General features: G+C 69.0%; 115 protein-coding genes and 3 pseudogenes (2 of these 118 running past the window's edge). 66 read left to right on the forward strand and 52 right to left on the reverse strand.

Features of this window, described 5'->3' with window-relative positions; translation table 11 throughout:
* A protein-coding gene (locus ASH02_RS01440) for a DUF6049 family protein (protein WP_057294147.1) crosses the window boundary here: on the reverse strand, nt 1–984 show its start. The gene continues 1,173 nt to the left of window position 1, outside the view; 984 of the gene's 2,157 nt are visible here — the first part of the coding sequence; its start codon is at nt 982–984; the stop codon falls past the left edge of the window.
* Nucleotides 985–1,027: 43 nt separating this feature from the next.
* Between ASH02_RS01440 and ASH02_RS01445 the strand changes: the two genes are divergently transcribed.
* The 8 genes from ASH02_RS01445 to rocD all read left to right on the forward strand — a co-directional run bounded on the left by ASH02_RS01445 (nt 1,028) and on the right by rocD (nt 8,565).
* Nucleotides 1,028–2,476, forward strand: coding sequence for a CCA tRNA nucleotidyltransferase (locus ASH02_RS01445; protein ID WP_057294148.1), 1,449 nt, complete (start codon nt 1,028–1,030; stop codon nt 2,474–2,476).
* A 30-nt stretch (nt 2,477–2,506) separates the two neighbouring features.
* Complete coding sequence (locus ASH02_RS01450; RefSeq protein ID WP_156409678.1) at nt 2,507–3,127, forward strand: hypothetical protein; 621 nt, start codon at nt 2,507–2,509, stop codon at nt 3,125–3,127.
* Between the two features lie 50 nt (nt 3,128–3,177).
* Nucleotides 3,178–4,401, forward strand: coding sequence for a zinc metallochaperone AztD (gene aztD / locus ASH02_RS01455; protein WP_056684157.1), 1,224 nt, complete (start codon nt 3,178–3,180; stop codon nt 4,399–4,401).
* 57 nt (nt 4,402–4,458) lie between these two features.
* Complete coding sequence (locus tag ASH02_RS01460; protein ID WP_056684154.1) at nt 4,459–4,926, forward strand: SRPBCC family protein; 468 nt, start codon at nt 4,459–4,461, stop codon at nt 4,924–4,926.
* Between the two features lie 101 nt (nt 4,927–5,027).
* Entirely contained in the window at nt 5,028–5,702 is a 675-nt protein-coding gene (locus tag ASH02_RS01465) for an AIM24 family protein (RefSeq protein WP_057294150.1), read from the forward strand.
* A gap of 10 nt (nt 5,703–5,712) precedes the next feature.
* On the forward strand, nt 5,713–6,426 hold the full coding sequence (locus ASH02_RS01470; protein WP_056891706.1) for an AIM24 family protein: 714 nt from the start codon (nt 5,713–5,715) through the stop codon (nt 6,424–6,426).
* Nucleotides 6,423–7,292, forward strand: coding sequence for a GNAT family N-acetyltransferase (locus ASH02_RS01475; protein WP_057294151.1), 870 nt, complete (start codon nt 6,423–6,425; stop codon nt 7,290–7,292). Before ASH02_RS01470 ends, ASH02_RS01475 begins: the two co-directional genes overlap by 4 nt.
* Before the next feature lie 31 nt (nt 7,293–7,323).
* Entirely contained in the window at nt 7,324–8,565 is a 1,242-nt protein-coding gene (rocD, locus tag ASH02_RS01480) for an ornithine--oxo-acid transaminase (protein WP_056684142.1), read from the forward strand.
* 233 nt (nt 8,566–8,798) lie between these two features.
* Here rocD and ASH02_RS01485 read toward each other — a convergent pair whose 3' ends face one another.
* Complete coding sequence (locus tag ASH02_RS01485) at nt 8,799–9,881, reverse strand: inositol-3-phosphate synthase (protein WP_056684139.1); 1,083 nt, start codon at nt 9,879–9,881, stop codon at nt 8,799–8,801.
* A 78-nt stretch (nt 9,882–9,959) separates the two neighbouring features.
* A complete protein-coding gene (locus ASH02_RS01490; RefSeq protein ID WP_056684136.1) occupies nt 9,960–10,532 on the reverse strand; it encodes a PadR family transcriptional regulator in 573 nt (190 codons plus the stop codon).
* A gap of 166 nt (nt 10,533–10,698) precedes the next feature.
* Here ASH02_RS01490 and ASH02_RS01495 point away from each other — a divergent pair, with 166 nt between their 5' ends.
* Complete coding sequence (locus ASH02_RS01495) at nt 10,699–12,963, forward strand: transglycosylase domain-containing protein (protein WP_082620766.1); 2,265 nt, start codon at nt 10,699–10,701, stop codon at nt 12,961–12,963.
* Between the two features lie 7 nt (nt 12,964–12,970).
* Complete coding sequence (locus ASH02_RS01500; protein WP_056684130.1) at nt 12,971–14,392, forward strand: glycosyltransferase family 87 protein; 1,422 nt, start codon at nt 12,971–12,973, stop codon at nt 14,390–14,392.
* Between the two features lie 151 nt (nt 14,393–14,543).
* Here ASH02_RS01500 and ASH02_RS01505 read toward each other — a convergent pair whose 3' ends face one another.
* Together ASH02_RS01505 and ASH02_RS01510 are read right to left on the reverse strand one after the other, a co-directional pair.
* Nucleotides 14,544–15,590: an alanine racemase gene (locus tag ASH02_RS01505; RefSeq protein ID WP_056684126.1), complete on the reverse strand. Its 1,047-nt coding sequence runs from the start codon at nt 15,588–15,590 to the stop codon at nt 14,544–14,546.
* Nucleotides 15,590–16,765 (reverse strand): lipid II:glycine glycyltransferase FemX, encoded by a 1,176-nt coding sequence (locus ASH02_RS01510; protein WP_056685211.1) that lies wholly within the window; start codon nt 16,763–16,765, stop codon nt 15,590–15,592. The genes ASH02_RS01505 and ASH02_RS01510 overlap by 1 nt, the downstream gene beginning before the upstream one ends.
* Before the next feature lie 192 nt (nt 16,766–16,957).
* Between ASH02_RS01510 and ASH02_RS01515 the strand changes: the two genes are divergently transcribed.
* Genes ASH02_RS01515 through ASH02_RS01530 form a run of 4 tightly spaced genes read left to right on the forward strand, consistent with a single transcriptional unit; the run spans nt 16,958 to nt 22,264 of the window.
* Nucleotides 16,958–17,584, forward strand: a complete 627-nt coding sequence (locus ASH02_RS01515) for a sigma-70 family RNA polymerase sigma factor (protein ID WP_056685207.1) — start codon at nt 16,958–16,960, stop codon at nt 17,582–17,584.
* Nucleotides 17,581–18,063 (forward strand): hypothetical protein, encoded by a 483-nt coding sequence (locus ASH02_RS01520; protein WP_056684123.1) that lies wholly within the window; start codon nt 17,581–17,583, stop codon nt 18,061–18,063. The genes ASH02_RS01515 and ASH02_RS01520 overlap by 4 nt, the downstream gene beginning before the upstream one ends.
* Nucleotides 18,064–18,075: 12 nt before the next feature.
* Nucleotides 18,076–19,794, forward strand: a complete 1,719-nt coding sequence (locus tag ASH02_RS26550) for a S8/S53 family peptidase (protein ID WP_156409679.1) — start codon at nt 18,076–18,078, stop codon at nt 19,792–19,794.
* Between the two features lie 7 nt (nt 19,795–19,801).
* Complete coding sequence (locus tag ASH02_RS01530; RefSeq protein ID WP_056684117.1) at nt 19,802–22,264, forward strand: CHAT domain-containing protein; 2,463 nt, start codon at nt 19,802–19,804, stop codon at nt 22,262–22,264.
* A 66-nt stretch (nt 22,265–22,330) separates the two neighbouring features.
* Here the strand turns inward: ASH02_RS01530 and ASH02_RS01535 are convergent, their stop codons facing one another.
* Both ASH02_RS01535 and ASH02_RS01540 read right to left on the reverse strand, forming a co-directional pair.
* On the reverse strand, nt 22,331–23,140 hold the full coding sequence (locus ASH02_RS01535) for a deoxyribonuclease IV (protein WP_082563905.1): 810 nt from the start codon (nt 23,138–23,140) through the stop codon (nt 22,331–22,333).
* Nucleotides 23,141–23,509: 369 nt separating this feature from the next.
* The gene (locus ASH02_RS01540) at nt 23,510–24,886 is read right to left on the reverse strand and encodes a threonine dehydratase (RefSeq protein ID WP_200951169.1); all 1,377 of its coding nucleotides are present in this window, start codon (nt 24,884–24,886) and stop codon (nt 23,510–23,512) included.
* A gap of 88 nt (nt 24,887–24,974) precedes the next feature.
* Between ASH02_RS01540 and ASH02_RS01545 the strand changes: the two genes are divergently transcribed.
* Complete coding sequence (locus tag ASH02_RS01545; protein WP_056684112.1) at nt 24,975–26,210, forward strand: hypothetical protein; 1,236 nt, start codon at nt 24,975–24,977, stop codon at nt 26,208–26,210.
* A 118-nt stretch (nt 26,211–26,328) separates the two neighbouring features.
* Here the strand turns inward: ASH02_RS01545 and ASH02_RS26555 are convergent, their stop codons facing one another.
* On the reverse strand, nt 26,329–27,729 hold the full coding sequence (locus ASH02_RS26555; RefSeq protein ID WP_200951168.1) for a serine/threonine-protein kinase: 1,401 nt from the start codon (nt 27,727–27,729) through the stop codon (nt 26,329–26,331).
* A 212-nt stretch (nt 27,730–27,941) separates the two neighbouring features.
* Here ASH02_RS26555 and rpsF point away from each other — a divergent pair, with 212 nt between their 5' ends.
* The 4 genes from rpsF (at nt 27,942) to rplI (ending at nt 29,774) form a co-directional block, all read left to right on the forward strand.
* Complete coding sequence (gene rpsF, locus ASH02_RS01555; protein ID WP_056684108.1) at nt 27,942–28,229, forward strand: 30S ribosomal protein S6; 288 nt, start codon at nt 27,942–27,944, stop codon at nt 28,227–28,229.
* 147 nt (nt 28,230–28,376) lie between these two features.
* Nucleotides 28,377–28,946: a single-stranded DNA-binding protein gene (locus ASH02_RS01560; protein WP_056684105.1), complete on the forward strand. Its 570-nt coding sequence runs from the start codon at nt 28,377–28,379 to the stop codon at nt 28,944–28,946.
* A gap of 130 nt (nt 28,947–29,076) precedes the next feature.
* A complete protein-coding gene (gene rpsR / locus ASH02_RS01565; protein ID WP_017933521.1) occupies nt 29,077–29,313 on the forward strand; it encodes a 30S ribosomal protein S18 in 237 nt (78 codons plus the stop codon).
* Between the two features lie 14 nt (nt 29,314–29,327).
* The gene (gene rplI / locus ASH02_RS01570) at nt 29,328–29,774 is read left to right on the forward strand and encodes a 50S ribosomal protein L9 (RefSeq protein ID WP_056684102.1); all 447 of its coding nucleotides are present in this window, start codon (nt 29,328–29,330) and stop codon (nt 29,772–29,774) included.
* A 375-nt stretch (nt 29,775–30,149) separates the two neighbouring features.
* Here the strand turns inward: rplI and ASH02_RS01575 are convergent, their stop codons facing one another.
* Nucleotides 30,150–30,728 (reverse strand): hypothetical protein, encoded by a 579-nt coding sequence (locus ASH02_RS01575; RefSeq protein ID WP_156393683.1) that lies wholly within the window; start codon nt 30,726–30,728, stop codon nt 30,150–30,152.
* Nucleotides 30,729–30,844: 116 nt separating this feature from the next.
* Complete coding sequence (locus ASH02_RS01580) at nt 30,845–32,170, reverse strand: MATE family efflux transporter (RefSeq protein ID WP_056684097.1); 1,326 nt, start codon at nt 32,168–32,170, stop codon at nt 30,845–30,847.
* Nucleotides 32,171–32,678: 508 nt separating this feature from the next.
* On the opposite strand from ASH02_RS01580, the gene ASH02_RS01585 reads away from it, so the two are divergent.
* From ASH02_RS01585 to ASH02_RS01605, 5 genes are all read left to right on the forward strand, one after another.
* Nucleotides 32,679–35,366, forward strand: coding sequence for a replicative DNA helicase (locus ASH02_RS01585; RefSeq protein ID WP_235532613.1), 2,688 nt, complete (start codon nt 32,679–32,681; stop codon nt 35,364–35,366).
* Nucleotides 35,367–35,578: 212 nt separating this feature from the next.
* Nucleotides 35,579–36,007, forward strand: coding sequence for a DUF6153 family protein (locus ASH02_RS27435; protein ID WP_442938350.1), 429 nt, complete (start codon nt 35,579–35,581; stop codon nt 36,005–36,007).
* An 87-nt stretch (nt 36,008–36,094) separates the two neighbouring features.
* A complete protein-coding gene (locus tag ASH02_RS01595; RefSeq protein ID WP_056684091.1) occupies nt 36,095–36,703 on the forward strand; it encodes a DUF305 domain-containing protein in 609 nt (202 codons plus the stop codon).
* Nucleotides 36,704–36,799: 96 nt separating this feature from the next.
* Complete coding sequence (locus ASH02_RS01600) at nt 36,800–37,657, forward strand: F510_1955 family glycosylhydrolase (RefSeq protein WP_057294154.1); 858 nt, start codon at nt 36,800–36,802, stop codon at nt 37,655–37,657.
* 43 nt (nt 37,658–37,700) lie between these two features.
* Complete coding sequence (locus ASH02_RS01605) at nt 37,701–38,489, forward strand: DUF3152 domain-containing protein (RefSeq protein WP_056684085.1); 789 nt, start codon at nt 37,701–37,703, stop codon at nt 38,487–38,489.
* 40 nt (nt 38,490–38,529) lie between these two features.
* On the opposite strand, the gene ASH02_RS26850 is transcribed toward ASH02_RS01605, so the two are convergent.
* Both ASH02_RS26850 and ASH02_RS01615 read right to left on the reverse strand, forming a co-directional pair.
* Entirely contained in the window at nt 38,530–38,715 is a 186-nt protein-coding gene (locus ASH02_RS26850; RefSeq protein ID WP_056684082.1) for a heavy-metal-associated domain-containing protein, read from the reverse strand.
* A 182-nt stretch (nt 38,716–38,897) separates the two neighbouring features.
* On the reverse strand, nt 38,898–40,898 hold the full coding sequence (locus ASH02_RS01615; RefSeq protein ID WP_056684079.1) for a heavy metal translocating P-type ATPase: 2,001 nt from the start codon (nt 40,896–40,898) through the stop codon (nt 38,898–38,900).
* A 287-nt stretch (nt 40,899–41,185) separates the two neighbouring features.
* Here ASH02_RS01615 and ASH02_RS01620 point away from each other — a divergent pair, with 287 nt between their 5' ends.
* The 7 genes from ASH02_RS01620 to ASH02_RS01650 all read left to right on the forward strand — a co-directional run bounded on the left by ASH02_RS01620 (nt 41,186) and on the right by ASH02_RS01650 (nt 47,494).
* A complete protein-coding gene (locus ASH02_RS01620) occupies nt 41,186–41,566 on the forward strand; it encodes a metalloregulator ArsR/SmtB family transcription factor (protein ID WP_082563900.1) in 381 nt (126 codons plus the stop codon).
* The gene (locus ASH02_RS01625) at nt 41,563–42,291 is read left to right on the forward strand and encodes a cation diffusion facilitator family transporter (RefSeq protein WP_082563899.1); all 729 of its coding nucleotides are present in this window, start codon (nt 41,563–41,565) and stop codon (nt 42,289–42,291) included. Before ASH02_RS01620 ends, ASH02_RS01625 begins: the two co-directional genes overlap by 4 nt.
* A gap of 189 nt (nt 42,292–42,480) precedes the next feature.
* Nucleotides 42,481–43,011 carry an NUDIX domain-containing protein gene (locus tag ASH02_RS01630; RefSeq protein ID WP_056685201.1) on the forward strand — a complete coding sequence of 177 codons (531 nt, stop codon included), beginning with the start codon at nt 42,481–42,483 and terminating at the stop codon, nt 43,009–43,011.
* Between the two features lie 157 nt (nt 43,012–43,168).
* Nucleotides 43,169–45,100: a DUF262 domain-containing protein gene (locus ASH02_RS01635; RefSeq protein ID WP_056684073.1), complete on the forward strand. Its 1,932-nt coding sequence runs from the start codon at nt 43,169–43,171 to the stop codon at nt 45,098–45,100.
* Nucleotides 45,101–45,157: 57 nt separating this feature from the next.
* The gene (locus tag ASH02_RS01640; protein ID WP_056684070.1) at nt 45,158–45,961 is read left to right on the forward strand and encodes a protein kinase domain-containing protein; all 804 of its coding nucleotides are present in this window, start codon (nt 45,158–45,160) and stop codon (nt 45,959–45,961) included.
* Nucleotides 45,962–46,497: 536 nt separating this feature from the next.
* Nucleotides 46,498–46,998 carry a dihydrofolate reductase family protein gene (locus ASH02_RS01645; RefSeq protein ID WP_200950097.1) on the forward strand — a complete coding sequence of 167 codons (501 nt, stop codon included), beginning with the start codon at nt 46,498–46,500 and terminating at the stop codon, nt 46,996–46,998.
* Between the two features lie 211 nt (nt 46,999–47,209).
* Nucleotides 47,210–47,494 carry a hypothetical protein gene (locus ASH02_RS01650; RefSeq protein ID WP_056684065.1) on the forward strand — a complete coding sequence of 95 codons (285 nt, stop codon included), beginning with the start codon at nt 47,210–47,212 and terminating at the stop codon, nt 47,492–47,494.
* Between the two features lie 242 nt (nt 47,495–47,736).
* On the opposite strand, the gene ASH02_RS26330 is transcribed toward ASH02_RS01650, so the two are convergent.
* The gene (locus ASH02_RS26330; RefSeq protein ID WP_056684062.1) at nt 47,737–48,216 is read right to left on the reverse strand and encodes a GNAT family N-acetyltransferase; all 480 of its coding nucleotides are present in this window, start codon (nt 48,214–48,216) and stop codon (nt 47,737–47,739) included.
* 144 nt (nt 48,217–48,360) lie between these two features.
* Between ASH02_RS26330 and ASH02_RS26335 the strand changes: the two genes are divergently transcribed.
* The 4 genes and pseudogenes from ASH02_RS26335 (at nt 48,361) to ASH02_RS01675 (ending at nt 49,778) form a co-directional block, all read left to right on the forward strand.
* On the forward strand, nt 48,361–48,711 hold the full coding sequence (locus ASH02_RS26335; protein ID WP_056684060.1) for a hypothetical protein: 351 nt from the start codon (nt 48,361–48,363) through the stop codon (nt 48,709–48,711).
* Nucleotides 48,708–49,145: a MerR family transcriptional regulator gene (locus ASH02_RS01665; RefSeq protein WP_056684057.1), complete on the forward strand. Its 438-nt coding sequence runs from the start codon at nt 48,708–48,710 to the stop codon at nt 49,143–49,145. Before ASH02_RS26335 ends, ASH02_RS01665 begins: the two co-directional genes overlap by 4 nt.
* Nucleotides 49,142–49,429, forward strand: coding sequence for a hypothetical protein (locus ASH02_RS01670; RefSeq protein ID WP_056684054.1), 288 nt, complete (start codon nt 49,142–49,144; stop codon nt 49,427–49,429). The genes ASH02_RS01665 and ASH02_RS01670 overlap by 4 nt, the downstream gene beginning before the upstream one ends.
* A 13-nt stretch (nt 49,430–49,442) precedes the next feature.
* Nucleotides 49,443–49,778: pseudogene (locus tag ASH02_RS01675) on the forward strand (YnfA family protein).
* Nucleotides 49,779–50,109: 331 nt separating this feature from the next.
* Here the strand turns inward: ASH02_RS01675 and ASH02_RS01680 are convergent.
* Entirely contained in the window at nt 50,110–50,745 is a 636-nt protein-coding gene (locus tag ASH02_RS01680; RefSeq protein WP_082563898.1) for a TetR/AcrR family transcriptional regulator, read from the reverse strand.
* 67 nt (nt 50,746–50,812) lie between these two features.
* Between ASH02_RS01680 and ASH02_RS01685 the strand changes: the two genes are divergently transcribed.
* On the forward strand, nt 50,813–51,247 hold the full coding sequence (locus tag ASH02_RS01685; RefSeq protein ID WP_056684051.1) for an ester cyclase: 435 nt from the start codon (nt 50,813–50,815) through the stop codon (nt 51,245–51,247).
* Between the two features lie 35 nt (nt 51,248–51,282).
* Here the strand turns inward: ASH02_RS01685 and ASH02_RS01690 are convergent, their stop codons facing one another.
* The 3 genes from ASH02_RS01690 to ASH02_RS01700 all read right to left on the reverse strand — a co-directional run bounded on the left by ASH02_RS01690 (nt 51,283) and on the right by ASH02_RS01700 (nt 52,562).
* Nucleotides 51,283–51,708 (reverse strand): DUF309 domain-containing protein, encoded by a 426-nt coding sequence (locus ASH02_RS01690; RefSeq protein WP_056684048.1) that lies wholly within the window; start codon nt 51,706–51,708, stop codon nt 51,283–51,285.
* Between the two features lie 226 nt (nt 51,709–51,934).
* Nucleotides 51,935–52,228 (reverse strand): DUF1330 domain-containing protein, encoded by a 294-nt coding sequence (locus tag ASH02_RS01695; protein ID WP_056684045.1) that lies wholly within the window; start codon nt 52,226–52,228, stop codon nt 51,935–51,937.
* Nucleotides 52,229–52,286: 58 nt separating this feature from the next.
* Nucleotides 52,287–52,562: a nicotinate-nucleotide diphosphorylase gene (locus ASH02_RS01700; protein ID WP_056684042.1), complete on the reverse strand. Its 276-nt coding sequence runs from the start codon at nt 52,560–52,562 to the stop codon at nt 52,287–52,289.
* Between the two features lie 110 nt (nt 52,563–52,672).
* Between ASH02_RS01700 and ASH02_RS01705 the strand changes: the two genes are divergently transcribed.
* Nucleotides 52,673–53,035, forward strand: a complete 363-nt coding sequence (locus tag ASH02_RS01705) for a MarR family winged helix-turn-helix transcriptional regulator (RefSeq protein ID WP_056684039.1) — start codon at nt 52,673–52,675, stop codon at nt 53,033–53,035.
* A 71-nt stretch (nt 53,036–53,106) separates the two neighbouring features.
* On the opposite strand, the gene ASH02_RS01710 is transcribed toward ASH02_RS01705, so the two are convergent.
* The 3 genes from ASH02_RS01710 to ASH02_RS01720 form a co-directional block, all read right to left on the reverse strand.
* Complete coding sequence (locus ASH02_RS01710; protein ID WP_156388758.1) at nt 53,107–54,117, reverse strand: hypothetical protein; 1,011 nt, start codon at nt 54,115–54,117, stop codon at nt 53,107–53,109.
* 9 nt (nt 54,118–54,126) lie between these two features.
* Nucleotides 54,127–54,726: a GNAT family N-acetyltransferase gene (locus tag ASH02_RS01715; RefSeq protein ID WP_056684033.1), complete on the reverse strand. Its 600-nt coding sequence runs from the start codon at nt 54,724–54,726 to the stop codon at nt 54,127–54,129.
* Between the two features lie 75 nt (nt 54,727–54,801).
* Nucleotides 54,802–55,476, reverse strand: a complete 675-nt coding sequence (locus ASH02_RS01720) for an SDR family oxidoreductase (RefSeq protein ID WP_056684030.1) — start codon at nt 55,474–55,476, stop codon at nt 54,802–54,804.
* Between the two features lie 71 nt (nt 55,477–55,547).
* On the opposite strand from ASH02_RS01720, the gene ASH02_RS01725 reads away from it, so the two are divergent.
* The 5 genes from ASH02_RS01725 (at nt 55,548) to ASH02_RS01745 (ending at nt 59,398) form a co-directional block, all read left to right on the forward strand.
* Nucleotides 55,548–55,898, forward strand: coding sequence for a winged helix-turn-helix transcriptional regulator (locus tag ASH02_RS01725; protein ID WP_056685194.1), 351 nt, complete (start codon nt 55,548–55,550; stop codon nt 55,896–55,898).
* A 152-nt stretch (nt 55,899–56,050) separates the two neighbouring features.
* A complete protein-coding gene (locus tag ASH02_RS01730; RefSeq protein WP_056684026.1) occupies nt 56,051–56,785 on the forward strand; it encodes an SDR family oxidoreductase in 735 nt (244 codons plus the stop codon).
* A gap of 32 nt (nt 56,786–56,817) precedes the next feature.
* Nucleotides 56,818–58,299, forward strand: coding sequence for a DUF6357 family protein (locus ASH02_RS01735; protein WP_056684023.1), 1,482 nt, complete (start codon nt 56,818–56,820; stop codon nt 58,297–58,299).
* Between the two features lie 54 nt (nt 58,300–58,353).
* Entirely contained in the window at nt 58,354–58,920 is a 567-nt protein-coding gene (locus ASH02_RS01740; protein WP_156388757.1) for a hypothetical protein, read from the forward strand.
* Between the two features lie 151 nt (nt 58,921–59,071).
* Nucleotides 59,072–59,398 (forward strand): hypothetical protein, encoded by a 327-nt coding sequence (locus tag ASH02_RS01745; protein ID WP_156388756.1) that lies wholly within the window; start codon nt 59,072–59,074, stop codon nt 59,396–59,398.
* A 142-nt stretch (nt 59,399–59,540) separates the two neighbouring features.
* Here the strand turns inward: ASH02_RS01745 and ASH02_RS01750 are convergent, their stop codons facing one another.
* Both ASH02_RS01750 and ASH02_RS01755 read right to left on the reverse strand, forming a co-directional pair.
* Nucleotides 59,541–59,930 carry a hypothetical protein gene (locus ASH02_RS01750; protein ID WP_056684013.1) on the reverse strand — a complete coding sequence of 130 codons (390 nt, stop codon included), beginning with the start codon at nt 59,928–59,930 and terminating at the stop codon, nt 59,541–59,543.
* Nucleotides 59,931–60,008: 78 nt separating this feature from the next.
* The gene (locus tag ASH02_RS01755) at nt 60,009–60,599 is read right to left on the reverse strand and encodes a hypothetical protein (RefSeq protein ID WP_056684010.1); all 591 of its coding nucleotides are present in this window, start codon (nt 60,597–60,599) and stop codon (nt 60,009–60,011) included.
* Between the two features lie 109 nt (nt 60,600–60,708).
* Here ASH02_RS01755 and ASH02_RS01760 point away from each other — a divergent pair, with 109 nt between their 5' ends.
* On the forward strand, nt 60,709–61,137 hold the full coding sequence (locus tag ASH02_RS01760; RefSeq protein ID WP_056684007.1) for a DUF3592 domain-containing protein: 429 nt from the start codon (nt 60,709–60,711) through the stop codon (nt 61,135–61,137).
* A gap of 29 nt (nt 61,138–61,166) precedes the next feature.
* On the opposite strand, the gene ASH02_RS01765 is transcribed toward ASH02_RS01760, so the two are convergent.
* The 3 genes from ASH02_RS01765 to ASH02_RS01775 form a co-directional block, all read right to left on the reverse strand.
* Entirely contained in the window at nt 61,167–62,027 is an 861-nt protein-coding gene (locus tag ASH02_RS01765) for a GNAT family N-acetyltransferase (protein ID WP_056891695.1), read from the reverse strand.
* Between the two features lie 98 nt (nt 62,028–62,125).
* Nucleotides 62,126–63,877 carry a tetratricopeptide repeat protein gene (locus ASH02_RS26560; RefSeq protein ID WP_200950096.1) on the reverse strand — a complete coding sequence of 584 codons (1,752 nt, stop codon included), beginning with the start codon at nt 63,875–63,877 and terminating at the stop codon, nt 62,126–62,128.
* Nucleotides 63,874–65,064, reverse strand: a complete 1,191-nt coding sequence (locus ASH02_RS01775) for an ATP-binding protein (RefSeq protein WP_056684001.1) — start codon at nt 65,062–65,064, stop codon at nt 63,874–63,876. Before ASH02_RS01775 ends, ASH02_RS26560 begins: the two co-directional genes overlap by 4 nt.
* Nucleotides 65,065–65,265: 201 nt before the next feature.
* On the opposite strand from ASH02_RS01775, the gene ASH02_RS01780 reads away from it, so the two are divergent.
* Nucleotides 65,266–65,676: a helix-turn-helix domain-containing protein gene (locus ASH02_RS01780; protein ID WP_082563897.1), complete on the forward strand. Its 411-nt coding sequence runs from the start codon at nt 65,266–65,268 to the stop codon at nt 65,674–65,676.
* Nucleotides 65,677–65,701: 25 nt separating this feature from the next.
* Here the strand turns inward: ASH02_RS01780 and ASH02_RS01785 are convergent, their stop codons facing one another.
* Together ASH02_RS01785 and ASH02_RS01790 are read right to left on the reverse strand one after the other, a co-directional pair.
* Nucleotides 65,702–66,289, reverse strand: coding sequence for a ClpP family protease (locus ASH02_RS01785; protein WP_056683998.1), 588 nt, complete (start codon nt 66,287–66,289; stop codon nt 65,702–65,704).
* Nucleotides 66,286–66,921: a ClpP family protease gene (locus ASH02_RS01790; protein WP_056683996.1), complete on the reverse strand. Its 636-nt coding sequence runs from the start codon at nt 66,919–66,921 to the stop codon at nt 66,286–66,288. The genes ASH02_RS01785 and ASH02_RS01790 overlap by 4 nt, the downstream gene beginning before the upstream one ends.
* A 132-nt stretch (nt 66,922–67,053) precedes the next feature.
* On the opposite strand from ASH02_RS01790, the gene ASH02_RS01795 reads away from it, so the two are divergent.
* Nucleotides 67,054–67,473: an NUDIX domain-containing protein gene (locus ASH02_RS01795; protein WP_056683991.1), complete on the forward strand. Its 420-nt coding sequence runs from the start codon at nt 67,054–67,056 to the stop codon at nt 67,471–67,473.
* 26 nt (nt 67,474–67,499) lie between these two features.
* Here ASH02_RS01795 and ASH02_RS01800 read toward each other — a convergent pair whose 3' ends face one another.
* From ASH02_RS01800 to ASH02_RS01825, 7 genes and pseudogenes are all read right to left on the reverse strand, one after another.
* Nucleotides 67,500–67,955 carry a DUF6069 family protein gene (locus ASH02_RS01800; protein ID WP_056683988.1) on the reverse strand — a complete coding sequence of 152 codons (456 nt, stop codon included), beginning with the start codon at nt 67,953–67,955 and terminating at the stop codon, nt 67,500–67,502.
* On the reverse strand, nt 67,952–68,983 hold the full coding sequence (locus tag ASH02_RS01805; protein ID WP_056683985.1) for an RNA polymerase subunit sigma-70: 1,032 nt from the start codon (nt 68,981–68,983) through the stop codon (nt 67,952–67,954). The genes ASH02_RS01800 and ASH02_RS01805 overlap by 4 nt, the downstream gene beginning before the upstream one ends.
* A 257-nt stretch (nt 68,984–69,240) precedes the next feature.
* Nucleotides 69,241–69,708, reverse strand: coding sequence for a hypothetical protein (locus tag ASH02_RS01810; protein WP_056683972.1), 468 nt, complete (start codon nt 69,706–69,708; stop codon nt 69,241–69,243).
* Nucleotides 69,709–69,792: 84 nt separating this feature from the next.
* Nucleotides 69,793–70,461 carry a methyltransferase gene (locus ASH02_RS26855; RefSeq protein WP_056683969.1) on the reverse strand — a complete coding sequence of 223 codons (669 nt, stop codon included), beginning with the start codon at nt 70,459–70,461 and terminating at the stop codon, nt 69,793–69,795.
* Between the two features lie 241 nt (nt 70,462–70,702).
* Nucleotides 70,703–72,126 (reverse strand): annotated as a pseudogene (locus tag ASH02_RS27440) (FAD-dependent monooxygenase); the annotation flags it as partial.
* A gap of 126 nt (nt 72,127–72,252) precedes the next feature.
* Nucleotides 72,253–74,400, reverse strand: coding sequence for a M4 family metallopeptidase (locus ASH02_RS25450; protein ID WP_082563896.1), 2,148 nt, complete (start codon nt 74,398–74,400; stop codon nt 72,253–72,255).
* Between the two features lie 129 nt (nt 74,401–74,529).
* Nucleotides 74,530–75,168, reverse strand: a complete 639-nt coding sequence (locus ASH02_RS01825) for a dihydrofolate reductase family protein (RefSeq protein WP_057294155.1) — start codon at nt 75,166–75,168, stop codon at nt 74,530–74,532.
* Between the two features lie 141 nt (nt 75,169–75,309).
* Here ASH02_RS01825 and ASH02_RS01830 point away from each other — a divergent pair, with 141 nt between their 5' ends.
* The 3 genes from ASH02_RS01830 (at nt 75,310) to ASH02_RS01840 (ending at nt 77,730) form a co-directional block, all read left to right on the forward strand.
* Nucleotides 75,310–76,095: an ABC transporter substrate-binding protein gene (locus tag ASH02_RS01830; RefSeq protein WP_056685184.1), complete on the forward strand. Its 786-nt coding sequence runs from the start codon at nt 75,310–75,312 to the stop codon at nt 76,093–76,095.
* 64 nt (nt 76,096–76,159) lie between these two features.
* The gene (locus ASH02_RS01835) at nt 76,160–76,954 is read left to right on the forward strand and encodes an amino acid ABC transporter permease (protein ID WP_056683960.1); all 795 of its coding nucleotides are present in this window, start codon (nt 76,160–76,162) and stop codon (nt 76,952–76,954) included.
* On the forward strand, nt 76,954–77,730 hold the full coding sequence (locus tag ASH02_RS01840) for an amino acid ABC transporter ATP-binding protein (RefSeq protein WP_056683957.1): 777 nt from the start codon (nt 76,954–76,956) through the stop codon (nt 77,728–77,730). The genes ASH02_RS01835 and ASH02_RS01840 overlap by 1 nt, the downstream gene beginning before the upstream one ends.
* 12 nt (nt 77,731–77,742) lie before the next feature.
* Here ASH02_RS01840 and ASH02_RS01845 read toward each other — a convergent pair whose 3' ends face one another.
* Both ASH02_RS01845 and ASH02_RS01850 read right to left on the reverse strand, forming a co-directional pair.
* Nucleotides 77,743–78,219 (reverse strand): (2Fe-2S)-binding protein, encoded by a 477-nt coding sequence (locus tag ASH02_RS01845; RefSeq protein WP_056683954.1) that lies wholly within the window; start codon nt 78,217–78,219, stop codon nt 77,743–77,745.
* Nucleotides 78,220–78,229: 10 nt separating this feature from the next.
* Nucleotides 78,230–80,554 (reverse strand): molybdopterin cofactor-binding domain-containing protein, encoded by a 2,325-nt coding sequence (locus ASH02_RS01850; RefSeq protein ID WP_235530143.1) that lies wholly within the window; start codon nt 80,552–80,554, stop codon nt 78,230–78,232.
* Between the two features lie 965 nt (nt 80,555–81,519).
* Here ASH02_RS01850 and ASH02_RS27240 point away from each other — a divergent pair.
* On the forward strand, nt 81,520–81,654 hold the full coding sequence (locus ASH02_RS27240; RefSeq protein ID WP_268793364.1) for a hypothetical protein: 135 nt from the start codon (nt 81,520–81,522) through the stop codon (nt 81,652–81,654).
* 28 nt (nt 81,655–81,682) lie between these two features.
* Here ASH02_RS27240 and ASH02_RS01855 read toward each other — a convergent pair whose 3' ends face one another.
* From ASH02_RS01855 to ASH02_RS01865, 3 genes are all read right to left on the reverse strand, one after another.
* Nucleotides 81,683–82,021, reverse strand: coding sequence for a YciI family protein (locus ASH02_RS01855; RefSeq protein WP_056683948.1), 339 nt, complete (start codon nt 82,019–82,021; stop codon nt 81,683–81,685).
* A 110-nt stretch (nt 82,022–82,131) separates the two neighbouring features.
* Nucleotides 82,132–83,346, reverse strand: coding sequence for an RNA polymerase sigma factor (locus tag ASH02_RS01860; RefSeq protein ID WP_057294156.1), 1,215 nt, complete (start codon nt 83,344–83,346; stop codon nt 82,132–82,134).
* A 51-nt stretch (nt 83,347–83,397) separates the two neighbouring features.
* A complete protein-coding gene (locus ASH02_RS01865; protein WP_056683941.1) occupies nt 83,398–83,760 on the reverse strand; it encodes a YciI family protein in 363 nt (120 codons plus the stop codon).
* Nucleotides 83,761–83,969: 209 nt separating this feature from the next.
* On the opposite strand from ASH02_RS01865, the gene ASH02_RS01870 reads away from it, so the two are divergent.
* The gene (locus ASH02_RS01870) at nt 83,970–84,413 is read left to right on the forward strand and encodes a DUF6069 family protein (RefSeq protein WP_082620768.1); all 444 of its coding nucleotides are present in this window, start codon (nt 83,970–83,972) and stop codon (nt 84,411–84,413) included.
* Between the two features lie 76 nt (nt 84,414–84,489).
* Here the strand turns inward: ASH02_RS01870 and ASH02_RS01875 are convergent, their stop codons facing one another.
* On the reverse strand, nt 84,490–85,116 hold the full coding sequence (locus tag ASH02_RS01875; RefSeq protein ID WP_057294157.1) for a VanZ family protein: 627 nt from the start codon (nt 85,114–85,116) through the stop codon (nt 84,490–84,492).
* A 5-nt stretch (nt 85,117–85,121) separates the two neighbouring features.
* On the reverse strand, nt 85,122–85,790 hold the full coding sequence (locus ASH02_RS01880) for a M15 family metallopeptidase (protein WP_057294158.1): 669 nt from the start codon (nt 85,788–85,790) through the stop codon (nt 85,122–85,124).
* 87 nt (nt 85,791–85,877) lie between these two features.
* On the opposite strand from ASH02_RS01880, the gene ASH02_RS01885 reads away from it, so the two are divergent.
* The 4 genes from ASH02_RS01885 (at nt 85,878) to ASH02_RS01900 (ending at nt 89,310) form a co-directional block, all read left to right on the forward strand.
* Nucleotides 85,878–86,552 (forward strand): response regulator transcription factor, encoded by a 675-nt coding sequence (locus ASH02_RS01885; protein WP_057294159.1) that lies wholly within the window; start codon nt 85,878–85,880, stop codon nt 86,550–86,552.
* The gene (locus tag ASH02_RS01890; protein ID WP_327152740.1) at nt 86,539–87,660 is read left to right on the forward strand and encodes a sensor histidine kinase; all 1,122 of its coding nucleotides are present in this window, start codon (nt 86,539–86,541) and stop codon (nt 87,658–87,660) included. The genes ASH02_RS01885 and ASH02_RS01890 overlap by 14 nt, the downstream gene beginning before the upstream one ends.
* Before the next feature lie 312 nt (nt 87,661–87,972).
* Nucleotides 87,973–88,515 carry a hypothetical protein gene (locus tag ASH02_RS01895; RefSeq protein WP_156409680.1) on the forward strand — a complete coding sequence of 181 codons (543 nt, stop codon included), beginning with the start codon at nt 87,973–87,975 and terminating at the stop codon, nt 88,513–88,515.
* A gap of 114 nt (nt 88,516–88,629) precedes the next feature.
* Nucleotides 88,630–89,310, forward strand: coding sequence for a Type 1 glutamine amidotransferase-like domain-containing protein (locus ASH02_RS01900; protein WP_056683922.1), 681 nt, complete (start codon nt 88,630–88,632; stop codon nt 89,308–89,310).
* Between the two features lie 14 nt (nt 89,311–89,324).
* On the opposite strand, the gene ASH02_RS01905 is transcribed toward ASH02_RS01900, so the two are convergent.
* From ASH02_RS01905 to ASH02_RS01930, 7 genes and pseudogenes are all read right to left on the reverse strand, one after another.
* A complete protein-coding gene (locus ASH02_RS01905; protein WP_056683919.1) occupies nt 89,325–89,675 on the reverse strand; it encodes a DUF1330 domain-containing protein in 351 nt (116 codons plus the stop codon).
* Nucleotides 89,676–89,829: 154 nt separating this feature from the next.
* Nucleotides 89,830–90,153, reverse strand: coding sequence for a hypothetical protein (locus tag ASH02_RS26570; RefSeq protein WP_200951166.1), 324 nt, complete (start codon nt 90,151–90,153; stop codon nt 89,830–89,832).
* A gap of 85 nt (nt 90,154–90,238) precedes the next feature.
* Nucleotides 90,239–90,346: pseudogene (locus ASH02_RS27445) on the reverse strand (hypothetical protein); the annotation flags it as partial.
* Nucleotides 90,347–90,475: 129 nt separating this feature from the next.
* Entirely contained in the window at nt 90,476–92,026 is a 1,551-nt protein-coding gene (locus tag ASH02_RS01915; protein ID WP_056683915.1) for an AbgT family transporter, read from the reverse strand.
* The gene (locus ASH02_RS01920) at nt 92,023–93,000 is read right to left on the reverse strand and encodes an alpha/beta hydrolase family esterase (RefSeq protein WP_056683912.1); all 978 of its coding nucleotides are present in this window, start codon (nt 92,998–93,000) and stop codon (nt 92,023–92,025) included. Before ASH02_RS01920 ends, ASH02_RS01915 begins: the two co-directional genes overlap by 4 nt.
* Before the next feature lie 123 nt (nt 93,001–93,123).
* Entirely contained in the window at nt 93,124–93,885 is a 762-nt protein-coding gene (locus ASH02_RS01925) for a creatininase family protein (RefSeq protein WP_056683911.1), read from the reverse strand.
* Nucleotides 93,882–94,580: a FadR/GntR family transcriptional regulator gene (locus tag ASH02_RS01930; RefSeq protein ID WP_235532611.1), complete on the reverse strand. Its 699-nt coding sequence runs from the start codon at nt 94,578–94,580 to the stop codon at nt 93,882–93,884. The genes ASH02_RS01925 and ASH02_RS01930 overlap by 4 nt, the downstream gene beginning before the upstream one ends.
* Before the next feature lie 99 nt (nt 94,581–94,679).
* On the opposite strand from ASH02_RS01930, the gene ASH02_RS01935 reads away from it, so the two are divergent.
* Nucleotides 94,680–95,189 (forward strand): putative immunity protein, encoded by a 510-nt coding sequence (locus ASH02_RS01935; RefSeq protein WP_056683906.1) that lies wholly within the window; start codon nt 94,680–94,682, stop codon nt 95,187–95,189.
* A 15-nt stretch (nt 95,190–95,204) separates the two neighbouring features.
* On the opposite strand, the gene ASH02_RS01940 is transcribed toward ASH02_RS01935, so the two are convergent.
* The gene (locus tag ASH02_RS01940; RefSeq protein ID WP_057294161.1) at nt 95,205–96,578 is read right to left on the reverse strand and encodes an FAD-binding oxidoreductase; all 1,374 of its coding nucleotides are present in this window, start codon (nt 96,576–96,578) and stop codon (nt 95,205–95,207) included.
* 197 nt (nt 96,579–96,775) lie between these two features.
* On the opposite strand from ASH02_RS01940, the gene ASH02_RS01945 reads away from it, so the two are divergent.
* Together ASH02_RS01945 and ASH02_RS01950 are read left to right on the forward strand one after the other, a co-directional pair.
* Nucleotides 96,776–97,543 carry a sensor histidine kinase gene (locus ASH02_RS01945; protein WP_057294162.1) on the forward strand — a complete coding sequence of 256 codons (768 nt, stop codon included), beginning with the start codon at nt 96,776–96,778 and terminating at the stop codon, nt 97,541–97,543.
* The gene (locus tag ASH02_RS01950; RefSeq protein ID WP_056683897.1) at nt 97,540–98,205 is read left to right on the forward strand and encodes a response regulator; all 666 of its coding nucleotides are present in this window, start codon (nt 97,540–97,542) and stop codon (nt 98,203–98,205) included. Before ASH02_RS01945 ends, ASH02_RS01950 begins: the two co-directional genes overlap by 4 nt.
* Before the next feature lie 49 nt (nt 98,206–98,254).
* Here the strand turns inward: ASH02_RS01950 and ASH02_RS01955 are convergent, their stop codons facing one another.
* The 3 genes from ASH02_RS01955 to ASH02_RS01965 form a co-directional block, all read right to left on the reverse strand.
* Nucleotides 98,255–98,947, reverse strand: coding sequence for a 2'-5' RNA ligase family protein (locus tag ASH02_RS01955; RefSeq protein WP_162262567.1), 693 nt, complete (start codon nt 98,945–98,947; stop codon nt 98,255–98,257).
* Between the two features lie 52 nt (nt 98,948–98,999).
* On the reverse strand, nt 99,000–99,830 hold the full coding sequence (locus tag ASH02_RS01960; protein WP_057294164.1) for an SMP-30/gluconolactonase/LRE family protein: 831 nt from the start codon (nt 99,828–99,830) through the stop codon (nt 99,000–99,002).
* 69 nt (nt 99,831–99,899) lie between these two features.
* On the reverse strand, nt 99,900–100,307 hold the full coding sequence (locus ASH02_RS01965) for a MerR family transcriptional regulator (protein WP_200959033.1): 408 nt from the start codon (nt 100,305–100,307) through the stop codon (nt 99,900–99,902).
* A gap of 91 nt (nt 100,308–100,398) precedes the next feature.
* Here ASH02_RS01965 and ASH02_RS01970 point away from each other — a divergent pair, with 91 nt between their 5' ends.
* From ASH02_RS01970 to ASH02_RS02010, 9 genes are all read left to right on the forward strand, one after another.
* Complete coding sequence (locus ASH02_RS01970; protein WP_082620771.1) at nt 100,399–101,892, forward strand: SulP family inorganic anion transporter; 1,494 nt, start codon at nt 100,399–100,401, stop codon at nt 101,890–101,892.
* Between the two features lie 40 nt (nt 101,893–101,932).
* On the forward strand, nt 101,933–102,958 hold the full coding sequence (locus ASH02_RS01975) for a LysR family transcriptional regulator (RefSeq protein ID WP_056683882.1): 1,026 nt from the start codon (nt 101,933–101,935) through the stop codon (nt 102,956–102,958).
* 153 nt (nt 102,959–103,111) lie between these two features.
* Nucleotides 103,112–103,906, forward strand: a complete 795-nt coding sequence (locus tag ASH02_RS01980; RefSeq protein WP_056683879.1) for an enoyl-CoA hydratase-related protein — start codon at nt 103,112–103,114, stop codon at nt 103,904–103,906.
* Nucleotides 103,907–103,929: 23 nt separating this feature from the next.
* Nucleotides 103,930–105,252 carry an MFS transporter gene (locus tag ASH02_RS01985; RefSeq protein ID WP_200950094.1) on the forward strand — a complete coding sequence of 441 codons (1,323 nt, stop codon included), beginning with the start codon at nt 103,930–103,932 and terminating at the stop codon, nt 105,250–105,252.
* Complete coding sequence (locus ASH02_RS01990) at nt 105,249–106,436, forward strand: CaiB/BaiF CoA transferase family protein (RefSeq protein ID WP_056683877.1); 1,188 nt, start codon at nt 105,249–105,251, stop codon at nt 106,434–106,436. The genes ASH02_RS01985 and ASH02_RS01990 overlap by 4 nt, the downstream gene beginning before the upstream one ends.
* Nucleotides 106,437–106,509: 73 nt before the next feature.
* Complete coding sequence (locus tag ASH02_RS01995) at nt 106,510–107,658, forward strand: acyl-CoA dehydrogenase family protein (RefSeq protein WP_056683875.1); 1,149 nt, start codon at nt 106,510–106,512, stop codon at nt 107,656–107,658.
* A gap of 7 nt (nt 107,659–107,665) precedes the next feature.
* Nucleotides 107,666–108,430 (forward strand): SDR family NAD(P)-dependent oxidoreductase, encoded by a 765-nt coding sequence (locus tag ASH02_RS02000; protein ID WP_056683871.1) that lies wholly within the window; start codon nt 107,666–107,668, stop codon nt 108,428–108,430.
* A complete protein-coding gene (locus ASH02_RS02005) occupies nt 108,427–109,209 on the forward strand; it encodes a crotonase/enoyl-CoA hydratase family protein (RefSeq protein WP_056683869.1) in 783 nt (260 codons plus the stop codon). The genes ASH02_RS02000 and ASH02_RS02005 overlap by 4 nt, the downstream gene beginning before the upstream one ends.
* Nucleotides 109,210–109,246: 37 nt before the next feature.
* On the forward strand, nt 109,247–110,102 hold the 5' portion of the coding sequence (locus tag ASH02_RS02010) for a thiolase family protein (protein ID WP_056683866.1). 308 nt of this gene lie beyond the right edge of the window; 856 of the gene's 1,164 nt are visible here — the first part of the coding sequence; the start codon lies at nt 109,247–109,249; the stop codon falls past the right edge of the window.

The raw sequence follows: 110,102 nt of genomic DNA on the forward strand, positions 1-110,102 counted from the left end.
CAGCACTTCGTGGGCATCGGCCAGTGCGGTGACGTCGTCGAGCCAGGCCTGGGCTGCGCCGGTCGGCACCTCCTCGTCGACGGTCTCCTCGTCCTCGGTGGCGTCTGCCTCCTCGTCGGGGACGCCGAGGTCGCGGGGCGGGTTCCCGTCGGCGAGCTGCTCCACCGCGGTCACGATCGCGGGGTCGATCGCCCAGGTCACCGGCAGGGTGTCGGAGCCGTCGACCATGCTCGCCAGCTGGGCCAGGCGGCCGTTGGGGCCCAGCGCGGTGGCCCACTCGTCGACCTCGGCGAGGCGTCCGTCCGAATGGCGCTCCACCGGCCCGCGGATCGGCACCACGATCGAGGTGGGCACCTCCGGCCGTCGGACGTCGACCAGCGGGATGAACGTGCGGGCCCGACCGATGGCGTTGTCGGGGCGCTCCCCGTCGGTGTTGGCGGCCAGGGCCTGGACGCCGATCTGGTAGATCCCCTCGGCGCCACTGATCTTGGCCGCCCACACCTCGCGGGGCACCCGGATCGACCACGCCCGGGTCTCGCCCGGGTCGAGCGACGCGATGGACTCGTCGAAGTGGCCCTCGGTGGTGATGCGGTCACCGAACGGCAGGCGCGGGTCGGACTCGGCGGCCAGGTCGACCTCGGCGGAGGTGGTGAACGGTGAGAACGACAGTCGGGGATAGATCTTGACGTCGAGCCAGGGGTCGTCGCTGGTGTTGGTGACCGACCCGGTCAACCGGATCGGTCCCTTGCGGGGGATCACCGACGGCGTCATCGAGTCGATGGTCACCGACAACGGGTCGGCCTCGGCGGCGCTCGTCGTACCGACCCGGGCGGGAGCGGTGACCGTGCCCGACACCGCGCCCGACACCGGGGCGGCGACCGCGCCGGTCGCGATCGCGGTGGGAATCACGAGTGCCGCTGAGGCGAACGCGACCGCAAGGACAGGGACCACGGGCGTGCGAAGGGCAGCCAGCGGTCGGATCACGGCGCCGACTCTATCGGCCTGCCGGGCGACTACCCTGTCTCCCGTGCCTGACGCCCGACCTTCCCCGATCCTGATCAGCGACGTCCAAGAGACGGTCGCCCGGGAACTCGAGCGGATCGCCCCCCTGATCGACGATCTGGGGGCCCGGTTCCGCGACGCCGGCCACGAGCTGGCACTGGTCGGCGGGCCGGTCCGCGACGCCATGCTGGGCCGGCTGCAGAACGACCTCGACTTCACCACGTCGGCGCATCCCGACGTCACCGAGAAGCTGCTCAAGGGCTGGGCAGACGCGCTCTGGGACATGGGCCGCGACTTCGGCACGATCGGTTGCCGCAAGGGTGAGTGGCAGGTCGAGATCACCACCTACCGCTCCGAGAAGTACGACGCCACCTCCCGCAAGCCCGACGTCGCGTACGGCGACTCGCTGGTCGGCGACCTCGGCCGACGTGACTTCACGGTGAACTCGATGGCGTTGACCGTGCCCGACCGCGGCTTCGAGGACCCGTTCGGCGGCATCGTCGACCTGGCCGCGCGCACGCTGCGCACGCCGGGACGTCCCGAGGACTCCTTCTCCGACGACCCCTTGCGCATGATGCGGGCCGCCCGCTTCGCCGCACAGCTGGGCTTCGACGTGGCGCCCGAGGTGGTCGCCGCGATGACCGCGATGGCCGGGCGGATCGAGATCATCTCGGCCGAGCGGGTCCGTGACGAGCTGGTGAAGCTGATCTGTGCGCCGTACCCACGCCGCGGGTTGCTGCTGCTGGTCGAGACCGGCCTGGCGTCCTACGTCCTCCCGGAGCTGCCGGCCCTGGCCCTCGAGCGCGATGAGCACCATCGGCACAAGGACGTCTACGAGCACACGCTGATCGTGCTGGAGCAGTCGATCGACCAGGAGGAGCGGCTGGGCAACGGACCCGACTTCGTCTCCCGGTTCGCGGCGCTGATGCACGACGTCGGCAAGCCGAGGACCCGACGCTTCGAGGACGGCGGGGTCGTCACCTTCCACCACCACGACGTGGTCGGCGCGAAGATCACCCGCAAGCGGATGAAGGCGCTGCGGTTCTCCAACGACGAGATCGACGCGGTCGCCAAGCTCGTCGAGCTGCACCTGCGCTTCCACGGGTACGGCGACGGCGAGTGGACCGACTCCGCCGTACGCCGCTACGTCCGTGACGCCGGCGACCAGCTCGAGCGGCTGCACATCCTGACCCGGGCCGACTGCACGACCCGCAACCAGCGCAAGGCGGCCCGGCTGCGCAAGGCGTACGACGACCTCGAGGAGCGCATCGCGCGGCTTTCGGAGGAGGAGGAGCTGGCCTCGATCCGGCCCGACCTCGACGGCACGCAGATCATGGAGATCCTCGGCATTCCGCCCGGCCGCGAGGTGGGCGAGGCCTACTCGTTCCTGCTCGAGCTGCGCATGGACGAGGGCCCGCAGTCCGAGGAGGACGCCAAGGCCGCACTGCTGGCGTGGTGGGCCGCCCGCGTTTGATCCCCGTCCGGCGTGGACACCCTTCGCCGCGTGATCATTCGAGTCCTTGCGCCGGCCCGCCGTACCTCCACACGAGCGGGCGCCGTGCTGGCCTGCGCCGTCCTCGCCCTCGGGCTGTCCGCGTGCGGTGACGGCGACTCATCCGGCGGGAGTGACGACTCGGGCAGCCGGTCGCGCGCAGGGCAGGCGAGCGCCGAAGAGGCGTATGCGGCGTACGCGCAGGCCGTGCGGGACGACGATGTGGACGCCTTCCGGGACGTGATCAGCAAGGGCTTCTGGAGCGACCTCTCGCCGGAACGCACCGACACGGCCGACTACGTGCACGACCAGCACTGGGCGCTCGAGCACGACCTGTTGGTGCTGCCCGACGAACCCACCAAGGTGTTGGGTGCCCGAGAGGTCGGCCTCACCGACGACCAGATCGCTGGCGTCGGCACCCAGGCCGGCATCGACGGGCTCGGCGCCGACGACCTGGCCGTGATCGTCATCGAGGACGCTCACGTCGGTGTTCCCGAAGACTGCTTCGACGAGCCCGACGCCGAGGAGTGCTCACCCTCCGACGAGGCACGGGCCGACGCGAGCGACGTGAACCTCGTGGTGCTGCGTGACGGGTCGACGTGGCGCGTCGCGGGCATGGAGCCTGCCGCCTAGCCTCACCCGGCAGTTGACAACCATTCTCAACAAATCTGAGAATCGTTCTCATGAAGCGATGGAGAATGATCCCAGTCCTGCTGGCCACCCTGATCGTGTCGGCGTGCGGCACCGAGACCGGCGAACCCACGAGTGAGGGCCGGTCGGGTGACGACACCGAGCCGGGCGCCGTCGAGGCGGCCGGGCCCGAGCCGCGCCTCGCCGTCACCTACGACGGCGGCGTGCTCGTGCTGCGGGCCAGCGACGGCGAGGTGCTGCTCGACCACCCGGCCGAGGGTTTCGTGCGGGCCAACCCCGCCGGGGACGACCGCCACGTGCTGCTCTCGACGAGCCGTGGCTTCGAGGCGCTCGACCTGGGCAGCTGGACGCACAGCCACGGCGACCACGGGCACTCGTGGATCGGGGAGCCACGCCTGACCGGCACGGTGTTCGAGGCGCAGGAGCCGGGCCACGTCGTGCACCACGAGGGGCACACGGTGCTGTTCGACGACGGCACCGGATCGTGGACCGTCTTCGACCCCCACGACCTCGCGGACGGCACTCCGGAGACCGACCGGGATGCCGCGGACCAGGCGCACCACGGGGTCGCCGTACGACTCGGGAACGGCAACCTGGTCCACACCGTCGGAGACGCCGAGACCCGCACCGGCGTACGCCTGGTCACCCCGGCCGGCCACGAGCTGGCCGCAAGTGACGCGTGCCCGGGCGTCCACGGCGAGGCGTTCGCGGGCGAGGTGGCGGTCTTCGGCTGCGAGGACGGCGCGCTCCTGGTGGACGGACGGACCATCACCAAGGTCGACAGCCCCGACGCCTACGGACGAATCGGCAACCAGGCCGGATCGGAGGACTCGCCGGTGCTGCTCGGCGACTACAAGACCGACCCGGACGCGGAGCTCGAGCGGCCGACGCGGGTCTCCCTGGTCGACACGAGGAAGGGGACCATCCGGCTGGTCGACGTGAAGGCGAGCTACACCTTCCGCTCGCTGGGCCGGGGGCCGGAGGGTGAGGGCCTGGTGCTGGGCACCGACGGCAGGCTTCGGGTCATCGACGTGGACACGGGCCGGACCACCGCGACGATCCCGGTCCTCGACCGTTGGCGGGAGCCGGTCGACTGGCAGCAGCCGCGGCCGGCCCTCGAGGTGCTCGACGGCACGGCCTACGTCACCGACCCGGCCACCTCGGCGGTCCACGTCATCGACCTGGCCCGCGGGAAGGTGACGGACACGCTCGACCTGCCTCAGGTGCCGAACGAGATGGTCGCGTCGGCGGGCTGATCCCACTGTGTGACCCGTCAGTAACAGGTTCCTGTTGGTGCACTAGCGTCCGTCGTCATGACTGAGGTTCTGGAGCTTCTCGAGGAGTCCATCGACATCGACGCCGACCCGGCGACCGTGTGGGCGCTGGTGACCGACATGCCACGGATGGCGCAGTGGAGCCCGCAGGTGGTGAAGACGATCGTGCGCGGCGACGGCATCGCCCTCGGCACCCGCACGGTGAACATCAACCGGCGCGGACTCCTGGTCTGGCCGACCCGGTCCAAGGTGATCCGGTTCGAGCCCGAGCGGGAGTTCGCGTTCCGGATCAAGGACAACAAGTCCGTCTGGTCGTTCAGCCTCGACCCCATCGCCAACGGCACCCGGGTGGTGCAGCGGCGCCAGGTGCCGAATGGCACGACGAAGATCTCCGACACCCTGATCAAGGCCGTGATGGGTGGGCAGGAGTCGTTCCAGCTGGAGCTGCGCGGCGGCATGCGCCAGACCCTGAAGCGGATCAAGGCCGACGCCGAGGGCACTGGCTGAGTCAGCCGCCTGGGTGATGCGGCCCGGCCTGCGGAGGCCGAGCCGCGCCGATCAACGGTGGCGGGTTTGTCGGCGCGGCCGATGGGGGCATGCTTGGCGCCATGAAGAGCGACCTTTTCGACCAGTCGAACCTCCGCGTGCAGAGCCAGGAGCGCTTCACCCTCCAGAACGACCAGATGCTGCGCGTCGGGCTCGGCCCGGACGTCCTGGCCGCCAAGGGCGCCATGGTGGCCTACACCGGACAGGTGCAGTTCCACCACGAGAAGTCCGGCAGCATGGCCAAGCTCGCCAAGAAGATCGTCACCAGTGAGGACGTCTCGCTGATGCGGGTCTCCGGGCAGGGCGAGGTCTACTTCGCCTCCGACGCCGGCTACGTCTTCCTGCTGGAGCTGGAGAACGAGGGCATCAGCCTCAACTACCGCAACCTGCTGGCCTTCGACTCCTCACTCACCTGGGACATCAACCGGGTCAAGGGCGCAGGCCTGATGACCGGCGGCCTGTTCAACACCACCGTCGGCGGCAACGGCACCGTCGCGGTGGCCTGCATCGGCAAGCCCACCGTCTTCGACTGCTCGCAGCAGCCGGTCTTCGTCGACCCCAACTCCGCGGTCTGCTGGTCGGCCGGCCTGGCACCGGGCATCAACAACTCGATGAACATGGGCTCGATGCTGCGCGGCGGCTCGGGCGAGGCCGTCCAGTACGTCTTCCACGGGCCCGGCTTCGTCGTCGTACAGTCCTTCGAATGGACGCCGGTCTCGACCGGCGCCCGCGGCTGAGGGGTTCGGCATGAAGAGCCGCATCTTCGACGCCGAGAACATGCCGGTGCGCAGCGACGAACGCTGGGCCCTGCAGAACAACCGCACGCTCCGCGTCGGGCTGGGCCCCGACGTGCTGGCCACCAAGGGCGCGATGGTCAGCTTCCTGGGGCGGCTCGCCTTCCACCACGAGAAGTCCGGCTCGATGGGCAAGCTGGCCAAGAAGGTCGTCACCGGTGAGGACGTCTCGCTGATGCGGGTCTCCGGGCAGGGCGAGGTCTTCTTCGCCCAGGAGGCCGGCTACGTGCACCTGCTGCACCTCGAGAACGAGGGCATCAGCGTCAACTTCCGCAACCTGCTCGCCTTCGACTCCTCGCTCACCTGGGACATCAACCGGATCAAGGGTGCGGGCCTGATGGCCGGCGGCCTGTTCAACACCACGGTCGGCGGCACCGGCACGGCGGCGGTCTCGGTGGTCGGCAAGCCGATCGTGCTCGACTGCTCGCAGCAGCCGGTCTACGTCGACCGCAACGCCGCCGTGTGCTGGTCGGCGTCGCTGACCCCCTCGACGCACAACTCGATGAACATGGGCTCGATGCTGCGCGGCGGCTCCGGCGAGGCCGTCCAGATGGTCTTCCACGGCCCCGGGTTCGTGGTCGTGCAGGCCTACGAGTGGCGGCCACCGCCGGCCCCGGAGAAGAAGGGCGGCGGTGTGCTCGGCACGATCGGCGACCTGATCCCGTGAGGCAGCTGCGCTTCGCCACCCAGGGCGCGGCAGAAGGATGGGCCCGGGTCGCCGGTGCGGCCAGCCCCTACCTGATCACCTCCGAGGCGTCGGTGCTCCACGAGATGGCGCACAACCCGAACACGCTCGCGCGCTTCGTGGTCGCCGAGGACGGCGAGGTGCTCGGCGTCAGCCGGCTCCGCACGAGTGCCACCGGCGAGACCAGGCTGATGATCCAGGTCGATCCGGCCCACACCGGTCGCGGAGTGGGCTCCCTGCTGCTGGCCCGGATGCGCGCGGTCGCCGGCGACGTCGACCTGACCGGCATCGTCAACGGTGACGAGCACTCGACCGCGGTCGCCGCGCACTGGGGCGTCACGCTCGAACGCGAGCACACGATCTCGGTGGTGGACCCGTCGACCGTCGCCGCTCCCGGCGTGGTGCCTGACGGGCTGGTCGTCGTACCTCTCTCGGAGGCGGGGGTCGAGGCGGTCTGGCAGTGCCACGAGGCGGCCGCCGGAGACGACCCGTCGGGGCTGACCCGGCAGATCCCGTTCGACGAGTACGCCGTCGGGCAGTGGGCCGAGCCCGACCACCGCCCCGACCTCGGTCGTGCCGTGATGTCGGGCGACGTGGTGCTGGCCTACGGGTCGGTGACCGTTGCCGACGACCGGTCCTGGAACTCGATGACCGGCACCCGCCCGACGCACCGCGGGCTGGGCCTGGCCACGCTCGCCAAGCGGCATTCGCTGGTCGCGCTGGCCGCCGCGGGCGTCACCCGATGTTTCACGGGGAACGATGCCGCGAACGTCCCGATGCTCGCGGTCAACGAGGCGCTGGGCTACCGGCGTACGGCGAGCACCTGGGGGGCCCGGCTGAGTTCGTGATTTCGGTCGGTCGGTGACTATCGTCACTCCCATGACGAACCACGACGAACTCGCTGGAGTCAGTGAGGCACAGCAGGCCGCCATCGCGGTCGTGGATGCCCACGCAGCGCACAACTACCACCCGCTCCCCGTCGTCGTCGCCGAGGCCACCGGCGCCACGGTCACCGACATCGACGGCAAGGTCTACCTCGACTGCCTCGCGGCGTACTCCGCGGTGAACTTCGGGCACTGCAACCCCGAGCTGACCAAGGTCGCCAAGGAACAGCTCGACAAGGTCACGCTGACCAGTCGCGCCTTCCACTCCGAGGCGCTCGGTCCGTTCGCCGAGGCGCTGGCCCGGTTGGCGAAGAAGGACATGATCCTGCCGATGAACACCGGCGCGGAGGCCGTCGAGTCCGCGATCAAGGTGGCCCGCAAGTGGGGCTACGAGGTCAAGGGCGTTGCCGCCGACCAGGCCAACATCATCGTGATGGAGGGCAACTTCCACGGGCGCACCACCACGATCATCTCGTTCAGCGACGACCCCGAGGCCCACGACAACTACGGCCCGTTCACTCCCGGCTTCGTCACCGTGCCCTACGGCGACGCCGATGCGATCGAAGCGGCCATCGACGAGAACACCGTCGCGGTGCTCGTCGAGCCGATCCAGGGCGAGGCCGGCGTGGGCATCCCGCCGGCGGACTACCTGCCCCGGGTCCGCGAGATCACTCGCGAGCACAACGTGCTGTTCATCGCCGACGAGATCCAGTCCGGCCTCGGCCGGTGCGGCGCGACCTTCCAGTGCGACAACGTCGGCGTCGTGCCCGACCTCTACCTGCTGGGCAAGGCCCTTGGCGCGGGCATCGTGCCGGTCTCGGCCGTGGTCGGCAACACCGACGTGCTCGGGGTGCTGAAGCCGGGCCAGCACGGCTCGACCTTCGGTGGCAACCCGCTGGCTGCCGCGGTGGGGCTCGCCGTCGTACAGCTCCTCGAGACCGGTGAGATGCAGGAGCGCGCGAAGACGCTCGGTGCCCGGCTCGGTTCCGGGCTCCGCGCCTTCGAGGGCAAGGGCGTCACCGAGGTGCGGTGCCAGGGCCTGTGGGCCGGCGTCGACATCGACCCCGAGGTGGCCACCGCCCGCGAGGTCTGCCAGCGACTCCTGGCCCGCGGCATCCTGGCCAAGGACACCCACGGCCAGACCGTGCGCCTGGCCCCGCCGATCGTGATCACCGAGGAGCAGCTCGAGTGGGCGATCACCCAGTTCGGCGAGGTCCTCGCAGAGCTCCTCGCCTGATCCACGAACCATGCCCTTTTGATGCGCGAACCGTGGGTTCTTGCGCCTCGAACCGTGGATTGTTGACGCGGCACGCCCGCCGACGTACGCCGACACCGGGTCGCGCACGCCGTACGGCGAAATGCGAAACCGCCGCCCACCCCTGAGGGGGTGAGCGGCGGTTCTGATGAATCAAGAATCCACGGCTCGAACGTCAAGAATGCACGGTTCGCGCATCAAGGATGCACGGTTGGTCACTCGCCGGCGATGAACTTCTCCAGCTGGATGCGACCCTCGGTGTCCTCGATCTGGACCGGCGGGGACTTCATGAGGTACGCCGAGGCCGAGATGACCGGGCCACCGAGGCCGCGGTCCTTGGCGATCTTGGCGGCACGCACGGCGTCGATGATGATGCCGGCGCTGTTCGGGGAGTCCCAGACCTCGAGCTTGTACTCGAGGTTCAGCGGCACGTCACCGAACGCGCGACCCTCGAGGCGCACGTAGGCCCACTTGCGGTCGTCGAGCCACGCCACGTAGTCCGAGGGACCGATGTGGACGTTGCGGCTGTCCTTGAGGCCGGCCAGCGAGCCGGTCAGGTTGGACGTGACGGCTTGGGTCTTGGAGACCTTCTTGGACTCAAGGCGCTCGCGCTCGAGCATGTTCTTGAAGTCCATGTTGCCGCCGACGTTGAGCTGGTACGTGCGGTCCAGCGTCACGCCGCGGTCCTCGAACAGCTTGGCCATCACGCGGTGCGTGATGGTCGCGCCGACCTGCGACTTGATGTCGTCACCGACGATCGGGACGCCGGCGTCCTCGAACTTCTTGGCCCACTCGGGGTCGGAGGCGATGAAGACCGGCAGCGCGTTGACGAAGGCGACCTTCGCGTCGATGGCGCACTGGGCGTAGAACTTGTCGGCCTGCTCGGAACCGACCGGCAGGTAGGACACCAGGACGTCGACCTCGGCGTCCTTGAGCACCTGGACGACGTCGACCGGCTCGGCGTCCGACTGGTCGATGGTCTGGAGGTAGTACTTGCCGAGACCGTCGAGGGTCGGGCCACGCTGGACGATGACGCCGGTCGGCGGCACGTCGGCGATCTTGATCGTGTTGTTCTCGGAGGCCTGGGTGGCCTCGGAGAGGTCGAACCCGACCTTCTTGGCGTCGACGTCGAAGGCGGCGACGAACTCGACGTCGGAGACGTGGTAGTCACCGAACTTGACGTGCATCAGCCCGGGAACCGAGCTGGCCGGGTCCGCATCCTTGTAGTACTCGACACCCTGGATGAGGGAGGTGGCGCAGTTGCCGACTCCCACGATTGCTACGCGTACCGAACCCATTCGGTTTCCTCTTCCTGCTCTTGTCGAGGCTTTTCATCGCCTCGGGCTTGTCCTGCTGACTTGTCGTGCTGGTGCTGCTCAGGTCTGTGGTTCGACCGGTGGTTTCTGCTGGCTCCGCTCGGCGTTGATGAGGTCCGAGAGCCAGCGGACCTCCCGCTCGACCGATTCGACTCCGTGTCTCTGCAACTCGGAGGCGTACTGGTCCATCTCCTTCTGGGTCAGGGCCAGCTGCGACTGCACCCTGTCGAGCCGCTCCTGGAGACGGGTACGGCGACCCTCGAGGACCCGGAGACGGATCTCCATGTCGGTGCGACCGAAGAAGGCGAAGCGGATGTCGAAGTTGTCGTCCTCCCACGCAGTGGGGCCGACCTCCGACATCAACCGGCCGAACTCGGTGTCACCGGTCTCGGTCAACTGGTAGACGATCCGGGGCCGCCGACTGACCACGGCACCCGGGTTCTTGACGGTGCGTTCCTCGATCCACTGGGCACGCAGCATCTTCTTCAGCGCGGGGTAGAGCGAGCCGTACGAGAGCACGCGCCCCCACCCGAGCATGAGGTTGAGGCGCTTGCGGAGCTCGTATCCGTGCATGGGTGACTCGTGCAGCAGTCCGAGGACTGCCAGCTCGATGGTCTCTCCGCGCCTTGCCACAGACCTATCGTAGCGATATATCGCGCTCTGTGAGAACTGCGGGTGAATCCGGGGTGTTGCGCGTCACTGATCCGGGTGAACGAGGACAGTCCGCGTACTCTTTTCCACTGGCCCATGAAGTACCCGTGCCCGACGTTGGTACGACGCACCCCACGGAGACCACCACGTGACAGGAAAGCGCAAGGCTGGCGTGCCCGCGCGCAAGAAGCCCGCCGCAGGCAAGCCGGACCAGAGCCCGCTGAAGCGACGCCTCAAGAAGACGTTGAAGTGGACCTCGATCAGCGGGCTGGTGCTCGCCCTGGTCGGCGCGATCGCGTTCGTCGTGCTCTACCGCACCATCGACGTCCCCGACCCCAACGCCGACTTCCAGACCGAGACCACGAAGGTCTACTACGACGACGGCAAGGCCGAGCTCGGCAGCTTCGCGACCCAGAACCGCAACTCGATCTCGCTCGACGAGATGCCCGACACGATCAAGGACGCGGTGGTCGCGGCCGAGAACCAGAGCTTCTGGACCGACAAGGGCATTGACCCCAAGGGCATCCTCCGGGCGGCCTTCAGCAACGCCAAGGGCAACGCGCAGCAGGGTGCCTCCACGATCACCCAGCAGTACGTCAAGATCCTCTACCTCAGCCAGGAGCGCTCCTACACCCGCAAGGTGAAGGAGGCGATCGTCTCCTTGAAGCTGCAGCGCCAGCAGAGCAAGGAGGAGATCCTCGAGGGCTACCTCAACACGATCTACTTCGGACGCGGCGCCTACGGCATCGACGCCGCCGCCCACGCGTTCTTCGACAAGCCCGCGAAGAAGCTGAAGCTGCGGGAGAGCGCCGTACTCGCGTCGGTGATCAACAACCCGACACTGTTCGACCCGGCCAACGGCAAGGCCAACCGGGAGGCGCTCCTCGAGCGCTACCACTACGTCCTGGGCGAGATGGCCGACATGGACACCGTCCCCGCGGACCAGGCTGCTCGGGCCGAGAAGCGGCTGCCGAAGTTCCCCAAGGTCAAGTCCGAGTCGTCGTACGCCGGACAGCGCGGCCACATGCTGGAGATGATCAAGAAGGAGCTCCTGCGCCTCGACTTCACCGAGCAGGAGATCAACGGCGGCGGCCTCCGGGTCACCACCACGCTCGACCAGGACGCGATGAAGGCCGCCGAGGAGGGCGTCGACGAGGCCCGTCCCGACGGGCTCAAGGAACTGCACGTCGCCAGTGCCAGCGTCGAGCCGGGCACCGGTGCGCTGCGCAGCTTCTACGGCGGCCAGGACTACCTGAAGTCGCAGATCAACTGGGCCGTCTCGGGTGGCCAGCCCGGTTCGTCGTTCAAGCCGTTCGCACTTGCCGCGGGCATCAAGGCCGGCTTCTCCCTGAAGGACACCTTCGACGGGAACTCGCCGTTCTACTTCGAGAACGGCACCAAGGGCCCGCGCAACGAGGGCACCGGCCCCGATGGCGAAGGCAATGACTACGGCTCGTCGGTGAACCTGATCAAGGGCACCGAGGAGTCCATCAACACGGTGTACGCCGACCTCACCGACTCGATCCCCGACGGCCCCCAGAGGATCCTCGACATGGCCAACGCGCTGGGCATTCCGAAGGCGAAGAAGCGCGAGGGCACCATGAACAACCTTCGTGACTCGCCCGGCCTGGAGGCCAACTCGGGCATCGCGCTGGGTTCGGCGACGGTCAGCCCGATCAACATGGCCAACGCCTACGCCACGATCGCCAACGGCGGTGAGGCGGCGCCGGTCTACGTGATCGAGAAGGTCGAGGACCGCGACGGCACCGAGCTCTACCGCCACAAGGTGCACACCAAGCGGGTGCTCGACGAGGACATCGCCGCCGACGTCTCCTATGCCATGCAGCAGGTGGTGACCAACGGCACCGGCGCCAACGCCCAGGCCCTCGGCCGTCCGGCCGCAGGCAAGACGGGTACGGCGACCAACGCCGACGACAACGTGTCGTCGTCCTGGTTCGTCGGCTACACCCCACAGATGGCCACCGCCGTGATGTACGTCCGCGGCAAGGGCAACGAGAGCCTCGAGGGCTACCTCGAGCCGTTCTACGGTGCGAACTACCCGACCCAGACGTGGACCGCGATCATGAGCCGCCTCATGGACGGCAAGGACGTCGAGTACTTCCCGGAGCCCGTCTACGTCGACGGCGAGGCACCCGATGACGGCCACGCGCCGTACGTGCCGCCGCCGCCCCCGCCGAAGAAGACGACGAAGCCGAAGCCCAAGCCCTCGAAGACGAAGAGCGAGGAGCCCAGCGAGACTCCGTCGGAGAAACCCACGAAGACCCCGGGTCCGCCGTCGGAGACTCCGACGACCGAACCGTCGCCGACCGAGAGCTGCACCATTCTCGGTGGCTGTGACGAGGATCCGCCGGGACAGACGAAGTCGGCACAGCCAGCCGCTCGTATCGAGTGACCGCGGGGTGACCGCTCCCGACCACGACGGCGTGGCCGCCCCGACCCGCGAGGACCCGGTGGCGGCCGCGCTGAGCGAGGGCATCGGAGGCCCGGTCGGCGAGCACGCCGCCCCCCACCCGTGGTGGACGCCGGTGCGCGTCGTCCTCGCGATGACCGCGATCGTCTTCGCGCTCGGGATGGTGCAGAAGGCACCGTGCTACTCCGACAACTGGATGGACGGCGAGACCCGCTACTCGCACATGTGCTACTCCGACCTGCCCTATCTGTACGTCGGGCGCGGGTTCGTCGAGCTGAACTGGCCCTACACCGACGACCAGGAGAGCCGCGACCGCTTCGAGGTCATGGAGTACCCGGTCGGCATCTCCTACTTCGCCTACGGCGCCGCGTGGGTGACGCACTGGGTCAGCGGCTCGCCCGACATCGGCACGAGGCCGCAGGTGCCGGTCGAGGAGCACTACTCGGACCCCGACGTGCTCGACGAGATCACGACGTACGTCGCGGTCAGCGCCGTCCTGCTCGCGATGGCCACCCTGTTGACCGCGTGGTTCCTGTCCCGGGCCCATCGACGCAGGCCGTGGGACGCGGCGCTCTTCGCCGCCTCGCCGGTGCTGCTCTTCAACGGCCTGGTCAACTGGGACCTGCTCTCGGTGGCGCTGGTGGCCGGGGCACTCTGGGCGTGGTCGCGCGACAAACCCGTGTGGACCGGGGTGATGATCGGGCTCGGCACGGCCACGAAGCTCTACCCCCTGTTCCTGCTCGGCGGGGTGCTGATCATCTGCCTGCGACGGCGGCGGCTGAGCGACTTCTTCAAGGTCACGATCACCGCGGGCCTGGCGTGGGTGGTCGCGAACGCGCCGGCGTACCTCTCGTCGGAGTCGGCGTGGAAGGTGTTCTGGACGTTCAACTCCGACCGGGGCGCCGACCTGGGCAGCATCTGGCTGGTGGTCTCGCAGGCCGGCCACGACTTCTCCGCGGACGAGATCAACAAGGCGTCGTGGATCTTCTTCATCGGGTGGTGCGCGCTCGTGCTGATCCTCGGCCTGGCCGCCCCCAAGACCCCGCGCCTGGCCCAGCTCGGCTGCCTGGTCGTGGCCGGCTTCCTGCTGGTCAACAAGGTCTACTCACCGCAGTACGCCCTCTGGCTGCTGCCCCTCGCCGTACTGGCCCGGCCACGCTGGCGCGACCAGCTCATCTGGCAGGCCGGCGAGCTGTTCTACTTCGCGTCGGTGTGGTGGTACCTCGGCGGCTTCCTGAAGCCGGGTGGCGGCGACGACCCCGGGTTCTACTGGCTCGCCATCGTCGTGCGGATGGCCTGCGAGCTCTACCTGGTCGCGATCATCGTGCGTGACATCCTGCGTCCGCACCACGACCCGGTCCGGGCTGATCACGAGCCGGCTGAAGCCCGTAGGGCTTCGGTGGTCGAGTAGCGAGCGCCCTCGTCGGACGGCGTCGTACCTCTGAACGGGCACAACGCCATGGTTCGGCCCGATTTCGGGGGTGGGACGGTCGTTGTGCCCGTTCTTCGGCCCGCTCGCGTGCTCGGTTCCCGGCCCGAAGCGTGACGGCGGGGGACCCTGCTCAGGCGATGACGACGCGGTCGAACGCAGTCGCGGTGTAGCGGACCCGGACGTCGATCTCGTCGCCGATGTCGGGCACCGCTGATCCCTGTGGCACGAACAGCATGCTGGCCTGCATGTGCGGCGGCTCCGCGAAGAGCCGCTGCTTCCCGCCGATGCTGTACGGCGACCGCACGAACCCGGCCGCGTCCAGTCCACCCCGGGCGATCGCGCCGGCCCGGGCCTTGATGGTGTTCGCGCCGGTGGGGGCCTCGAGCCCGATGCCGTGGGCGGTGCCGCCGCTGACCACGAGGATGGTGCCGGTCTTGGGCGCAGCCCGACCCCGGTAGCCGAACAGGGCACCGCGCTCGACGTGGTGGGAGTCGAGCACCGTCGCCTTGACGGTGAACGCGCCCCGGTCGCCGAGCCAGAGGTCGGTGCCGATGCGCGGGCGGATCGTGTAGTCGGGCCACGCACGAGCCAGCTGCGCCAGCTCGGCCGCGGTGAGGTGGCTGACCCAGATCGTGGTCGGCGGCAGGCCGGCGGCGACCGCGTCGGTCATCAGCCGCTGCACCTCGGAGAGGTGGGATGCGCCGCCCATCGGCAGGTGGAACGCAATGCCCTCGAACCTGGCACCACCTTCGTGGCTGCGCAGGAAGTCGCCGGCCTCGCGCAGCTCGCGCGGTGTGAAGCCGTGGCGCACCATCGAGGTGAGCCGCTCCAGCACGAACCGGGCCTCGGGGTCGCGGGCCAGCAGCCCCTCGAGGTCGGAGACCCGGCCGATGGTGTGGATCAGTCGCGGGTTCGGCTCGGTCGGTGCCTCGAAGGCACGCCACGGGCTGAGCACCAGCAGCGAGCCGGGGAAGGTGTCGGCGACCTCGTCCACCTCGGCGTACGTCCCGATGGCGAGCGTGTCGACGCCCAGGGACCGGGCCTCGTCGGCCAGGCGCCGGTTGCCGAGCCCGTAGCCGTTGCCCTTGGCCACCGGCACCACCTCGGGGAGGGTGGCCAGGATGCGGTGCTGGTTGGCCCGGAAGCGCGCTGCGTCGACGTAGAGGCTCAGGCCCATCAGTTGCCCCCGCCCGAGCGCCGCGCCATGTAGACGTCGAAGGCCTTGTGGATGAGCCGGTTGATCGGCAGGTCCCACTCGCCGGCGTACTCGACGGCCTCGCCGCCGGTGCCGACCTTGAATTGGATCAGCCCGACGTGGGAGTCGTCGGAGTCGAGGGTGTCGGTGATGCCGCGGAGGTCGTAGACGTCGGCGCCCGCGGCCAGCGAGTCCTGGATCATCGCCCACTGGGCGGCGTTCGAGCCGCGTACGTCGCGCTTCTCGGTGGAGGAGGCGCCGTAGGAGTACCAGGTGTGCGCGCCACAGCGGATCCAGATCGTGCTGGCCACCAGGTCGCCCTCGTGGCGGGCCAGGTAGAGCCGGATCTCGACGTCAGGACCGGACGAGGAGAGCGCCTCGAACATGGTGCGGAAGTAGCCCAGCGGCCGCGGCGTGAAGTGGTCGCGCTCGGCGGTGTGCACGTAGAGGTCGTGGAAGAGAGGAAGATCCTCGATCGTCCCGCGGGTGACCTCGACCCCGGACTTGGCGGCCTTCTTGATGTTGCGGCGCCAGAGCTGGTTCATCCCCTTGAGGACCTCGTCCTCGGTGCGGGCGGTGCCGTCGTCGTGGCGCAGCGGGATGACGAAGTTGTACTGAGGCTGGCCGGCGGCGAAGCCACCCTCGGCGACCAGCTGCTTCCAGCCGAGCTCGTTGAGCTGGCTCACCACGCGGGCTCCGACCACGCTGCGCTCGAGGGGTGCGACCTCGCCGAGTCGGCGTACGGCGTCGCTGGCGATGCCCTCCTTGACCTGGGCCGCTGACCAGCGCGCGGTCACCACCGGCGGGCCCATGCGGCAGCCGAACGCGCCGGCCTGGCGCAGGTGGGTGACCATCGGCGCCAGCCAGGCGGCGAGGTTCGGGGCGTCCCAGTCGATGACCGGGCCCTCGGGCAGGTAGGCGAGGTAGCGCTTCACCTTGGGCAGCTGGCGGTAGAGCACCAGCGCGACGCCGACCAGCTCGTCGTCACTGAACCAGCCGATCGACTCGCGCTTCCACTCTGCCTTCACCGCGCCCCAGGCCGGGGTCTGGAGGAAGCTGGCAGAGCGTTGGCCGGCCAGGTAGGCGAGGTGCGCGTCGGCGTCGATCGTGCGGACGGTCAGCGGGGCGTCGGGGTGGGCGGCAGCGGGGGAAGACACGAGGGCGAGGCTACCGGGCGGGGCCGCCGAGTGAACCCCCACGTCACTCGTCGGCCCCGGCCGGTCACCCCCGTTGTTCCAGCGCTCAGGAGTGGCCGGTGGGCCGCCAGATACATCGGGACGAAATTTCTTCGAACAGGTATCTGGGCCGTTCTCTGGCACACCTGTGTGGGTATGGCGACAATGCAGGTGATGGGCACTCCTTCACGTGACTCGACACCCCGCGCCCCGACCCAGTCAGCCGGCCAGGTCTGGGCCGAGGCGTCAGCCTGCTTCCGTGCGTGGACCGACGGTGAGACCGGGGAGCTGGGGCTCTCCGGGCTGGTCCGGGTGATGACGCCGGTGCTGTGGCACGTGGTGCGCTCCTACCGCCTGCCGCACGAGCTCGCCGAGGACGTCGTACAGACGACGTGGTTGGCGCTGGTGCGTCGCCGCGACGCCATCGAGGACCCAGTGGCCATCGGTGGCTGGCTGACGACGACCGCACGTCGCGAGGCGTGGCGGGTCTCGAAGCTGAAGAACCAGGCGATCCCCGTGGAGGACGAGGAGATCGCCTTCCGGCTGCCGCGACAGCGTTCGGCGGAGTCGCATGCGGTCGAGGCCGACGAGAGCTCCCAGCTGTGGCGGGTGGTCGACGAGCTGCCGGACCGGTGCCGCAGGCTGCTGCGCATCGTCGCCTTCGAGAACCGGCCCGACTACACGCACGTCGCGCAGACCCTCGACATGCCGGTCGGCAGCATCGGCCCCACCCGCAGCAGGTGCCTGGCGAAGTTGCGGATCGCCCTCATGCAGATCGACGACCCGGAGGCAGGACGATGACCAGGGACTACAGCCGTGACGGGCTCCTCCAGGTGGTGCGCGAGGTCTGGACCGAGCGTGACCCCATGCCGGCAGGGCTCGTCGAGCGCATGCAGGCGGCGGTGGAGGCCGAGCTGGCCATTGCCGGCACCGACTTCGACGTCGAACTGCTGATGCTGGTCTCCCGCGAGGAGATGCTCGCCGGGGCCCGCGGCACCGCGACGTACACACTGCGGTTCAGCAGTGACGACATCGACCTGCTGGTGCGCGCGGTCGGTGCACCTGAGGGCGGCACGAGACTCGACGGCTGGGTCTCCCCGGCCGGTCCGGTCACCGTGCACGCCACGCCGGTTCCCGACACCGGGCGCTCCTGGGAGGTCGAGAGCGACGACACCGGGCGGTTCGAGTTCACCGACCTGCCTGCCGGGATGGTGCGCCTGCACCTGACCCCACGCGACACCGGGCTGAAGCCGTTCGCCACGCCCGCCTTCGAGATCTGAGGACAACGCCCCATGCAGAACCCGAGCTCTGAATTGAACGAGCCCAAGGAGCCGAAGCGTCCCGAACCCCTTGACCGTGACCCCCAGCCGCCGCCCAAGTGGGCCATCGCGGCGGTGGAAGGCAGGATCCTCGATCCCGCCACAGCCTTGGTGGTGAAGGGTGTGCGGCCGCGGGCAACGGTGTACGTCGGTCCGCGGCTGACGATCTCCTACCGGAACAACTTCGCGGAGACGCTCGACATCCTCCGAGACGTCGCCAAAGAACTCGGTTGGGACGTCGACCCGGAGGAGACGGCCGCGCGTGAGTACGCATCGGCACCGGCCGACGCGCAGATTCGCACGCCGGAGAACCTCGCCGAGGACCGTCAACTCCGCTTCGGCGTCCGTCGGCTGAGTCTCTCCGTCTCCGGGAACAAGGCGGCACAGGCGCCTGATGGATGGACCCTGCTGCAGCGGGCCCGGGCCAAGTACGGCCTGGACATGACGCGCGGAATCGGCCTCGACCACGTCGTCAGGGTGGCGGTCGCGAGCAACCCGGTCTGGGACGGCAACCCGGTCTGGGACGGCAACCCCGTGTGGGACGGCAACCCCGTGTGGGACGGCAACCCGGTCTGGGACGGCAACCCCGTGTGGGACGGCAACCCGGTCTGGGACGGCAACCCGGCGCGGGGTGGCACGTCCGCGGCCGTCGCGAGCTACGCACGGGCAGGCACTGGTGGCCGCCAACCGATCGCATACGTCGGGCCGGCTCCGGTACGCCGATCTGACGATGAGCTCAAGGGCCGACGACCCGTGGTGGCTGTCCTGGACACCGGATGCGCGCCGCACCCCTGGCTGGACGACGTGGTCCACACGTCGATCACTCTCGACGGCGAGGCGATCGGCTACACGGACCCGACAACGGCTCCCGACCTGCACGGCGACCTCACCGGTCCCTTGGACGGCTCCATCGACCCGCTCTCCGGCCACGGCACCTTCATCGCTGGCCTGGTCCACCAGACGTGTCCCGATGCCGACATCCTGGCGTGGCGCGTGGTCCCTTCGGCAGGCCCGATCGTGGAGTCAGATCTGGTGCGTGCGCTGAGCCAGATCGCCGAGTTGGTGCGACGTCATCACGCCGGCGAGCCTGGTGGACAGGCGATCGACGTGCTCAACCTCTCGTGTGGCTACTACCACGAGACACCGGAGGACGGACTCTTCGACCTCACCATCCGCGACATCCTCGAGGACCTCGGGCGACATGGAGTCGTGGTGGTCTGCTCTGCTGGCAACGACGCCACCAGTCGACCCGCCTTCCCAGCGGCGTTCGCGCCCTGGTCGGACGGGCAGGGCCCGGTTTCCGTGGACACGACGTGCGTTCCGATCGTCTCGGTGGGAGCGCTCAACCCGAACCGGCGCAGCGATGCACTCTTCACCAACACCGGCGCCTGGGTGCGGTCCTACGTGCCGGGCGCGGCATTGATGTCGACGATCCCCGCCTTCCAGGGAGGGGCCCAGTCGATGGCCGAGACGGTGGCCTTCGGGCGCACACGTTCGGCCATCGACCCCGACGACTTCCGCGGTGGCTTCGCGGTGTGGAGCGGTACGTCGTTCGCTGCGCCCGTGCTCGCCGGCGTGCTCGCGGCGAACCTGCTCGAGGGCCTCGAGCCGTCGAGTGCAGCGCCGGACACCGCAGCAGCTGTGAGCCGGGCCTGGACCGCTGTGGAGAGGTGCACCCGAATCACGACATGATGGCCGGGTGGTCGGAGCCGAGGTGTTGCACGAACGCGGAGTAGCCGCGATGAACGCGGGCCAGTTCGACCGCGCGCAGGCTCTGCTGGAGGAGGCCTTGGACCTGGCCTCGGAGGAGGACCTGTGCGCCAGGATCGAGCTCAGCCTCGCTCTGGTCATGTCACAGACCAAACGCACCGCCGACGCGCTCGACCTCTGTGTCGCGGCGGCCGGACGGCCGGGGCTGTCCCGCGAGACCGTCGGCCTCCTGCACAGCCAGCGCGCCCTGATCCTGATGTTGCACGGCGAGACCTCGGCCGCGTTGCGAGAGTTCGAGCTGGCGCTCGATGCCCTCGAGGATGACCTGCTGCTCGGCCGCGTGCACCTCAACCGCGGGAACGTCTTCCTCCAGCAGGGACGACCATCGGTCGCCTTGCCCGACTTCGAGCGCGCCGAACACCACTTCCGGCAGGTCGACAACGACTACCTCACCGCCAAGGCCGCCCACAACCTGGGCTACGCGCGCCTGCTCGAAGGGGACCTGGTCGGCGCTCTGCAGAGCATGGACGCCGCGCACCCCTACCTCGCCCCCGACGGGGCCGTGATGGAAGCGGTGATCAACCAGGATCGTGCCGAGGCGCTGATCGCTGCAGGTTTGGTCACGGAGGGGTGCACTGTGCTTCGGGATGCCGCGCGGACCTTCAGCCGTTCGAAGCTTCACCGCTATCAGGCCGACGCCGAGCTGGTCCTCGCCCGCACCCTCGTCCGTGCCGACCCGGAGGCAGCCCTGAAGGCGGCGCGCATCGCACGGCACCTCTTCGAACGCGTCGACAGTCGGGCTTGGGCGGCACGGGCCGAGGCGGTCGTCGTTGCCGCCGAGGTCGAGCTGGGTCGTCGCGGCCCGGCACTCGTGCACCGCAGCGACGCCTTGGCCGCCGAGCTCGATGAGCAGGGACTGCGGTGGGGCGCTGACCAGGTGCGCCTGCACGCCGCCCGTGTGATGGTGCGACGTGGGTCGTACTCAGACGCGCGGCTTCGAGTGGACGCCGTACGGCCTGGATCGCACGCTCCACTGGGGGTGCGCCTGCTCAGCCGCACGGCCAGGGCCGAGCTTGCCCACGCGCAGGGCCGCAACGGAACCGCTCTGCAGCACATCCGCGCCGGTGTCGGGGAGCTGCACGCCTGGCAGAGCACGTTCGGCAGCCTCGACCTGCAGACCGGCGTCGTCGGACAGGGCCGCCGTCTCGCCGTGCTCGGCCTGCGCCTGGCCGTGGACTCCGGGGACCCGGCCGTGCTCTACGAGTGGTCCGAGCGCGGGCGCATGCTGGCCAGCCGCATCCTGCCGGTCCGGCCACCGGTCGACGAACAGACCGCTGCCGACCTCGCCGAGCTCAGACAGCTCCAGGCCGGTGGCGACGACGTACAGGTCCCGCGGCCACGCCGTGAGGCCGAGCTGCGCCGGCGGGTGCGTGAGCGGGCCTGGCACAACCCGGGCTCCGGCGAGGTCACCGAGCCCGCGCCACTGGCCGACGTACGCCGGGAGCTCGGCACCGACACCGCGCTGGTCGCCTGGGTGATCAGCGCCGACCGGGTGGTCGGGTTGGTGGTCACGGACGCCGGTGAGAGGAAGTTCGAGCTCGGCACCTTCGCGCGGGTGCGCGAGCTGCTGGCCGGACTGTTGCCCGACCTCGACATGGCGGCCACCACTCTGCCGGACGCGCTGGCCGACGTCGTACGACGCGGGCTCGCGGCGCGACTGCAGACTCTTGCCGACCTGTTGGTGACACCGCTGCTCGAGTCGATCGGCGACCGTCGGGTGGTGGTCACGCCGTCCGGTGGGCTGGCCGGGACGCCGTGGTCGCTGCTGCCCGGACTGGTCGGACGGTCGGTGACCGTGGCCGGATCGGCGACCTCGTGGCTCTCGGCGCGGCAACGGCCGCTGTCGCTGGAACGGGTCGGGCTGGTCGCCGGTCCCCGTGTGCCACGCGCGGTCGAGGAGGTCACCGCCGCCGCCAAGGGCTGGGCCAGCGCCGAGGTGCTGACCGGAGACGCGGCCACGGCCGACGAGGTGACCGCGTTGGCCGGCCGGGTCGACGTGCTCCACGTGGCCGCGCACGGACGCCACTCGGCGGAGAACCCGCTCTTCTCCGGGCTCGAGCTGGTCGGTGGACCGTGGTTCGGCTACGACGTCGACGCCCTGCCGGAGGTGCCGCAGGTGGTGCTGCTCTCGGCCTGCGAGGTCGGGCGGTCGTCGGTGCGGTTCGGCGACGAGCTGATCGGGATGACCTCGGCCTGGCTGCATGCGGGGGCGCGCTGTGTGATCGCCTCGCCCACTGCCGTGGCCGACGACGCAGCGCACGACGTACTCACGCACCTGCACGAGGGCCTGGCCGCCGGCCTGGACCCGTCGGCCGCCCTGGCCGCCGCGGTGGCGACCGGTACGACGACCGGAGCGCCCGCCCCGTTCGTCTGCTTCGGCGCCGGCTGGTAGCGCGAGCCGTGGGTTATTGATGCGCGAACCGCGTGTTCTTGATGCGCCAACCGTGGGTTCCTGGTGTCAGAGGCGTTCGCGCAACCACGCGGTGTCGGCCACGTGCTCCGCGGAACCACCCGGGGTCTCGAGGAGCGCGGGAGCCTTCGCGTCGCGGATCACCGAGGCCAGCAGGTCGGGGTCGATGTGGCCCGCACCCAGGTTGGCGTGCCGGTCGGCGCCCGAGTCGAAGTCGTCGCGGCTGTCGTTGGCGTGCACGAGGTCGATGCGGCCGGTGATCGCCAGCACGTCGTCGACGATGGTCTCGAGGTTGTTGCCACCGGCATGGGCGTGGCAGGTGTCGAGGCAGAAGCCGACCATGTCGGCCTGCTCCTCACCCTCGATCGCGCCCCACACGCCCTTGATGCGCTCGAGGTAACGAGTCATCGCGTTGTCACCGCCGGCGGTGTTCTCGATCAGCAGGGGGATCTTGAGGTCGGTCGCGGCAATCGCCTTGCGCCAGTTGTCGAAGCCGATCGACGGGTCCTCGTCGTCCTTGAGGTGCCCGCCGTGCACGACCAGCCCCTTGGCGCCGATGGACGCCGCGGCATCCATGTGGGACTGCAGCAGCTTGCGGCTCGGGATGCGCAGCCGGTTGTTCGTGGTGGCCACGTTGATGAGGTACGGCGAGTGCACGTAGAGGTCGACGCCGGCCTCCTCCGCATCTGCCTTCAGGCCCTCGGCGCCGCCGGCGTACGCGATGACCGGGCCCTTGTAGCTCTGCGGGTTGCCGAGGAAGAACTGCACCAGCGTGGTGTCACGGGCGCGCGCCTCCGCGATCGGGTCGGTCTGGTCGACGTGCGCGCCGATGGCTGTGCTGGTGGACGGGGAGCTCATGTGGCCCATCGTAGGAGCCCGGTCGGACAGCACTCTCGTGCGAGGGGCGAAGCCCGCCGACGCGTGGTCGTCGGTGGCTGGCTGGTGCTGGGTGAATGGCCGTGGGCGGCGGTGGGCGGACCGTGGGACAGGCAACTGGCATGCCCGCGGCCGTGTTCAACGCGCGTGGAGGCCAGGAGGGGCGCTACTTACCTGTCCCACGGTCCGCTTGGCGTGGGTCCGCCCGCGCCAAGCCGACCTACAGGCATCAAGGATCCACGGTTCGCGCATCAAGAACCCACGGCTCGCGACGCAATAATCCACGGTTCGCGCATCAAGAAACCACGGCTCGCGACGCAATNGGCGCATCAGGAGGACGTGGGGCGTAGGTCAGACGACGTCGGTGGTGACCCGGGACAGCGTGGCGAGGTCACAGTTGCCGCCCGTCTGCACGATCGCGGTCTTGCGGCCCTCGGGGCGGTCGGTGTCGGCGAGCATGCCGGCCAGCGCCAGCGACCCCGCGGGCTCGGCGAGGTTGTGCGTGGTGCGGTAGGTGAGCGCCATCGCCTCGGCGGCCTCCTCCTCGGAGACCCGCACGATGCGGGAGATGCCGCGGTTGATGATGTCGACCGCGATCGGGTCGGGGGTGCGGCAGGCGGCGCCGTCGACGAAGGTGTCGGCGCTGTCGGTCGAGACCGGGCGGCCCGCCTCGTAGGAGAGGGCGTACGCCGGGGCGCCCGCGGCCACCACGCCGATGATCTCGGTGCGGAGCCCGAGCAGGTCACGGACCAGGATGTTGGCGCAGGCGCCCGAGCCCATGCCGATCGGCACGTAGATCGCCTCGAGCCCGGGCACCGACTCGTGCAGCTCTGCGGCGTACGTCGCCACGCCCTCGACCAGCCACGCGTGGAACGGCGGCACCATCAGCAGGGTGCGCTCGCCGGCCAGCCGGGCGGCGTACTCGCGGGCCTCCTGGAAGTCGTCGCCGTGCTCGATCACCTCGGCGCCGAGGCCGTCCATGGAGTCGGACTGGTCGGGGTTGTTGCCCCTGGGCACCACGATCGTGATCGGGACGCCGTACTTGCTGCCGGCGAACGCGAGGCTCTGGCCGTGGTTGCCGCGGGTGGCCGAGATCAGGCCGGACGGCGCGGGCATGCCCGAGACGCGCAGCCGTTCGAGGAAGTTGAGCCCGCCGCGCACCTTGAACGCGCCCGTGGGTGAGTGGTTCTCGTGCTTGACCCACGTCTCGGTGCGGGTGAAGCGCTCGAGCAGCGGCCAGCGGTACGCCGGAGTCGGCTTCACGTGGCGGCCCACCACCGACCGCGCGTAGCCCAGTGACGTCGGGGTGATCAGCGGACGCTCGCCGGTGCCGGGGGCGATCATCGGGCGGCGCGGGCTGGTGTCCTGCTGAGCCGCGGTCGGGGTCGCCTTCGCGACGGCGGTGACCCGGCTCGGCCGGGCGGGGGTGGTGGAGGCCTTGATCTGGGCCAGGGTCAGCTGGATCTCGTCACGCGAGGCCTCGCCGCTGATCAGCTGGCTGGTGAACTCCTGCAGCCTGGTGAGCCGGCCCATGGCCACGTTGTTGCCGATGCCGACGCGTTCGGCGGTGAGCAGCTTGGTCAGCATCGGCACGGACAGACCGATCACCTCGGCCAGCTCGGGAATCCCCAGGCCCATGAGGTGCTGCACCTTGTTGGCGAGCACGTCGATGGGGTCGCCGTACAACTCGGCCTGCTGTCGGCGCCTGTCTTCCTGCACGTCGTTCATCCCCGGGACCCCCTTTCGACTGATCCAACCCTACCGAGCGCGCGGACGATGACGCCTCTCCGCCCACTCGTGTGGAAAAGTGGAGCCCATGAAGCGTTCACGACGGCTCCTCGGGTCGGCCGCCGCAGGCTTCACTGCGGCCTGCCTGCTGGCGCCCGCCGCGGCGTACACCTCGGCCGACGACGAGCCGGTGGAGCTCGCCACCGACGTCGGCAGCGCCCCTGCCGTCGAGCCCGGCCTGCACACCATGAACATGCCCGACTCCACCGACACCGCGTACTTCGCGGTCGAGCGCACGATCGACGACTCGACGATCTGGGTGGGCGAGTCGCTGATCGCGCCGAAGCCGGTGGACGGGTCCTGGTACATCACGCCCACCGCCGACGGCACCAACCAGGACTGCGGGCAGGGGGCGTACGCCGACTCCTACTACGGCCGCCACGACCTGATCGCCGGCTCAGCCTCGACGAACCAGTCGTGCAGCACGGCCGACAAGGTGTTGTTCGGCCTCCAGAGCTGGGACCCCACGACGGTGCCGAACGCCGAGGCCAACCTCGTGGTGTGGGAGGAGCCGCCGGTCGCCGACGCCTCGATCCTGCCTCCGCCGGCGACGAACCAGAAGTGGGTCGGCACCCCCTCGACCGACAAGGGCGACGCCACGTTGGGCCACACGTTCGCCGACGCGCCCGAGCTGGTCGACGGCAAGTGGAAGGTGCATGTCGACCCGGGCAAGGCGGCCCTGTTCAAGGTGCCGCTCGACTGGAACCAGCACCTGCAGGTGTGGCTGACGTACGACGGCCCCGAGACCGTCGACAACGTGACCGTGCGGCCGATCCTGATCAACCCCGTGGGCGGGAAGTCCGCCTGGGGCACGGCCACCCAGGGTGCGAAGGGTGAGCCGCCGGGCTTCGACGACATCGACCTGAAGTACAACACCCTCGACGGAGGCGTGGTCTCCCCGTCGATCACCTGGCGCAACCGCGAGGCCGAGGGTGTCACCGCGGCGTTCCCCGGCACCTACTACGTGCTGCTGCAGCTGGGCCAGCAGGACATCCAGCCCAGCGGTGCCGACTTCATGGTCGACACCAAGGTGATCACCGACAAGGCCGCCACGTCGCCGTACGCCCAGGACGCGGAGCCGGTCGCCGCGCTCGACGGGTCCGACGCGGCGCAGGAGGAGTCCGACGAGAAGAAGTCGGAGGCCTCGTCCTCGTCGTCGGACGAGACTCCGTGGGCCGCGGTCGGTGGCCTCTTCGCCGGGTCGGCCGTGATGGCCGCCGCCGGCGTGATTGCCCTGGGCCGTCACCGGCGGAGCCGCGCATGATCCCGGTGCTGGCCAGCGAGCCGTGGGCGCTCATCTGGAGCCTGATCGCGGCCGCGGCGGTGCTGACCGTCGTCGGACTCGTGCTGCTGCGCAACCGCTGACGCGAACCGCGTCGGCGTCAGGCCACGACCAGCCAGATCGCGCTGCCGGCCAGGCCGATGGCGGCCAGGAAGCAGACGATCGCCACGATCAGGGCGGTGCTGGTGCCGCCGGTCGTGGCCGCACCGGACCGCCGCGTGACGTCGTAGCCGGTCACCGGCTGGGGCATCGGCGGGCCGACGAAGGCCGTGCGGCCGGCGGAGGTCGGCCCGGCGTTGCTGCCCGGGCTGGAGTGGGCGCCCGAGCTTGCCCCCTGGGCTCCGGAGTTGGATCCGGAGTGCGCGCCCGAGTTGGCACCCGACTGCGCTCCGGAGTGCGCGCCGGACTGGGGACCCGCGTGGCGTCCCTGTCCGGACGTCGCCCGTGAACCCTGGGCGAAGCCGCCCTGGGCCACCGAACCGTGGCCGACCGACCCCTGGCCGCCTGAACCGGGGGCACCCGAGCCCTGGCTGCCCGAACCGCGGGAGCCCGAGCCGTGTGATGCGGGGCCGTACGGCGTGGGTGCCTGGCCGGCCCCGGGGAACGGGGTCGGCGTCGGATAGGTCGAGCCCATCTGGCCGGTCGAGTAGGACGGGTAGTACGACGGGGGCGGCGGCGCCACGTCATTGAGCTGGTTGAAAACCTCGGGCGGCTCGGAGTCGTTCTGCCACGGGGTGCCGGGCGGTACGCCGATCTCGCGGAGCATCTGGAGCGCCTCGGAGGCACTGGCCGGCCGGGCCTCGGAGTCCTCCTGGATCAGCGCCTCGAGGAACTCCTTGTACTTGCCGTCAGGGGCGCCCTTCTGGTGACGCGGGCTGAGCCCGGTGATCATCTGGATGCCGACCACGCCCACGGCGTAGAGGTCCTGCTGGGGTTCGGGAGAGGCGCCGAGGGCCTGCTCGGGGGCCATGTAGCCGTCGGTGCCGATGGCGCCGGGGAAGCGGGTCAGCCGGACCTCGTCGATCAGCGCGGCGACACCGAAGTCGCCCAGGCGCAGGTGCGGACGGCGGGTGCCGGTCGGCTCGAGGAGCAGGTTGGCCGGCTTGACGTCGCGGTGCACGACTCCGGCACCGTGGACCGCCTCGAGGGCCTGGAGCGTCTGGTCGAGCACCACCGCGGCGTACGACTCGGGCAGCTTGCCGTGGTCGCCGAGCAGGGTCTGGATGGAGCCGCCCTTGACCAGGTCCATGGTGAAGATGACCAGGTTGTCCTCCGCGGCCCAGCCGCTGGGCGCGACGACGTGGGGGTGACGGATGCGCACCGACTGCTCGCGCACGAAGCGCAGCAGCATGCCGCTGTCGTGCTGGCCGAGCACCTTCGCCGCCACGAACGTCTGGTTCCGGAGGTCCCAGGCACGCCACACAGAGCCCATGCCGCCGGCGCCGATCTGGTCGATCAGCACGTAGCGGCCGGCGAGCGGCGTGTTCCCCATGGATGTCATCGGGGGCCACCCTACCCATTCATCGGCCAAACATTCCGGCCCGGATCGGCCCCGGATCCAGTCGGCGGATTTCGTCGCCGTACGCGCGCGCTGATAGCCTGCACTGTCCTTGTGGCCCTGTACCCCCGAGTGGTGCATCCCGCTGACATTCGCAAAGCCCTCCTGCCACGGAGAGACCGTGGCCGCCGAGTCCAGAGGAGGTGGAGACCGCTATGCGTGCATATGAAGTGATGGTCATCCTCGACCCGAACCTCGAAGAGCGGACGATCGAACCGTCCCTCGACAAGTACCTCAACGTCATCCGCAAGGATGGTGGCTCCGTCGAGACCGTCGACGTCTGGGGACGTCGCCGCCTCGCCTACGAGGTCAAGAAGAACGCTGAAGGCATCTACGCCATCATCTCGCTGCAGGCCGAGCCGGCCACGGTCAAGGAGTTCGACCGCCAGCTCACCCTGAACGAGTCCGTGCTGCGCACCAAGGTCCTTCGCGCCCAGGCGTGACGGCGTACGCCGGTAGCTTGCTGCTGGTTGAGGAGGTCGCTCTGCGACCGTCTCGAAACCAGTCTGTGGAGAAGTCTTCACACTGTCGGTGCCGGCGTACACCATGGTCCGGACACACAAACAGCTGAGAACAAAGGGAGACCTGAGATGGCAGGCGAGACCGTAATCACGGTGGTCGGCAACCTCGTCGACGACCCGGAGCTGCGCTTCACCCCGTCGGGTGCGGCCGTGGCGAACTTCCGGATCGCATCGACGCCGCGCACCTTCGACAAGCAGAGCAACGAATGGAAGGACGGCGACGCGCTGTTCCTGACCTGCTCTGTCTGGCGACAGGCCGCGGAGAACGTCGCCGAGTCCCTGCAGCGCGGCATGCGTGTCGTCGTGCAGGGTCGCCTGAAGGCCCGCACCTACGAAACCCGCGAGGGTGAGAAGCGCACGGTCTTCGAGATCGACGTCGAAGAGGTCGGTCCCAGCCTGAAGTACGCCACGGCCAAGGTCACGCGGGCTTCCCGCGGTGGCGGCGGCGGTGGCGGTGGCTTCAACCAGGGCGGTCCGTCGCAGGGCGGCGGCTTCAACCAGGGCGGCCAGTCCCAGCAGGGCGCCCCTGCTGCCGACCCTTGGGCCACTCCGGCACAGGGCGGCGCTCCGGCAGGCAACGCGGGTCAGTCCGACCCGTGGGCCGCTCCGGGCGTGTCGTCCGAAGAGCCTCCCTTCTGAGTTGATCCGTCGGTCGAGCAGGTCGCACAGCGACCGTGGCGAGACCGCACAGCACCACAATTTCCGTTAGCCAACATCCATTCCGGCCCGCTGAGACGCGCGGCCGGGCTTCACGAAAGGGAGCACCACAATGGCCAAGGCAGTGATTCGCAAGCCCAAGAAGAAGGTTTGCCAGTTCTGCAAGGAGAAGGCGACCGGTGTCGACTACAAGGACACCACGCTCCTCCGCAAGTTCATCTCCGACCGCGGCAAGATCCGTGCCCGTCGGGTGACCGGCAACTGCGTGCAGCACCAGCGCGACGTTGCCATCGCGGTCAAGAACGCCCGCGAGGTCGCACTCCTGCCCTACACGTCCACCGGTCGCTGAGAGGATTTGCGAACATGAAGCTCATCCTGACCCAGGAAGTTGACGGCCTCGGCGCCCCCGGCGACGTGGTCGAGGTCAAGGACGGCTACGGCCGTAACTACCTCATCCCCCGCGGCGACGCGGTCCGTTGGACCAAGGGTGGCGAGAAGACCATCGAGTCCATCAAGTCCGCCCGCGCCTCGCGCGCGCTGCGCGACCAGGACCACGCCGGCGAGGTCAAGGCCAAGCTCGAGGCCGCGCCCGTCAAGGTCGCCGTCCGTGCCGGTGAAGGTGGCCGCCTGTTCGGCGCCGTGACCGTTGCCGAGATCGCCGCTGCCCTGTCCGAGACCTCGGGCGAGCAGGTCGACAAGCGCACGATCGTCGCGGGCAACCCGATCAAGGCCCTCGGCGCGCACCAGGTGTCGGTCAAGCTGTACGACGGGGTCTCCGCCACGGTGGCGCTCAACGTCGTCGCCGGCTGATCGAGCCTGTCTGACGCTGGCTGTCTGACACACCAGTCCGGTCCGCTGCCCTTCGGGGTGGCGGGCCGACTGTCATTTCCGGGCGCTCCTGGCTCCCAGTCGTTCCTGCCGGGACGTCCGGCGTGGGCGGCGGCGCGGCCGCCGGTGTTCAGGACGTCGCTTGCGCCTGGCGCGTCCCGTCGACTCGCCGACCCGCCGACGCGCTCGCTCCCCGTGACCTCAACTCTGCACCTGCATGATCGTGGTCGCCCTCGGGCCCGGATCCGGTGTCGTGACTCGACACCTGCACGATCGTGGTCGCCCTCGGCCGTCTCCGCTCGGCCGCGATCGGGTCGGTGCGAGCCTGCGCCCCCCGATCGTCCGTGGCCGGTCGGGTCAGACGGTGTCGCGCGCGGCGGCGTACGGCCTGGCGTGTGCGGCGAAGGTGTTCCAGATCAGCCAGAGCCACAGCAGGACGAAGGCCACGTCGGCGTAGCCGAGCATGGTCCTCGAGTCGGCCGCGTCGGCGATCGGCGGAAGTGCGGCCACGACGCAGGTGACCCAGCCGATGACCCCGAAGCGGCCGGTGAACTTGCGGTCCTTCCCGGCCCGGGCCGCGGAGCACACCGCCCGTGCGAACAGGAGGATGAAGAGGAGGTCGGGCAGCGACAGGGCCCACTTGAGCGCGAGCTCGGCGTCGTGCACGCGCTCGTTGACCTGGGGGAACCAGACGGCGAGTGACACGACGGCGCACACGCTGCCGATGCCGAGCAGCTGTCCGCGCTCGGACCACCGCACCGAGGACAGGCCCCACAGGACCATCGCCCACCCGATGAAGTCGGGGAGGACGTCGAGGCGCCCGAGGGTGTCGATCGCGACGACGACGAAGCCCATCGCGACCTTCTGGAGCGGGGTCATCGACGTGCGTTCCGGGCGGCTTCGGCTCTCCGGGTCCGCGGCCGGCTGGTCAGTCACGCGGCAACTGTAGTGGCCGCCCCTCCCGCGAGTAACGCCCCGTCCATGACGCTCTGCACCCCACCGGCGGGGGTCGAAGTGACCACAGGGGCGCACAAGTGCCGTCGTACGGCGACTCAGGTGGCGCCCAGCACCATCCACTTCTCACCTCGTGCGCGAAGGCCGAGCACGACCGCACGCCCCAACATGAAGCCGAAGCCGAACGCGACCCACAGCCACACCAGGTCGTCGGCGAGGAGGGCCAAGGGCGTGTAGACGATGAGTACGGCGAGCCCGCCCCACGCGAGGTAGGCGCCGTCGCCAGCGCCGATGAGCACGCCGTCCAGCACGAACACGTAGCCAGCGATCGGCTGGGCCACCGCCGCGATGAGCAGGACCGGGACGAGCTGCTCGATGACCGCCCGGTCGGAGGTGAACAGGTGGCCCATCACCGGGCTGAGCGCGGCCAGGCCGAGCCCGGTGACCACGCCCGAGGCGATGCCCCACTGCACCATGCGTCGGGTGATGGCCCGGGTGCCGGCGCGGTCGCCGGCCCCGAGGTAGCGGCCGGTGAGCGCCTGGGCCGCGATGGCGATGGAGTCCAGCACGAAGGCGAGGAACGACCAGATCGTCATCGCCAGCTGGTGGGTGGCGATCGGGGTGTCGCCGCCGGCCTGCACGGCGGCGTACGTCGTGACCAGGAGCGCGGCCCGCAGGGTCAGGGTGCGGACGACGAGTGCGACCGCGGCGTGGGCGGCGGTGCGGATCCCCGGGAGGTCGGGGCGCAGGGACGCACCTTCGCGTCGGGCGCCGCGGAGCACGACGGCCAGCAGGAGGCCGGCCATGAACACCTGGGCGATCACCGAGCCCAGTGCTGATCCCTTCAGGCCGAGCGCCGGCACCGGCCCGACGCCGTAGACCAGCGCGAAGTTGAGCACGATGTTGAGCAGGTTGCCGAGTACGGCGGCGATGAGTGGTGTGCGGGTGTCGAGCATGCCGCGGAGCACGCCGGTGGCGGCCAGCATGACCAGCAGCGGTGTGGTGCCGAGGAAGGCGATGCGCAGGTAGTCGCTGGCGTGGTCGGCGACGGTGCCGTTCGCGCCGAAGAGGCCGACCAGCCAGTCCGTGGCGAGGATGCCGGCCACGGTGGTGACGACGCCGATGATCACCGCCAGCCAGATGCCGTCGATGCCCTGGCTGATCGCCGCGCGCAGGTTCCCTGCTCCGAGCTGGCGGGCGACCGACGCGGTGGTGCCGTAGGCGAGGAAGACGCACAGTCCGACCGCGGTCTGCAGCACCGCGCCGGCGATGCCGAGGCCGGCCAGCTCCGGAGTGCCGAGGTGTCCGACGATCGCCGCGTCGGCGAGCAGGAACAGTGGCTCGGCGACCAGGGCCAGGAAGGCGGGGATCGCGAGCTTGAGGATCTCGCGGTCGACGCTGCGATCCGGGGCGCGGGTGCTCACGGGAGCAGCCTAGCGAACGTAAGAGGCACACTGCCTAGTGCCCATGACATCCGGCTCGGGGGCGGCCTGTGTGTAACCGGTGGGTATCTGTGAGCAGACGAAGCGCCAGGGCGCCATGTCGACAAAGAAACACCGGACCGTCCAGTGGGTGGTCGTCTGGAAAGAAAGTTGCCAACAACTTCCTGTCCACAGGTCGGGAGAGGCGTTTGCGCAGGTCAGAGGCGGTGTGTGACGCATGGTTTCACGTGAATCCACAGGCGCGTCCCCAGTCTGTGCACAGCGAGGTGCGTGTCGTCCACGGCGAGTCGTGAGTTATCCCCAGGTGCCTGTGGACAACGCGCTTTCGGTGGACGGTCCCGGGGACGTACGGTCACACGTCCGCGTCTTGTGAAGTCCCCGTTGCAGCTCTCCCGGAGCCGTTCTGTCGGTGGTCTCATCTAGCGTCGTGGCAGCACAGTGGACGCCGTGTCCGGGGCCGGAAATATGAAGAAGGGGAGCGACGATGAGCATGACCGACCACCCTCGCGATGACCTGCCGCCGGAGCCGGAGTGGGGCGACGGCCCTGCGTCGTACGAGCCCGGCAATGCTCCCCGTGCGTCCAACGACCGCACGCCTCCCCAGGACAACGCGGCCGAGCAGAGCGTGATCGGCTCGATGCTGCTCTCCAAGGACGCGATCGCCGACGTGAGCGAGACGATCCGCGGCACCGACTTCTACCGGCCGGCGCACGAGATCATCCACGACGCGATCATCGACCTCTTCGGTCGCGGCGAGCCGGCCGACCCGGTCACCGTCTCGGCCGAGCTGCAGCGCCGCGGAGAACTCCAGCGCATCGGCGGTGCGCCGTACCTCCACACGCTCTCGGCCAACGTGCCGATCGCCGCGAACGCCGGCTACTACGCCGAGATCGTGCGAGAGAAGGCGATCCTGCGCCGCATGGTCGATGCCGGCACCAAGATCGTGCAGATGGGGTACGCCGGCGAGGGCCAGGTCGACGCCATGGTCGACAACGCCCAGGCCGAGGTCTACAAGATCACCGACAAGCGTTCCGCCGAGGACTATGCGCCCCTGGTCGACATCATGGAAGGCGTCCTCGACGAGATCGAGGCGATCGGAAACCGTGACGGCGGCATCTACGGAGTGCCGACCGGATTCGCCGACTTCGACGACCTGACCAACGGCCTCCACGCCGGCCAGATGATCATCATTGCGGCGCGCCCGGCCATGGGGAAATCAACGCTGGCTCTGGACCTGTGCCGGGCGGCGTCGATCCACAACGGCATGACCAGCGTCTTCTTCAGCCTCGAAATGAACCGGGCCGAGATCACGATGCGCCTGTTGTCGGCTGAGGCGAAGGTGCCGCTGAACCACATCCGCAACGGCAACATGACCGATGACGACTGGGCCAAGCTCGCGCGCAAGATGGGCGAGGTCTCGTCGGCGCCGATGTTCATCGACGACTCCCCGAACATGACGATGATGGAGATCCGGTCGAAGGCTCGACGGCTCAAGCAGAACCACGACCTGCGCCTCATCGTCATCGACTACATGCAGCTGATGAGCTCGGGCAAGAAGGTCGAGTCCCGTCAGCTCGAGGTCTCGGAGTTCTCGCGTCAGATCAAGCTCCTGGCCAAGGAGCTCGAGGTCCCGATCATCGCGCTGTCGCAGCTGAACCGTGGTCCCGAGCAGCGATCCGACAAGCGACCGATGATGAGCGACCTGCGTGAGTCGGGTTGCGTCACGGCGGACACACGCATCATGCGGGCTGACAACAATGCCGAGGTCACCATCGGTGAGCTGATGGAGTCCGGCGCCAAGGACATCCCGGTCTGGGCGCTCGACGATCGACTCAAGCTGGTTCCACGCACGATGACCCACGCGTTCCCTTCCGGAACCAAGGAGGTATTCGAGCTCACGCTCGCCTCCGGTCGCACGGTCAAGGCGACAGCGAACCATCCGTTCCTGACGTACGACGGGTGGATGCCCCTGGGTGAGCTCGCACGGGGGGCCCGCATTGGCTCGATCCGCCACGTTCCGCCGCCGCTGCAGATCACGCCGCGCGACGAGGACGAGATCGTGATCCTCGCCCACATGCTCGGTGATGGCTCGTTCGTGAAGCGTCAGCCCATTCGCTACGCGAGCATCGACGAGGCCAACCTCAGTGCCGTCGGCGAGGCAGCGTCGAGGCGATTCGGCATCACACCGATCCGCGACGAGTACGAAGCTGCTCGGGTCACCACCTTGCGTCTGCCGGCGCCGTACAGGCTGGCGCGCGGACGCCGGAGCCCAATTGCTGCGTGGCTCGATGAGGACGGTCTCTTCGGTCTGCGCAGCCACGAGAAGTTCGTGCCCGAATGGGTCTTCGGCCTTCCCAAGGAACAAGTGGGCCTTTTCCTCCGCCACATCTGGGCCACCGATGGTTCGATCGGGTACGACGTGAAGAACCACCTCGGCCGCGTCTACTACGCGTCGACCAGCCGCCGGTTGGTCGACGATCTCGCGCGACTCCTGGGGCGCTTCAACGTGTTCACGCGCATCAAGCGGGTGCGCAAGCCCGGCTACCGCGACGGATGGCACCTGCATGTCTACGGAGCGGAGAACCAGCTGCGTTTCTGCGACGAGATCGGCGTGCACGGCGCTCGTGGCGAGAAGGCGCGTGCGTTGGCCGAGTCGTTGCGTGATGTGCGACCCAACACGAACCTCGACACCGTTCCCGTCGAGGTGTGGGGCCGCGTCCGTGAACTCCTCACCGAACAGAATGTGACGCACCGGGAGTTCGCATCGGCCATGGGCACCCAGTTCTGCGGATCGACGATGTGGAAGCACGCGCCCAGCCGCCAGCGTATGTCCAAGATCGCGGGCATCCTCGGCGATGCCGATCTCGAAGTGCTCGCCACGAACGACGTCTACTGGGACAGCATCACCTCGGTGAAGTCGCTCGGAGAGCAAGAGGTGTACGACGCCACCGTGCTCGGAGTGCACAACTTCGTGGCTGAGGGCATTGCCCTTCACAACTCGCTCGAGCAGGACGCGGACATGGTGATCCTGCTGCACCGCGACGACGTCTACGAGCGCGAGTCGACCCGTCCCGGCGAGGCTGATCTGATCGTGGCCAAGCACCGTAACGGCCAGACGCGTGACATTACCGTCGCGTTCCAGGGCCACTACAGCCGCTTCGTCGACATGGCCCACTGATCCTTTTGTCGAGATGCAGCGAACATTGTCGGATCGTCGCCATAGATAATCTTTTGACGTTATGTCGCGCTGAGGGGGCCGCGGGGTGCCCTCACAGGGGACGCACCTGACTCCGCGGCCCGCTCACGGCATCACGTGTGTAACGGAGCATGCGTGAACTGCGCTCGACGAACTAGTTACACTCGGCCTCAATGCTGAGGTTCCCCGCGGTCATGTCGAGCGCCCCCGGCCGGTCGCTGGCTAAGCTGCTGGTCCTGGTTGGCGTGCTCGCAGGACTGTTGGCCATGCACGGGCTCACGAACCACGGTGCAGCGGGCCACGAGGCTGGCAACGATGGCCTTGGCGCGAGTGCGACGAGCATGGAACCGGGTATGTCACACGCCGGTGATGCGTCCGCTGATGCCTCCCTCACAGAGTCGCCGAGCGGCGATCCGGAGAAGGGTTCCCGGGGCGGTATGGCCATGGTCGGTCTGTGCCTGGCTGTCCTGGTCGGCTTCGTGATCGGATACGTCCTTCGTCGACCTACACACGTGGTGTTGTTCCGTGTACCGCGAGCGCTGCGTGTGGCTGCGATCCCGGTGACCGCCACCCGGGACCGGGATCCTCCTTGCCTGTTTGAGCTCTCTGTCCTGCGGACGTGAGGGGCACGCAACCCGGCCGACGCTGAACGCGCGGTCGGGCTGCTGACGCGCGCCCACACCTTCACGTACCGCCCACAGGAGAACCCCATGATCAAGAAACTTTCAGTACTGACCGCGCTGCTCGTCGTCCTCGCCACCCTCACCGCGTGCGGAAACGACGAAGACCACGGCCAGGCACACGACACGAAGACCGCCGCAGGCGGTAGCGAGTTCAACGACGCGGACGTCGCCTTCGCCACGGACATGATGCAGCACCACGCCCAAGCCTTGGTGATGGTCGACATGACCATGGGCCGCAAGCTCGACCCTGTAGTCAAGGACCTCGTCGAGGCGATCCGCACCGCACAGGCTCCCGAGATCGAGCAGATGACCGACTGGCTCACCGAGTGGGACCAGCCGGTCCCCGAGACTGCCCGGGACCACGCCAACGCCCACGGCGAGGGCGACATGGAGATGGACCCCGAGATGCCGGGGATGATGTCGGCCGACGAGATGGCCGCCCTCGAGGCCGCGGACGGGGCCGAGTTTGAGCGGATGTGGCTGGAGATGATGATCGAGCACCATGAGGGCGCGGTCGAGATGGCCAAGTCTGAGCAGGCCGAGGGCGTCAACAAGGACGCGATCGAGATGGCCAAGTCGATCGAGTCCTCCCAGCAGGACGAGATCGCGACCATGGAGAAGCTGCTCGCCTCCTGATCTCCACGACTCCTGGGCCGGCCGTGTCCCCCGTGCACGGCCGGCCCAGGTCCTCGCCTTCTCTCGACCTACCCCGAACCCTTTTGGAGATGCACCATGCTGCGTGCTTGCTCTGTACTCGCTGCCACTCTCATCGCCCTACCCCTTGTGGCCGGCTGCGCCGGCAACAACGACACCAGAAACGTCACCCAGCCCGAGAAGCAAGTCCTCGGGCATGTCCACGGAATCGGCGTGGATCCCGCCGACGGCGCCCTCTACGCCGCCACACACGTCGGCGTGATGCGCATTGAAGACAATGGTTCCCTGACCCGCATCGCGGACCGCTGGCAGGACACCATGGCGTTCACAGTCGTCGGCCCCGGCCGTTTCCTGGGTAGCGGACATCCGGACCTGCGCGAAGACCTGCCCCCGCACCTGGGTCTGATCGAGACGGTGGACGCTGCCGAGACCTGGTCCAGCCTCTCGCTGCTCGGCGAGGCCGACTTCCACGCCCTCGATGTCGCCGGCAAACGGATCTATGCCTACGACGCCATGTCGAACCAGCTCTTGACCAGCACCGACAAGAAGCGCTGGTCGGCGCTCTCCCGGGGACAGGTCACTGACCTGGTGATCAACCCGGACAACCCACGACAGGTCCTGGTGGCCTCACCCACGGGCCGGCTTCAACAACGCAGACTCGGACAACGCGCGGCCACCACCTTGCGCGATGCGCCGCCGCTGCAGTACCTGGCCTGGCCTGAGCCCGGAGAGTTGGCCGGAATCGCCCCCACCGGGGAGGTCTACGCGAGCACCGACGGCGGAGATACCTGGACCGTCCGCGGGATCGTCCCGGGGGTGCCCGCCGCCTTCGACATTGCTGGCCGTGTCTGGCACGCAGCAAGCGACCAAGGCCTCTACAGGTCTCAGGACGGCGGGAACACCTGGGAACCACTGGTGCGGATTGCTACCCCATGAGTGTCACGCGCACGATGGGCGTCCTCATTGAGATCCCTCTGCAATGACCGGAGCCCACCGCAGCGGCACCCACAGACACCGCGGGCGGCGAGCCGCACCCGGGCCGTGGAAGACATCGATCGGGTACGCCGTCCTGATGGTCGTGCTCCTCGGCACGGGCGTGTGGATGGGGGCTGGAGCGACACTCCAGCCCCGCACCCAGGGTGCCTCAGACGTGCCGACGCGGCAGGAGTCACCCCAGATCGCGGCACCGGGTCCGGGCGTGGTGAGGATGGCGCGCCCGATGCGCCTCGACCCGCTCGTGCCTGGGCGGGGCACCGGTCGCTTCAGCATCGCGGGATCCGCTGGGTCCAGCACTGGGCCGGACCCGCTGCGGTACTCGGTGGAGGTCGAAGGCGGCCTCGAGGTTGCACCCGCGGTGTTCGCCCAGACCGTCGAGGCCGTCCTCGCGGACTCCCGGGGCTGGCGAGGCATCGGCGACTACGAGTTCGAGCGGGTCGACGAGGGTGTCGAGGTGCGCATCCTGCTCGCGACCCCCGCCACCGTCGATGAGTTGTGTGCACCCCTGGAGACCAACGGGGAGGTCTCGTGTCGCAACCTCGACCGGGTCGTCATCAACGCCAAGCGCTGGTTCTTCGGCGCCGCACCTTTCAACAGGCCACTGGAGCAGTACCAGCAATACGTGATCAACCACGAAGTCGGCCATGCCTTGGGGTACCCCCACCAGGCCTGTCCCGAAGCGGGAGACCCGGCGCCTGTCATGCTCCAACAGACCCTGGGCCTGCAGGGCTGCACACCCAACCCGTGGCCGGTCGCGGGGCCTCCGCGATGACCGTCAGGGCGGCATGGAGGCCGGACACATAGGCGGAGCGCTATCCCATCTGATAGCCCGCCTCACGCACGGCAGCAGTGACCGCGTCACCGGAGACGGGTCCGCTCGACGAGATGACCGTGACACGTCTGTTGGCCAGGTCGACCGTGACGTCGCTGACTCCTTCGATCTGCTGGATCGCCCCGGTCACCGAGGTCACGCAGTGCCCGCAGGTCATGCCGGTCACCGTGAACTCAGTGGAAGTCTGCGGGGCTTGGGCGGAGGAGGGGGGCGTCGCGGTCGAAGATTCTGACTCGGTGGAACAAGAGCACGCGGTGCACATGGTGTTTCTCCTGGTGTGGCAGTGGTGGGTGGTCTCAGCGCTGGGTGGGAAGCCCAGTGGGTGTGCCGGGGCTGGTCGGAGTGTCATCAGTCGTGAATCGGCACGTCCCCCTTGTCTTGATGGGGAACGTCCAGGGGTGCGGCGGCGTCCGGGCTGAGGTCGAGCCGGCGCAACAGTTGTGCGTTGAGGGCGACCACCACAGTGGAGGCCGACATCAGGACCGCACCAACCGACATCGGCAACAAGAAGCCGAGGGGTGCCAGCACGCCAGCGGCCAGCGGGACCGCCACCAGGTTGTAGCCGGCTCCCCAGGCCAGGTTCTGCACGCTCTTGCGGTAGGTCGCCCGGGAGAGTTCCATCACCGAGATCACCGAGCGCGGGTCGTCGGAGGCGAGGATGAGACCTGCCGATCCGATGGCTACGTCGGTACCGGCGCCGATCGCGATGCCGACGTCGGCCTGAGCCAGGGCCGGTGCGTCGTTGACTCCGTCGCCGACCATCGCGACCCGGCGTCCTTCGGCCTGCAGGGAGGCAACCGTCGATGCCTTGTCCTCTGGCCGTACGCCGGCGTAGTAGCGGTCGATGCCGAGCTCGGCGGATACGGTCGCGGCGACAGCCTCGGCGTCGCCGGTGATCATGACGACCTCCACGCCACGCTCGTGCAGCGCTCGGACCGCGGCGTGGGACTCTGCCCGGATCTCATCATCCAAACGCAGTGCGCCGACAACGGTGCCGTCGAGGACGACGTGCAAGATGATTGCGCCCTCCTTGCGCCATTCATCGGAGATGGGCAACTCGCGGCCGGTCACTTGTTCGAGAAGTGCTGGGCCGCCGACTTGAACCGTCCGACCCTCCACAGTCGCGGAGACGCCGACCGCGGGGGAAGAGCTGAAGTCCCGTGCACGGAGCACGTCGACCGAACCGTCGACCGAGGCGCGGACGATCGCGCGGGCGAGCGGGTGTTCAGAGTCGGCCTCAGCGGCAGCCGCCAGGGCCAGCACCCGATCCCGGTCGAGGTCGGCATCGGCTGCGGGCTCAACGGCGACGAGGGTGGGCTCACCCTTGGTCAGGGTGCCGGTCTTGTCGAAGAGCACGGTGTCGACCCCACGCATGGCCTCCATCTCCAGGCGGTCCTTGACCAACACCCCGCCGCGCGCAGCCCGCTCGGTTGCGATCGAGATGACCAGTGGAATGGCCAGACCCAGTGCGTGGGGGCAGGCAATGACCAACACCGTGATGGTGCGGATGACACCTTCATCAGGCAACCCGATGGCAGCCCAGACGATGGCGGTGAGAACACCAGATCCCAGGGCGAACCAGAAGAGCCAGCCCGCCGCGACATCAGCCAAGCGCTGCGCCCGCGACCCGGAACCCTGTGCGTCCGCAACAAGCCTCTGAATACCCGCCAGAGCGGTCTCCTCACCGGTCGCAGTGACCTCCACGCGAAGGCCGGAGTCAGTGGCCACCGTCCCGGCCACCACGTGGTCCCCGCCCGCGCGACGCACCGCGCGTGACTCTCCCGTGATCATCGACTCATCCACCGAGGCAGACCCCTCGACGATACGACCATCAGCGGGCACACTCCCGCCCGGACGAACGATCACGACATCGCCGACAACCAGCTCACCCGGCGCAATCACAACGACCTCGTCGCCCTCGAGACGCTCGGCCTGATCGGGAAGAAGCGCCGCCAGCGAGTCCAACGCCGAGGTGGTCCGTGCCAGGGAACGCATTTCCACCCAGTGGCCCAACAACATGATGACCACCAGTAAGGCCAACTCCCACCAGAAGTCGAGGTGGTGCGCCAGCAGGCCCGTGGTGGCGCCCCACGACGCGAGGAACGCGACCGTGATGGCCAGCGCCACCAACAACATCATCCCGGGCTGACGGCCCCGGATCTCCTCCACAGCACCCATCAGGAACGGACGGCCGAACCAGAAGAAGAGAAGCGTCCCAAGTGCCGGGGAAACCCAGTCGACGCCGGGAACATCGGGAAGCTCATACCCGAGGAGATCGGCGAACATTCCCGACAAGAGCACCGTCGGCACCGCGACCACCAAGGAACCCCAGAACAACCGACGGAACATTGCCACATGGCCTCCGTCGCCACTGTGACCACCATGTCCACTGTGTCCCGCAGAAGCGTCGTGATGAACCGGGTGCTGGTGGTCGTGGTGGACATCTTGGTCAGCGTGGATCTCGCCAGGGCTGGGCATCGCGATTCCCTCCATCAATTGGCTCTCAAAGACTCACCTCACCATATACCCCCGGGGGGTATAGATCAATCTCGCGAACCCGCATCGCCCACGCCTCAGTCGATCGCCGTCATGGATACCCTGTGGCAGAACATGCCATATGGCGTTAATATCGTCACATGGCGATGATAGAGTCGATGACCGCGCAACCCTCCCAAGGGCTCGAGGAGACCACCGCAGCCCGCGCCGCGGCCTGCCTGTTCCGCGGCATGGGCGACCCGTCGCGAGTGGCGATCCTGCGTCACCTGCTGCTCGGTGAGCACAACGTGACCGAGCTGACCACCCACCTCGGACTGGCCCAGTCCACGGTCTCCAAACACCTCGCATGCCTGCGCGACTGCGGCCTGGTGGAGTCCCGTCCGGCCGGTCGTGCCTCGGTGTTCTCGCTGACCCATCCCGACCCGGTTCTGAGAGTGTTCGCCGCCGCCGAGGAGTTGCTCGCGGCCACCGGCGACGCAGTCGTGCTGTGCCCCACCTACGGCGAAGGAGTCGCACGATGAGCAGTCACGTCCACGTGGCGACGTACGTGGACGACCCCGACCGACGCCGGCAACTCGGTCGTCGGGCCCAACTCCTGGCGGCCGCCTCGGTCTCCTACAACGTGATTGAAGCGGTCATCGCCATCACCGCCGGCCTCGTGGCCGGGTCGATCGCCCTGGTCGGATTCGGGCTCGACTCCGTGGTCGAGGTCAGCAGTGGACTGATCATCCTGTGGCAGTTCCGCCACCCCCTGCCCGAGTCACGGGAGCGCCGCGCTCTTCGACTGATGGCACTCTCCTTCTTCGCGCTCGCCGCCTACGTGAGCGTCGAGTCCCTGCGTGCCCTGGTCGGTGGCCACGACCCCGACGCCTCGCCCGTCGGCATCGTGCTGGCCGCAGCATCGCTGGTGATCATGCCGTTCCTGTCCTGGGCACAACGGCGCACCGGCAAGAGCCTGGGATCGAACGCTGTGGTAGCCGACTCCACGCAGACCTTGCTGTGCACCTACCTCTCCGCGGTACTCCTGGTCGGCCTGATCCTCAACGCCACACTCGGCTGGTCCTGGGCCGACCCGATCGCAGGGCTGGTCATCGCCGCGGTCGCCGCGCGGGAAGGACTCGAGGCCTGGCGCGGCGAGGGCTGTGCCTGCGCGCCGACCCCACTACAGAACTCCAGCCCTGATGTCACCACAGGCGACACGTGTGCAGACAACTGCTGCGCACACGACGAGGGCTACCACAGATAGTCCGCGTGCACTTTGCCCGCAGTCCGGCCAAGGCCCTGATCCGCTAAAGTCGCCCGGCTGAGTCCCGTCAATCTTTCCTGCGTCTCGACAGATGTCGAGATGCAGCGAAGATTGACAAACCGTTGTCATTGTCAAGATCTACTCGCGCGGTAGACATTCGTTGGCTGGTGCACACTGGCTCATGTGGAGATGCTCAGCAGCAGGCAGGTGTACGCCGACGCGTGGCTGTCCGTGCGCCAAGACAGAGTTCGCCGTTTGGATGGCTCAAGTGGCGACTACAGCGTGGTCGAATCAGCCGACTGTTCGCTCGTGATCCCCCTCGACGGGGACCGGGTGCGCCTGGTTGAGCAGTACCGCTACCCGGTGGCTGGTCGCCGTTGGGAGTTCCCTTCGGGCAGCACCGACCAGTCCGACATCGACGCGAGCGCGGTCGCGGCACGCGAGTTGCGTGAGGAGACGGGGCTGATCGCCACCACTCTGCGCTCACTGGGCAGCCTCGACACGATGCCGAGCACCCTGAGCCAGCAGTGCAAAGTGTTCTTGGCGACAGGCCTCACGCAAGCGAGTCCTCAGCCGGAACCCGAGGAACAAGACATGCGGTCGGCCTGGTTCACCAGGTCCCAGGTCGAGCGCCTCATCACCGAGGGCACCATCTCCGATGCGAAGTCCATCGCCGCGTACGCACTACTGCTGCTGATCGAGTCCGCTTCTCCGGAATGACTGCCCGGCACGATCAGGTGACAACCGAGCGGCCTAGTCAGTTCACGGCGATCGCTGCGGTGTCGCGAGGCAGGCGCACCTTGAAGTGATTCTGAACTACTGACGCCTGCGATTGCGCAGTCTAAGGTCGAAGCAGCCCACCCCAGCGAGGAGCCGCATGCAAGCCGGAGACGTAAAGCTCGGGTCGATCTTCTTCGACAACCACCGCTATGAGATCCCGATGTTCCAGCGGCCCTACGTATGGGGCGAGGAGTACAACTGGACTCCACTGTGGGACGACATCGCAGCCGCTGCCGAAAGCGTGGTCGATGACATGGTCAGCGGAGAGTGGCCGGACGAGCCGCCAACTTACTTCCTCGGTGCCATCGTGGTGAAGGCGACTCCGAACCATCCGCAGCGACTCGGCGGGTCGATTCTTGTTGATGGACAGCAGAGGCTGACCACGTTGCAGGTGATGTTGGCGGCGGCGCGCTCCATCGCTGTCGAGCTCGGAGCCGAGAGCGCGGCGGGCCGGTTTGAGGAGTGGGTTGAGAACAGCGCGAAGGCGGTCCACGAGAAGTGGCCCGACGATAAGTACAAGCTGTGGCCGCTGCCTCAGGATCGGCCGCAGTACTTGTGGGCGGTGCGGCACCCAGACGATGAGTCACCATGTCCGGACGCTGCCCACCGGATCTCGGAGGCTCGGCTGTGGTTCGAAAATGCGATTCGGGAGTGGGCGACGTGCGATGGCGACCCGAGTGACCGGCTGGACGCACTGCACAGTGCCTTGGAGAATCGCATCGCCCTGGTTCGCATCACCTTGGAGAAGACGGACAACGCTCAGGTCATCTTCGAGGCCCTCAACCACCGTGGTGTCGAGCTCTCACAATCCGACCTGATCAAGAATCTGCTCTTCCGCATGGTCGAGGACCAGGGCCAGCGACACCTCTCCGAGTCGTTGCTCGTTGACCACTGGTTGCCACTCGACGGCCGCAGATGGCGTGCGGAGACGATCACCGGTCGTATCAAGCGCAGCCTGCTTGATCAGGTGGCGGCCTACTGGCTCACAGCTCGACGACTCGAAGTCGTCTCGGTCGAGCGACTCTTCGACGAGTTCAAAGCGTGGTTCCTCGAGGGTGGCCTGAACGCGGGCAACGTCATCAAGGAGATCCGCCGGTATGCCGACCTGTACGACGCTCTCGTCAACGATCCGCCCGATGAGCCCACGGCAACGCTCGTGGATCTCGTCATCGCGACCAAGACCAACACCGCGTGGCCCCTTATCCTCGGCATCTACGCTGACGACCGTGTCTCCCAGGCGCAACGCCAGAAGGCCTCCGAGGCTCTGACTTCGTACCTCACCCGTCGGATGTTGTGCGGTCTGACGACGAAGGACTACAACCGCATCTTCGTTGCTGTACTCAAGAGTGCGAGCCAACGTGCCGCCGAGGATGGATTGGCTGGTGACGAGATTGAAGAGCAACTGGCTCACTTGGCCGGCGAGTCTCGCAACTGGCCCGACGACGGTGAGTTTGTGGCTTGCATCTTCGGATCCAACTTCTATGCTCTGAGCAGGCCGCGCCAGCGGGCCTTCTTTGCCGGCATTGAGAACCACCTCCGCGACAACAAGGCCGAGGACGCCACTCCAATCCGAGCCCGGTGGGAGTACCTCAACATCGAGCACGTCATGCCGCAGAAGTGGCGAGAGCACTGGCCATTGCCGGACCCGGACGACGGGGACGATGCCGCGAAGCGAGAGCAGGCAATTAACACCGTCGGCAATCTCACGCTCACCAATGGGCGCCTCAACTCTCAGATGCGCAACGAGGCCTGGCCGACCAAGAAGCCGGCACTCCAGCAGAAGAGCACCATGCTCATCACCACCGCCTCGATCCTGTCTGCCCCAACGGGCGTCGACAGAGACGACGCAGCAGTCTGGGCTGCCGAGTGGACCGAAGACCGCATCGCCAGGCGCAGCGTGTACCTGACACAGATGGCGCTCAAGGTTTGGCCGCGGCCCGACATCGAGGTCACCGAAGAAGAAACCGACGAGCCCGACGAGTTGGACGACCCTGACGGCGGAGACGCCAACGACGAAGAGCAGGAGTAACCGGGTACTCCCACTGCCCGGTGCCGACTGGACATCATCATTGAAAGGACGCCGAGCATGCGACGACTCCCCGTAGGCACCGTTATCGAGAACCAAGTCAGTGGCACCGCCTACCGAATCCAGGCCTTCCTGGGGGAGGGTGGGTTCGGCGCTGCCTACGGCGCCTTCCACATCGACGACGACGGTGACGAGTATGGCGAACCGGTGTGCCTGAAGTTCACCTCGGACGCCCGCGTTTGGCACGGCGAAGCCTTCTTCGCGGGCCTGTTACACGACCACACGAACGTCGTCCGTCAGCGAGACGCCTTCCCCACGATGGTGGTTGACGGGCGCGGCACGAGGATGGTCTTCGCGATCGAGATGGACTACATGGATACCGGCACGGTCAGGGACGCCTGCTACGACGGTCGCCTGCCCTGGCCAGAGGACCGCGTGGTCAGAAAAATTCGGGGCTTGCTGCAACCGCTGTCGCTGCTCCACAACATGGGGACCTCACATCGAGACATCACGCCGGGCAACGTCTACGTCGCAAACCGGGCCGTGCTCAAGCTGGGCGACTTCGGCATCACCAAGACTGGCTTCAAGAAGCTGGGAGTCCGCGCCGATGCCATGGCGCCCTACTACGCGCCAGCCGACATCGGCGCCTTCTGGCGCCCCGCCGACGACATCTACCAGGTCGGCCTGCTGATGATCACGCTCCTATCCGGCGAGGAGACTGGCAACTCCGTCCGAAAGGTCGAGGTCAACCCCCTCACGAGCCGCGACTACGGTCTGCGCGAAGCCATCAAGAAGGCTATCTCCGTAAAGTCCCAGCGCCCGCAGACCGCCGCAGAGTTGGCCGACCTCCTACCGAGACGCTGAGGGCACATCACTCTGCTGGACTCCACTTGAGTGGCACCCTGTCTCCTCGCGGCCACCAAGGAACTGAAGTCAGGGCTCGGGATCCAGTCGCCCGTTCTCTAGGCCAGCTCCCAGATTGGGGAGGTCGGCATTACACCCATTGACTGGGATCGAGCTCCGCGCGACACCTCACCTTCGGACACCCGTACTTTGACGACGTCGTCCGTTCGCCCCAGTTTTGTCAAAGATCCCCGCGAGAGGTTCGTCAATGGTTACTGCATCTCGACATGACGTTGTTGTCGAGATGAGCGATCTTTGACGGGCTGTCGTCGTAGTCAAACAATTGACGTCATGTCGCACTGAGGGCCTGTGAGGACGCGAGAAACCGGCTCCCGATTGGCTCGCGTCTCGTGGTGCCTGGGGTTCTTGATCATTGCCGTCGAACCGCGCGCTCATGCCGAGGACAGCGCGGCGGGTCGACCCACCATCTCCGACGGGCGATGAGTTTGCGGAGTGGTTCGGGTCGGACCCTGTAGCCGTCCCGGAAGGAGCCCCCCATGCGCGTCTTGGTCGTCAACCACGTCACCCTCGACGGGGTCCTGCAGGGGCCGGGCCGCCCCGACGAGGACACTCGCGACGGCTTCCGGCACGGGGGGTGGGCGCAGCAGGCGGCGAACGCCCCGGAGATAACCACCGCACTCAGTGAGCGGATGGGAAATAGGTTCTCCTGGCTGTTCGGCCGGCGCAGTTACGAGGACATGCTCGGCCACTGGAACGAGGTCGGCGGCCCGTTCAAGGACGGCCTGAACCAAACGACGAAGTACGTCGCCTCCTCCAGTCCTGACATCAACCTGCCTTGGCCGAACTCCATCCTGCTGAGCGGCGACGTCCCTGCCGCGGTCAGCGCCCTGCGCGAGCAGCCCGGCGGCAACCTCGTGATCATGGGTAGCGGTCAGCTCATCCGTTCCTTGGTCCCCCACGCGCTGGTCGACGAGCTGTTCCTGATGATCCACCCGGTCGTGCTTGGCTCTGGCCGGCGCCTGTTCGGTCCGACGTAGGGCCGGATTGCGCTAACGCTCGTCGACAGTGCCACCACGTCCACCGGCGTGATCATGGCGACCTACCGCCCTTGACTGTCTCAACTCCCGAGCGCGGAGGTCACGAACGCCGGCACCGCGTTGACCCCATCCCACGGGCGAGGCCAACTGATGGCAGGCGCCGCCGTCCGAACATGGTGCTCGTCGAATCCGACGTCAGCACGCTCTCTCTATGCCGCTGATCGGGCGCTTCCCCTGGGCGCGCCTCTTGATCAGCGCCGCCGAACCGCGCGCTCATGCCGAGAGTCGGGCTCGGTGCGTGCTCGCCGAGCCGTGCAAGACGCTAGAGTCGAACGCGCTGAAGGCAGGAGGAAGCATGGAAGACGACAAGCCACCATCGCCCGGATATCTGTGGCGACCCGGCTCCTCGCCTCAGGACAACCCACTCCACATCGTTGTTGCCATCGTCATCGGTCTCGTGCTCGTGGGCGTAGTCGTCCTCGCAATGCTCACCTGACGCGCTGCTCCGAGTACCTAGCGCGGGCGTGTGCAGACTCCTCCCCGACCTTGCTGCGATCAGTACGGCGCCGTAGCGTCCGCTCGTGCCGCAGACAGTACGGCGGCATAGTGTCCGCTACTGCCGCATTGCGCGCACTCTGCTCTCGGCGTAGCCGAGCCCTGGTCTGTCAAAGTTGCCCGCCTGAGACCCGTCAATCTCCGCTGCGTCTCGACAGCCCAACAACAACACACTGCCGCGGGTCACTCCACGAGCTGCATCTCCTCGACCCGCAGCTCCGACCCTTCCCGAAGTGGCTCCCGCACGCCGGTCGGCTGGAAGCCGTGGGCGACATACAGCCGGCGTGCGGCCTGGTTGTCCTCGGTCACCTGCAGCCGTACGCCGAGGTCGCGGTCGCGGCACCAGTTCACCAGGTCGGCGAGGAGCCCGCCGCCGCACCCACGGCCGCGGGCCTCGGGCGCCGTCCACATGCCCCAGATTTCGGCAACGGCGCTGTCCGGGGGCGTGAACACACCACCCATCGCGACCGCTCGGCCGTCCTCCAGCACCACCAGGACCAGTGCAGAGCCCTCGGCCCGCTGCCGCCAGACGTTCTCCGTGAACGCCCGCGCCTCGGCGAGCGTCGTTCTGAAGGCGTCGGGAGAGTCGGCCAGCGCCCGCACACTGACGTCGCGGAGCAGCGACCAGTCAGCAGCGGTGATGCTGCGCACATCGAGGTTCACGGCACCGAGGTTGCCAGCAAACCGCGTCGTATTGCCACCAGATTTCAACGCGGCTCCTGGCCAATGAGCGCTCGCCTCAAGGCGGGCAGTTGCTGGCACCGCAGGCTTGCATCCCGTACCTGGGTCCGGGTTTATCGTCGGGGCATGACGACGAATCTCATCCACGACGACTGGGTCCCTGAGGCCTGCACCCTCCCAACCGTCGAGCAGCCCGTGCGCCGGAGCGAGTTCGACGACCTGTTCGCCAGAGATGTCCTCGCGGTCTTCCGGGAGTCGCCGAACCGGATCCGACTCGAGTTGCGCTCGGACCCGGCGACTGCAGCGCGGGCCGCAGACCTGGCCGCGAAGGAGGCAGGCTGCTGCTCGTTCTTCTCCTTCCAGCTCGTCATCGCCGAAGGCCAGGTGTCGCTGGCCATCGAGACGACACCGGCGCATCAGCCCGTGCTTGAAGCGTTCGGCGCCCGCGCCGAGTCCCGAGCAGGAGCAGCCTCGTGAGCACCGGCCTGCGGGCCGGGCAGGTGGCTGACGCGGCGGGTGTGAACGTGGAGACGCTGCGCTACTACGAGCGACGCGGGATCATCCCAGAACCCGACCGCAGCTTGGGCGGTCACCGTCTCTACTCGGATGCCACCGTGACGACTCTGCGGGTCATCAAGGCGGCGCAGCGGTTAGGGTTCACGCTCGCTGAGGTGACCGAACTCCTCGAAGCAGGCCGCCACCACCACGGCACTGCTGGAGGCCTGCAGTCCCGCACCGACGCCAAGCTCGCTGAAGTCGACCAGAAGATCGCCGACCTGCAAGTGATTCGGACCAGTCTGATCGCTGCGCGTGACGCCGGCTGCGACGACCTGATCCATTGCGCCGAGTCGGACTGCTGCCCGATCCCCTTCGTCCAGATCGTAACCGTGCCTGAGGCGAGCAAGCCGTGAAGGTCTCCCTCAAGGACCGTCACCTCTACGGCGCCGGGGCGGCAGCCTGCACAGTCTGTTGCGCCGCGCCGATCCTTACCCTGCTTGGGATCGCCGGTGCCGCAGCCACGGTCGCGACCTTCGTCTTCGCCGGCACCGTGTTCGCCCTGGTCGTCGCAATCGGGTCCGTGCTCGCGGTGTGGAGCAGGCGGCACCAGGAGCCTCGACCGTCCGACAGTGTCCATCCCAGACCCGTGCACCTCGAGCTCGCCACCACCAGGACCGAACCGCCCGGCGCGGACTGACATGATCGCCGCCATGGACGTCATGCGCTCGCTCTCACTGTTCGTCGCTGCCGCGGTCGCCGAGATCGGCGGGGCATAGCTGGTCTGGCAGGGCGTCCGTGAGCACCGTGGCATGGTCTGGATCGGCGCCGGGATCATCGCGCTCGGGCTTTACGGCTTCGTCGCCACACTCCAACCCGACGCCAACTTCGGCCGTATTCTCGCCGCCTACGGCGGTGTATTCGTCGCCGGTTCGCTTGCCTGGGGCATGGCGCTGGACGGATTCAAACCCGACCGATGGGACATCGCCGGAGCACTGGTTTGCCTCGTCGGCGTCGCGATCATCATGTACGCACCGCGAGACGCCTGACACCGCCACCGCCAACACATGAGCCCACCGGCGCCGCCGAACGCTACTTTGATGAGGACACGAAAGAGACCCCGATCCGTCAATGTTGCCGGCTGAACCTACGTCGCCATGGACAATCTTTTGACGTCGTGACGTGCTGGGTCGGTGGCGTGACGTGAGCCGCGCGTCCCCGAGCGGACATCACGGACCAGGCAGGGTGGGCATCACGAGAGTCCGATGATTCTGCTGGCGTGTGCCTCGCCTCATCCTGCTGAACGGCACGCCGGGCATCGGAGAGTCGCCGCTGGCGAGCCGGTCATCGCGGGAGCTCAGTCCGGCACGAGTGGTCGGCTCAGCCGAACAACGCGATGAGCTGTCCGGCGAGCCAGGCTTCGTACTCGGCCGGCGACCAGCCCCGGCGGCGTACCAGCCGGTCGTAGCAGTCCGGGGAGTTCAAGGTCCACACCGCGTCGATCAATCGGTGGAGGCCGTGTTCATCCGGGGACTGTTCCGGGAGGCCGATCCGGTCGCGCATTCCAGTGATCGCGTGGGTGGTGCCGACGTACCGTTCCTGCTCGATGGTCGCCATGAACTCGAGCAGTGTGGCATCCGTGCCGTGTGCCAACAGTGCCCCGAGCAGCGGTCCCGCCCGGCCCGAGAGCACCCGAATCCACGCTGCGTACGCGCGCGCGAACGCAGGCCGGTCGACAGAGTCGAACATCGCCCGGAACTCCGGCCGATCGCTCATCGGCACCTCAGCGTCGTCGCCGGCCATCATCTGGTCGTAGACCGCCTTCACCACGGCCGCCTTGTTGCCGACAGAGTTGTAGACCGTCTGCGGGCTCACGCCTGCGGCCGCCGCCAGCGAGGTCACGGTCATGCTGGCGTACCCGTCGTGGAGGAGCAGGTCACGTGCGGTCTCCACGAGCGACGTCCGGGTCCGCTGCGCTCCCTGGACACGGGTGGGGCTGTCGTAGGCCCTTGCCATCTGTCGCTCCAGTTCACTAGATTGCAATTCCAATGGAATGTCATTCCAATGTTCAAGGAGTCTAGCCATGAATCTGAATCCGGCGCAGGCGGCGGCGCTGCGCGTCTTCGACGCCATCAACTCCGGTGATCTCGACTGCCTCGACGAGCTGGTCACCGACGACTTCGTCGACCACGGCTCCCCGTTCCCCCTCCCGCCCGGCCCGATCGGTTACCGGCAGATCCTCACCTTCGTCACCCAGGTTCTTCGGATCCGATACGACGTGGAGGACGTGTTCTCGACCCAGGACCGGGTCGTGGTTCGAGCGACGGCACGCGGCGCCGGAGTGGAGGCGGTGCACGGACCGGGTGTGGAGGGCCGTGGCTACTCGATGACCACCGTGCACATCTATCGCACCGAGGGCGATCGGCTCGCCGAGCACTGGGGCGTGCGCGACGAGTACGGAGCGCGCGTCCAGCTCGGCACGATTGCCGCGCCGGACCCGGCAGCGCTGAGCCGGTGACCCGAGCCGACGGCCACCTGAGGAGCAGGTCGATGTCAATCGGTCCCGGCCATGCGGCGGATCCGCGTCCGGAACTCCGTCAGGTCCAGCCCGTACGTCGGACCGCCGGCGGCGGCGTAGCGCTCAAGCCGGCCGTTGCCGCGTTCGAGCAGCCGCCCGGCGCCGGTGGCGTTGCCGCGGAGGGCGTGGGTCAGCCCCACGCACAGCTGGGCCAGTCCCTGCCAGAGGTCGTGCTCGGCGTCAGGGGCGTCCTTCCAGCGGGCCTCGAAGACCTCGTGGGCCGAGAACGGCCGGCCCTGGTCCAGCAGCTCGATGGCGAATCGCACTGTCTGCAGGGGCGGTAGGGGATCTTCGGAGACCGGCTCGACGCCCTCAGCGCCGTACGGCAGCGGTCGGCCGAGCTCGTCGCGCGGCCTGGCCTGGCGTGGCCGGCCCTCCTCGTCGCGATCCCTGGTCACCATGGGGCCACCCTGTCGCCCCGCACGAGCACAGGCAAGCCGGAGGACGGCGACATGCTGGCAGGACGACACCAACTGGGGGATCCGCAGCGAGATCAGGAGTCCTGGGTGGCGAGGGAGTGGACGCCGCCGCAGGACTCGGCAAGTTCTGTTCCGAACAACTCTGCGGGGGTGTGCGCGCCGGGTACGCCCTGGCCGACGGCCAGCCGCGACGCGGCCCGCGGGCCGGTCAGTCGATGCCCTCGACGATACGGAAGTCGCGCTCGACGCTGTCGGACAGGGCGCCCAGCGCCTCCTGGTAGGCCACGCTCTCGTACGTCGCGACGGCCTGCTCGAAGCTGTCGAACTCGACCAGAACGACGCGCTGCGTGGTCCCGGACTCGTGGGCGACGACTCGACCGTCACGGGACAGGGTGCGCCCGCCCCCAGCCTGGACGGCCGTTCGGGCCAGCTCGTTGTAGGCGGTCAGCCTGTCCGGGTCGGAAATGGTGCGGTAGACGCTGACCCAGTAGCCCTTGGCCATGGAAACCTCCTGTGATCGGCCGGACACGTCCGGCTTCGAACTGACAGCCAGGGCGCGTTCACGCATGAGGTGCCGTCGGCGTCAACAACAGACTGAGGTCGAAGGCCGGCGCGCTGTGGGTGATGGCGCCGACGGATATCGCGTCGACCCCGGTCTCCGCGACGGCCCTCACCGTGTCCAGCGTGATGGATCCAGACGCCTCGAGTCGGGGCCCATCCGGCCCGCGCATGGTCACGATGTCCCGCATGTCTTCGAGGGACATGTTGTCCAGCATGATCCACTCGACTCCCGCGCGGAGCGCCTCGATGGCCTGGGCCTTCGACTCGACCTCCACCTCGACGGCGACGCCCCGCGCGTCAAGCCGTTAATCGTGGCGCTTCCACTGCGATCGGATCGGCCCTCTACGGGCTGGCCACCAGGGCTGTGAGACGCCAGCCGCGCGGCATGAGCATCACGTCCGCCGCCACCCTGGCCACCCTGCACAGGTCCGGTCCGCGGCGGATCACCGATCTGGCCGTGATCGAGGGGGTCACCCAGCCAGCAATGACCGTCCTGGTCCGGGTGCTGGAGGAGTCCGGACTGGTCGAGAGGACGGGCGACGCGTCCGACAAGCGGGTCACGCTGGTGTGCCTGACCGAGGCCGGCGCGTCGTACGTCGAGACGCGGCGCCAGGCTGGCGTCGATGCGTTCGCGCGGCTGATCGACGAACTCGCCGAGGACGAAATCGAGGCCCTGGTGGCGGCGCTTCCGGCGCTGGTGCACCTGGCAGAGCTCGAGAACGAGGACCGGGAAGGGCCGAAGCGGTGACGAGGCGCACCCTGGAGCGCTCCGAGGCGCCCGGTCACCCCAAGGACGCGTCCGACGAGGGCAACTCGCGCTCAGCGTTGCTCCCAGATCTCGTTGATCTCGACGAGGTCCTCTGCCTCGACGCCGTCCACCCGGCCCAGGTTGCGGGCCACGTGGTCCATGGAATCCCTGGGATCCCACCCCGCCAAGGGGATCCCGTCGCGGACCACGATCGTGGCGGAGCCGTCGTCGCTGAGGAACACGAGGCGGTACTTGAGGGCGACTGGCTCGGAGAAGTCGTCCACCTGGTTGCGTGGGTGGCCCTCCAGCATCTCCCCGTCCTGCCCCGGCGTGCAGGTCCATCCGCTCGGGCAGACCTTGGCGCGCTCGGCGTCCGGCACGTAGTAGCCGGTGATCGTGATGCCGTCCTCTAGCTCGACGGTGGCGCCGATGCTGCCTTCGCCGTACTCACCGGCGTCGACCTCAAATGCAGCCATCCTGTGCTGGGTCTGGTGCACCGTGGTCAGGTGGTGGGCGATCGTCTGGGGCGTCCGTTCGGTGGGCTCCTCGGCCCAGCCCGGCACGTCGACCTCGGTCAGCTCCGTGGTCGTGGTGGTGCCGAACCGTTCGTCAGTGACGATCGCGACCATGTCGTCGACGTCCACACCGAGGTCGAGGTCTCGCGGGTCGGCGGTGATGGAGTCGCCGGCATAGTAGGCGACGTTGACGCCTTCATCGGATGCGAAGGTGACGATGACGAGGCCGGGGTCCTCCTCCGGTTCCTCGTCCTCCCAATAGAGCTGTACGTCGCCGGCGTCAGTGCTGATGGTCGTGCAGGTTCCGCGGTCGTCGCAGGGCTCGTCCCCTGATCCGGGGTCCTCCTTCACGCCGACGCCCAGCCGCTGGTGGCCGTTGTCGAACTCGATCGATGCCCCGATGTCACCGTCCTCGGTCGACCCTTCCACAAGTGTTGGCTCGATGCCGGTGTGCTCGAGGGCCACGGCCGCCAGGGCCTCGGGGGTCGCCGTCACCTGGTCGTCGTCGTCGCATCCGCCCATCAACACGAGCGCCGCCATCGTCATCCCCGCCATGACCCGATTCATGGGCCGACCTTAGCTGCGGGGCGTGCTGGCCAGTTCTCGCCGCACAACTCGCCGCCGGAGGGTGGGCGTGGCCACCACCTCGTAGCCGGCTTCCACGAAGACCTGCACCAGCCCGACCGACGCCTCGTCCCAGATCACCGATTTACCGGGCGGTGGTTCGATCGGGTAGCCCTCCAGGACACGGGCGCCGACCTGCTCGCCGTACTCGACGGTGGCGTGGGCGAGCTCATAGGTCAGCCCCGACTTGCGGAAGCCCTTGCGTACGACGAAACAAGTGACGGACCAGACGCCCTCGAGCTCGGGATCCATCCGCATCCATGCCTGCTTGCGGCTCCACAGCCTGGGGTAGTTCTCCCGCGGTTCGACGGCGACCCAGCCGGCCGCCTCGCCGTCGACGTACCCGATCAGCCCGGACGTCGGCCGGGTGGTTCCGCAGGCGGTCTGCTCCAGCAGGGCCGCGTCCCTCTGATCCTGCGTGGTGTCGCGCCAGATCCAACCGGGCACCTTCATCGCCTGGCAACGACATTTGCCGGCGCCTCCCGTGGCGAACAGCGCTTCGACGTCCTCGGTCGTCGCTTGGTTTGCCGGGAGCCAGGTGAAGTCGGGCATCTGGCTACAGTCACGTGGCAGGGCGACCGAGCGCAAGACTCTGCCCCAACATTGAGGTCTGGCTGAAGAGTCGCGTCAGCGTCGGCCGCCGTCGACGTGGATCGTCTCGCCGTCGACGTACGGCGAGCGGATGAGCCACAGCGCCGCATCGACGACGTCGTCCAGCTCGCCGTGTCGGCCGACAAGGGTCTGGCCGGCCGCCCCCGTGAGGAAAGCCGGCTTCGCTTCTCCCTTGGCGTCCCACGCGCCGCTGTCGATGATGCCTGGCGCGATCGCGTTGACCCGCACGGGCGCGAGGTTCGCGGCGAGGTGGCGGACGGCGTAGTCGACCGCTCCGTTCGTGATCCCCTTGACGATCGACCCGGGTCCTGGCCGCCAGCCGACGACGCCGGCGAAGAGCGTCATCGACTGACGGATCTCGAAGTGCTTCGCGACGAGGATCGGACCGATCACCTTCGCCTCGAACGCGGCGACCATCCGGTCGCGGTCGAGCCCGGCGACCGGAGCATCGTGGGGGAGGGAGCCGAGGGTGACGACATGGTCGACGGCACCGATCTGCGCGGAGGCTGCGGCGATCGTCGCCTCGTCCGTGAGGTCGAGGCGTACGGCGCCGTCGATCGCCAGTGGATCGCGAGCGCCCACCGTCACCACCATGCCAACTTGTCGCGCCCGCGTTGCAATGGCCGCGCCGATGCCCCGTCCGCCGCCGATCACGAAGAGTGTCTGTCCGTCCAGTTCTCGTTGAGTCATGACCGTGACGGTATGCTTTGGATACCGAGTTACTGCAAGGGAACTGGAGAACGTCGGTGGGCTACAACGTGATGTCTCGCACCTGTCCCTCCCGTGTCGTCCTGCACCGCATCGGCGCCCGATGGACGGTCTTCGTGCTCAACGCGCTCGAGCACCAGCCGTTGCGCTTCGTCCAGATCAAGACGCACATCCAGGGCATCACCCCAAAGGTCCTGACCGAGACACTGCGCACCCTGGAGCGAGACGGGCTCATTGCTCGCACCGACTTCGAGGAGAACCCGCCTCGCGTCGAGTACGAGCTCACCGTGCTCGGCCGCTCGCTGTTGGAGCCGCTGCGCGCCGTACGGCTCTGGGCCGAGGAGCACGTTCCGGAGATCCAGGCGGCGAACGCAGTGGCAGCGATGGAGCCGGATCGTCGCTGATCGCGATCGACGCCGCCGGAGAGCTGTTTGTCAGGGCCTCGACGCGGAGTCCGATTCTCGCCAGCACTTCGACGTCCGCCCGCGTTGACTGAGGACTCCACGGCCCTTTCGGCATTCGAGACGGCCACACCATCCAGGGATGGAGAACTCTCATGACGATCGCCCTCGTAACCGGCGCCAGCCGCGGTCTGGGCCTCGCCACTGTCAGGACCTTGGCCAAGAACGGCACCTGTGTGCTGCTTGCGGCCCGGGACGCAGGCAGAGCCGAGGAGGAGGCTCGGTCGCTGCGAAGCGAAGGCCTCGACGTCCGTGGAATCCAGCTCGACGTCACCTCGCACGACTCCATCGCATCGGCCGTTGCCACCATGACCGCCGTGCACGGACGACTCGACGTGTTGGTCAACAACGCCGGCATCCTGCCCGAGGCCACCGACGACGAGGCGCACGAGTTCGCCAATCCCGAACTGTTCCTGACCACCTTCACCACCAACGTGTTCGGAGCCGTCGCCGTGACCGAGGCGTTCCTCCCGCTCCTACGCCGTAGCCCGATGGGCCGCATCGTCAACGTTTCGAGCACCATGGGCTCGCTGAGTGACCAGACTGACCCGGGCTCGCCGTTCTATGAAGTGGTTGTCCCGGCCTACCAAGCATCGAAGGCGGCCCTCAACAGCGTCACCATCGCGCTGGCCAAGAGGCTTGCCGAGACCCCGATCAAGGTGACCTCGGTCTGCCCGGGATTCGTCCAGACCGACCTCACTCCCGCCAACATGGAACAGGCGCCGCTCACGCCAGCTGAGGCCTCGCTGGTGGTCGCGCATGCCGCGACCCTCCCCGACAATGCCGAGTCCGGCACCTTCATCGACCACCACGGAGCCGTTGCCTGGTGAGAGGCCGGGCTCCGATCAACCAGACTGGTCCCATGAGCGAGGTCGTGTACGCCGTCGAGGCGCAAGGCTGGATCCCCAAGGTCATCCGCGAAGGCGACCAACTCCAGCTGAAGATGGGCGTCGACTTCAACCGCGGCCATGACATCCGTGAGTTCCACTTCGCGCTGACCGAGCAGCACCTCGCCGTCCTCCGCACCAGTCTCGCCCGTCACCTGATCCTGTGGTGCGTGCTGCAACCCCTGGCCGAGCACGCCGGTCGAGAAGACCGCAACGGCAAGCCGAACAAGAAGGAGTCCGCCCGCGCGATCGACGTGGTGCTGCTCGGCACCGACCAACAGGTCGAGGCGTACGTCGCCGCGCAGGGCCTCACGTCGTACCAGCTGCAGAGCCTGATCGCCCACGGCGGTGATCCGACACTGATCGGGAAGGGCCGCCTCTTCGAGGCGCTCGAGGGTCGGGTGCAGGTCGCGGCCGACTGGAGGAACGTGCGGGAGTACTGGGCCGACGAGGCGCGGGCCGAGGAGGGCGTCCACCTGGCCGAACTCGACAAGGCCGTCCTGTACTACACGAACCGGCGCGAGACCTGGAGCGGTCTCGGAGGTCGTCGGCCGGAACAGGTGCCGGCCGAGATGCTGGAGGCGGTGCTGGCCCTCGTCCGTGACGCAGAAGGGGCGACCGCCGACCTGGAGCCCACCGCTCCGCTCGAGAGATGGCAGGACGTGGTCGGCCCTGCGCTCCGCGCCACGAGGCCAGAGCTCCTCGACGAGCCGATCCGTGCCATCGCCTCGCTGGTGCGCAGCGAGGCACCGGACCGCGCGTGGAGGCAGCGGCAGATGCCGGCGCTGGGTGACATCGAGCGCCATCTGCAGCTGCACGTGTACGACGCCCAGCAGCTCGCCCTGATCGCGGAGACCACACCCGAAGCCAGTGCCCGTCCTTGGGTCGAACACGTCGGCGGAGAGCTCTTCGTCGGTGTCGATCGCCGGATCGCCTTCGCGACGTACGAGGCCGTCACCGAGGACGACATGGTGCTCTGGGAGGACCAGGAGCAGGTGACCTTCGCTCAGCTCATCGCGGCCGGAGTCGCGAAGGCCGAGGTCGGCAAGCACGTCGCGCGCGACGGCACCTGCTGGATCAGCCACGCCGACCTCGCGGCCGCCGTACTGGTGGACCCCAAGGTCCGCGCCACGATCATCGAAAGCTCGCGCCTGCCCATCACCTGGCCGGAAATCCACACCCTGGTCCCCAACGGGGACCTCGTGGTGGCCGCGCTCTCGCGGCTCCGGTTCGTGATGACGGGCAGTCGCGACGAGGACGGAATGCTCGCGATCCTCAAGGCCGCGCGCGAAGCGATCACGTGGGGCCGTGACCACATCAGCCCGCACCCCCTGGTGTGGCGCCACGGTCAGTGGTTGCCGTTCGACTGGGCAGCGGAGTTCCCGCACCTGGCTGACCGCATCAAGGAAGTGAACGTCGCCTACGCCGATGCGTGGCTCGACGCCGCCACGCAGTAGGACGTCGCGAATCGAGCACGTTTGGACCCGAACAAGATGGACATTGTGCGCATCATGGATTCTTCTTCATGGGCGGCGCCCGAGGGCATGTCGCAGGCCAAGCACAACCTCCGGCTGGGCCTGGCCCTGCTGTTGGTGCTCAGCTTCCTGGGCCTTGTGCTCGGCTGGTTCTTCACCATCGACAACGAACGGAAAGAGTTGCGCAGCCTGCCCGAATGCGCGGGCAAGGCGACCAGCGAGTGCCTCGAGATCCGGCCCGGCACGTTCGACTCGGCGACGATCAGTCGTTATGGCAAGACCAAGTCGAAGACCCACCACTTCGAGACCGAGAACGGCGACCGCGACGGAATCAAGCTGAAGATCGCCCGCCACTCGGGCCAGTCGCTCGAGGACGAGGTGGTCGGCGGCATCTTCGTCGACGGTGACCTGGTCGGCCTCGAGAGTGAGGACGGCCACCGCACCTGGGGCGAGGCCGGCTGGCTGGCGCTGCCGCCGCTGTGGTTCCTCGGCGTCGCCGCCGTGCTCGTGCTGATCATGGCGGCCTGCGTCAAGGCACTCAACCGGATCAACGCGGGCTTCACCACGCAGACGCCCGACGAGCCGTCCCTCGAACACGACTAGGCGCCCGCTCGCACCAACCTGCGGGGCCGAACTGAGGGTGCCCCGTCTCCCGCATATTGGGCATGCGCAGCGCCCTCGGCCGGTGGTTCGCTGGCCTAGGCGGGCTCCGCGCTCCCATGTGGCGCCCTCTCGGTCTAGGGAAAGGCAACTCATGCGTACCAGCCGAATTCTTGTCACGACCGCAGCCATGGGCGCGGCCCTGCTCCTCTCCACCGGACCCGCGACGGCGGGCGAGGTCACCGGCAACGGCGGCGCCACCCAGGGTCCGGCCCACGCCAACTCCATCTGCACCTTCTCCGGCCTCGCCGACGGCGGCGAGGGCGAGCCCGCTGGTCCGGGCAACGTGCAGAACTGGGGCCACTCCAGGGAAGCGTTCGGCGCGACCCCCGCCGAGCGCAAGGCTTCGGGCTTCCAGCCGGGCGACTCATGCAACGGTCACTCCGGCTTCCTGGTCAGCGAGCCGTCCGGCACGCCCTGAGCGTCGCAATCAGCTCGCCCGGTCACGCTCGTCGTGGCCGGGCGAGGCAGGCGCACTCCGCACGGACAGTGAATCGGCCATCGCCGCTGACCTCGTCGCGAACGTCCGTCACGCCCGAGGTCAGGCGGTCTCGGTGCCTGCGTCAGTCGAAGCGGGGGCGGAGTCCGTCCCGGAACTCGTTGCGGTTCCGCGGGGTCATCTTCCAACGCGTCTCGTCGGCGTCCTCGATCGACACGGTGTACTTGCCGGACCCACGGTCGAACTGCACGAGCACCTGCACCGGCCGCGCCTCACCCGGTTGGTAATGACTGTCCGTGTAGGCGTCCACCGCCGGCCTGACCGCCCCGGAGTCAGAGGCCACGGCCGAGATGGTGCCGTCGGGCGAATAGAGAAAGCCGTGCGCCTCGTTGAACTCGCCCCCGGGGAACTCGAGGATCATCGCCAACGACTCCCACCCGTCCCAGTCGACGACGGGACCTCCCATGTGGTCGACGAGTGCCCGGATGAGCTCGGCCGTCACATTCTCGGACATGGGTTCCTTCGGATCTGCTCGACGATGCTCGATGTGTGGCACATCGTAGGGTCCGGTGTTGCCTCGTGCGGCTGGACCTCAGGCAGGCCCCACCGTCTTCACCATGACACAGTTCTTCAGGCCCTTGGGCCGGTCGTACGTGAACCCGAGCCGCTCATAGAGGCGACGGGTGCCGTTGTAGAGGAACGACGACGACATCTTCTTGGTCTGGTTGGTCAGATCGTGCGGATAGCTCTCCACCAGTCCGCCGCCGGCCTGCGCAATCAGGTCGAGGGCGCCGGTGATGGCCAGTTCCGTGACTCCCGCGCGCCGGTGCCGCTTGTCGACGAAGACGCAGGTGATCCGATAGTCGGGGTCCGTGGTCTTGGTGGCGTCGTACTGCTTGCGGTGGTGCAGGGTGGGTAGCTCGACGGGCGTGCCGTACTCGGCCCACGCGATGGCTTCGTCGCCGTCCATCACCAGTGCGGCGTGAGCCTTGCCCTGCTCGACGTAGGCCTTCTTCAGTGCACGGTTGGCGTCGGCGCCCTGGCCGCGCTCGGGCCCGTCAGGGTGGAACCAGATGCACCAGCAGCCGCCGAAGATGCCGTTGTGTCGCTGGACCAGCGCGTCGAAGGCCGGCCACGTCTCGGAGCTGAGTGGCGCGATGGTGTACGACGGCTCGGCGGCCATGCCGCACACCATATCCCCGTGGCGTCCGGACAGGTGGCGGTGATCGGCCCGCGCGATCCGGCCTGCAATCTTCGTCCTACGCTTGGACGACGCGGCGAAAGGAGCGGACATGGGATCCGACGACCTTCCGGAGTGGGCCGGCTTGTTGATCAGCGTGATGCTGATGGCGCCCTTCCTGATCGTGCTTCTCATCTACCTCCGCCACCAGCTGCGGCGCAGGACGTGGTCCCGTGCCGAGGCCACCGTGACGGGCAGGAGGACCGAGAAGTCGCGGCAGGGTGACGGCTCGGAGACCACCACGACGACCGTGACCTATGCCTTCTCGGATGCCAACGAGACGGACCGGACCGGCACTGCGGTCAATCCCTCCGGTGATCCACGAGGCGGAGACCGCCTCCAGATCATGTACGACCCGAGGAACCCCGATCGGAGCAAGGTGGTGGAGCTGCGCCGGATGTATCTCGTGATCCTGGCGGTCTTCTTCGTGATGTTCGCCCTCGGAGTCTGGTCAGTGTTCACGTCCCTCGGGACGGCGTGATTCGAGGGAACCGGCGTCGAGACGATCGGTCAGGGCGTGGCCGACGTGTCGCCGTACCACGTGGTCGTCGAGGTCGGAACAAACCCGACGCCCCGGTAGGTTGCCCCAGCGGCCTCGGACCCGAACGAGATCTTGATCCGCTCCATGCCCCGAGCGGCCAGTCGCGCGACTCCCGCCGTGACCAGCGTCGAGGCCAACCCACGTCGCTGGAAGTCGTCCTCGACCCGCACGGGTTCGACCAGCCCGACCAACGTGGCCGGGTCGGCCCAGAACAACGCATATCCCGCTGTCTGACCGTCGGCGCTCTCGACCGCGAGATCGAGCTCAGGGTCGTAGAGCGTGCACTGCCCCAGGCGCTGCACGACACCTTCACCGGCGCGTTTGAGCAACGGATGCCGAGCCTCCGTGCGTTGGCTGCGGTCGACGACGGTGAAGCCATCGGCCGGAGCCCTGACCTCTCCGCGCTCGTCGGCGCGGAGCCAAGCCGTGCTGTCGGTGTATCCCGCGGTGAGCCCGGCGTCCGCGACCAACCGGCGCAACGCCGTGTCGTGATCGTCGACCGGGATCTCGAATCCGCCCGGTGCGTGGGCCTGCCCGATCTCGAGAGCCGCCGCGAAGACGGTTTCGATCGGGAGAGCGCCCGGCACCACGATCGGGTCGATCTGGCAGCCGTCACCGTCGGCCGAGATCAGCACGCCGGCGACCGGGCCGTCGTCATCGAGCCAGAACGGCCTCTCGACGTCATCGGAGCGGCTCGGCTTGCGCCACCACCACTGCACGTCGGCGGCCTCCCAGAGCCCGCCGTCCGGGTCGGCCAACCTGCGACGTTGCAGCAGCAGGGAGGACAACTCCAACGCCTCGAGCCCCGATGCCCTGATCTTGGTCACCATGCGGTCAGGCTAGAGGCTGGCGCCGGGTCGTGCCCCTCAATGACGTGCGCTCGGCCGCGGCCAGCTCGGAAGCCGGGCCAGCGCCGATCACGCCTCGCCTACGGCTGCTCGCGCATCTGACGCAGCCGAGCCAGGTTCGGCATGGGACACCAGGCGCCGATCTGCGGGTGGTCGATGGTCACCCCGACGACGCCACTCTGGCCGAACGACATCGCCCAGTCGAGCGCTGCGGGCAGGGGTACGGCGAGCAGGGGGACGGAGGCGCCCTCGGCAACCAGACCGCCGGAGTCGGCGGCGACCTGTGCCCGGGTGGCGCTGCTGAAGACGGCCAGCATCGGGCCGTCCGGTGACGTGAGTGCGTAGGGCCGCGGCTGTTCCGGCGTACCGCGGTTGATGAACACCCAGCGGTCAAGTGCCGACACTGCCTTCCACAGCTCCACCTGGGGCTCGACGGCACTCGGCGCGGCCAGGCAGGCGGCGTTGAGCCGGTCGAGCTCGGCCAGCACCTCCGGGCTCGGGTCGAGCGGGGGAGCCGTCGGTTCCACGTCGTCCACGGGCTCCTCCGTGGACGGTCCCGCCTCGGGTCGAGCCAGCGGCCGCGGGTCACGGCCACCGAAGGCTGCAACGCGATCCCAGAACCAGTCGGCCAGCTTGGGTGCGACCGTGACGTCGTCGACACCGGCACGGCGGACCACGACGCTGTCGATGGTCGCGATCAGGTAGCCGCCGTTGTCGTCGGTCATCACCTGCGAGAAGTACTCGGCGATCTCATCAGCCTGCCACTGCGGCCAGGCCTCGGGGTCCGCCTCGATGGCTTCGTCCATCGCGTCGATCTCAGCGCTCGACATCAGCCGGAAGTCGCCCTCGACTCCCCACAATGCGCCGGTGCCCGGCTCCTGGCCGTCGTGCCAGGCGGCGATCTCGCGTTCGCCCGCGGACTCGCGAGCGCCCTGCTCGTCGAGAGGCGGGCGCAGTGCGGCGGCGAGTTCGGCGGGCAGCACCGGATCGAGCGCTGCCAACGAAGAGTCGATGTCGGTGCCGAGCAGCTGGTCGCGCATCTGGGTCCAGGCCATGTCGATCACGCCGGACGCGTGGATCTCGGCGAGCGTGACCTCACCCTTGTCGACGATGGCGCGCCACTTACGGATCAGGGTGAGCACGCTCTCGGCCACGCCGTCCATCGGATCGGCGCGGAGCAGACGCAGGGAGAGTTCCTCGGCTTCGTCGAAGCGCCCCTCGTGCACATAGGACCAGGCCAGCGGTCCGCCGATGAACTCGGAGGACGCGTCTGCCCGGATCGCCTCTTCGGCGGCCGGGATGAAGCGCTCCGGCGGTGCCCAGCTCTGCAACAGGTTGATCGCGCGCTTGACCAAGGCATCGGGCAGCAGCTCGGCGTTGGTGCGACCGCACATCGCGGTGCCCTCGTCGAGCAGCCGCCAGCCGGCCTCGAGGTCCCCGGACATCGCCGTGGCGGCACCGAGCTCCATCACGTCGAGCCAGGACTCCTGGTCCTCGCGGAGCGCGATCTCGGCCCACTTGCGGGCCTCGTCGTAGTTGCACTCGTACTGCTCGAGGTCGCGCAGCTTGCGGACGACGTCACCGAAGAACCGGTCGCGCTGACCGGCCACCTGCAGCAGCAGCTTGCGGGCCTCGTCAGTCTCACCGCACTCCTTGAGGTGAAGGGCGAGCAGGATTCGGGTGCCGTTGCGACCCGGCTGTTGTGCCAGCACGCGCGAGGCGAGGCGGGCGATCTCGGGGTGCGTCGGCTGAGCCTCGAACAGCTCCCAGGCCAGGTCGACGTCCCGCTCGATCGGGTCGACGGTCGCGCCGTCCTTCTTGCGCCACTTCATCGCATTCCTCGCTTCACTCGGTAGGCCCGCACCTGGTCGAACGTGCCGTCGTCGACGCCGTACTCGAGAACCGGTGCCACCTGGTCGAACCACGCCGTCGTCGACGGCGTGACCTCGGATGCCGCGGCCAGTAGCGCGTCGGTCGTCACCGGGCAGACGCTGCCTGCCCGCATCGACGCGCTGAGTGCCTGTTGCAGGGCCACCTTCACCACGGACGCGATGTCGGCGCCCGAGAAGCCCTCGGTCGCGGCGGCCACCTTGGCCACGTCGACGCCGTCGGTCGGCTTGTCCTTGAGGTCGCCCTGGAGGATCGCGGCCCTGGCGACCGTGTCGGGCGGCAGCACGAGCACGGTCTTGTCGATGCGACCGGGGCGGCGAAGGGCGGGGTCGATGTCCCATGGCCGGTTGGTCGCCGCCAGGAAGTAGACGCCGTCGTTCTGGCTCGACACACCGTCGAGCTCCTCGAGCAACTGCGTCACGATCATCCGCATCGACTGCGAGCCGCCGCCGCCGGACGTACGCCGCCCACCGAGCGCGTCGAACTCGTCGAAGAAGATCACGCAGGGCGCGGCCGCCCGCGCATTCCGGAAGACGCTCTGGATCGCCTTCTCGCTGTCCCCGATCCACTTGCTCAACAGGTCGGCAAGGGTCACGTGGATGAAGGAGGCCCCGAGGTCACCCGCGATCGCGCGCGCGATGAAGGTCTTGCCGCAGCCCGGAGGGCCATACATGAGCAGGGAGCCGCCGGGCGTCTGTCCGAAGGCCGCAGCAAGTTCGGGGTTGCGCAGCGGGGCGAGGAACGTGGCGTCGAGATGCTGCTTGACCTCGGTGAGGCCGGCGACGTCGGCCAGCGTCACGGCCGGTCGCTCGGCGTCCCACATGCCGGGTTCCTCCGCCGTCTCGTCATCGAGGTCGGCCGTCGAAGGAACCGGGATCGGAGCAGGTGCAGCCGGCTCGCTGGGCGGTGCCATGGCGCCGCCCCGGATCCGGGCCGCCATCACCCGGGCCCGCAACACGCGCACGCGGGCCGGGTCGCCCCCACTGGCCTCGAACGTGGTCAGCTCGTCGGCGGCGCGGTCCGGGTCTGCCTGCAGCAGCAGGGTGATGAAGTCCTCACGCAGCGCGAGGTTCTGCGGGTCGCGGCTCACCTCGGTCTCGATCACGTCGAGGAAGTCGTCGTCTGCCATCTGTCTGTTGCCCTCCGGTCATGTGTGGTCATCGGGCAACGTTCCCCGAACTGCGGCGGCCAATCCTCCCGCAGACCCACTCTTGTGCGATGGCACGGCCCGCGGGGACTGGCCACGTCGCTCATCACGTTGATGGTGAGCGCGTTCTGCCCTGAGCAGAACCCGGGCAGGGTGCGCGGAGGCAGTGGCTAGCATCGCGACATGGGTCACCTGTTGCCGCTGCGTACGCCGTCCGACCGCCCCGACGTGCGCGCGCCGGGACCCCGCACCGCCGACCCGCGCACCCATGAACCCCGCACCCCCGAACCGCTGTGGCGCGAGGTGACCGGCGAGCTGCTCCGCGAGCGTCGACACATGCGTGGGGAGAAGCTGAGCGAGACCGCCAGCCGCGCCGGCATCTCGACCCAGTACCTCTCCGAGGTCGAACGTGGTCGCAAGGACCCCTCCTCCGAGGTGCTCTCCGCGGTGGCCGGTGCACTCGACCTCACCCTGCGCGACCTGGCCGTCGCGGCCGCGCGCCGGTTGTACGTCGTACCGGCCGGCCCGATCGGAACGGCCTCGATCCGGCAGGACGTCGGGGCCCTCCGCGGACCCCTGGCCCTGGCCGCCTGACCTGCGCCCGGTCCCTCGAGCCCGGTCACCTGCGACTGATCACCTCGTCGGCCAGTCCGTAGGCGACGGCTTCCTCAGCGCGGAAGATGCGGTCGCGGTCGGTGTCGCGCCGCAGTGTCTCGGCATCCTGACCGGTGTGCTCGGCCAGCGCCTGTTCCATCTCCTCGCGCACCCGCAGGATCTCGTCCGCGGCCAGGATCAGGTCCGGGATGGTGCCGCGGCCCTGGCCCGACGGCTGATGCAGCATCACCCGGGCGTGCGGCAGCACGGTCCGCTGCCCCGGTTCGCCGGCTGCGAGCAGGAGCGCCGTACTGGAGAAGGCCTGTCCGACGCAGGTGGTCGCCACCGGCACCCGGCAGAAGCGGATGGTGTCGTAGAGCGCGAAGGTCGCGGTGATCGAGCCGCCCGCCGAGTTGATGTAGAGGTTGATCGGGGCTTCGGGGTTCTCGGCCTCCAGGTGCAGGATCTGCGCGATCAGGGCGTTGGCCACCCCGTCGTCGATCTCCGTGCCCAGATAGACGATCCGCTCCTCGAGGAGGCGGCTGTAGACGTCCATCACCTTCTCGCCTCGCGGCGTACGGCTGACCACGTTGGGGATCGTGTAGGTGCTCACTGGCCGTCCTCCTCGGTCGGGTCGGTCGGTCGCAGCCCCGTCGTACGACGGACGCGTGGGCGGATCTGGCCGAGGTCCGTCACCAGGTGGTCGAGGCAGCCGTAGTCCCGGGCCTCCTCCGCAGTGAAGACGTGGTCGCGCAAGGAGTCCTCGAAGACCTGCTCGGGGGACTTGCCGGTGCGCTCGGCGACGATCCCGATCACGGTGTCGCGCATGTGGCGCAGGTCCTCGGCCTGCAGCTCGATGTCGACGGCATTGCCGCCGATGCCGGAAGAGCCCTGGTGGAGCAGCACCTTGGCGTGTGGCAGGGCGTACCGCTTGCCCTCGGCGCCGCAGCACAGCAGGAACTGGCCGGCGCTGTAGGCCATGCCCAGCACGACGGTGGAGACGTCGTTCGGGACCAGGCGCATGGTGTCCGCGATGGCCAGCATGGCGGTCACCGAGCCGCCGGGGGAGTTGATCCAGAGGCTGATGTCGGTGGTCGGGTCGTCTGTCGAGAGGAGCACGAGCTGGGCGCAGAGCATGGCGCCGATCTCGTCGTCGAGTGGGGAGTCGAGGAGCAGGATGCGTCGCCGGAGCAGGTCTTCGGCGGTGCGCTTGCCCAGGACGAGGGGTCGGTGTTCTTCGGTCATGCTCCGAGCGTGGCTCCGGCGACACGGTGACAGAAGGGCGTGCCGCCCACAGCGGATCTGCCCTCAGCGGATCCGCCGAGAGCGGCACGATCCGGCAGCCATGACCGCCCGGGCCATCGGTAGCGTGGCAGCGTGACGAACCACGCTGCCGACTCGAGCCACGACGACCTCCATCGGATCGTGTGCGGGCTTCTACGCCGTGGGGGTCGCGGCCTGTTGGTGCACCGCACCCCGGCGCGTCGTTGGTACCCCGATTGCTGGGACCTGCCCGGCGGTCACGTCGAGCAGGGCGAGACGCCTCAGCAGGCGCTGCGCCGGGAACTGGCTGAGGAGCTCGGCGTCGAGGCCGTGGTCACCGGGGACCCGTTGGCGCACATCCAGGGCAATGACTTCCGGATGGACGTCTGGGTCATCGACTCGTGGAGTGGGGAGCCGACCAACACCGACCCGACCGAGCACGACGCCCTGGCGTGGCTCAACCACGCCGAGACGGCCGCGCTCGCCCTGGCCCATCCGCATCTGTCGGCGTTGCTCGAGGCCGCTCTCCGCTGATCGGTCCCGGCCCTCCGGCGGCGGCCTCAGACGTTGCGCGGGCGGAGCCCCCGCACCAGACCGGGGATCATCACGGTCGCCGCGACGAGGTGCAGGACGACGAGGGCGACGATCGTGCCGGTCGAGCCCCCGGAGAGGAACGGCGGGACCATCGAGACCAAGGTCAGCGACACGGCGGTTCCCATGAACGACTCTGCGGGACGCGCGCTCACACGCAGAAGAGCGGCCGCGATGACCACACCCACGAGCGAGAACGCACCGGTCACCGCGGCGACCCCGGACAACGGGATCGTCTCGCCACCGTCGTGGATCTCGAAGTCGACGCCCAAGGCCCGGGCGAGTGCGGCGGCCAGGGTGGTGGCCGCCACCGCCAACAGCGTGGCGACGAGTCCGGTGCCGGCCAGCCGACGGAGCCCTCTCGTGCGGTCAGTCCGTCCCGGCTGCAACCCCGCGTCGAGCCCAGGGTCCTGCACGCCGTTCATGACAGCCCGCCGGTGTTCGGTTCGTCGTCCGACGGCAACCGCTCCGCCAGCCCGAGCTGCGGGAACTGGTCGTCGTGGAAGGTGAAGATCTCGGTGATCTCCCCGCCGGTGATGCGCAGCACGTCGATCGTCAGCGGCAGGTAGGCGCCCTCCGATTCCCGCCACTCGTAGAAGGCCACGGCCGGCTGGCGGTTCACGGACGTGGGCACACCGCGCAGGCCGGTCATGCCCTCGAACCCGTCCTCGACCCAGTTGCTCACCACCGCGTCGCGGCCGACGTACAGGCCCGGGGTGGGCGGCATCGAGCAGCGGACGTCGTCGCGGAGCATGGCTGTGAGCGCCTCGATGTCGGTGGCCACGCTGGCCTCGGTGAAGCGGCGCACCAGCTCGCGCGTCCCGGTGTCCTCCTCGCCCCCGGTCCAGTCCTGCCGGTCGGCGGGAAGGTGCGCCCGCATGCCGGCCCGGGCCCGCTGAAGCGCGCTGTTCACGGAGTTGACGGAGTCGCCGAGGAGCTTCGCGACGTCCTTGGCCGGCCAGCCGAGCACGTCGCGCAGGATCAGTACGGCCCTCGGCCGCGGCGTGAGGTGCTGTACGGCGACCAGGTAGGCCAGCTCGATCGTCTCTCGCGCGACGGCGACGACCTCGGGCTCGTCCGCGTCGTCCGCACGCAGCTCGTCGAGCAGCCGGTCCGGGTAGGGCTGGAGCCACAGCACCTCGCCGCCGGTCGCGGCCGCCGGGCGGCGCTTGGCCAGGAGGTCGAGGCAGGCGTTGGTGGCGATCTTGTAGAGCCACGCCCGTAACGTCGACCGGCCCTCGAACGTCTCCCTGCGTCGCCAGGCTCGGAGGAACGTCTCCTGCACGGTGTCCTCGGCGTCCTGGAACGAACCGAGCATCCGGTAGCAGTGCACGTGCAGCTCTCGCCGGTGCCGTTCCGCCAGCCTCGTGAACGCCGGCTCGTCGATCTCGTCCAGAGCTGTCCCGCCCGGTTCGCCCATGCCGATCTCCTTCAGTCCCGTGTCCACACTCATCACGGCATCCTTCTGCCTCGTCGTGTCCCTGTCACAGGTGTGACGGGTCCGGCGCTGAGAACTCATCACCCTCGTCGTCGTGCCCGGTGAAAACGGTTGCGCAAGTGCGTGTGGTGGGTGCCCGACTTCTCCGTCGCGTCGTACGACGACCGCCTGCGCGCCCTCGACGCCCGGCTCCGCGACGCGAGCCGTTCGTCGCGCACTCGACTCGTCACCTGTTCGAGGCACGTCGCTGAGGGCAAGCCGCCCGACGCGTGTCAGTTCGCGGGCGCACCCCGGGATGCCGAGGAGCGCTGCTGGTCACGTGCGAACGCCTGCGGGACCTCCCGGCGTACGACGACCGCGAGGGCCACACCCGTCAACCCGGCCAGGGTGAACCAGATGTCGGCACCGAGGCTGACGAAGCCGGTCTCCCCGGCCGCGGCGTCCCACACCAGCGCTGGCACCCCGCGTCCCAGGGCCAGACCGGAGCCCACCATCGTCAGGAGGGTGAGCCTGCGGGTGAGACGTTTCGGGAGACCTCCGTGGGCCAGCATCCAGGCGACGACCGCGGCGCCGTACATCAGGAAGCCCGCGAGCAGGTCGTAGGCGAGGAACCACGGGCGTTCGCTGATCGGCGCGAACTGCGAGTCGAGGCCGCCGCGCCACCCGGAGGCCCAGGCGACGTGCACGCAGGCGAAGCCGAAGCTCCACAGGGACAGGAAGATTCCGAGACGAGTTCTCATGCGTTCCAGCCTCGTCGGCGCCGTCGAGCGCCGGCATCAGGGATCGCCCCCTGTCACCCCGGAATCATGAGGGCTCGCCCGGACTCAGCGAGCGTGCCGGACCCTGAGCCAGGTCTGGGCTCCGAAGTTCAGGGCCGGGTTCCGCGCCTCGCCTGCCACCAGGCCGCGCGCCTCGCACGCCTTGGTGATCCATCCGAAGTCGTGGGCGATGGTGCCGGACTCGTCCGACTCGTGGCTCCGCCCCAACCACTCGTCGCCGTCGTAGTCGGGGCGCTCGGCAGAGGCCGGGTAGTACGACGCCATGAACGTCGCGTTCGGCGCCGACGTGGCCACGAAGCCGTCGAGCATCACCTCGATCTGGGGCTTCGACGCGTGGCTCCAGATCGAGCGCGCGACATAGAAGTCGAATGTCTCGTTGAAGTGCGCCATCGAGAAGTCGTCGCGGTGCGAGAAGGTCGGCCGCTTGGCAGCGACCATCTCGGGACCGAGGAGTACGTCGACCCCTGCCTCGAGCATCTCGCGGTTGGGCTCGATGCCGTAGTAGCAGCCGGGGTCCAGGAGCCGGACCAGCCAGTGGCCGGCGCGCAGTGAACCGCAGCCGATGTCGAGCACCTTGGAATCGGGGTTCAGGCCGTGGTGGAGCAGGGTCATCAGCTGCTTGCGCCCGGCATGGGCGAAGCTCTTGCGGGGCCCGCCGAGGGTGACCCCGCGCGCGATCAGCTCTTCTGCAGCACTGGTGAGTGAGTCCGACATGGAAGCAACCTCATTGCCTTGGGGGCGTGTGGGTGGTCCGCTACAGGCTGACACAGCGATGGGAACGAGCGGGGTCTCACGCGCCCGGCAGCTCGGTCGGGCGCCGCTGCGCCGCAGCACCCTGCGACACGTCAGGCCGGACCGCACCACCGCGTCAGTGAGTCGTGCAGACCCGCGTCCGTCCCGCCACCCACGGCCTCCGTCCCGCCACCCACGGCCTCCGTCCCGCCACCCACGGCCNATCCCGCCACCCGCGGCCCCCATCCCGCCACCCACCCAAGCAACGTGGCCGTCCGGCCGGATCAGCACACCGCTCGGCGGCGTCACCTCACCGATCACCGGCAGCTCCCACGGGCCGCTGCTCTCGGCAACGACCAGGCGCACACGGTCGGCCCAGGGACCGAGGTCGACGCCGCCCGGGGTCCCGAGGTCGAGGAGCACCGGCCGGGCGGCGTGCAGCAGCTCGAAGACCCGGACCGGTCCGTCGGGAGTCTCGAGGTCGAGGTCGGGCATCCGCCGACCGAGCAGCGGGTGCCCGTCCCCGAGGTCGTAGTGGACGTCGAGACCGGAGAGCAGTCCGGCGACGTGCCGGCGCGGTTCGTCCATCGCCACGAACTCGTCCATCAGGTCGTTCACCGCGACGTGGCGCGCGTCCTGCTGCTGGAGGAGTCCCATCACCATGGTCTGCTTCAGCGCACGGGCGGTCGCCGGGTGCCGCTCGGCCCGGTAGGTGTCGAGCAGGCTCTCCGGCGAGACGCCCTTGACCACCTGGGCGAGCTTCCAGCCGAGGTTCACGGCATCCTGGACGCCGAGGCCGATGCCCTGCCCGCCTGCGGGATAGTGGATGTGCGCGGCGTCCCCGGCCAGCAGCACCCGCCCCTCGCGGTACGACGCCGCCTGGCGCGTGGCGTCGGAGAACCGCGAGATCCAGGTCGGGCTGTGCACGCCGAAGTCGGTGCCGAAGACTCGGTGCAGCGCGGCCCTCAGGTCGTCCAGGGTCGGCTCCGTGGCGGGCCCCATCTGGTGCTCGGTGGTGATCACCCGGAAGGTGCGCCCGTCCTCCATCACCTGGAGCCCGTGGATGCCGCTCTCGTCCGTGCGTACGCCGACCGGCGGTTGCTCGCCGACCTCGACCTCGGCGATCAGCTTGGTCTGCGTGGCCTCCGAGCCGGGGAAGTCGATGCCCGCGGCCTTGCGGACCACGCTGCGCCCACCGTCGGCCCCGACGAGGTACGACGCCCGCACGGTCGCGCCGTCGGCCAGCCGCACGTCCACCCCGTCGGCGTCCTGGACGAAGCCGGTGACCTGGCGACCCCGCTCGACCTTGACCCCGAGCTCGTCGACCCACTCGGCGAGGATGCGCTCGATGTGGTTCTGCCACAGCCCCAACGTGTAGGGGTGGCGGGTCGGGAAGTCGCTGACGTCGAACATCGCGCTGCCGGCCGCAGCACCTTGATAGGTCTTGCCGGCTTCCAGGAATCGACCCGCGATGCCGCGTTGGTCGAGGACCTCGATCGTCCGCGCATGGAACCCGCCGGCCCGCGAGCCCACCAGCTCGGCGCTCGGCCTGCGCTCCACGACCGTCACGTCGACGCCCGCCAAGGTGAGCTCGGCGCCCAGCATCATGCCCGTCGGGCCGCCGCCGGCCACGATCACGTCAGTCATTCCTGCCCCCTCCTCGGCGACCACCGTGGGCGCCGAGCGGACAGTGTGCGGCACCACCGGGGCCTTGCCGCAAGCCCCCCACTTCGCTATACCTTGGAAGGGAGGGGCCGTACGGCGGAAGGGCGCCTACCTCCAGGAGATCTCGTGGACGTGGGAGTCACCTGAGCGGAAGACCAGGTGGCCCGAGCCGGCGACGTCGTCGATGAACATGAACGGGTCCGATGCCGAGGGCGGGGCCGCGGAGTTGGCCGTGACGTCGCCGTGGCCGGGCGCCTGGCCCGGGGTCCACCACACTTCATGCAGGTGGCCGTCGGAGCGGCGGTAGACGACGCTCTTCACGTTCCGGGCGCCCCAGTGGACGGTGGTCGGTCGGCCGGTGGCGAGCGGCGCCCCCGCCGACGCGGTCACGTTCCAGCCCGACACGGGCGCGGCACCGACCCAGTAGAGCTCGTACACGTGTCCGTCGACGCCCCGATAGACGACCTGGTGGGTGTCGGTCTGCGGCACGTAGTAGGCCACCGGGTCACTCGCGGCCTTCGGCGTCCCCGCGGTGCCGGACAGGTCGTCGAGACCGCTCGGACCGTCCTTCCAGTAGACGCTGAGGATCCGGCCGTCGACGGCCCGGTAGACGACGATGTTGGTGCCGTCCGGTGTGACGTACGGCGCCGGGTCGCCGGCCGCTTTCGGCGCGCCGATCGTGCCGGTCAGGTTGCCGCCGTAGTTCACCGGCGCCACCCCGACCCAGAACAGCTCGTGGAGGTGCCCGTCTCCACCGCGGTAGACCACGTGGTGGGTGTCGGACTCGGCGTGGTGGTAGCCGATCGGGTTCCCCGCCGCGGACGGAGACCCGGCGGTGCCGGACAGGTCGTCCTGACCGACCGCGCCGGTGGACCAGTAGAGGGAACGGACAGAGGCGTTGTTCGCGCGGAACGGCAGGATCACCGTGCTGCGGCCCTGGTCGACGTACGCCCGCGGTTCACCGGTGGCGTCGCGGGCACCGGCGAGGGCGGTCAGGTCGGACGTCCCGGTGCCGGCGGCGGCGTCGCGCCAGAGCTCGTGCAGGTGCCCGTCGTCGTCGCGGAAGGCGACGTTCTGGGTCTTCAGCCCGGTCACCACCACGCCCGCGGGGGTCGAGGACGAACCCGCCGCGCGGTGCTGCGCCGTGCGGTCCACGTGCCGGTTCCACGGCACGCCGATCCCTACCGTCGCCCACGCCGTGACGCACGCGGCAGCCACGTCGTGGCCGAACAGCGCGAACGCGTGGTCGGCGGTGAGGGCGGCGAAACGGTCGAAGCGGGCGTTCGAGTCGAGGGCGTCGTCGGTCGCGGTGGCGTACCAGACCCGGCCGGCCTGGTCCCACGCGTTGCCGCCGAGTGCCTGCGCGAAGAGGGCGAACGCGCGGTTCGGGATGCCGGAGTTGATGTGCACGCCACCGTTGTCGCTGGTGGTGACCACGAAGTCGTCCATGTGGGCCGGCTGCGGGTCGGTGCCCAGCACCGGGTCGTCGTACGCCGTGCCGGGCGCGATCATCGACCGCAGGGCGACCCCGTTGATCGTGGGCCCGAGGAGGCCCTCGCCGATCAGCCAGTCGGCGGTGGCCGCGGTGTCGCCGGCCAGCCGCTGCTTGACCAGCGAGCCGAACACGTCGGAGAGGTGCTCGTTGAGGGCGCCGGACTGGTTCTCGTACTCCAGGTCGGACTCGTGCTCGGTGACCGCGTGGCTGAGCTCGTGGGCCATCACGTCGACGGCGGCGGTCATGGAGACGAAGAGCAGCCCGTCGCCGTCGCCGAACACCATCTGCTCGCCGTCCCAGAAGGCGTTGCCGAAGTTGTTGTCGTAGTGGGCGGTGCCGATGAGGCTGGCGCCGTCGTCGTCGTAGGAGTTGCGACCGAACAGGTCGAAGTAGAGGTCCCACGTCGCGCCCAGCCCGTCATAGATGCGGTCCACGTCGACGTCGCCGGTGGCCGCGTCACCCTCCTTGCGGACCAGCTGGCCGGGCAGGTCGGTGTCGTGGCCGGCATCGTGGATCAAGCGGTGTTTGCGGATGGGTGCGGCCGCGGCAAGCTCCGCGCGCGCCTCCCTGGTGCGTCGGGCGGTGCCTCGGAGGCCGCGGGTCGAACGCAGCTCCCTGGCCCGTGCGGTCACCGCCAGAGCCTCGCGGGCCCAGGCCCGCTGCGCGTCGGTGCCGTTGCGGGCGAGCTGTTCGAGCATGTACGGCGGGACGATGCACTGGATCGCGTCGTACGCCGAGTCGTGGTCAGGCGTGTGAGTCATGGGTTCCTCGCTCCGGATCGGACCGGCGCGCATCCTTCGCGTGCGTCGCACGGTCAATACCCACAAGGAGTCGGCGCTCTCCGCGGGAGTACCGGGGCGACCCGGAAATGCTCGAGTTGCCCGAACGGGTCAACGACGCAGGTTCCAGAACTGGTGGACCAGCCCACTGGGAGAGGTGATCGACTCGACCGTGAAGGCATCCTCGATGCCGCTCGTCCCCTCCCAGATCGACACACCCTTGCCGAGGGTGATCGGCACGATCACCAGGTGCATGAAGTCGATCAGCCCCGCCTGGAGGAACTGCCGGACGGTCGAGGGCCCACCACCGATGCGGACGTCGCCACCGCCGGCGGCCTCCTGGGCCAGGTGAAGCACCTCCTCCGGCGTACCGTCCACGAAACGGAAGCTCGTCCCGTTGGGGAAGTCGATCGTCGGGTGGGGATGATGGGTCAGGACGAACACCGGTGTCCGGAACGGCGGCTCATCGCCCCACCAACCCCGCCACCCGTCATCGGGCCACTCGCCGACCTGCGGGCCGAACTTGCGTCGCCCCATGATCTCGGCGCCGACGCCCTGACCCCACGTGCTGGTCAGGGCATGGTCGAAGGTGAAGGGCGAGTCCACCTGGTCGACGCCGTGGATGGCCCTGCCGTCGAAGCGCGAGAAGAGCTGTTCCGCGCCACCGATCGGGGCGTCGAGTGTCACGTGGTCGCCGGCGGAATAGCCGTCGAGGGAGATGTTCAGGTTGTGGACCCTGGTGCGAGGCATGGCGACTCCTTCAGTCAGCGGATGCAACGGGCAGCGTGTGGACAGACCGGTGATGACAGCCGGACTCATCGCGAATCGCCGGCCCGACGTGGTGAGGTCGCGGCCTGCATCTCGAGGGTGATCCGGTCTATGGTGCTGGGCATGAACCTTCGCACCGTGCCCGCTGCCCTGGCCGTCGCCATCCTCGCCCTCTCCGTCTCCGCCTGTGCCAAGGACAAGGACACGACGACCACCGAGTCGGGGGTGAAGGTGGTCGAGAAGGGCACGTTGACCATCTGCACCCACCTGCCCTACGAGCCGTTCGAGTTCACCGAGAAGGGCGAGGTCGTCGGCTTCGACATCGACGTGCTCAAGCTCGTGGCGAAGAACGAGGACCTCAAGACGAAGGTCATCGACACACCCTGGGAGACCATCGTCTCGGGCAACGCGCTCGACAACGGCGACTGCGACGTGGCCACCGGCGCGATGACGATCAAGCCCGAACGGGTCAAGGTGATGGACTTCAGCAACCCGTACTTCGAGGCCACCCAGGCGATGCTGGTCAAGAAGGGCTCGGGCTACTCCGACCTCTCCGACCTGGCCGGCAAGCGGATCGCCGTCCAGGAGGGCACCACCGGTGAGACCTACGTCGAGGAGAACCTCCCGAAGGGCGCCGAGAAGGTCTCCTACGAGGACTCGGTCCTGATGATGGAAGCCGTGAACAGCGGTGACGCCGACGCAGGGGTCAACGACAACGGCCTGGTCAACTACTACGTCGCGCAGAACGACGGCGTCGAGGTGAGCAAGGAGTTCGCGACCGGTGAGAAGTACGGCTTCTCGGTGGCGAAGGATGACAACCCCGAGCTGCTCAAGGCGATCAACGAGGCGATCGCCGACAAGGCGGAGATGGACAAGCTCAAGGAGAAGTGGTTCGGCACCGCCGGGTGATGCCTCGATCCGTGTCCCTCCGGACCACGGTCGTGCACTCCGCGCGGCCTGACGGGAGTTTCCAATGGCGCTGAGCAAGCGCAAGCGCGCGGCCTATCTCCGCTACGCGCAGTACGCCCTGATCGTCCTCGTCGTGGCCGTCATCGCCTTCGCGGCGGACTGGGCGTCACTGCGGGACTCGTTCTTCAAGCCCGACCTGGTCAGGGAGCAGTTCCCCGACATCTTGAAGACGGCACTGAAGAACACGATCATCTACACCGCGTGCGGGTTCGTCTTCGGCCTGCTGCTGGGTCTCGTGCTCGCCCTGATGCGGCTCTCGAGCATCGGCCCGTGGCGCTGGCTCTCCACCGCGATCATTGAGCTCTTCCGCGGTCTGCCTGCACTCGTCGTGTTCCTCGCCCTGGGCCCCGGCTTCTCGCGTGCGTTCCCCGACTACGAGATCCCCGGTGGCGGCCTCGGTGTCGCCACCCTGGCTCTCGGCCTCGTCGGTGGCGCCTACATGGCGGAGACGATCCGGGCCGGCATCCAGGCCGTGCCGAAGGGCCAGATGGAAGCCGCCCGCTCCCTGGGCATGTCGCACTCGCGGGCGATGATCTCGATCGTGATCCCGCAGGCGTTCCGGATCATCCTGCCGCCGCTGACCAACGAGCTGATCCTGTTGACCAAGGACTCCTCACTGATCTACATCCTCGGCCTCTCGCTCGACGAGTACGACCTCACCAAGTGGGGTCGCGAGGGCATGAACAGCGCGGCCAACCTGACCCCGATCATCGTGGTGGGGCTCTGCTACCTGCTCATCACGGTGCCGTTGTCGATCGTCGTACGCCGCATGGAAGCCAAGTCTGAGAGGGCCCGCTGATGACCACCTGGAGCACGGGCGAGCCACACGTCCCGAGTGACCGCAGCACGGCCGCGATCGACGTACAACAACTGCACAAGTACTTCGGCAGCAACGAGGTCCTCAAGGGGATCGACTTCCACGTCGGTGTCGGCGAGGTGGTCTGCGTGATCGGGCCGTCTGGCTCGGGCAAGTCCACCCTGCTGCGCTGCGTGAACATGCTGGAGACTCCGACCAGCGGCAAGATCTTCGTCGAGGGCGACGAGATCACCGACCCCGACGCGGACGTCGACAAGCTCCGCTCGCGGATCGGCATGGTGTTCCAGTCGTTCAACCTCTTCCCGCACATGACGGTGCTGAGGAACCTCTGCATCGCCCAGCAGCGGGTCAAGGGGCGGTCGAAGTCCGAGTCGGTCGAGATCGCGCGGGCCAACCTGGCCAAGGTGGGACTGTCCGAGAAGGAGGACGCCTACCCGGCGCACCTGTCGGGTGGTCAGTCGCAGCGCGTGGCGATTGCCCGGGCCCTGTCGATGGAGCCCGACATGATGCTCTTCGACGAGCCCACGTCGGCGCTCGACCCGGAGCTGGTCGGCGACGTGCTGCAGGTGATGAAGGACCTCGCCTCGGAGGGCATGACGATGATGGTCGTGACCCACGAGATGGGCTTCGCCCGCGAGGTCGGCAACAAGCTGGTGTTCATGGACGGCGGTGTGATCCTCGAGGAGGGCGTTCCGGCGGAAGTGCTGGCCAACCCCCAGCACGAGCGCACGCAAGGGTTCCTGTCCAAGGTGCTCTGACCGGCCGCTGGGTCACATCTGCGCCGCGCCGGCCCTGATCGCCTCGCGGATCCTCACGTAGGTCCCGCACCGGCAGATGTTGCGGATGCCATCGAGGTCGGCATCGGTGATGGAGCGACTCTCGCTGCGTACCTTCTTCACCAGGGCGACCGCAGCCATGATCTGGCCGGGCTGGCAGTAGCCGCACTGGGCGACGTCACGGTCGATCCAGGCTTCCTGCATCGGGTGCAGGTCCTTGCCCACCGTTGCCGGAAGTCCCTCGATGGTGGTGATCTCGTCGTCGTCCTCCAGCGCCCCGACCGGGACCGAGCACGGGTTGAAGGCCTTGCCGTTGACGTGGCTGGTGCAGGCCTTGCAGACGTTGATCCCGCAGCCATACTTGGGCCCGGTGATGCCGAGAATGTCGCGCAGCACCCAGAGGAGGCGTACGTCGTCCTCGACGTCGACGGTGACGGTCTCGCCGTTGACCTTGAAGGTGTGGGTGGGCATGTCGGCATCCTCAGTAGGTGTGGGAGAGACCGTCGGTGGGCGATGCCGGCAACGGTGGCTCGAACGACTTCGGGGTGAAGAAGAGCGGTGCACTGTGGTTGACCGGGAACTCCGTCGGCAGCGTTCCAGTCGCCCGGGCGTACGCCGTCGCCACGGCCGCGGCGCTGGTGGCGACCGGGAACTCGCCGGCGCCGCCGGGTTCCTCGGTCGTCGAGGGCATCACGATGATCTCGAGTTGGGGTGGGGCGTTCCACTGGCGGGTGTAGGCGTAGTTGTCCCAACTGGCCTCGAGGAAGTGACCGTCCTCGAGGTGCATGCTCGAGGTGAGGGTCATCGCGAGGCCGTCCATGATTCCGCCCATCATCTGGGCTTCGAGCCCGCGCGGGTTGATCACCAGCCCGACGTCGATGGCGAACACGACCTTGGTCACCCGAGGCCCCGTGACCGCCTCGGGGACCTCACGACTGACCGTCTCAGGACGGCAGTCGATCTCAACCAGGCAGGCGCTGAAGCCGTGATACTCCTCGTGTACCGCGATGCCCTGGGCCGTCCCGGCCGGCATCTGCCGCCCCCAACTGCCCACCTGGGCAACTTTGTCGAGCACCGCCCGTCCGCGCGCGCGGCGGATGAACTTGCGGCGGAACTGATAGGGGTCGGAGTTGACCAGATGGGCGATCTTGTCGACCGTGAGCTCGCGCGCGGTTGCCGCGTTCGGTGAGTAGATGCCGCGCATCGAGCCCGTGTTGAATCCGTGGTCGACCTCGTTGAGCAGGTTCGTCGTGACTCCGAAGTTGTAGTGCGTTCCCTGGGTCAGTGCGTAGACCGTCTCGGAGAAGCCGAGGTCCACGACAGGGAGTTCCGCAGCAGCCGCGGTGAGGACGTCGCCGAACCCGTGCGTGAAGTCGGTGGCCACGCTGGTGTGTCGCTGATCCCAAGTGAGGACGCTGCCGGCCAGGACCGTTGCCCGGATCCGGGAGGTGGCCATGGGGTGGACCCGACCTACGCGGGCGTCGTCCACCCGGTGCCACATGAGCTTGACCGGCACGCCCATCTCCTTCGAGACCTCGGCGGCCTCGATCGCGGCGTCGGAGAAGGCCTTGCGCCCGAAGGCCCCGCCTCCCAGCGTGACGTGCACGGCCACCGCTTTCTCGGGAAGCCCCACCTTTTCGGCGATGTCCTTGCGGGCCACGAGCGGCACTTGCAGGCCCGACCAAACCTCCGCCCGGTCACTGCGTACGTCGGCGATGGCGCAGTTGGTCTCCAATGCGGCGTTGCTCGCGAATCGGAACGTGAAGTCGGTCTCGACCGTCTGTGCCAGCACCGGCACCTTGGGCACGAGCAGCGGGATCTCGGCCTTGCGCAGGTCGGCCAGCACGTCGGCGTCCGACTTGCGGCCGGCGGTGCCCTCGGTCCATTCCGCGCGCACCACACGGATGGCGTCGATGCATTGCCCGAAGGTGCGGGCACGGATGGCGATGCCGGTGCTGACCAACGCCACGTGCGTGACCCCGGGCATGGCCTTGACCTCGTCGTGGTTGAGCAAGCGGATCGGCTTGCCGTTCAGGCGCGGTGCCCGGCAGACCATCGTCGGCAGAGCGCCGGGGACCTTCAGGTCCATGGCGAACTCCTTGGTGCCGGTGACGGAGGCATGGGCGTCCGTGCGTCCCTTCGGCTGGCCGACCATCGTGAGCTCCGACAGGGGCTTTAGGGGTGCGACCAGCGGGGTGTCCTCGTCGACGGCGGCATCCACGGCGAGGTCGCCGTAGGCGATCCTCGAACCGTCGGGGCAGACCACGTGTCCGTCCGCGGTGCGCAGGGTCGATGCGGAGTGTCCGGTGCGCCTGGCAGCGGTCTCGACGAGGCGCTTTCGCGCCGCAGCTGCCATCGTCCGGATTGGCCGGTACGTCGACATGGTGCTGTTGGAGCCACCGGTGAACTGGTTCATCAGCAGCTCGGGGCGCGCGTCGGCGAGTGTGACGCTCACGTCCTGGATGGGCATGTCCAGCTCGTCGGCGATCAACATTGCCGTCGACGTGGTGATGCCTTGGCCGTTCTCGGAGCGGTGGAGGGCGAAGTGTGCGACGCCGGCGGTGTCCAGCGTCAGGTGGATCAGACTGGCGGTCGGGAGGACCGTGAGCATCTGTGCGTCACTCACGTCGAAGATGTCGGCGGGCCCGTCAGGGGTCGGCACGACCAGGCCGCCCCCGCTCGCCGACGCAGGCGGGGCAGTGGCCACGTCGCCGAGGAGGCGGGCCGTGACGGTGAGTGTCGGCGCGGCCAGCAGGAGGCCGACGAATCGCCGTCGCCCCAGTGCCGAGCCTGTCGTGTCAGGCACTTCGGGAGGAGTGCTCTCGACCGAGCCGGGTGTGCGCCGAAATGGCCTGCTCATGCCTCGTGCCTCTTCCGTGTCGGTGCTCATCACGGCAGGACACGCCTCATCGGTGCCCGGAGCCTCCGTGTCGTTCCCCAAATTGTCATCACACGAACGGGTGTCCTCGCGTCCCCACTCAGGAGGGGACCAGTCCTCCCATAGGGGCGACAGGAGCGAGACCGGTCGCTGAGCGGCCGGGTCAGACCAGCTCTCCGCGCTTCCTGTCCAGGTAGGGCGATCTCGGCGGAGTTCTCGGTGGCGGCCTGTACCGCGCGGCCGGAGAGTCGCGCGTAGCCATCCCGCGCGGCAGTTCAGCGCTGCCCAGGACACCCTACGGTCGCTGCGGCACGGGGAGTGTGAGGGCATCCGACGTCACGCCCGCGGGGATGCGCCGGTTCGTCAAGCGGCAGGGCGTCCCGTGGCCCAAGGTGAAACCGAAGATGCCCAAGACAGCCAAGTACAGCCCGCGATCGCGACTGTCTGCGTGCCGTCGGGCAACAGGCCTCGAGTGGCGGTGGAAGCGGGTGCGCGAAGATGTGATTGGCTGGCGGACGGCCAGGAAGTGGGAAGCGTTTCACACGGCGCGCTACAAGAAGCAGGCCGGACACCTTCCCATCGGGATGCCGAGGGGACTGTGATGAATGATGAGATCGGCGAGTGGTACCTCGCTCATCCGTGGGGAATCAGCATCGGGTGGATGAGTTTCGGTACTCGCCTCAGTCGGGGGAATCCTGCCATGTCGAAGGCGAAGGTCCCACGGAACTCGCTACCATCGACCTCCATCGCGATCCTGACTGGCGTACCTGGTGGTTGCAGAACGTGACGGACGACAATGACTTCTTCCTGTTCGTGGAGGACCGGGAGAAACTGCGCTTCATGGCCGCAAGCCAGGCCGGGACGGGCGTTGCTCGACGACCTGTTACGCGCCCGTGGAGCTCTACCTCGGGTTGAAGAACGAGCGCGACGTCAGCCGGGAACTGTTCCGTGGGCTGTACGCCTATGCGGCGCAGAAGCGTGGCTGGCCGGAGCCTCCGCCGCTCCCGCCGTACCACGACGGCAGGTGAGCGGCGAAGGCTCAGATTGCCGTTCCGATCAGACGGTCGGGTCGGGCAGGAGCTCGCGGACCTCCTGCGAGCACCGGCAGGCGACCGCGATCTTGGCGGCCCACTCGAGGGCCTCCTCGCGTGAGTCGACCTCGACGACGGCGAACCCGCCGAGGACCTCCTTGGTCTCCGGGTAGGGACCGTCGGTGATCGTGCCGTCGGTGGCCACCACGCTGGCCCGCTGGCTCTCGAGCCCTCCACCGAAGACCCAGGCGCCCGCGGCCCGGGCCTCCTCGACCACCGCGTTGGCGGCCCTGGCGACGTCGGGCAGCTCTTCGTCGGGAAAGTCCATCCAGCCGTCATCGAACGAGATCAGGTACTGCGTCATCGCACTACTCCCTTGTCTCGGCGCTCGCTTCAGGGCGCCTCTCACCTGTTCCACGAACGGCTTGCACCGGATCCGACAGTCTCCCAGAAGAAACTCTCACCAGATCTGGCTCAGACCAGCTCACCGCGCTTCCGGCCCAGATAGGCGATCTCGGCCGAGTTCTGGGTGGCGGCCATCGCCGCGTCGTACGCCTCCTTCGCCTCGACGGTGCGGCCCAGCCGGCGCAGCAGGTCGGCCCGGGTGGCGTGCCAGGCGTGGTAGCCCTCCAGCGGCAGCCGGTCGACCAGGGCCAGACCGACCGAGGGGCCGTCGAGCTCGGCGACCGCGACCGCCCGGTTGAGGGCGACGATCGGAGACGCGTCGAGCCGGGTCAGCTGGTCGTAGAGCGCGACCACCTGCGACCAGTCGGTGTCCGCCGCGCTCGGGGCGTCGGTGTGGACGGCGTTGATCGCGGCCAGCATCTGATAGCGACCTGGCCGGTTGATCGCCAGGCACTCGCGGACCAGGTCGTGGCCCTCGGCGATCAGCGCGTGGTCCCAGCCGGCGCGGTCCTGCTCGCCGAGCGGGACCAGCTGACCGTTGCGTACCCGGGCCTCACGCCTGGCCTCGGTGAGCACCAACATCGCGAGGAGCCCGGTCACCTCTGGTTCGTCGGGAAGCAGCTGGTGCAGGATGCGGGCCAGCCGGATCGCTTCACCGGTGAGCTCGGCGCGCACCGGGTCGCCGTCGCCACTCGCGAGATAGCCCTCGTTGAAGACGAGGAACAGCACCGTCAGGACGCCGCCGAGGCGCTCGGGAAGATCGGCGGCCTCGGGCACCCGGTAGGGCACCTTCGCGGCCGCGATCTTCTTCTTCGCTCGGGTGATGCGTTGGCCCATCGTGGTCTCGGGCACGAGGAACGCCTGCGCGATCTCGGGCACGGTCAGGCCGCCGAGGAGGCGCAGGGTCAGGGCGACGCGCGCCTCCGACGCCAACGCCGGGTGGCAGCAGGTGAAGAGCAGTCGCAGCCGGTCGTCCTCGACCGGGCCGGTGGGGGTGTGGGGTGTGTCGTCGTGGTCCATGAAGGCCGCCTGGTGCTTCTTGTCGCGCAGCTTCTCGCGGCGGAGCCGGTCGATCGCGCGGTTGCCCGCGGTGGTGGTGAGCCACCCGCCCGGGTTGGGAGGTACGCCGGACTCCGGCCACTTCTCCAACGCGGTGACGAGCGCCTCGCTCGCCGCCTCCTCGGCGATGTCGATGTCACCGAAGCGGCGTACGAGCGAGGCGATCAGGCGGCCGTACTCCTCGCGGAAGACCCGCTCGACGGCCGCCTGCCCGGTCTGCGTCACTGTGCCGTCTTGAAATGGGCTGTCTTGAGCTGCGCTGTCGACATCCTGGGCTCAGGCCAGTCCGTCGAACGGGCGGACCTCGACCTTGCCGCGGCAGGCCTTGGACGCCTCGGCCGCGAGCTTGAGCGCCACGTCGAGGTCGGGCGCCTCGATCACCCAGAAGCCTCCGATGAGCTCCTTGGTCTCGAGGTAGGGACCGTCGGTCACCACCGGCGTCTCGCCCTGGCCGTCGACGACGGTCGCAGTCGACGCGGGCTGGAGGCCGCCGGCGAAGACCCAGTAGCCGTCGGCCTTGAGCTTGTCGTTGAAGCGGCCGGTCTCGGCGAAGGACTCCTCCATCGCCTCCCTCGAGCCGTAGTTGCCGAACTCCTCCATCTCGGCCGGACCGTGCACGGACATCAGATATGCAGTCATCACGTTTCTCCTCAGTTCCGGGCGGTCCCGATGACCGCCTTCAACCCCACTACGAACGGAAGGCCACCGATACGACAACCTGCCACAGGAGTCTCGAATCGAACCAGAGAAAGAAATTCTCACTGACCTGTCGAATCCGTCGAGACCCGTTCGTGGAAGTGGCATGAGCAGGTCGCACAGGGCGGCCAGCAGGAGAAACGGAGTTCGACATGTCCACCACGCAGATCCCCACCACGCAGGTCACCACCCACAGCGCGTCGACCGACGAGCGCCAGCCGGTATGGAAGCACGGTGTCGCCGCTGCGGTTGTTGCCTCGGTCGCCACCACCGTCCTCGCGGCGGTCGCGTCGGCCGCCGGTGTCTCGTTCGCGAACACCTCGGGCGGAGAGAGCATCCCGATCCTCGGGTTCACCCAGCTGACTCTGGTCTTCTCGCTCATCGGCGTCGGCATGGCCGCCGTGATGGCCCGCAAGGCCCGTCACCCGCGTTCCACCTTCGTGCGTACGGCGGTCGCGCTGACCGTGCTGTCCTTCGTCCCCGACGTCACGTTCGGGTTCGACGCGGGCTCCGCGGTCACCCTGATCGCGCTGCACGTCGTCGCCGCGGCGATCGTGGTCCCGACCCTGGCGCGTCGACTGGCCGACGCACGTTGATCGGGTCGGGCCGTGGACGAAGCGGCCGCGTGACCATCCGGCCGGGCCGACATGGCCCGGCCGGTTCGGCGTGCGCTCAACGGCCTGCGACAGTGGGTGGTTTCGAGACCCTTCGAGACGCCTCGTCCCTCGGCTCCTCAGGACAAGCGTTCGTTCCTCGCTCCTCAACCACCGTCGCCTCTCCCGGCGTGAGCCACCACGGGCGTGAGAGCCAGGCGGCGAGGCCGGCGCCTGCAGTGTTGAGCAGAACGTCGTCCACGGACGACACCCGGTCGAGCAGCAGCACGAACTGCGCCACCTCGATCAGCAGCGAGCAGCTCGCGGCGAACAGCAGCACCCGGGGCCACGAGGCCAGCGGCGCGAACCGCAGGGGCGCGAAGAAGCCCAGGGCGGAGAGGACCAGCAGGTTGCCGACAATGCCGAGACTGCCCATCGAGACCAGGTCGCGGAACGGCACCAGGCTGACCCGGCCGAGCACACCGCCCGCGTGACTCCCCGGCATCATCGTCATCCACACCCACGGCACCGTCCCGTAGACCATCCCGACGTCCGCGAGCGCCGTACGCCACGCCCCGGACCGTGGGGTGCCGGAGGCCCTGCGCCACTGGGCGAGGGCGACCACCACCAGGGCGGCCAACGGCACCGCGACCACGGTGAGGAACGCGACGCCGGTGAACGTGCCGAACAAGCCGTACCAGCTCATCAACCTCACTGCTGCATCCTCGGGTCCTGCGTCGGGTCGTCGTACATCTCGGGGCAGCCGTCATCGGCAGCCTCGGTGCGCAGCTCGAAGTGCCACGGTTCGTTGCGGTAGATCTGGCACAGGCCGTAGTCGTCACCGTGGTCGGCCAGCCACTCCGCGGACTCCGGTGGACCGAGGTCGATCGCGTCGCCCGACACGTGGGCTGAGGTCTCCGGGGTGGCCACCCACCTCGAGGCCTCCTCCATCGACCCGTACTGCGAGACCGCCTCGTCGAGGAGCTGCTGCTGGTACGCCGCCGACCGCCAGCCACTGTTCACGTGGAACCCGACGTGGTCGTCGGCGGCATCGTCAGCGGCCTCGCGCAGCGCCGCGAGCAGGTCGGGGTCGAGGTTGCCCACCGCAGGTACGTCGTCGTCGAAGACGGTCGTGCCGTCGGGGACGTGACCCGAACCGCCGAGTGACGGGCGGGCGCGGGTGCCCAGGAGCTGCCCGGGGCCGCCCTGGTCCGAGGGGTCGATCTCGAAGCCGAACACGCCGGATCCGGAATCGTGCTGGGTCAGGTCGCTGGCGGGCAGCGCGATCGCGACGAGCGCCGCGCAGGCCACGGCGAGCACGGCCAGGATCATCAGGCGGGTACGGCGACCACGGGTTGCTGCTGGGTTTCGAAGGGTCATGCCTCGAGTCAAGGGACCGTCGAGTTGCGAGGGCGTATGCGGTTTTGGATACGCCGGCGATATGCGCAGGCTCGTAGCATCAGGCGTGTGCGTGTGCTGATCGTCGAGGACGAGCCCTACCTGGCCGAGGCCATCCGCGACGGCCTGCGCCTCGAGGCGATCGCCTCGGACATCGCCGGCGACGGGGACACCGCGCTCGAGCTGCTCGGTCTCAACGCCTATGACATCGCCGTCCTCGACCGCGACATCCCGGGGCCCTCGGGGGACGAGGTCGCCCAACGCGTGGTCGCCTCCGGCAGTGGCATGCCGATCCTGATGCTGACCGCGGCCGACCGGCTCGACGACAAGGCCTCCGGCTTCGAGCTGGGTGCCGACGACTACCTCACCAAGCCGTTCGAGCTTCGCGAGCTGGTGCTCCGACTGCGAGCGCTCGACCGACGACGGGCGCACCACCGGCCACCGGTGCGTGAGATCGCGGGCCTGCGCCTGGACCCGTTCCGTCGTGAGGTCTACCGCGACGACCGCTACGTCGCGCTGACCCGCAAGCAGTTCGCCGTACTCGAGGTCCTGGTCGCGGCCGAAGGCGGAGTGGTCAGTGCCGAGGACCTGCTGGAGCGGGCCTGGGACGAGAACGCCGACCCGTTCACCAACGCGGTGCGCATCACGGTCTCGGCGTTGCGCAAGCGGCTCGGTGAGCCCTGGATCATCGCCACCGTGCCCGGTGTCGGCTACCGCATCGACACGGGAGATGGCAGTGAATAGGGCGCCGGGGCTGAGCGTTCGGCTCAAGCTCACGCTCAGCTACGCCGGCTTCCTGATCGTGGCCGGCGGCCTGCTGCTCGCCACCGTGTGGGTGTTCCTGCTGCGCTACGTTCCCGAGCGCGCGCAGTACGGCCCCGGACCGGCGCCGTTCAACCCCACCCGCTCCGACCTGCTCGAGGCCTTCGCGCCGAGGGCTGCCCAGGCGATGGCGTTCCTGCTGGTCTTCGGGTTGATCGGTGGATGGTTCCTCGCCGGCCGGATGCTCGCACCGCTGACCCGACTCACCCAGGCCACCCACCTCGCCGCAGAGGGCTCGCTCTCCCACCGGATCCGCATGGAGGGGCGCAAGGACGAGTTCCGCTCACTCGCCGACGACTTCGACACGATGCTCTCCCGGCTCGAGGCGCACGACGCCGAGCAGCAGCGGTTCGCGGCCAACGCCTCCCACGAGCTGCGCACGCCGCTGGCAATCGTCCAGACCCTGCTCGAGGTGGCCCGCAACGAGCCGAACCCCAACACCGACGAGCTCATCGACCGGTTGTACGCCGTCAATGCCCGGGCGATCGACCTCACGGAGGCTCTGCTCCTGCTGAGCCGTTCGGACCGCCGCGCCTTCTCGCGTGAGCTGGTCGACCTGTCCCTGCTGGCCGAGGAGACCACCGAGACCCTGCTGCCGTTGGCGGAGAAGCGGGGCATCACCATCGAGACCACCGGCACCCAGGCGGCCACCGTCGGCTCGGATGCCCTGCTGCAGCAGCTCACCACGAACCTCGTGCACAACGCGATCGTGCACAACCTGCCCGAAGCAGGCACCGTGTGGGTGGCGACCAGCGTCCAACCCGGGACCGTGGTGCTGACCGTCGAGAACACCGGCGCGAAGCTCACCGACCAGCTGGTCTCCACGCTGGCCGAACCGTTCCAGCGCGGCACGCAGCGAATCCGCACCGACCACGCCGGTGTCGGTCTCGGCCTGGCCATCGTCTCCAGCATCACGCGCGCCCACGACGGAACACTCAGGCTCACGCCGCGCGCCGACGGAGGGCTGCGCGTGACCGTGGAGCTGCCGGTCGCCCCGCCACGCCACACCCAGCCGGACGAGAGGACCTGACCTGAACGAGATCCGCGTCGCCGTCGAGCTTGCCGGTGCCGGCGGGGCCGCTCGATCAGGTCGGGCGAAGGATGAGCCGGGCCGCTCCTAGGTGGTAGGGCCCATGTGGGCCGAGTAGATCCGCTCACTCGGTCCGATCGGACGCAGTGTGGGGCCTTCTCGGTCCGATCGGACCGGAGCGCCCAGTGGTCGCCGGGCTTGCCTCCGGCGCCCGGAAGTCCAGCGAAGCCGCGGACTGCGACCGATCGACGGCCCACTCGGATCACTTGTGGCGACGGCGCCCGAGCCGTCGGGCACCCTAGGGTGGACCGGGTGAGCGAAGAGGATGTGGCACGAGTCTGGAGGCTCGAGTTCGCCCAGCCACCGGGCGGGCGCATTGCCTGGCTCGGGCCCTACACCTCGCAGTGGTTGACCCCTGCGGCCGAGGAGCTGGCCCGCTACATGGAGGCCGAGCACCGGGTCACGCGGCCGCATCCGAAGGACCCGGCCATCTTCGACTCGTACCGCGGGGACGACCGCCTGGCCTGCGGCTGCGCCAGCCGGGAACACCTCGAAAGCTGGTTCGGTGACTACCTGCCGCTGCTCATGGACCAGGGCGGGCACGTCGCGGAGTACGCCGTGGGCCGCGATGCCATCGTGGAAGACTCCCCGGAGCAGGTCCTCTTCATCAAGCGTCGCGGCAGGCTCGTTCAGCGGACCGGGCACGAGCCACCGTCACAGTTGATCCGCAGCAGTGCGGGCTCCCGCACCGCGCTCCTCGAAGCCGGCGACCGGAAGTACGCCTACGTGCCGGGCCGTTCGTCGGCCGACCTTCGGGAACTGACGACTCCGGCGTCCGTCGGCCCAGTGCAGTAGAGCGCCGCGCCGCCAGTACGTCTGCCGGCAGGATTCGCGCCGGCAGCGATGAGTTTCCCGACGCCCGCCGGTCCACACTCGGAACGCCACATCCTTTTCCGAACGGGAGCAGCCGTGAAACTTCTTCTCACCTCCGCCGGAGTCAGCAACCCGAGCATCCGGGACGCTCTGGTCGACCTCCTGGGCAAGCCGATCGCGGACGCGACCGCGCTCGCCATCCCGACCGCGGAGTACGGCCACCCGTCCGTCGGACCGGGGGAAGGGCCCTGGCGCTTCATCAGCGGCCGGTCCCCCCTGCACATGGTCGACCTCGGGTGGAAGTCGGTGGGAGTGCTGGAGCTCACCGCGCTGCCGAGCATCGACGCCGAGCGGTGGGTGCCGCTGGTCCGGGAGACGGACGTGCTGCTCGTTGCCGGTGGCGACGCGCTCTACCTGAACCACTGGATGCGGGAGTCCGGACTGACCGACCTGGTGCCGGAGCTCGCCGAGACGGTCTGGGTCGGGCTGAGCGCCGGCAGCATGGTGATGGCACCACGCATCGGCGCCGACTTCGTCGGGTGGCGGGCGCCCTCCGCTGACGACACCACCTTGGGCATCGTCGACTTCTCGATCTTCCCGCACCTCGACCACCCGGACCTGCCGGAGAACCGCATGGTCGACGCCGAGAAGTGGGCGGCCGAGATCGGCGGTCCGGCGTACGCGATCGACGACGCGACCGCGATCACGGTGCACGACGGCAGGGTCGAGGTCGTCTCCGAAGGCAACTGGCGACAGTTCGACGCACCCGTCGGCTGATCAGGCGCGTCGGGTCAGGCAGACGCCGAGAGCTCGAGGCGCATCGCCTGCGCGGTGTCCGCAGGGTCGTAGCCCTCGGGCACGCCGTCGACCAGGATGATGTCGCCGCCGATGTTGCGTGCCCGCAAGGGAGCGATCTCGCGGTAGGCGGCCGAGTCCCACCACGCCCGGGCCCGATCGATGGAGGGGAAGCCGATCACGACGACGTGGCCGGGCCAGGCGCCCTCCTTCGCCTCGTGCTGGGTGACGTGCACGAGGAAGCGGCCGCCGTACGGCTCGAAGGTGCCGGGGATGCGTTCGATGTACTCCGCGATCTCGGGGTGGGGTGCGGCGTCGTGCAGGTGGGCGATTGCGTAGGCAGGCATGGGGATTCTCCGATCTGGATGGCGGCAACGGGTCGTGCACCATGAGTCTGGCCGCGCACCCTGCGGCCAGTCGATTACCTCAGAGGTCATGCGCCAGCCTCGCTGCCGAGGTCGACCGGGCGACTGGGCGACCCGGGCGACGACAATGACTCGACTATCCCGTGACCCGCGCCGTCAGCGTGGCGAGTCCGGCGCCGTCCAGCTCGGCCAGGGCCTCCGGTCGACCGGCGAGCGACATGACCAGGGCCTCACCCGGGCCGCGCACCTCGGGCCCACTACCACCGGCCCAGTCGACGTCGGTCGCGACGATGCGGAGTCCGCGCACGTTTGCCGGTGACGGCAGGGCTCGGGCGCGGGGCATGAACCCCAGCACCGCGACCAGGCGCTCCGGCGGCACCACCCGGGGACGGCCCAACGCACGACGGATGTCCTGCTGGTGGATGACGCCGTCGGTGAGGGCGATCCCACAGCCGAACATCGCCGTGATGCCCTTGTGGAACGGCGTACTCGCGCAGCCGTGCCACCAGCTCCGCAGTGCTCAGGCGCCGACTCAGCTCGAGACGGGCCTGGTTGGCACGGCCGAGAGAGAACCGCGAGCGGGCCAACAGCGCCAGCACCGCCGGCTTGCTCAGCATGTCGTAGCTCGGGACGTGCCCGGCAATGTCGCGCACCGACCATCCCGGGCAGAGCGACGGCCGCTACCACTCCTCCTCGTCGAGGGTCTCGAGGAAGTCGGCCAGGTCGTTCCGCTCGTCGGTGGCCAGTGCGCTGAGGTCTGCCATGACGCCATTCTGGACCGGTCAGCGCACCGGCGCACCCGGGCCGAGCGGGATGCCCAGCGCCCACCACAGGAAGAACAGTGCGGTCCAGGCGAGTGTCATCGCGATCGCGAGGGGCAGCGTGTACGACGCGAGCGTGCCGATGCCGGCGTCCTTGCGGTAGCGCTGGAGGAAGCCGAGGGCCATCACGAAGTAGGGGCTCATCGGCGTGACCGCGGTCGAGCCCGAGTCGGCGATCCGGAACAGAGCCTGGGTCGTCTCGGCAGGTACCGACAGCAGCATCAGCATGGGCACGATCACCGGTGCGGCGATCGACCACATGGCCGAGCCGCTGGTGACCATGATGTTCACAACCGTCAGCAGGGCCAGCACCATCAGGAAGATCACCGGCACCGGGATGTCGTTGTTGTCCAGCAACTGCGCGGCCTCGACGGCCAGGACGTCGCCCAGGTGACTCCAGTCGAACCACGCGAGGAACTGTGCGATCGCGAAGAACAGCACGAGCACCGGTGCCATCTGCTTGATGCCCTCGGCCATGAGCCGGGGCACGTCGGCCGCGTTCTCGACGCTTCCTGAACGCATCCCGTAGACGGTGCCGACGGCCGCGAACAGCAGGGCGACGACGATGGCGATGCCGTCGAGAAACGGCGACTCGGCGATCTGACCGCCCTCGCCGCGGAGGGGCGAGCCACTCGGCAGCACGGCGGCGGTGATGGCGACGATGAGGCCGAGCAGCACGAGGCTGGCCGTGCGCAGCGCGGAGCGTTCGCGGTCGGAGAGGTGCAGGCTGCCGATGTCGTCGAGGTCGACGTCAGGGTCGGGGGCGAGGTCGGTCCGCTTGGAGAGCACCAGCTTGGTCACCAGCGTGATCACCGCTGCCAGGAGCAGGGACGAGGCGATGTTGAAGAACCAGTTGCTGACCGGCGAGACGTAGGCGTCCTCGTCGATGATGCGGGCCGCTGCGGTGGTGATACCGGCGAAGATGGCGTCGTTGGGAGTCGGCACGGGGCTGGCGTCGTACCCCGAGGCGATCGAGGTGTAGGCGACCACGACGCCGAGGATCGGGGAGCGACCCACGGCCTGGAAGGCGAGACCGCCCAGCGGCACGAGGATGATGTACGCCGCCGCCGACGCCACGTGCGAGACCGTGCCGATGAACGCGACCGCGAAGACCACCCAGGCGGCCGGCACCCGCGAGACACCGACCTTCATGGCGGCGGTGAGGAAGCCGGAGCGCTCGGCGACCGCGACGCCCATGATCACCACGACGATCGTGGCCATCGGCGGGAACGTGGCGAAGTTGGTGATCGCGGTCGACAGGGCCATCGCCAGGCCGTCACCGCTGATCAGGTTCTGCACGGCGACGCGCTCGCCGTCGGCCGGTGAGATCACGGAGACGTCGGCGATCGACAGTCCGGCACTGATCACGGCCACGACCCCGCAGAGGATCCAGAACAACCAGAACGGGTGCGGCAGTGCGTTGCCGACGCGTTCGACGACGGCCATCGCCCGGATCAGCCGGGGCAGCTTCTCCTGCTCGGGGGCGGGTGCAGTGGGGCTCTCGGCGCTCATCGGTCGGCCTCCTCGAGGCTGTGCTGGCTGAAGAACTTCCAGATGAGGCGGTGCGCCTCGACGGTGTGCGTGACGTAGCCACCGCCGGAGTAGACGTCGGCCCCGGGCCAGACGTGTCCTCCGTCCTCGACGACCACGTGCTCGACTGAGGTGCCGTCGGTGCAGCCGCCCCAACTCAGGAGGGTGACGTCGTCACCGCGCTTGGCGGTCCTGGGGTCGGGACGGCACTGGTCGCGGACGACCCATTCGTCGACCCAGTCGCGGATGGCGGGCAGGTCGCGGTCGGCGTCCCCGGCGTACGGGATCGTGGCGTCGCCACTGCCGTGCACCTCCATCACGCTGGTCGGTGCGGCGGTGTCGCAGCCCTCGCGGGAGCCCGGGTAGAAGGCGCCGGCGACCGGTGCGAACGCGGCGAAGCGGTCCGGCATCCGGCAGGCCAGCAGGGCGACGAACCCTGCGCCGTTCGACTTGCCGGTCGCATACGTCCGCGACTCGTCGACGCACAGCGTGCTGTCGAGGTGGTCGAGCAGGTCGGCGGTGAAGGCGACGTCGTCGACACCGGGCGGTGCGTACGGCGCGCCCTGCCAGGCCTGGCGATACCCGGATCCGGTGCCGATCTCGCCCTCGGGGAAGACCGTGACCGCCGGCAGCGTGGACAGCTTCGAGTAGCCCTGAAGCTCGACGGCGGTGCTGCCGCGGCCGTGGTAGGCCACGATCAGCGGCCAGTCTTCCCGCATGCTGTAGCCCGCCGGCAGGTGCAGGACGAACGAGCGCTCGCGACCCCCGAGGGTCAGGTCGTAGCGGGCATCGGTCCCGTCGGGTTGGGGAGCCTCGAGGGCGCAGGCGGCCGACGACGCCGCGGAGTCGGACGACGCAGCCGATTGGGCGGTCGTCTGGGCGGGCGAGGTGGCCAGCGCCGCCAGGGGCAGTACGGCGAGGGCGGTGGCCCGGAGCAGGTGGCGTCGTACGCGCATGGGAGGACCTTTCGGGGAGGGGAGAGGGATTCTGGGTGTGCGGAAGCGTCCGGGCGACGCGGACGCGTCGTCGGTGGGGTGGTGGTGGGGTGGTGGTCGGACCGAGGAGTCGGTCGGCTCGGGTCAGGTGTCGAGCCACTCCTCGACGAACGCGGTGATCCGGTCGACGACCGTCTCGACGATGCGTCGACCGTCCTCGGGTGAGGCCCGGGTGGGATCGCCGAGCACGCCGATCGGCGACAGGCGGTCGTAGCGCACGGTCAGTGTGGGATGGCCGGACCGTCGCGAGAGGCGCGAGAGCGGGTCGAGGTCGGCGAGCTTCGTGGTGCCGGTGGTGAGCCGGTCGTGACGCACCAGGTGCGGTGCGACGTGCATCATCTGGGCGGTCTCGGCCTCCCCGCAGTGACCGTGCACCTCGTCGACGTCCATCGAGGCGACGACGTCTGCGGCCACCGAGGTCAACGGTGTCCAGGCGAACTCGAGGTCGGGGTGCTCGTGCAGCAGCTCCTGCGCCAGCGTGCCGAGCGCCGCGTTGTTGCCGCCGTGCCCGTTGATGACGAGGAATCGTCGCCATCCGGCAGCGGCCAGGCTGTCGACGTACGCGCGCAGCACTGCGGTGAACAGCGACGGAGGCAGGGTGACCGTGCCGGCGAAGCCACTGTGGTGCGGGGAGACTCCGACGGGCACGGCGGGCCCGATCACGACGCGATCGGTGAGGCGGTCGGCGACCAGGTCGGTGACCGCCTCGGCGCGGATCTGGTCGGTGGCCAGCGGGAGGCCGGGGCCGTGCTGCTCGAACGCCCCGACCGGAAGGATGACGACGTCTCCGGCGGCGGCGGACTCCCCGGCCTCGACCGTGGTCATCTCTCCGAGCCGGCGGCTCATCCGAGCTCCTCGCCGAGGGTGATGACCGTGTCGCGGATCGCCGCGAGGTGGGTGCGGGTGAGCTCGGCGGCCGCGGCGGCGTCCTGCTCCGAGACGGCCCGGAAGATCTCGATGTGCTCCTCGTGGTCTCGCTCGCGGTCGTGGTAGCGACGCCGGATCTCGACCTGGTCGCGCGAACGTACGTCGAGCAGGGCCGCGAGGGTGTCGCAGACCAAGGCGTTGCCGGACGCCGCGGCCAGGGCGACGTGGAAGTGCTCGCGGGGTCGTTCGTTGCCGCGTTGGGGGACGAGGGCGTTCTGCGTGGTCGCCTCGAGTGCGGCGAGCTGCTCGTCGTTGCGGTTGGCCGCGGCCGCGGCGGCGATGCCGGGCTCGATCAGGAGTCGGGCGTCGACCAGCTCGAGCACCGACGCCAGGTCGCCGCCGGTGTGCGGGTTGGCCAGCAGCCGACGTCGTACGCCGCCGCCGACGTAGGTGCCCGACCCGTGCCGGAACTGGATCACCTCGACGGCCTCGAGCCGCCGCAGCGCCTCCCGGACCGTGGGCACGGTGACCTCGAACTCGGCGGCCAGCGACCGGGCCGAGTGGAGCGGGTCTCCGGGGGCCAGGCCCTCGGTGCGGATCATGTCGGCGATCGCGTCGGCGATGCGCTCGGACAGAGAGCGGGAGGCGGTCGAGTGCGATGTGGTGGTGGTCACATCAAGTGACTAGATCACTTGATGACCTGGCCTGTCAAGGTCTCCGAAGGCAGAAACGTAGGGTGCGTGGGGTCGGCTCGGTCGAACAGGAGGGCAGCCGTGATCCTCTCGAAGGTCCGCGACCCGCGCCTGGTCACGATCCGCCGCGGCGGATCGCTCACCGACGCCGATCACCACCTCCTGGCCCTCTGGGCGGCCGACTGCGCGGAGCACGTGCTGCCGCTCTTCGAGGCCGCTCGGCCCGACGATCCGCGACCTCGTCAGGCCATCGACGCCGCACGGGCGTGGGTGCGCGGCGAGGTCAGGATGATGGAGGCGCGAGCCGCTGGCGGCCACGCGATGGGCGCGGCCAGGGACCTGCGTGGTGCTCCTCGTCATGCGGCGTACGCCGCGGGACAGGCCGGCGCGGTTGCCCATGTCGCTGCGCACGACCTCGGTGCCGCGGCCTATGCCATCAAGGCGGCACGAGCCGTCGAGGGCGAGAGCGACGAGGCCGGGCGCCACGAGTGCCAGTGGCAGCGGGAGCAGTTGCCGCCGGAGATCCGCGCCCTGGTGCTCGACGACCAGCGGCTGCGCAACGACCTCTGCTGGTCGGTCTTCGACTGCTGAGCCACGACGCGGCTGTCATCGTCGATCTGCCGTCCGTGGACGCGGGAGCCCGTCGCCGGGGAGCACGTTGTGGTTGTGCGCGAACACGTTGCCCGGGTCGTAGGCGCGCTTGACCAGGGACAGGCGGGCGTACGTCGCCGGCGGGTACGCCGCGGCCACGTCCGCGGCCGACGCCGAGCCCTGGAAGTTCGTGTAGCTGCCGATGCCCCGCGCGGCGACCGGCTCCCACGGCTGCAGTGCCCTGGCCACGTCGTCGTCCGTCGCCGACTCCGGCAGCATGGCCATGCACAGCACCATCGCCTCGGCGTCACGATGGGCGAACGCCGTGGCCTCGCGCTGCACCCGGGAGAACGCACCACCCAGGCTGCGCAGGGCGACCATGGCCGGGGCAGGGCTGCGGTGCAGTCGGTCGATCGCCGCGACGACCTCGTCGTTGACCGAACGCACGAGGGTGTTGCGCCCCGCGACCCTGAGCCCCGGCGGCGCCGCGGCGTCCTCGAGCAGGTCGGCGTACCGGCACTCGGAGATGCTGGCCCGGAGCACCGTGCCCAGCTCGAGGAGCGGCTCGATGGCGTCGTTGGCGGCGGCCACGTCGCCCTGTCCCGCGTAGCAGAGCAGGACCATCGCCTCGGGGATCTGGTCCGGCACCGCCGGCGGGAGCACCAGGGTGCTGGTCAGCTCCTCCGGCGCCGCACGCATCGCGTCGCGCCAACGCACGACCAGCTCGGCCACGTCGTCGAGCTGGTAGGTCACCGTGCCTCGGTGCACCGTGGCCACCGGCTGGGCGACGAAGTCGAAGGAGACCACGACGCCGAAGTTGCCACCGCCACCGCGCAGGGCCCAGAAGAGCTGGGGGTTCTCCGTCGCCGAGGCGGTGAGCAGCCGCCCCCCGGCAGTCACCACGCGCGCGGCGACGAGGTTGTCGATGGCCAGGCCGTGACGGCGCACCATCCACCCGAAGCCGCCACCGAGGGTGAGCCCGCCGACTCCGACGCCGGCGGTGTCGCCGGAGGTCAACGCCCAGCCCCGCGGGTCGAGCGCCTCGGCCACCCGGCCCCACGTGGCACCGCCTCCGACGCGCACCACGCGGCGATCGACGTCGAGAACCTCGATGCCGTCGAGGTGGCGGAGGTCGATCACCATGCCGCCGGTGTTCGTCCCGTGGCCGAGCAGGCTGTGGCCTCCCGACCTGACCGAGACGGCCAGGCCACGTCGTACGGCGTGGGCCAGCGCGGCCGCGACCTCGTCGGCGTCACGAGGCCGGACCACCAGCTCCGGGGCTCCGGTGCCGAAGAACACCCGCGCCGCGTCGTCGTACTCCTCGTCGCCGGGTGCCACGGTCTCGGTGTCCAACGTGCCGGTGGCCGTCGTCGTGTCCTGCAGGCTCATGCGCTTCTCCCTCGTTCGTCCGATGTCGATGCCGTCGATCGTTCGCGAAACGAGCCCTGACCGCGTCGGCCCAGGGGCGTCACTTCCGGCTACCCGCCGGACCGGTCCGCGGCCGCGTCCGTACTCCCGGCGGAGTAGGCCGGCCCTACTCCCCATGACGGATGCGCGTCCTGGGCCGGGACCCTAGGCTCGGAGGCATGCGCACAGATCGTGGATGGGCGAGGTTCTACCGCACCGGCTGGATGGTCTCCGCGGTGTTCGGGGTGATGGCGGCCCACCAGTGGAAGGCGCACGTCGCCGAGATGGAGAAGCGCGCCGAGGAGGCCGAACGCACGCACGAGGAGGAGACCCGCCGGCTCGCCGTCGAGGAACGGCTGCGGATCGCCCGCGAGCTGCACGACTCCCTGACCCACAGCATCTCGGTGATCAAGGTGCAGGCCGGGGTGGCCACCCACCTGGCGAGGAAGAACGGCGAGGAGCCGTCGCCGGCGCTGCTCGCGATCCAGGAGGCCAGCAGTGACGCGGTGCGTGAGCTGCGCTCGACCCTCGACGTGCTGCGTCGCGACGAGGACGGCGGCGGTGGCGGGCTGGAGCGGGTGCCGACCCTGGTGGAGCGGGCCCGGTCGACGGGGCTGCCGACCAGCTACCGGATCCGTGGACGGGTACGCCGCGTGCCGTCGGAGGTCGAGCAGACCGCCTACCGGGTCGTGCAGGAAGCCCTGACGAACGTGACGCGGCATGCCGGGTCGGCGAACGTGGCCGTCGAGCTGACGTACGACGAGCGGACCCTGACCGTGCGGGTCGAGGACGACGGAGCGGGTTCACGTCGGCCGCCGGTGCCGGGCTACGGCCTGGTCGGGATGCGCGAACGCGTCACCGCGCTCGGCGGGAACCTGAGGGCCGAGCCCGGCGCCGACCGGGGATTCACGGTGCTTGCCGAGCTCCCGGCGGAACCCGCCTCGTGATCCGGGTGGTGCTGGTCGACGACCAGCCGCTGATCCGGATGGGCATCCGCGCGCTCCTCGACGCCGAGGACGACATCAGCGTGGTCGGCGAGGCCGGCAACGGTCGCGAGGGCGTCGCCCTGGCGGAGGAGCACCGCCCCGACATCGTGCTGATGGACGTGCAGATGCCGGAGATGGACGGCATCGAGGCGACCCGGCGGATCACCGGCGAGGACGACCTCGCCGGAGTGCACGTGGTGATGCTGACCAACTACGGGCTCGACGAGTACGTCTTCAACGCCCTGCGCGCGGGCGCGGCCGGCTTCGTGGTCAAGGACGCCGAGCCGGACGACCTGCTGCAGGCCCTGCGAGTGACCATGCGCGGTGACGCGTTGCTCTCGCCCGCCGTCACCAGGCGGTTGATCAGCGAGTTCGTGGCCCGTCCGGCCGACGTCCTCTCCGGCGTGGAGCTGGACCGTCTGACGAACCGGGAGCGTGAGGTCGTCGCCCTGGTCGCGCACGGGCTGAGCAACGACGAGATCGCCGACCGCATGGTGCTCAGCCCGATGACCGCCAAGACGCACGTCAGCCGGTCGATGACCAAGCTCGGGGCCCGCGACCGCGCACAGCTGGTGGTCTTCGCCTACGAGTCCGGGCTGGTCGCTCCGCGCACCACCACCTGAGCCCGGCGGCCCGTCGGGTCAGCACGGGTCGGGTCAGCAAGCGGTCGGGTCAACGCTGGTCGCCGACGAGGAAGCGACGGCGCAGTCTCCGGTGCTGTGGGCCGGCGCGGTGCTGCGGCTCACCGCCGCGGGAATGTCCCGGCCGCAGGAGCTGCGCGGGAACCGGCTCGAGGCGCACGGCCGAGACCGTGGCCCGGATCGGCAGGTCGTCGACCGACCCGACTGCGGACGTGACGGTGCCGGGGGTGTCGGCGTCCATCGCCAGCGTGCAGTGCGGCAGCCAGGTGCCGGGACGGTAGTAGTCCCAGTTGCCGTGCACCTGCGCGGGCTCCGCGTCGAGGGCCGCATGGACGTCGCGGTGCAGGGTCACCAGATCGACCGTGGGGCTGACCGCGAGGAACGCGGGGGCCTTGTCGCTGACGAAGAAGCCGACCGCGGTCAGGTCAACGGCCAGGCCCCGTGCCCGGGAGAGCACTGGATCCAGCACCGTTTCCACATGCTCCAGGTCGAAGGCCCGGGCGATGGCGAGCGTGACATGAGGTCGGTACTCCGGGCCGTGTGACCACCGCACCGGCCTGGTGCCGTGGTCGTCGAGGGCGTCCCAGATGCGATGGACCCGCTGCTCGGCCGGGTCGTCGAGATGGAGGAGTACGGCGAAGTGCTCACCCGCCTTTGCGGATCTCTGGACGGGGATCCGCACGTCCATCGTGCCGTTGTGCGCCACGAGGGAACACAATGGCACGTCTGCCGCCTCACGGCCAGAGTCAACGCCCGACCCGTGCCGAGCGTGTTCGTCACGGGAACCCGGCACCGCCGTGTCGTACCGGGAAGGCACCGAGGACGCCACTGGGCGGCGCATCGTCGGGACCGCCGTAGTCCTGGCCGACCACGAACAGTGTCGGCTCGCCCGCGCGGCTGAGCGTGCACGAGAACGCACCGCGGGCGAAGGCGATCGTGTCGAGGAGCTCGCCGCCCTCACGCACCCGACGGCAGTGTGCGTTGCCGACGTCGGCGTACCAGATCGCGCCGGTCTCATCGAGGCAGATGCCGTCGGGGTGGTCGCCGGGCGTCTCCGCCCAGACCCGCCGTCCGGACAGGGTCCCGTCCGCGCTGATGTCGTACGCCGTCAGCTGCTCGGCGTGCGACTCGGCCACGACCAGCGTGCTGCCGTCGGCCGTGACCGCCATCCCGTTGGGGAACTGGAGGTCGTCGGCGACCTCGGAGGCCCGGCCGTCACCGGTCACCAGCACCACGATGCCCGGGCGCGGTTCGCCACCGGGGAAGTCGTACCCGATGTTGTTGACGTAGACGTTGCCACGCCCGTCGACGACGATGTCGTTGTACGGCGTGGAGGCGAGGCCGGCCAGGTCGGCGTACGTCGTCAGCGAGCCGTCGGCCTCGCGCCGCAACAGGGCACGGTCCGCGGACGAGACCAGCAGCAGGTCTCCGTCCGGGAGGAAGTCGAAGCACAACGGGAACGACGCGACCTCGGCCTCGACCCGTTCACCGCTGCCGTCGGGCTCCACGGAGGAGACACGTCCGCGGGCCCAGTCGGAGACCCACACCCGCCCGTCCCTCCAGCGGGGTGACTCCCCGAACACGATCCCTTCGATGATGGTCTCCATGGCTGCCTCCTGGTCGGGTTCCAGTGCAGACCCGAGGACTCGTCCGGAATCATCGTGCGGTCGACGGCGTCAGGACAGCTGCTGCCCCAGCAGGTCGATGAACTCGTCGGCCATGGCGAGCTGCCGCTCCAGCTTCTCGCGGCGCTCTCCGGCGTCGGCAAGGATGCCCACCAGTCGCTCGCGGGCCACGTCGTGCCGATCTGCCGTGGCGGGGTCGCGAACCGTCTCGAGGTCGCGCATCGCCGCGCTCATCTGCTCGAGGGTGAAGCCGAGCGGCTTCATCCTCCGGATCACCAGGATCTTCTCGACGTCGGACTCGGTGTAGAGCCGGAAACCACCGTCAGTGCGCCCGGAGGGTCGGAGCAGGCCGACCTCGTCCCAGTGCCGCAGGCTGCGCAGGGACAGCTCGGTGCGGGTGGCGACCTCGCCAATGTGCATCACTGCAGGGCCGTCCGCTGCGGCGGGTTCGCTGGTCACAGGTGGTCCCTCTCACGTCACTGTCGATGCCAACCCTCACGTTACGTGAGGTTAGGGTGGTGCGCTGTCAGCCGGCCATGAACGGAGCCCCGTGAGCACCACCCTGCCCCACGAACCCGAGCCGACCGTGCGCGCGGCCCTGCGTTCTCCACGGCTCCTGCGCACCGAGGTCCTGGCCGGACTCGTGGTGGCCCTGGCGTTGATTCCCGAGGCGATCTCGTTCTCGATCATCGCGGGCGTCGACCCGCGGGTCGGACTCTTCGCCTCGTTCACGATGGCGGTGGCGATCTCGTTCCTCGGCGGGCGTCCGGCGATGATCTCGGCAGCCACCGGTGCCGTGGCCCTGGTCATCGCGCCGGTGATGCGCGACCACGGCTACGACTACCTGATCGCGACTGTGCTCCTGGGCGGCCTGATCCAGGTCGCGCTCGCGCTGGCCGGAGTGGCCAGGCTGATGCGGTTCATCCCGCGCTCGGTGATGGTGGGCTTCGTCAACGCCCTGGCCATCCTCATCTTCGAGGCCCAGGTCGACCACCTGGTCGACGTACCGTGGGCGGTCTATCCGATGATCGCCGTCGGCATTGCCGTGATCGTCGGATTCCCGCGGGTCAACAAGGTCGTCCCGGCGCCACTGGTCGCGATCGTCGCTCTCACCGCATTCACGGTCGTCGGCGCCGTCAACGTGCCGGACGTCGGCGACCAGGGCGACCTGCCCGACAGCCTGCCGACCTGGTTCCTGCCCGACGTGCCGCTGACCCTCGACACGTTGCAGGTGATCGCGCCGTACGCACTGGCCATGGCCGTCGTGGGACTGCTGGAGTCGCTGCTGACCGCCAAGCTCGTCGACGACATCACCGACACCCAGTCCGACAAGACCCGTGAGGCCTGGGGCCAGGGCGCCGCCAACGTGGTCACCGGGTTCTTCGGTGGCATGGGCGGCTGCGCCATGATCGGCCAGACGATGATCAACGTGAAGGTCTCCGGTGCCCGCACGCGCATCTCGACCTTCCTGGCCGGCACGTTCCTGCTGGTCCTCGTGGTCGGGTTCGGTGACGTCGTGGCGTTGATCCCGATGGCGGCTCTGGTCGCCGTGATGGTGATGGTGTCGGTGGGCACCTTCGACTGGCACAGCATTCGGCCGGCGACGTTGCGCCGCATGCCCAGGTCCGAGACGAGCGTGATGGTGGCGACCGTCGTGGTCACCGTCGCGACCCACAACCTCGCGATCGGGGTCGTGGTCGGCGTGCTGGTCGCGATGACGCTGTTCGCCCGCCGGGTCGCACACCTCACGGAGACCCACCGGGAGCTCGTCGAGGACGAGGACGGTGCGAGTGCGGTCTACCGCGTGACCGGCGAGCTGTTCTTCGCCTCCAGCAACGACCTCTACACGCAGTTCGCGTACGCCGACGACCCGGAACGCATCGTGATCGACCTCTCCGCGTCGCACGTCTGGGACGCCTCGACCGTCGCTGCGCTCGACGCGATCACGACGAAGTACGCCCGCAAGGGCAAGGTTGTCGAGATCGTCGGGCTCAACGAGAGCAGCGCCCAGCGCCACGGGAAGCTGACCGGCGAGCTGCCCTGACGACGCACCCGCATCACGGGAGACGGCTTAGGCTGCGGCCATGGATCCCCGCCAACTGGAGTACTTCCTGGCCGTGGTCGAACATGGCGGGGTCAACCGGGCGGCCACCGCACTCCACGTCGCGCAGCCTTCGCTCTCCCAGTCACTGCGCAGGCTCGAGAAGGACATCCAGGCGCAGCTGTTCCACCGGGTCGGCCGGGGCCTCGTGCTCTCCAGTGCTGGGGAGGCGCTGATCGGACCGGCGCGGCAGGTGCTCCGAGACATCGAGCTGGCCCGGGAGGCAGTCTCGGCGGTGGAGCACCTGCAGGGCGGACGCATCGACATTGCGGCGTTGTCCGACACCTCGACCGATCCGCTCTCGGTGTGGGTGGCTCAGTTCCGGGTGAAGAACCCCCTGGTGCAACTGCGAGTGGAGGAGCGGGACCGCATCGGCGAGATCGTCGACCTGGTCAAGGGCGGTGCCTGCGAGCTCGGCATCACCGTGCTGCCGGTGCACGTCAACGACCTGTCGCACGACTTCCTCGTCGACCAGCACTTCGTGGTGGTCTTCCCGCCCGGCACCCCGACCGACCTTCCCGACACCGTGGAGGTCAGCTCGCTCGACGGCGTCCCGTTCGTGATGGGCGAGCGCAACACGACCAGTCGCGACCACGTCGAGTCGATGTTGCGCGCCGGCGGCGTCGAGCCGCTCGTCGCGGTCGAGGTGCCGCAGCGTGGCGCCGTCGTACCCATGGTGCTCTCCGGTGCAGGTGCGGCAATCCTCCCGCAGCGCGTCGCCCTGGAGGCACGCCAGCGAGGCGCGGTCGTGCGCGACCTGAGCCCGCACGTGTCCTGGTCCATCGGAGCGATCCACCGCTCGGACCGCTTGACTCCCGCAGCGGCGGCCTTCCTCGACTACACCCACCAGCAGTTGGCCTCGTGGGAACGCGCGGTCGTGCGCCGAATGGCAGCCGGCGCCTCGCGAGTGGATGCCTCCGCCGAGGTGGTCGCCGCGATCGAGCGTCGGCAACGCGTGTTGTTCGACGAGATCGGACCGATCTATCCCGCAGGTCCCGCGGAGCGATAGCGCTCCGGGTCGTCGTGCACTGCTGTGGGTCGGCGTACGACTGATAGGCAATCCCAATTGAGCTGGCCCACTTTTGGTCTTGGACGCTGTCGGTGCTCCTCCCGTTTCATGTGACGTACGTCAACCACGACACGCCACACCAGGGAGCTCCACATGGCAGCACAGGTCACCTGCTCGACCACCGACTCGATCGCAACCGTCACCCTGCGCAACACCGAGCGGCGCAACGCCGTGTCCGTGCAGCTGCTCGGTGAGCTGTACGACGTCCTCGGCCGGATCGAGGCGGACGCCCGCGTGCGGGTGGTCGTGCTCACCGGCTCCGGACGCGCCTTCTGCGTGGGAGCCGACCTCGCGGCAGCGCCGGAGACGCGGTCGCTTCGTGGCGACTCTGTGGAGGCCGACACCGCGCGACTGCGCAACGCCGCCCGCGTGGCCGAGCGGCTGCACCAGATGCCGCAGGTCACGATCGCCGCGATCAACGGAGCCTGTGCCGGCGCCGGTCTCTCCCTCGCCCTGGCCACTGACCTGCGCATCGCCGCACGCAGCGCCGTCTTCAACACGGCCTTCCTGGCCGCCGGGCTCTCCGGCGACCTCGGCGCCATCTGGTTCCTCACCCGGATCCTCGGTGTGGCCAGGGCCCGCGAGCTCTTCCTCCTGCCGGGCAAGTTCGACGCCACCCGCGCCGAACACCTCGGGTTGGTCACCTCCGTCGCGGACGACGAGGAGCTCGACCAACAGACCCACCACCTCGCCACTCGACTGGCCGCGGCCGCACCCCTGGCTGCCCGGGCGATGAAGCAGAACCTGCTCGACGCCACCACCCAGCCGCTGGCCGCCTACCTCGGGTCCGAGACCGAGCGGATGGTGCGTTCCTTCCACACCGACGACGCCCGCGAGGCCGCGTCGGCCTTCCTCCAGCGCCGCGAGCCCGCCTTCGCGGGCCGTTGAGCCCTCACCGACCGGAGACACCCATGACCACGCACACCACTGAGCGCCCCACGGAGGCACCCGGCCAACGGGCCTTCCGCAGACGCGCCTGGACCGTCACGATCCTGCTCCTCGTCTTCATGCTCCTGAACTTCGCCGACAAGGCGGTGCTCGGGTTCGCCGGGGTCCAGATCATGGCCGACCTCGACATATCGGCCAAGCAGTTCGGCCTGCTGCAGAGCGCATTCTTCTGGCTGTTCGCCGTCGGCGCCGTCACCATCGGTGCACTGACCTCGCGCATCGATGCGCGCTGGCTGGTGGCCGGCCTGATGCTGGTCTGGGTGCTCACCATGGCCCCGTTGATGTGGCCGCTCGGGTTCACCGCGGTGCTGGCCTGCCGGATTGCGCTCGGGTTCGCCGAGGGCCCGGCATACGCACTGTGCACCCACATCGTGCACTCGTGGTTCCCGCCCGAGAAGCGCGGCCTGCCGGCGGGCGTGATCACCGCCGGCGCCTCGATCGGCCCGCTGATCGCGGCACCCCTGCTGACCTGGGTGATTGTCACCTGGTCGTGGCACGCCGCATTCGGCGTGTTGACCGTCGCGGGTGTGCTGTGGCTGGCCGCCTGGCTCCTGCTCGGCCGCTCGGCACCCCCCGAGGGCAGCGTGCTGGGCACCAGTGTGGTGGTGGACCCTGACACCGCCCCGGTGGAGGCGCCTCTGCGGGTCATCCTCACCACCGGCACCGTGATCGGCACCGCGCTCCTGACCTTCTTTGCCTACTGGTCCACCACGTTGAAGGTGGCCTGGCTGCCGCTCTTCCTCAGCCAGGGCCTCGGCTACGACGCGGTCACCAGCAGCCGGTTGATCACCTTCCCGTACGCCGTGGCAGCGGTCGCGGCGGTCGGTGCCGGGCTGGCCTCGAACCGACTCACCGAACGCGGTGTCAGCCGCCGCATCACCCGCGGCTACTTCGCCGGGGGGCTGGTCGTGCTGGCCGGGCTCTCGATGTACTTGTTCACGATCATCGACCGCGGGCCCCTGCAGATGGTGTTCATCACCCTCGCGTTCTCGATGAACTCCGCGGCGTACGCCGTCGCCTTCGTGGCCATCGGTGACGTCGTCCACCCGAAGCGCCGGGGCACCGTGCTCGGCTGCCTGGTCGCGTTCTACAGCATGGCGGGCGTTCTGGCGCCGCTTCTGCTCGGCTACCTGGTCGACGCCGCACCCGACGCCATCACCGGCTACAACCACGGCTTCGCGGTCACCGGCCTGTTGATGACGATCGGTGGCGCCCTGTCCCTCCTCCTGGTGCGGCCCGAGCGCGACCTGGCACGCATTCGCGAGCGTGTGGCGGCGATCCGATGAGCGCCCCGCTGGATGGCGTCCGCGTCGTCGACTTCGGACAGTTCATCGCCGCGCCCGCCGCCACCCAGGTGCTGGCCGACCTCGGCGCCGACGTGATCAAGGTCGAGCCGGTCACCGGCGAGGCAGCCCGGGTCATCGGGGTGTACGGCGAGGCGATCCTGCGCACCTACAACCGGGGCAAGCGGGCCATCGCGCTCGATCTCAAGGACCCTCGTGGTCGTGCGATCGCCGAGCGGCTCGTCGCCGAGGCCGACATCGTGGTGCAGAACCTGCGTCCAGGTGTGATGGAGAGCTTCGGACTCGATGCCTCCGCGGTGCGTGCCAGGCACCCGGGCATCGTCTACGCGACGGTCAGCGGGTTCGGCCTGCACGGCCCCTCACGCAATCGGCCCGGCCTCGACATTGCGGCCCAGGCAGAGAGCGGCATCATGTGGGTGACCGGCGAGTCCGACGGTGAGCCGCAGCGGGTGGGCTTCCCCGTGGTCGACGCCGCGGCCGCCCACGTCTTCGCCCAGGCCGTGCTCGGGGCCTTCGTCCGCAAGGTGCGCTTCGGGCTCGGCGACGAGGTCGAGGTCTCGTTGCTGGAGGTCGCCGTACACCTGCAGGGTCCCAACTGGGGCGAGTACCTGCTGACCGGACAGAGCCCGCAACGCCGCGGCAACGGGCAGCCGACCATCGCCCCCGCGGCCGACCTGATGCCCACGCTCGACGGCGCCATCGTCGTGTCGGCGTACTCGCCGCAGCACTTCGCCCGACTGTGCGGGCTGATCGGGCGCGACGACCTGCCCGGCGACCCCCGGTTCGCCACCAACGAGGACCGCGTGGCCAACCGGGCCCCGCTTCTGGTCGAGCTGCGTGCCGCGTTCGCCTCGCTGACCACTGACGCCGCGATGGATCTGCTCACGACCAACGGCGTCGTGGCCGGCCGGATCAGCGGGTACGACGAGGTGATCAAGAACCCCGACGTCGAGGCCGCCGGCCTGTTCATCGAGGCGATCGAGCCCGACGGTGCCACCCATCCGACCCTGCGTTCGCCCTGGCACCTGGGATCGGCGGAAGACGGGCCGCGCACCGCCGCCCCGCGCCTGGGTGAGCACACCGTCGAGGTGCTCGGCGCCCACGGCTACGACCCGGCGGAGATCGAGGACCTCGCTGCGGCACAGGTCATCGGCCTCGGCGGCTGACCCGAAGAACGTCCGTCCGGCCGGACCCATCGTCGTGCCCGGCCACTCATCATCACCACGACTGGAGAGAACCATGATCAGAGACATCTACGACGAAGACCACGACGCGTTCCGCGAGACCGTTCGGCAGCTGATCGACAAGGAGGTCGTGCCTCACCTCCCCGCCTGGGAGGCGGCCGGCATCGTGCCGCGCGACCTGTTCCGCAAGACCGCCGACACCGGCATCAACGGGCTCCAGATCCCCGAGCGCTTCGGCGGCGGTGGGGTCGAGAGCTTCCGCTTCAACGCGGTCGTGCTCGAGGAGATCGGTTTCGCGGCCGTGAACCTCGGCGGCCTGCAGGTGCACCTCAGCACCGTGCTGCCCTACTTCCTGGAGTTCGCCGACGAGGAGCAGAAGGAACGCTGGTTCCCCGGCTTCGCCGACGGCACCCTGGTCAGCTCGATCGCGATGACCGAGCCCGGCACCGGCTCCGACCTGGCCGGTGTGGCCACGACGGCCCGGCGTGACGGCGACGACTACATCCTCAACGGCGCCAAGACCTTCATCACCGGCGGCATCAACGCCGACCTGATCGTGGTGGTGGCCCGCACCTCCAGCGACGACAGCAACCGGCGCAAGGGCCTGTCGCTACTCGTCGTCGAGTCCGGCATGCCCGGCTTCACCCGCGGCCGCAATCTCGACAAGATCGGCCTCAAGGCGCAGGACACTGCCGAGCTCTCCTTCGACGAGGTCCGGGTGCCGGCTGCCAACCTGCTCGGCACCGAGGGCGAGGCGTTCGCCGCACTCACCTCGAACCTGCCCCAGGAGCGCCTCACCATCGCGGTGGTGGCCTACGCCACGGCCACCGCGGCGTTGAACCTTGCCATCGACTACGTCAAGGAGCGCAAGGCCTTCGGGCACCGCGTCGCGGACTTCCAGAACACGAAATTCGTGCTCGCCGAGTGCGCCACCGAGATCGAGGCGGCCCAAGCCATGGTCGACCGCGCCATCGCGGCACTCGATGCCGGCACGCTGACGGTGGCCGACGCGGCCAAGGTGAAGCTCTTCTGCACCGAGGTGCAGTCGCGGGTCATCGACAAGTGTCTCCAACTGCACGGCGGCTACGGCTACATGCGCGAATACCCGATCGCACGCCTCTACGCCGACGCGCGGGTCAGCAGGATCTTCGGCGGCACCAGCGAGGTCATGAAGAGCGTCGTCTCCAAGTCGCTGGGATTGTGAGGCTGCCATGGACATCAACGGGATCAACACCCTCGTCACCGGTGCCGCCTCAGGCCTGGGCCGGGCCACCGCCGAACGGCTGATCGCCGGCGGAGCAACCGTCACCCTGGTCGACCTGCCCTCCTCGGACGGCAAGGAGGTGGCCGCGGCACTGGGCGACCGGGCCCGGTTCGTGGCCGCCGACGTCATCGACGGCGACGAGATCGCGGCCGCGTTCGCCGTCGCCGAGGAGCAGGGCCCGGTGCGTGCGGTCGTGCACTGCGCCGGTCGCGGGCGGCCGATGCGGCTGCTCGACAAGGCCGGGGAGGCCGTCGAGCTGGAGCCCTTCGCATCGGTGATCGAGCTCAACGTGATCGGCACCTTCAACCTGCTCCGCTTCGCCGCGCAGTCGATGGCGCGGAACGTTCCGCTCGACGGCGACCGGGGTGTCTGCGTGCTGACCGCGTCCGTTGCCGCCTTCGAGGGTCAGATCGGCCAGCTCAACTACTCCGCCGCGAAGGCCGCTGTGGTCGGCATGACCCTGCCGGCCGCCCGTGACCTGGCCGGCATCGGCGTCCGCGTCTGCACGATCGCCCCCGGCACGTTCGACACCCCGCTGCTGGCTCGCGCCCGGGCCGACGTGCGCGAGTCGCTGGCGGCCGCCGTACCGCACCCGCGTCGCCTCGGCGACCCGACCGAGTTCGCGTCGCTGGCCGCCCACATCGTCGAGAACGGCATGCTCAACGGAGAGACGATCAGGCTCGACGGCGCGATCCGGATGGCTCCCCGGTGACCGCCTCGGCAGTCAGCGCCGAACCAGTGCTGCTCGAACGGCACGGCGCCGTACTCGTCATCACGCTCGACCGTCCTGAGGCCCGCAACGCGATCGACCTGCGCACGGCGCAGGCGATCGGCGCGGCCGTCGAGACCCTCGAGTCGGACCGGTCACTGGCGGCCGGCGTGATCGCGGCCAACGGCCCCACGTTCTGCGCGGGCATGGACCTCAAGGCGCACCTGCGCGGCGAGCGACCCCGCACCGAGACGGGTGGGTTCGCCGGACTGGTCGAGGCGCCGCCGACCAAGCCGTTGATCGCGGCCGTGGAGGGCAGCGCCCTCGGTGGCGGCTTCGAGATCGTGCTGGCCTGCGACCTCGTGGTTGCCTCCACTCCCGCCTCGTTCGGCCTGCCCGAGGTCAAGCGTGGACTGGTGGCTGCGGCCGGAGGGCTGACCCGCCTGCCCGTGTCGCTGCCGCGCGCGGTGGCGCTGGAGATGATCCTCACCGGTGACTCGTTCCCCGCCGCGGACCTTGCGAAGTTCGGCCTGGTCAACCGACTGGTCGAGCCGGGGCAGGCCCTCGCGACGGCGGTCGACCTGGCGCTTCGGATCGCCGAGAACGGACCTCTCGCCGTCCACACCAGCAAACGCGTTGTCGTCGAGTCGGTCGACTGGCCGCCCGACGAGGAGTTCGCCCGCCTGCGCGAGGCCGCTGCCCTGGTCTTCGCCTCCGCCGACGCCCGTGAAGGTGCCCGCGCCTTTGCCGAGCGCCGCCAGCCTGCTTGGTCCGGCAGCTGACCAGTCTCCCCACATCCCCACCACGGAAGGACTTCGCATGCGTGACGCAGTCATCGTCGAAGCAGTTCGCACTCCCATCGGTCGCCGTAAGGGCGCCCTCGCCGAGACCCACCCCGTCGACCTCTCCGCAGCGGTGCTGCACGCCCTCGCCGAGCGCTCCGGCATCGACCTCTCCCTCGTCGACGACGTCATGTGGGGCTGCGTCGGCCAGGTCGGCGAGCAGTCCGCCAACGTCGGTCGCAACGCCGTGCTCGCCGCAGGTTGGCCCGAGCATGTCCCCGGCACCACCATCGACCGGCAGTGCGGGTCGAGCCAGCAGGCACTTCACTTCGCGGCCGCGACGGTCATCGCCGGTCACGCCGACGTGGTCGTCGCTGGTGGCGTCGAGTCGATGAGCCGCGTGCCGATGGGTTCGGCAAGGAACGCCGGTCCGGGCCAGCCGTTCGGGCCTCTCATGCGCGCCAGGTACGACGACTTCGCGTTCAACCAGGGCACCGGCGCGGAGATCCTCGCCCGTCGCCACGACCTGAGCCGGGAGCAGCTCGACGCCTACAGCCTGGAGTCGCACCGTCGAGCGGCGCGGGCCATCGACGACGGCCGCTTCGTCAAGCAGATCGCGCCGGTGGAGCTGCCCGACGGGTCGACGCTCTCCGAGGACGAGGGCGTACGACGCGAGTCGACGCTGGAGTCGTTGGCCGGGTTGAAGCCGGCATTCGAGGAAGACGGCAGGGTCACCGCGGGCAACGCGTCGCAGATCTCCGACGGCGCCGCCGCGCTGTTGGTGATGACGAGTGAGAAGGCCCGTGCGCTCGGCCTGGACCCGATCGCCCGCGTGCACACGGCTACCGTGGTCGGAGACGACCCGGTCACCATGCTGGGCGCACCGATCCCGG

The sequence above is a fragment of the Nocardioides sp. Soil796 genome, from assembly GCF_001429525.1.
Classification (GTDB): domain Bacteria; phylum Actinomycetota; class Actinomycetes; order Propionibacteriales; family Nocardioidaceae; genus Nocardioides.

Excerpts from the sequence above, each read along its gene's own strand:
- aztD (WP_056684157.1), top strand. The coding sequence starts at position 3,178 with ATGAAGCGATGGAGAATGATCCCAGTCCTGCTGGCCACCCTGATCGTG.
- ASH02_RS01460 (WP_056684154.1), top strand. The coding sequence starts at position 4,459 with ATGACTGAGGTTCTGGAGCTTCTCGAGGAGTCCATCGACATCGACGCC.
- ASH02_RS01465 (WP_057294150.1), top strand. The coding sequence starts at position 5,028 with ATGAAGAGCGACCTTTTCGACCAGTCGAACCTCCGCGTGCAGAGCCAG.
- ASH02_RS01470 (WP_056891706.1), top strand. The coding sequence starts at position 5,713 with ATGAAGAGCCGCATCTTCGACGCCGAGAACATGCCGGTGCGCAGCGAC.
- rocD (WP_056684142.1), top strand. The coding sequence starts at position 7,324 with ATGACGAACCACGACGAACTCGCTGGAGTCAGTGAGGCACAGCAGGCC.
- ASH02_RS01485 (WP_056684139.1), bottom strand. The coding sequence starts at position 9,881 with ATGGGTTCGGTACGCGTAGCAATCGTGGGAGTCGGCAACTGCGCCACC.
- ASH02_RS01505 (WP_056684126.1), bottom strand. The coding sequence starts at position 15,590 with ATGGGCCTGAGCCTCTACGTCGACGCAGCGCGCTTCCGGGCCAACCAG.
- ASH02_RS01515 (WP_056685207.1), top strand. The coding sequence starts at position 16,958 with ATGGGCACTCCTTCACGTGACTCGACACCCCGCGCCCCGACCCAGTCA.
- ASH02_RS01520 (WP_056684123.1), top strand. The coding sequence starts at position 17,581 with ATGACCAGGGACTACAGCCGTGACGGGCTCCTCCAGGTGGTGCGCGAG.
- ASH02_RS26550 (WP_156409679.1), top strand. The coding sequence starts at position 18,076 with ATGCAGAACCCGAGCTCTGAATTGAACGAGCCCAAGGAGCCGAAGCGT.
- ASH02_RS01535 (WP_082563905.1), bottom strand. The coding sequence starts at position 23,140 with ATGAGCTCCCCGTCCACCAGCACAGCCATCGGCGCGCACGTCGACCAG.
- ASH02_RS01540 (WP_200951169.1), bottom strand. The coding sequence starts at position 24,886 with ATGAACGACGTGCAGGAAGACAGGCGCCGACAGCAGGCCGAGTTGTAC.
- ASH02_RS01545 (WP_056684112.1), top strand. The coding sequence starts at position 24,975 with ATGAAGCGTTCACGACGGCTCCTCGGGTCGGCCGCCGCAGGCTTCACT.
- ASH02_RS26555 (WP_200951168.1), bottom strand. The coding sequence starts at position 27,729 with ATGACATCCATGGGGAACACGCCGCTCGCCGGCCGCTACGTGCTGATC.
- rpsF (WP_056684108.1), top strand. The coding sequence starts at position 27,942 with ATGCGTGCATATGAAGTGATGGTCATCCTCGACCCGAACCTCGAAGAG.
- ASH02_RS01560 (WP_056684105.1), top strand. The coding sequence starts at position 28,377 with ATGGCAGGCGAGACCGTAATCACGGTGGTCGGCAACCTCGTCGACGAC.
- rpsR (WP_017933521.1), top strand. The coding sequence starts at position 29,077 with ATGGCCAAGGCAGTGATTCGCAAGCCCAAGAAGAAGGTTTGCCAGTTC.
- rplI (WP_056684102.1), top strand. The coding sequence starts at position 29,328 with ATGAAGCTCATCCTGACCCAGGAAGTTGACGGCCTCGGCGCCCCCGGC.
- ASH02_RS01585 (WP_235532613.1), top strand. The coding sequence starts at position 32,679 with ATGACCGACCACCCTCGCGATGACCTGCCGCCGGAGCCGGAGTGGGGC.
- ASH02_RS27435 (WP_442938350.1), top strand. The coding sequence starts at position 35,579 with ATGTCGAGCGCCCCCGGCCGGTCGCTGGCTAAGCTGCTGGTCCTGGTT.
- ASH02_RS01595 (WP_056684091.1), top strand. The coding sequence starts at position 36,095 with ATGATCAAGAAACTTTCAGTACTGACCGCGCTGCTCGTCGTCCTCGCC.
- ASH02_RS01600 (WP_057294154.1), top strand. The coding sequence starts at position 36,800 with ATGCTGCGTGCTTGCTCTGTACTCGCTGCCACTCTCATCGCCCTACCC.
- ASH02_RS01605 (WP_056684085.1), top strand. The coding sequence starts at position 37,701 with ATGACCGGAGCCCACCGCAGCGGCACCCACAGACACCGCGGGCGGCGA.
- ASH02_RS01615 (WP_056684079.1), bottom strand. The coding sequence starts at position 40,898 with ATGTTCCGTCGGTTGTTCTGGGGTTCCTTGGTGGTCGCGGTGCCGACG.
- ASH02_RS01620 (WP_082563900.1), top strand. The coding sequence starts at position 41,186 with ATGGCGATGATAGAGTCGATGACCGCGCAACCCTCCCAAGGGCTCGAG.
- ASH02_RS01625 (WP_082563899.1), top strand. The coding sequence starts at position 41,563 with ATGAGCAGTCACGTCCACGTGGCGACGTACGTGGACGACCCCGACCGA.
- ASH02_RS01630 (WP_056685201.1), top strand. The coding sequence starts at position 42,481 with ATGCTCAGCAGCAGGCAGGTGTACGCCGACGCGTGGCTGTCCGTGCGC.
- ASH02_RS01635 (WP_056684073.1), top strand. The coding sequence starts at position 43,169 with ATGCAAGCCGGAGACGTAAAGCTCGGGTCGATCTTCTTCGACAACCAC.
- ASH02_RS01640 (WP_056684070.1), top strand. The coding sequence starts at position 45,158 with ATGCGACGACTCCCCGTAGGCACCGTTATCGAGAACCAAGTCAGTGGC.
- ASH02_RS01645 (WP_200950097.1), top strand. The coding sequence starts at position 46,498 with ATGCGCGTCTTGGTCGTCAACCACGTCACCCTCGACGGGGTCCTGCAG.
- ASH02_RS01650 (WP_056684065.1), top strand. The coding sequence starts at position 47,210 with ATGCCGCTGATCGGGCGCTTCCCCTGGGCGCGCCTCTTGATCAGCGCC.
- ASH02_RS26335 (WP_056684060.1), top strand. The coding sequence starts at position 48,361 with ATGACGACGAATCTCATCCACGACGACTGGGTCCCTGAGGCCTGCACC.
- ASH02_RS01680 (WP_082563898.1), bottom strand. The coding sequence starts at position 50,745 with ATGGCAAGGGCCTACGACAGCCCCACCCGTGTCCAGGGAGCGCAGCGG.
- ASH02_RS01685 (WP_056684051.1), top strand. The coding sequence starts at position 50,813 with ATGAATCTGAATCCGGCGCAGGCGGCGGCGCTGCGCGTCTTCGACGCC.
- ASH02_RS01690 (WP_056684048.1), bottom strand. The coding sequence starts at position 51,708 with ATGGTGACCAGGGATCGCGACGAGGAGGGCCGGCCACGCCAGGCCAGG.
- ASH02_RS01695 (WP_056684045.1), bottom strand. The coding sequence starts at position 52,228 with ATGGCCAAGGGCTACTGGGTCAGCGTCTACCGCACCATTTCCGACCCG.
- ASH02_RS01705 (WP_056684039.1), top strand. The coding sequence starts at position 52,673 with ATGAGCATCACGTCCGCCGCCACCCTGGCCACCCTGCACAGGTCCGGT.
- ASH02_RS01710 (WP_156388758.1), bottom strand. The coding sequence starts at position 54,117 with ATGAATCGGGTCATGGCGGGGATGACGATGGCGGCGCTCGTGTTGATG.
- ASH02_RS01715 (WP_056684033.1), bottom strand. The coding sequence starts at position 54,726 with ATGCCCGACTTCACCTGGCTCCCGGCAAACCAAGCGACGACCGAGGAC.
- ASH02_RS01720 (WP_056684030.1), bottom strand. The coding sequence starts at position 55,476 with ATGACTCAACGAGAACTGGACGGACAGACACTCTTCGTGATCGGCGGC.
- ASH02_RS01725 (WP_056685194.1), top strand. The coding sequence starts at position 55,548 with ATGTCTCGCACCTGTCCCTCCCGTGTCGTCCTGCACCGCATCGGCGCC.
- ASH02_RS01730 (WP_056684026.1), top strand. The coding sequence starts at position 56,051 with ATGACGATCGCCCTCGTAACCGGCGCCAGCCGCGGTCTGGGCCTCGCC.
- ASH02_RS01735 (WP_056684023.1), top strand. The coding sequence starts at position 56,818 with ATGAGCGAGGTCGTGTACGCCGTCGAGGCGCAAGGCTGGATCCCCAAG.
- ASH02_RS01740 (WP_156388757.1), top strand. The coding sequence starts at position 58,354 with ATGGATTCTTCTTCATGGGCGGCGCCCGAGGGCATGTCGCAGGCCAAG.
- ASH02_RS01745 (WP_156388756.1), top strand. The coding sequence starts at position 59,072 with ATGCGTACCAGCCGAATTCTTGTCACGACCGCAGCCATGGGCGCGGCC.
- ASH02_RS01750 (WP_056684013.1), bottom strand. The coding sequence starts at position 59,930 with ATGTCCGAGAATGTGACGGCCGAGCTCATCCGGGCACTCGTCGACCAC.
- ASH02_RS01755 (WP_056684010.1), bottom strand. The coding sequence starts at position 60,599 with ATGGCCGCCGAGCCGTCGTACACCATCGCGCCACTCAGCTCCGAGACG.
- ASH02_RS01760 (WP_056684007.1), top strand. The coding sequence starts at position 60,709 with ATGGGATCCGACGACCTTCCGGAGTGGGCCGGCTTGTTGATCAGCGTG.
- ASH02_RS01765 (WP_056891695.1), bottom strand. The coding sequence starts at position 62,027 with ATGGTGACCAAGATCAGGGCATCGGGGCTCGAGGCGTTGGAGTTGTCC.
- ASH02_RS26560 (WP_200950096.1), bottom strand. The coding sequence starts at position 63,877 with ATGAAGTGGCGCAAGAAGGACGGCGCGACCGTCGACCCGATCGAGCGG.
- ASH02_RS01775 (WP_056684001.1), bottom strand. The coding sequence starts at position 65,064 with ATGGCAGACGACGACTTCCTCGACGTGATCGAGACCGAGGTGAGCCGC.
- ASH02_RS01780 (WP_082563897.1), top strand. The coding sequence starts at position 65,266 with ATGGGTCACCTGTTGCCGCTGCGTACGCCGTCCGACCGCCCCGACGTG.
- ASH02_RS01790 (WP_056683996.1), bottom strand. The coding sequence starts at position 66,921 with ATGACCGAAGAACACCGACCCCTCGTCCTGGGCAAGCGCACCGCCGAA.
- ASH02_RS01800 (WP_056683988.1), bottom strand. The coding sequence starts at position 67,955 with ATGAACGGCGTGCAGGACCCTGGGCTCGACGCGGGGTTGCAGCCGGGA.
- ASH02_RS01805 (WP_056683985.1), bottom strand. The coding sequence starts at position 68,983 with ATGAGTGTGGACACGGGACTGAAGGAGATCGGCATGGGCGAACCGGGC.
- ASH02_RS01810 (WP_056683972.1), bottom strand. The coding sequence starts at position 69,708 with ATGAGAACTCGTCTCGGAATCTTCCTGTCCCTGTGGAGCTTCGGCTTC.
- ASH02_RS26855 (WP_056683969.1), bottom strand. The coding sequence starts at position 70,461 with ATGTCGGACTCACTCACCAGTGCTGCAGAAGAGCTGATCGCGCGCGGG.
- ASH02_RS25450 (WP_082563896.1), bottom strand. The coding sequence starts at position 74,400 with ATGACTCACACGCCTGACCACGACTCGGCGTACGACGCGATCCAGTGC.
- ASH02_RS01825 (WP_057294155.1), bottom strand. The coding sequence starts at position 75,168 with ATGCCTCGCACCAGGGTCCACAACCTGAACATCTCCCTCGACGGCTAT.
- ASH02_RS01830 (WP_056685184.1), top strand. The coding sequence starts at position 75,310 with ATGAACCTTCGCACCGTGCCCGCTGCCCTGGCCGTCGCCATCCTCGCC.
- ASH02_RS01835 (WP_056683960.1), top strand. The coding sequence starts at position 76,160 with ATGGCGCTGAGCAAGCGCAAGCGCGCGGCCTATCTCCGCTACGCGCAG.
- ASH02_RS01840 (WP_056683957.1), top strand. The coding sequence starts at position 76,954 with ATGACCACCTGGAGCACGGGCGAGCCACACGTCCCGAGTGACCGCAGC.
- ASH02_RS01845 (WP_056683954.1), bottom strand. The coding sequence starts at position 78,219 with ATGCCCACCCACACCTTCAAGGTCAACGGCGAGACCGTCACCGTCGAC.
- ASH02_RS01855 (WP_056683948.1), bottom strand. The coding sequence starts at position 82,021 with ATGACGCAGTACCTGATCTCGTTCGATGACGGCTGGATGGACTTTCCC.
- ASH02_RS01865 (WP_056683941.1), bottom strand. The coding sequence starts at position 83,760 with ATGACTGCATATCTGATGTCCGTGCACGGTCCGGCCGAGATGGAGGAG.
- ASH02_RS01870 (WP_082620768.1), top strand. The coding sequence starts at position 83,970 with ATGTCCACCACGCAGATCCCCACCACGCAGGTCACCACCCACAGCGCG.
- ASH02_RS01875 (WP_057294157.1), bottom strand. The coding sequence starts at position 85,116 with ATGAGCTGGTACGGCTTGTTCGGCACGTTCACCGGCGTCGCGTTCCTC.
- ASH02_RS01880 (WP_057294158.1), bottom strand. The coding sequence starts at position 85,790 with ATGACCCTTCGAAACCCAGCAGCAACCCGTGGTCGCCGTACCCGCCTG.
- ASH02_RS01890 (WP_327152740.1), top strand. The coding sequence starts at position 86,539 with ATGGCAGTGAATAGGGCGCCGGGGCTGAGCGTTCGGCTCAAGCTCACG.
- ASH02_RS01905 (WP_056683919.1), bottom strand. The coding sequence starts at position 89,675 with ATGCCTGCCTACGCAATCGCCCACCTGCACGACGCCGCACCCCACCCC.
- ASH02_RS26570 (WP_200951166.1), bottom strand. The coding sequence starts at position 90,153 with ATGTTCGGCTGTGGGATCGCCCTCACCGACGGCGTCATCCACCAGCAG.
- ASH02_RS01915 (WP_056683915.1), bottom strand. The coding sequence starts at position 92,026 with ATGAGCGCCGAGAGCCCCACTGCACCCGCCCCCGAGCAGGAGAAGCTG.
- ASH02_RS01920 (WP_056683912.1), bottom strand. The coding sequence starts at position 93,000 with ATGCGCGTACGACGCCACCTGCTCCGGGCCACCGCCCTCGCCGTACTG.
- ASH02_RS01925 (WP_056683911.1), bottom strand. The coding sequence starts at position 93,885 with ATGAGCCGCCGGCTCGGAGAGATGACCACGGTCGAGGCCGGGGAGTCC.
- ASH02_RS01940 (WP_057294161.1), bottom strand. The coding sequence starts at position 96,578 with ATGAGCCTGCAGGACACGACGACGGCCACCGGCACGTTGGACACCGAG.
- ASH02_RS01945 (WP_057294162.1), top strand. The coding sequence starts at position 96,776 with ATGCGCACAGATCGTGGATGGGCGAGGTTCTACCGCACCGGCTGGATG.
- ASH02_RS01960 (WP_057294164.1), bottom strand. The coding sequence starts at position 99,830 with ATGGAGACCATCATCGAAGGGATCGTGTTCGGGGAGTCACCCCGCTGG.
- ASH02_RS01975 (WP_056683882.1), top strand. The coding sequence starts at position 101,933 with ATGGATCCCCGCCAACTGGAGTACTTCCTGGCCGTGGTCGAACATGGC.
- ASH02_RS01980 (WP_056683879.1), top strand. The coding sequence starts at position 103,112 with ATGGCAGCACAGGTCACCTGCTCGACCACCGACTCGATCGCAACCGTC.
- ASH02_RS01985 (WP_200950094.1), top strand. The coding sequence starts at position 103,930 with ATGACCACGCACACCACTGAGCGCCCCACGGAGGCACCCGGCCAACGG.
- ASH02_RS01990 (WP_056683877.1), top strand. The coding sequence starts at position 105,249 with ATGAGCGCCCCGCTGGATGGCGTCCGCGTCGTCGACTTCGGACAGTTC.
- ASH02_RS01995 (WP_056683875.1), top strand. The coding sequence starts at position 106,510 with ATGATCAGAGACATCTACGACGAAGACCACGACGCGTTCCGCGAGACC.
- ASH02_RS02000 (WP_056683871.1), top strand. The coding sequence starts at position 107,666 with ATGGACATCAACGGGATCAACACCCTCGTCACCGGTGCCGCCTCAGGC.